Raw genomic sequence first — 115,343 nt, forward strand, 5'->3', positions numbered from 1 at the left:
ATGTCTTCCTCTGCAAATCCCGCATTCTTCGCAGCACCACGGAGTATCTGTCTGTCGTTGATGTGGATAGTAAAATCTGTTATTCCCACCTCAGAGAATATTCTTGAGAGCATATCGGATGTGGCTGCCACAAGCTCTATCTCCGCAAGGTTTGTATTGTCACCAAGTATATCTATATCGCACTGGGTGAACATTCTGAATCGTCCCTTCTGTGGCTGATCCGCACGGAATACAGGTCCGATCTGGAGTGCCTTGAATGGGCTAGGAAGCTGCTCCTTGTTGTTCGCATAATATCTTGAGAGTGGAAGTGTAAGATCGTATCTGAGTCCGCTGTCTGCCAACTCTCCCTTACCTGCATCGATGGCTCTCGCAAGGTCTGCGCCTCTCTTCATCACCTTGAAGATAAGCTTCTCATTGTCACCGCCCTGCTTGCTTGTAAGATTCTCTATATGTTCCATAACAGGAGTCTCTATCTGTGTAAATCCAAATCTGGAATAACTTGTCTTGATCATTGAAAGCACATGCTCTCTAAGCCTCATATCAGCCGGAAGCTGATCACACATACCTTTTACCGGTGTCTTGATGAATTTTGCCATTTCTTATCCTCCTGATCTTATATCTTTATTAAATCCAACCTATTCTAGCATATACAACTATATTTTTCCACCCTTAAAAAGAACACCGGAACAAACTTATAGTTTGTTCCGGTGCTTTTCACATAATATATTGATATTTTTAATTGTCCTGTAATATCAGATTACTTGAGAAGATCATAGTTGAGCTTCTTGATAACAAGGAAGGCCTTGTTTCTGAGTTCCTCACCTGAGAATTCATCAAGCTGTACATTCATATCCCAGTTGTACTTCATGAGTGTATTCATAAGATCCTCAATGTAATCCTTTACATACTTGACGTTGCTCTCACTCTTATCCTTGAGCTGGACAACTATATTGTCTATAGCCTCGATGATTCCTGACTCCTGCTTCTCTAGTGCCTGTCCTGACTCATCGTTGAGCTCTATAACCTTACCTGTCTTGGTTATGATGACCTTCTTGTTAGGAGCTGCAGCAGCCTTGCTCTTCTTGTTGATCATATGGTTGATACACTTGATCAGACATGCTACAGAGTATGTCATCTCCTCGTTTGATGGCTTGTCTATTCCCTTGAGAGTGTGCTGATGGTACAGGTACTCTGACTTGCACAGCATCTCCTCAACAATAGCTACCTTACACAGTGATACCAGATCAGCCGGCATAGCCTGCTGCTTCTTACCGAAGAGACCACCGCCACCCTGCTCATTTTCCTCCTTATACTTCTCAGGAAGAGCTGTTCTGACATATGTATCATGCAGGTACTTCTTGGCTGTATTGATATCGTAGCTTGATGCAAGAACCATCTTCTTGGTACTGTTGAGTCCGTTAACGACCATATCCTCAGCAGCCATGAACAGAAGGATCTTCTGTCTATTGTCAAGCATTGAGTAAACCTCTTTGTTCTTGTTGTTCTTCTCAACAATTGACTTCTTTCTGACATCAAATACCTTTACCTTCTCCTTTACACTGAAGAATGCCTTCAGCATTGAAGGATTGGCGTTCAGGAAGTTGCAACACCATGTGAGCTCTATGTACTGATCCTCGATCTTGTTCGATACCTCATACAAGCTGTATCCCTCAAACAGTACATTGAGTGCCTTGGAGAGGATCTCCAGACTCTCATACTTCTCCTCATATGACTTCTGTGTTATATCAGAGTTAACATATGCCTTGATTCCACACTCTATGAAGAGCTTGTTGTACTCATATGCTCCCTCAGGAATGTTCTGACGTCCGCTGAGCTGTGCTCCTGAACCAAGTGTCTGAAGTACCTTCTTGACCTCCGGCTCATTCTCGATGGCCTGATATACCTTCTTGGTAAATGCGCAGGTCTCATTAAGCAGTGAATCTATCCTCTTGTTGTATACCTCCTGCTTGGAGATCTCTGAAGCCACCTTGCTGCTGAGGATCTTTGCTGCCTCTGTGCTTGTGACATTCTTGATGAGCTCCTTGAAGTTGGAGTATACTGACAGGTTATCTATAGGTATGTACTCTGCGTTCAGTCCGTAGAACTGGAATGCCTTCTCATACTGCTTGTTCGCAATGTAGATAGAGAAGAGATTGATAGATAACTGTATCTTGTAATCGTTAGGTGCATGTGCATCCTCGATGACGTAATCATAAAGTACCTCGAGGTTGTTGATATATGAATCAGATCCTATGTCTTTGGCTGAGATATCCATCTCCATAACCACATTGATCAAATCCAGGTATCCGAGCAGAGCCTTGTCAAAGTTCTTTGGTCTGTCATCATCCTCAAGTATCTGGTATGAAATGTTGATGAGAAGTGGAGCGATCTTATCCCCGATCAGTCTCATGCACTCTGGGATCTTCTCAAGCTGTAAGAGATACAGCAGCCATACACTGTAACGATAAACACCTGTAGCTGATACAGGCGCATCTATATCGGTAGGGTCAATATCACCATATACAAATCTGAATAAAGGCTCTATCCACTCTTCGATCGCATAGTGTCCGGTCGCCTTTATATTGAAGTCTACAAACTCTGCAAGCTCATACAGCTTTGTACACTGAGCACGAACCTCGTCATCCACTGTCATGGTCGACAGATCAAAATTAGAATCCTTCAGGCTGTCTATAACCAATGTATAGAATCCGTCCTCAACCTGATCATTCAGATAACGAATAAGTGTTCCTTTATTACTGGATGCCGCTATTGATAATGCGTTATCCCCTGCCTGTCCTATATTTGCTGGTAACATAATATGTCTACCTCCTTTTGTTTTCGTATGTCTGGCTTACGAATATTCTTGTATTATTCCCCTCAAATCACTACTCCAAATATAACATATTTGGTAAAATCATTCAACAAAGTTTTTGGTTATTACTGATAACTGTCATTGTGCATAATTACCCAAAAATTATAGCACTAAAAAAATCGCATTTTTTGTGCATTTTTACTGTTATGCCAGATAATGCCATTTTTCAGCATCAGTCGAGTCCTGCCATGTGAAGTATCGCCATGGCATTTGTCGTGGTACACCTGCCATCCTTCTTCTTATAGTCGAATTTCAACTGGTCTCCCTCGTAATATTCCTCGAAATGATAGTTCGCAGCAGGTGTTCCGTCCTCCGCCTTGAGATCACACAGCTCAAAATCGTGTGTCGATACCAGTGTCATTGAACCCGCTCCCGCAAGCTTTCTGATGACCTGTGTTGCTCCCACTATTCTGTCAGCAGAATTTGTTCCCTTGAATATCTCATCTATAAGACAGAGCATAGGTCTGTTCTCTTTTCTGTACTCAACCATCGTCTTTATCCTGAGTATCTCTGCATAGAACGTTGATATTCCATTGCTGACATCATCGGTCACCCTCATGGATGTGAATATCTTCATCCTGTCAGCCTCCATATAGCCCGCACACACTGGAGCGCCCGCATATGCAAGCACCAGATTTATACCCAGTGTTCTGAGGAAAGTCGTCTTTCCGGACATATTACTTCCGGTTATTATCGTGGCACCGCCCTTGAAGTCCGCATCATTTGCCACGACTGTATCAGGGCTTATCAGAGGATGTCTCATATCCCTGGCGGTGACATGCACTCTGGCATTTGCGCCGACCTGTGGATAGCTCACTTCCCTCGTTCTTGAAAGGACAGCAAATGACATGAGTTCCTCCATATCAGAGACAGCCTTTATCCAGCCCTCAACGCTCTGTCCATTCTTCTGTTTCCATTTGTCCATCATCCTGCCTATGTGGAAGTCCCACATTATAAGTCCACACAGTATCTGATGAACTATAGGATTGTATCTGATATTGAACGCCGCACTTATCGTCCTCAGTTTTCTTATAGCCGCCAGGGCACCAGAGTCATTTGACAGATGCGACTTGATATCATTTAAAAGTTCACTGTCGAAATTCTCCCTGGAGATCAGCTCGAACATTCTTATATAGTCCTCTATCACATAGCCAAATGAGATCATCGGCATGACAGCCTGACCCGCAACTCCGCCAAAAAGCCAGGAGAACAAAAGCACAACAAAGAATGAGACAAGCGTCCAGCCTATGTTTATCTCACCCATTATTCCAAGTATAAATGCCACCAGTGTTATCGCCGGCAGTAAAAATCTCAATATATTGAACACCGCAGGTATATGGTCATCGCCATTGCAGTATGCCACAAATTCATCCGCGGTATATTTCTTCTTTTTGCCCATTCCGGTCTTCACACCGAGGGTCTCAAAATCCATCGAGAACTCTCTCTTTGAAGTGAGCTCTTTTATCGCCTCCTGGCGCTTCTCTATGTCTGCTATATCGTACTTCGGATCGCGTATACTCTCGGCGAGAGCCCTTTTTCCCTCCTCGGTTCCCGCAACACAGATAAACTGATACAGAGAGCTCTGTCCAAGAAGGTCCATATCCCTTGCAACCAGATCGTCATCGCCGAGATACTGTGCACCGTTGTCCTCAAACTTCTTCCAGCCGTCGCCGAATCTCTCTATATACCTCCTGAGCACCTCCGACTTGGCTTTCTTATATTCCAGCTCCTCACTAAGCTTTCCGTGGATAAACACCATTGCGACAAATGCCACAGCGGCTATTATTCCCAGGATCAGCACTGTCACTCTGTTGTCATATATGCCTATTATCAGCCCTGCCAGAGCTGCAAGGAACATCACAAATCTAACCCCTGAATACGTTGCAGACTTCCCCTCAAGCGCCTTGATGTCCTTCTCCAAAATGTCCCTTTCGTCCTTGTATTCGTTCATGTTATCGTCCTTTCATAAAAAACAATATATTTACTTTTTGTCCGGCTTGTCCTTCTTCTTATATGACATCACACCATCCTCTGATACATCTATCATGTCCGGCTTGACAACGAGCACGATACCCATTACTCCAAATACCACACACAGCACGATGCATATTATTCCGATCACCTTATATGATGTAAATGCGAGCATTCCAACTCCCACTGCCAGTGTGAGTGCCGCACATAGGAAATAGTTTTTCTGAAGTGCCTTTATCGCCTGTTCTTCTTTGTTGTAATCCTGTCCACTATTATTCATGTTCCATTTTACCTCCACTTATCCATTCCATTATAGATGAATATATCATACACGGTATATCATTCGCAAATATTAATTCCTGTGAATCAATCCACCACACTTATTGCATTTGACACGAATACATATTAAAATAAATGGACAGGTTATATTCTATGGGAAGGAGATTTTTATCATGAACAAATTGGCAAAAATGGCGCTCACTCTTGCCGCTGCAGGAAGTGTCTGCTACTTATTCAAAGACAAGATCAAGACAACGAAAGCTTACCAGACAGTTGAGAACAATGATACTGTAAAGAAGGCAAAAGCCACAGCTACAGATACTTACCACAAAGTAAAGGACTCCGAGACAGTCAAAAAGATCAAGGACTCTGAAACATACCACAAGGTAAAGGACTCTGAGACAGTCCAGAAGGCAAAGGATACGATCAAGGATACCTACAATAAAGTAAAAGATTCCGAGACAGTCCAGAAAGCAAAGAATACAGTATCCGACACATATGACAAGCTCAAGGACAAGGTTAAGGAAAAAGCTGCTTCCACCGAAGATGGCGACCGTGAATATTTCACACTTCACGAAGACACCACCGGAGCAGAAGAAACCACATCCGAAGAAGCCGCAACCGAGGATGTTGTAACCCCGGAAGCCACAGCGGATATTCCGGATGAGACAACCGCAAAGGCCGTAACCGAGACCGTAGCTGAGGCTGAGGATGTTCTCGCCGAGGCAACTGGTGCCGTTGCAAATGCCGCTGCTGCTGAGACATCAGAGGTAATCGGCGATGAGTACATGGGACTTTCAGATGTATCTGAGGATCCATCAGTGCTCTCCGATCAGGACAAGCTTGACGTATAGTCTGCACAGTACAATAGGCAAAACAAAAACAGTATGTGCGATCCGTTTGATAACGAACCGCATATACTGTTTTATTTTTTCCCTGAATCTCTCAGATATGACAATGCTTCATCTATGGCAGCCTCCGTCTTGAAGTCCTGCTCATATGTCACGCCATCCACATCCACCATGAGTAGTTTGTATATCTTTTTGTCTGCCGGCCCTATATTCGCCGATGTTCTGAGCTTCTTGAACGTCTCTATGGTGCTGAGTTCCACCACATCCGTATGCCAGGTTCCGTGATATACCAGATATTTGTCTGTTATGGCTATACCATCCTGATCATAGTAGAGATTGTATCTTAGCTGTTCATCTATATCCCTGACAGTATTCCTGTCTGCCTTTCCGCCCGATACGACCTGCATTCCTGACACCTTCCATGGACAGCACACACTGTATATACATCTGACTATATTATATAACGCCCACAGAGCCGTCAGCACAAGAACCAGCAGCATCATATTATAATAGATCCTCGGAAAATCCACCTCACTTATTATGAGTGGATATACCTTGCTCTCAAGCTGCTGGGATGGTATCCCCATGTCCTGTGCAAGGCCATCAACTATCGATGTATACACATCATCCGCAGAGACTACTCTGCCTCTCAGCGTATAATTCAGCAGTACATCTTCGTTACTCCTGATGAGCAGGATGGCATATCTGCCATCCTGCTGACAGTAGTAGTACCTGCCCTGCCTCTCAGAATCCACATAATAATCGTATCCTATATAATCCGCCCGATCCACGGTTATCGTCACATCCCTGTCGTTCGGATTCGCCCTGGATTCCACATCAGCTATACTTCTGTATGTCCTGCTCCTTATCCTGTCCGGCAGACTGAAATGCCACGCCATGATGATCATGCATCCCACCATGATCAGTGATAGAATGATCCCGGGTATTCTGTTTTTTAGAATATAACTTTCAAACTTCCTGTTCTTCATAATATGTCTTTCCCGCGTACGGTCAGATTTTTAGAAATGGCTTCCGCCACCGCCATGACCACCGCCACCGCCTGATCCACCAGAACCTCCTGAGCTGCTCTGGATAGTCACGCTGGTTACTTCCTTACGTATAAATATATCTCTTCTGTCAAGCTCCTTGGCATTTCCATCGCTGTATGTAGAAGCTGTTGTGGTATCTTTTCCTGCTTTCTTCGACAGATTCACGATGCAGAATGCGATGGCTGCTACCAGAGATACAAGGAAGCATATAAATGGTGACAGGAACTTTAATCCTCCTGTGCTGCTCTTCATAGCCGTCTCTGTTCTTGACATCATTCTCTCAAATGCTCCAAGAGTATCCGATCTGAGTATCTTTCCACCGTATTCCGTTATGGATGTCGCCTTGGAATCACTTATTCTCTTCTTCGCCTTGCCGGCTGTGCACAGATAAACATATCCGTCGTTCTCCTGCCAGTTGGCAACTATAACTACGCTTGTGCTGGCATCCCTGCCGTCAAGATATGTTCCTGCAGGCCACTCTTCCCAGCCGAATCTGTAATAATCACAGATCTTCTCTGCTATATCCTTTGTGTTAGACTCTATGTCATATGAAACTGCATCGGCATCATATTCTGACAGATCTGTGTACTGATCCATGGTAACGACAACAAAGTCCATACCCACTTTATCTTCCAGTTCTGCTATCTCCCCGCGGAGAGTCTCCTCCTCCGAATCAGACAGCTTATCTGCATAGTCAAACACTCTCTCATTTGTCTTACATTCTGTATTATTTCTGGCGTCATGCTTGAGATTGGCATTTGATTTCACAAAGTATCCTATAAAGAACACTATTCCAAGTCCAAGTACCACGAGCATTGCCACGATAAATTTCTTTACTGCATTCATTTACAACACCCCCAATAACATAGACAAGCCATCAAGCAATACAAATGCTGCGCCAAACAAAAGTGCGGTAAGTCCAACTGCCTTACTCATGCTCTTCGGCTCTGTTCCAACACATTTTCCAGTCTGTCCGTTGACATAGAACTTATAGTTTTTGCCCTGGAAACGGTACTCATATACCCACACCGGCATGAGTCCGAACTTTGTTCCCGTGAGTCTGTTGTTGTTTCTGAATCTCTCATTTGTAAGTGATGAATATCCGGTTGTGGTGCTTCTCACCCAATCTCTGTTTGCATTCTCCGCCTTTGCCTGAGCCCTCGGCTCCACCTCATTCGGCGGCATATTGTAAGTCTCCGCATCGAATCCCGAGAGGTACTTGTTGTCATGCTGCATGAGCTCTTTGTAGTTGTACGGCTCCATGAGATCCATGATTCCATCCTCCATGGCTATGGATGCATCAACCGGTATGCCCTCATAATTCACATGCAGGCTTCTTCCGACATCAAAATATGAAGTCTCTGTATATCTCTTGTCTCCAGACGTCCATGATCTGACCTTTGTTCCTATGGCCTCATAAGCCACATCCGAATCATAATCGTACATCCAGAATGGGACATACACTCCCTTAAGCGCCTCAAGCGTCTTCTGTGAAAGGAATGTTCCCGGTATAAATAGCTTTTTACCAAATTCATTCCTCAGCTTCTCCTCAGCCTCATGCTTTGATATCTTAAAAGGAAGTATCACATCAGCCCCATACGGATAATTTACTTTGTCATCCCTGAGCAGATATGTTCCACATGAAGGGCATCTTCCCGCAGACTGATACTCCGTGTAAGGTATCTGTGAACCACAGTTTATACATATTACAGGCTCCTGTGATGGAACCAGTTCCTGACAGTCGCTTCCCCCGCAACTAAGGCAGACCATCTTTTTCTTCGCAGGGTCGTACACTACGTTACCCCCACAATTCACACAACGATATAGCAAGTTATCTTCCCCCTGTCCTTTTTTATCGTTTTCCTTCCAAACTTCCTACGCTGATTCTCAGCGTACCTGCGCTTATTATAGCATAGTAAATCTGTTTTTAGAACATCGAATTGGATGCCTTAAGGCGGCTTTATAACACATTTTAGATATCTTAAATGAAACAAAATATTTTTTGAACAAATGTGTAACACATCATGTTCATGCGAATATGTTAAACCATGAACAAAATAATGGAGGCTTACCATGAGTGATTTATCAGCAACACAGTGTGCCTGTGGCGGTTGTGGCTGTGGCGGCAGAAATGGACTTTCTTGCGGAGGTTCATGTGGATGCAACAGTTGCACTCTGATCATCATCCTTCTCCTCTGCTGCGGTGGCTGCGGCGGCGATGGTTTCGGTTTAAACAGCGGTTGTGGCAATGACAATAGCTGCATCTGGATCATCCTTCTCTTATTCTGCTGCGGTGGCTGTGGCAATAACAACGGATGTGGCTGCGGTGGCTGCGGCGGCAATGATTGCGGCTGCTGCTAACAGCGGATTCACCATTATCCATAAACGGGATATCGGGCAGAAAGGTTGTCCGGTATCCACAGAAAGTGGCCAGCAGAAGCAATTCTGCTGGTATTTTTTTTACTAAAAATCAATAGAATATAGTATAGCTGTCTTACCAAGTGATCACTGCATGAAACGGAGCTTCATATGTTTAATGGCAACTTCCATCATCCACTGGACAACTTAATAAAAGATGACCGCCTGTTCATGATGGAGGCCATTCTCCCATTTGTGGATGACCGTATGAAAGCTCCTCTGGCAATGTACATAAAGATCATGGAACTTCAGACCATATTGAATGCTCTGCGCGATACAAATTATGTAAACTCCTGTGGACTCCACAAAGATATAAACAATCAGGATGATATACTGTCATCCCTTGCCGGGTGTGGATTTCCCGATATCAGGAACCAGTTTGCCAGCATGAAAAAAGCCATGGATATGATGAAGACCATGGAAGCCATGAACACACAGCAATCCACGGATTCTCTGTACCGGCACTATCAAAGCAGAACTGCCTCTGAAACCGAGGGCGAAGAAAACTACGACAACACTGAATCCCAGTCATCCCAGGATATATACAGCTCCGTCAAAGACCTGTTTGAAAAATATGATATGGAGGGATATTAAACATGAATCTTCAAAATGACCCAAGACTAAAAAACATGCATCCGCTAAAAAGGGAAATTCTTCTCAGATTATCCAACTCCCAGTCCACCATGACTCCGGAGCAGATGCTCCCCCAGCTAATGGAGATCAACAAAGAACTGCAAAAAAGGGATCTCTCCTTCAGCAGATCCGAGTCCGAGATCGTTCTGGATGTTCTGAGCGAAGGCATGTCTCCACAGGAAAAACAAAAGATAAATATGATAAAGTCCATGCTGTAAAAAATGCATTTCACTGAATGTAACACAATTTCATTTTTGTAGCTATTAGCTATAGTTTCACATTTTTGTACCTGATAGTTTCTGGCTGACGATACCGTTATTGGCAGATACTATTTGCATAAAATGTAGCTGATAGATATTGTTTCAGCAAGATGGAGGTTATTGTGATAGATATCTTTGACTTGGGATTGCGGATAAGAAATGTGAGAAAGGCTCATAATCTTACTCAGGAACAGCTTGCCGAGAAAATAAAAGTGTCTCCTCATTATGTGTATGAGCTGGAACATGGATACAAAAGTATGAGTATATATACTCTTGCCAATATCGCAACTGTTCTTGATGCGCCACTGGATTTTCTGGTGTTCGGAAAGGAACCGGCCACCACCCCCGAGAACAAGGATTATATCACTCATGACGATCTTGACAGGCTGGTGGAATCGATACCGCTGTACAAACGTGACAGTGCATACAGCGCACTCAAGAATCTGCTGCCTTATCTGAAATAAATGATAATCCGATATATATTTAACATCAAGAAAGCCACATGGATTTTTCTCCATGTGGCTTTCTCATGTTTATAGTTTTTTATTTCATAACAATATTCACAATACGTCCAGGAACATAGATCTCCTTGATAACGTTACCTGTGAGCTTGTCGGCGATCACTTCCTTAGCCTTTGCGATAACCTCATCCTTTGGATCCTCCTTGCCGATCGCAAGTGTTGCCTTAGTCTTACCGTTGATCTGTACAGCGATCTCTACTGTTGACTCTACTGTCTTTGCCTCATCGAACTCTGGCCATGTCTGCTGATATACATATCCGCCATAGTTCTTTACTGACCACAGCTCCTCTGTGATATGAGGTGCAACAGGGTTTAACAGGATGAGCAGTGTCTTGAACTCATCTGCTGTAACGCTTCCCTTCTTGTAGAAGTCGTTGATAAGTGCCATCATGGCTGCGATAGCTGTGTTGTACTTCAGGTTCTCGAAGTCATTTGAAACCTTCTTGATAACCTGGTGCATCTTGGTCTCCATATCCTTGGAGTAGCCCTTCTCGTCTGTCACACTGTCCTGAAGCTTCCATACTCTGTCGAGGAATCTTCTACATCCCTTGACACCATCCTCTGACCATGAAGCTGCAAGGTCAAATGCTCCGATGAACATCTCGTAAGTACGAAGTGTATCTGCACCATATACATCTACGATGTCGTCAGGATTTACAACGTTGCCTCTTGACTTACTCATCTTCTCGCCGTTCTCACCGAGGATCATACCATGTGATGTTCTCTTCTGGTATGGCTCTGGTGTAGGAACTACGCCCTGATCGTACAGGAACTTGTGCCAGAATCTTGAATACAGAAGGTGGAGTGTTGTATGCTCCATTCCTCCGTTGTACCAGTCAACAGGAAGCCAGTACTTGAGTGCCTCCTTGCTTGCAAGAGCCTCTGTGTTGTGAGGATCTGTATATCTGAGGAAATACCATGATGATCCAGCCCACTGTGGCATAGTATCCGTCTCTCTCTTTGCAGGGCCGCCACAGCATGGACATGTGGTGTTTACCCAGTCTGTCATAGCTGCAAGTGGTGACTCACCATTGTCTGTCGGCATATAACTGTCAACCTCCGGAAGGAGAAGTGGAAGCTGGCTCTCGTCGATTGGAACATAACCACACTTATCGCAGTGAACGATAGGAATTGGCTCGCCCCAGTATCTCTGACGTGAGAATACCCAGTCACGGAGCTTGTAGTTGGTCTTTGCCTGACCGATACCCTTCTCCTCAAGGAACTTGATCATCTTCTCCTTTGCATCCTTTACCTCAAGGCCGTTGAGGAAATCTGAGTTGATGAGCACTCCTGTTGCCACGTCTGTAAATGCAGCCTCATTTATATCTACTTCCTCTCCATCCTTTGCAACAACCTGGATGAGTGGAAGTCCGAACTTCTTTGCAAATTCCCAGTCTCTGTCATCATGTGCAGGAACCGCCATGATAGCACCTGTTCCGTAGCTCATGAGTACATAGTCCGATACGTATATAGGGATCTCCTTGCCATTTACAGGGTTGATGGCTGTGAGTCCGTCTATGCATACACCAGTCTTATCCTTTGCAAGCTCTGAACGCTCAAAGTCGCTCTTCTTCGCTGCCTGCTCACGGTATGCCTCGATGTCTGACCAGTTGCCGATCTCGTCCTTGTACTTGTCAAGGATTGGATGCTCTGGTGAAACAACCATGTATGTTACTCCGAATAATGTATCGCATCTTGTTGTATATATGCGGAGCTTGTCCTCTTTGCCCTTTACTGAGAAATCTACCTCAGCTCCTGTTGAACGTCCGATCCAGTTCTTCTGTGAAACCTTTACACGCTCGATGTAATCCACGCCGTCAAGTCCTTCAATGAGCTTGTCTGCGTAATCTGTGATCTTGAGCATCCACTCAGACTTAACCTTGCGGACAACCTCGCTGCCACAACGCTCACATACGCCATTGACAACCTCCTCATTTGCAAGACCAACCTTACATGATGTACACCAGTTGATAGGCATCTCCTTCTTGTATGCGAGACCAGCCTTGAAGAGTTTGAGGAATATCCACTGTGTCCACTTGTAATATTCAGGATCAGTTGTGTTGATCTCTCTGTCCCAGTCGAATGAGTATCCAAGTGAGTGGAGCTGCTTTTTGAATCTTGCAACATTTGTCTTGGTTACTTCCTTTGGATGGATCTTGTTCTTGATCGCATAGTTCTCTGTAGGGAGACCAAATGCATCCCAGCCCATTGGATACAGAACGTTGTAGCCCTGCATTCTTCTCTTTCTTGCTACTATATCAAGCGCTGTGTATGGTCTTGGATGACCTACGTGAAGTCCCTGTCCTGATGGGTATGGGAATTCAACTAACGCATAATACTTTGGTTTTGAATAATCATCTGTAGCAGCAAATGCCTTGTTGTCATCCCAGACCTTCTGCCACTTTCCTTCAACGACTTTGTGGTTGTATGTCTCAGCCATTTTTGAAAATGCCTCCTTGAAATTTATCTTTTCAGGCTTTATAACGCTTTTTCGCCCGATTCCTCTCTAATCTTAACTATATTAGCATATATGCCGTGTTTTTCAAACTGTTTTTTGGTATAAGCAGCCCGGCTTATTCAAACACTTTCTTGATACTGTCATAATGAAGGAAGATTCCCTGCTCTGCATATTCCTTTATCTCATCCAGAGTTGCCAGCTTAAAACCATCAGTCTCCGCCTCCTGAGGCCTGATATCTATTTCCGAAAAATCTCCAGTAAACTTATAGACATCCACAAAGTAGTTGTCCTTCTCATCCGGGTTATCTCTCCTATATGTAAACTGCAAGCCTCCATCGAAATCACTTACGTCTATGCCTGTCTCCTCTATTACCTCTCGTCTGACAGCCTCTATGGATGACTCTCCTGCCTGCACTCCGCCGCCGGATACCTCCCACCAGCCTGCTGCCCACGCCTTTGTCATGACACGCTTGGTTATCAGATACTTTCCCTCTCTGTTCTGGAGCACACCGAGCACTGTGAGGTGATAATCCCCCGGTTTCATATTCCAGTCATTTCTCTTCATCGTGCGCCCTGTAGGCTGCTTGTTTACATCGTAAATATCCCAGTATTCCATCTCTGCTTGTCCTCTTTCTGATTTTTATATTTGTTCTGCCCAGTAACATAATAAATGCTATTTTAAGTTTCTTCAACAATCATTCGAATTTTATGCATAATTATTTATTGCAGTTTACTATAAAACTTAAGCTGTGGTACAATTCAAACTGTTATCAAGAGATTTGACCAGCGCAGGCTGAAGGAGGAAGCATGAACGCTTATGAGGTATTCGCCAGTGTCTATGATGAACTGATGGACAACATTCCATATGATGACTGGTGCACATATATAATAGAAGTTTTGAGAAAATACGGAGTGGACGAAGGGCTCATATGTGAGCTTGGATGTGGCACCGGAGAGATAACGGAAAGGCTGGCGGACGCAGGATATGACATGATCGGTATCGACAATTCATATGAGATGCTTGAGGTGGCAAATGAGAAAAAGCTGGATACAGGACATGAATCCATCTTATATCTCATGCAGGACATGAGTGAGTTTGAACTCTTCGGCACGGTGAATGCCATCGTGTGCGTGTGCGACAGCATCAACTATCTTACGGAGCTTGCCGACATAACCCACGTATTCAGGCTGGCAAATAACTATCTCGAATCAAAGGGCATATTTATCTGCGACTTCAAGACTCGCCACTATTTCAAGGATGTGGTTGCCGACAGCACCATAGCCGAGGACAGGGACGACGTGAGCTTTATCTGGGATAACTACTACGATACGGAAACCGATATAAATGAGCTGGCTCTCAGCCTGTTTCTCCCAGAATACCCAGAATCAGGCATTGAACCGGATGATGAGTGTCCTCTATACAGGAAGTATCAGGAATTCCATTATCAGCGAGGCCTGACCCTTGATGACATGAGGAAATGCGTTGCTGACTCAGGCATGGAGCTCGTCGCCATGTACGATGCATTTACATGGCAGCCAGCCACAGATTCCAGTGAAAGGGTATACGTGGTTGCAAGGGAGACACACCAGGATAACAAACACTATGAATAGGCTTGTCTTATCATCATTCATAATATAAAATGGTGAAGATTGTCCAATATATCATTATTATAATGCGATTATATATAGAGATAACCGGACAGATTTCAAAATGTAACAAAACTAATCAACATAGAATAGCGAGGTATACAACATGAGCGATCATATAATAAGAGGTATGGCAGCGAACAATCAGGTAAGATTCTTCGCCGGTACAACAAGAGATATCGTGGAAACCGCAAGGTCTATCCACAACACAAGTCCGGTGGCTACGGCAGCTCTGGGAAGACTTCTGACCGCAGGAGCACTTATGGGGGCACAGTGTAAGAATGAGTCAGATGTACTCACACTGCAGATCCAGTGCAACGGACCGATCGGAGGACTTACCGTAACTGCAGACGCACATTCAAGAGTCAAGGGATATGTCAACAATCCAAACGTTATCCTTCACGCAAATGACAAGGGTAAGCTGGATGTTGCCAAGGCACTTGATCTTGGTGTACTTTCAGTTATCAAGGATATCGGTCTCAAGGAGCCTTATGTCGGTCAGACACAGCTCGTGTCCGGTGAGATCGCCGAAGATCTTACTTATTACTTTGCGACATCTGAGCAGATCCCTACATCAGTTGCTCTCGGCGTCCTCATGGAAAAAGATAACACAGTAAAGCAGGCGGGCGGATTCATCATCCAGCTCATGCCATTTGCATCGGACGAACTCATAGACGTTCTTGAGAAGAGACTTAACGAGTTCTCTTCTATCACCAGTCTCCTCGATGCGGGCAAGACTCCTCTTGACATCATCAAGGATGTATTTGAAGGATATGACGTTGTAGTGACCGATGAGTTGCCTACCGAGTGGCACTGCAACTGTAGCAAGAAGAGATACTACAATGCGGTACTCAGCCTTGGCAAAAAAGAGATCGCAAGTCTTCTTGAAGAGGGTGAGCCTATAGAGGTCAACTGCCAGTTCTGCAACTCTCATTACAAGTTCTCACCTGACGAACTCAAAGAGATGCTGCTCAAAGCGGCTGCAAAATAATCATTTTTCCGCCATTTGCCCTCATTTTTACAACATTTTTGTACATTATAATTATTGCATTGGTTTTTTCACTATGCTAGAATGTTAACCGTTGTAAAGTAGACTAAATTTGAAAGAAAGAGTGAAAATTATGAAGATAACAAGAGATGATATCAGAAATGTGGCTATCATCGCCCACGTTGACCACGGTAAAACAACACTTGTAGACGAGCTCTTAAAGCAGAGCGGTGTGTTCCGTGACAATCAGGAGGTCGCTGAGCGTGTCATGGATTCCAACGATATCGAGCGTGAAAGAGGAATCACTATCCTCTCCAAGAATACTGCCGTAACATATGGAAGCACCAAGATCAACATCATTGATACTCCGGGTCATGCAGACTTCGGCGGTGAGGTTGAGCGAGTTCTTAAGATGGTAAACGGAGTAATCCTCGTTGTTGATGCATTTGAGGGTCCTATGCCACAGACCAAGTTCGTTCTGAAGAAGGCTCTTGAGCTTAATCTTGCAGTTATCGTATGTGTAAATAAATGTGATCGTCCTGAGGCACGTCCTGACGAGGTAGTTGACGAAGTTCTTGAGCTCCTCATCGAGCTCGATGCAAATGAGGATCAGCTTGACTGCCCATTTGTATTTGCTTCTGCCAAGTCCGGTTATGCAACACTTGACTCATCCGAGCCAGGCACAGACATGAAGCCTCTGTTCGACACTATAATTGATTACATTCCTGCTCCTACAGGCGATCCTGAGGCAGGTGTACAGATGCTTGTCAGCACAATCGACTACAACGAGTACGTTGGACGTATCGGTGTCGGCAAGGTCGACAATGGTGTCCTCAAGGTAAATGAGGATCTTGTCATAGTAAATGAGCATGACCCGGACAAGCTCGAGAGGGTTCGTATCGGAAAGCTTTTCGAGTATGAGGGTCTTAACAAGATAGAGGTTAAGGAAGCACAGATAGGTTCTATCGTTGCTGTTTCAGGCATCGCAGATGTACAGATAGGTGATACTCTCTGCTCCCCTGAGAATCCTGACCCAATTCCTTTCCAGAAGATTTCTGAGCCAACCATCGCCATGACATTCATGGTAAATGACTCTCCTCTCGCAGGCAAGGAAGGTAAGTTCGTAACATCAAGACATCTTCGTGAGAGACTTTTCAGAGAGCTGAACACAGATGTCAGCCTCCGAGTTGAGGAGACTGACACAACTGAGGCTTTCAAGGTTTCAGGCCGTGGTGAGCTTCACCTGTCAGTCCTCATCGAGAACATGAGACGTGAAGGTTATGAATTTGCAGTAAGTAAGGCTGAGGTTATCTACAAGGAAGATGAGCTCGGACATAAGCTTGAGCCATTTGAGATCGCTTATATAGATGTTCCTGACGAATTTGCAGGTACTATCATCAACATGCTGAACCAGAGAAAGGGTGAGCTTCAGGGAATGGCTCCTACAGGAAATGGAACCACAAGACTTGAGTTCTCTGTTCCATCCCGTGGACTTATCGGATTCCGTGGTGACTTCATGACAGCTACCAAGGGTACAGGTATCATCAACACAACATTTGACGAGTATCTTCCATACAAGGGTGACATGAGCTACCGTTCAAAGGGATCACTCATCGCATTCGAGTCAGGTACTTCGATCACATATGGTCTTTTCAACGCACAGGAGCGTGGAACACTGTTCATCGGACCTGGTGAGCAGGTTTACGCCGGTATGGTTGTAGGTGAGAATCCTCGTGCTGAAGACATGGAGGTCAATGTCTGCAAGAAGAAGCAGCTTACCAACACACGTTCTTCAGGATCAGATGATGCTCTCAAGCTTTCACCTCCAAAGGTGATGAGTCTTGAGCAGGCTCTTGACTTCATCGACACTGATGAGCTTCTGGAGATCACACCAAAGTCATTCAGAATCCGTAAGAAGATTCTTGACCATACTCTTCGTTACAGAGCCAACAGGAAATAAGGACGGACGAAAAGTCCTTTGAGATAGTGAAGCCCGTACACTGTAAGGATGTGGATCCATCACGGGATATACAACAAAAGCAGAGACAGTTCACACATTCTTTGTGTTTTGTGTGAGTTGTCTCTGCTTTTTTTGTGCGTAAAACTGTATCTTTTTTGCTTATTTTCCTCTGAATGATTCAACTTTTCTGTTTTTTGTATCTTTCTGGCTTTTTCTTTATGTTTGCGATAATTTTGTGACCTTTTACCTCCTTGTCACGGCGTCTATTGGTCTTAGTTTTGAGGCCCATCTTGCTGGGAAATAGCCTGCTGCCACTCCGAGGATCACGGAGCCGATGACTCCGGCCAGTGCAAGCCACCATGGGATCATGGCTATCTGGGTTTCTTTTGCAAGGTTGAACATGGAGACGGCGGCTTTATTCACCACTATTCTCACTCCGTAGGAGGATAATACTCCGAGGACGCCTCCGACAAGTCCTATCACTGCGGCCTCCATGAGGAACAGAAGTCTGAGCTCGTCTATGTCGCAGCCGAGGACCTTCAATATACCGATCTCGTTTACCCGGTCGAATACAGAGGTCGTCATGGTGTTGCTTATTCCTATGACAGCCACAATAAGTGCTATCATTCCGATTCCGCTGAGAAGAAGCTGTATCATCTTGAGGTACTTCTGTATCGTGTCCAGATATTCCTTGGAATTCTCTGTCTGATACCCCATGTCCTGAAGCTTTTTTACCATCGCATCGACGTTATTTATATCATCTACGATCACCACCGCTGATGTGTAGACAAATTCACGGTAGCTGTTACCATTGCCATCCACCGGCTGACCGTAAAGCTTGCCATCGGCGCTGACCTTTCTGAGCAGGCTTTTCAGTGAATCCATATCACAGTATATCGTCTGAGACTTCTCGCTGTAGCTGTCAGAGATGTCCAGCGATTCGTCAGACTCTTCATCCTGAACTGCACTGTCATAAGAAGTGTCAGCAGAAGCATTGTCAGAGCTGTTATCCGTATCTCCATCAGATAAAACCCCGGCGAGTTTCAGTTTGAATATCCTGTCACTTTCACCGCTCCATCCGACGGTCGTGTCAAATCTCTTTCCGACAAGGGATGCAATACTCTTCTTCTCTCTCTTCTCGTAACTGTCAAATGTCTTTTGATTGAAGAACATTTTGCCCACACTGCCGCCCGAGATCAGTTCAGATGTCCCATGTGAAGAATTGCTGTTTTCCCCATAGGCCAGACTCCAGCCATCAAGCTCATTTCCCGGCACACCCACAAGATTGCCAAAGTATTCATACTCCCCATACTTCATACTCACAGGCACCTCATACAGAGGATAACAACCATCCACATTTGCAAGATCTGTCAATGTAGATATCGTTCTGTCCGTTATCATTCGATCCTTATGCTTACTTCCGGTCTCACTGTATATCGTTATCTGGTTGACACTTCCACTTGCAACCGCAGAATCTATCATCTCGTTCTTGACTCCGATTCCCACAGCCAGAAGTGCTACAACCGATATAACACCTATCATCACGCCGAGAACGGTGAGAAATGTTCTGATCTTTCTTCTCTTCATATTCATAAGACACAAATGCCATATCCACCCCATACAATCTATCTCCTTATAAACTCTCTCCCCGTGACCGGAATCTAAAATTCATCAAGAATCTCCTTTTTTCTCCTGTGCTTTCTTATCGCACATATACAGAACAGAGCTATCACTATAACCACAGCAATTACACCATATAACACCTTTTTATCACTGCTTTTTGTGCTGTCCTTTATCTTCTCTACATTGTCATACACCGGAGATTCCACAGTCGCCTTGAAATTCCCCTCAATCGTCGTCTCATTCCCCTCTTTGTCCTCATATGTAACTATCACCTTTGACATATCACCGCTCGCAGCAGTCGTCGCCACGGCATTCGTGAGGATATCTATGCTTCCGCTCTTTCCAGACTCTATATTGCCTATATACGTCTCAATCTCCTCCATACTTCCCAACAAGCAATTTTCAACCGACGCACCGCAGGACGGGAGGGCGAAAATACGGAAAAGGGTACTCTTTTCCTATGCTTGCTAAGAAAGTTTTTTCCTCACTTATCACTACAACGGAACTCCCAGTATGCCAAAAAGCGCAAAAGAAAAACGCCGCAATTCTGCGGCGCTTCATTCACTTTATGCAGACAAAAACGAGGGAACTTTATTCCCCCGTCCTGTCATTGTTGGCTTCCTCTATGCCTTTTGCAGTAGCAGACATGATTTTTAAGTCTGTTTCGCTCATTGTGTCAAGCATGGTATCGAGCTGACGGCGGCGTGTGGACTTCTCTTGTTCCCGTTCCGGGAAAAAGAACTGGTCTACTGATACGTCAAGCAGGGTTACAAGCTCATATAAAATCTGTAAACTTGGGTGCTGCCCGCTGTTTTCAATGGACGCGATATACCGGGGCGCAATATTCAGTGTGTCGGCTAACTGATTGCGTGATATTCCCTTTGCTTTTCTTGCTGCTTTAATGGCTTGCCCGAAAGCCTTAAAATCATACTTCACTTTATCCTGCTTCATATTTTTCACCCTATTACATTTTACTGTTCCTCTTTTCTTTGAGATATGATTACACATATCATAGTATTGATGGTAATAGAGCATAAAACATGCAGAGTAAGGTTGCTACAACTCATATTGCCATATATAATATCTAATGACATCGAAAATTAAAGAAATTGATTAGAAATAGATTTTTGTTTGATAATCTTAAATCAGATATTCACAATGGAGGCATATTTATGGCGCAGAGTATTTTAATTGTAGACGATGAAAAAGAAATTGTATCAATGCTGTATTGCTATTTCAGCAAACTTGGATATACGGTATATACTGCAACAGCAGGAAATGCTGCATTAAAAGAAGTAGAAAAAAAACCTGACATTATTTTGTTAGACGTTAATATGCCAGATATTGATGGATTTACTGTTTGTGAAAGAATACGGGATTATGTTTCATGCCCTATAATTTTTTTAACAGCACGCATTGAAGATAGTGATAAAATAAAAGGATTTTCTATTGGCGCAGACGACTATGTAATAAAACCATTTTCTGTTGATGAATTAGAAGCTCGCATTGCAGCACATCTTCGCAGAGAAAAAAGACACAATACATCTTCAAAGGTGCAATTTGATGAAGATATGGTTATAGATTATTCCTCACGTATTGTGTTTTATCATAATAAGGATATGGCTTTTACCAAAAAGGAATTTGATATAATATCTTTCCTTTCACAAAACAAAGGAATTGTTTTTGACCGGGAAACTATTTATGAAAAAGTTTGGGGATTAGACGGCATTGGTGATAATACAGTTGTTACAGAACATATCAGACGTATTAGGGCAAAATTTTTATCTTTAGGCGATAGACCTTACATTGAAACTGTTTGGGGGTGCGGATATAAATGGAAAAATTAAAGAGAAGCAGATGGTTCAATCGGTTAAATAGCATGAGTATTAGGATGTCCTTTGTTCTTTATGCTTTGTTTTCATTGTTGATTGGAATAATTATTTGTATACTTTTAATTTCAATGGTTGACAAATACAGAATAAATTTGAACTATAAGTATGAAAATATGTCAACAAGGTATGATATACCGGAAAATGGTTCATTTACCGCCGCTTATAGTAATGACCAAACAAAATACACAATATTTGATACGAAAGGAAACGAGATATGCAAGTTCAATGTTGATTATCAAAAAGAACGCCCAGTACACGAATATGTCTATCCGAACCATGTTTCATATATCGAAGTTTCACCTAATTTTACAAACCGGGATAGGCTTATTGACAGTGTTTTAGGTTCATTAAATGTTGCAATTATTCCTATCGTATTATCTATTAATATGATATGTTGTGTAACATTTTTTTATAAAAAAAAAATATCGAAACCTATTAAGCTATTAACTAATGCGTATCATAAAATTGAAGCAAATGACTTAGATTTTACGTTATCATATCCATTAAATGATGAAATGGGAAAACTCTGTCATGCCTTTGAAAAAATGAAAGACTGTTTGGCGAAAAATAATGAAACTATGTTTCGACAATTTGCTGAACAGCGCCGTCTAAACGCTGCTTTTTCACATGACTTACGCACTCCTTTGACTTTACTAAAGGGTCATGCTACTATGCTGCTTTCCTTTATTCCCAAAGGCTTAGTATCACAAGAAGAAATATTAGATGAAATATCAGTAATGTCAAAAAATGTTTCACGTCTTGAAAAATATGTAAATGCTATGACGAACTTATATAGGTTAGAGGATATTGATATTCCACGGCAACAGATTACATTTCATGCACTTATTGATAATTTTAATAACACAGCAGAAGCACTTTGTTATGACAAACATTTTTCAATTACTACAAGCGGTGATAATATAACCTTGTTTATCAATTTAAATACAGTCATGCAGATTTATGAAAATTTACTCTCTAATAGTATTAGATACGCAAAAAGTGATATTGCTATTAGCGCAGTAATAGAGAATAATAATTTAGTTATATCTGTTTCAGATGATGGTTGCGGGTTTAAAAATATTGATATTGAAAAAGCGACATTACCATTTTATAAATCATCGAAAGATATATCTACTGAACATTTGGGATTAGGGCTGAATATTAGTAAGATTTTAAGTGAAAGACATGGCGGAAATATCCAAATTGCTAATAATGAAGCAGGGGGAGCATGTGTTACAGTAAAAATAAATTGCAATGAAAGTTGATTGAAAATAGACATTTTATTGCTATTATAAATTTAAAAGAAAGGAGATAAGGACAAATGAAAAAAATAATATGTATGTTTCTAAACTTATCGTTATTGGTGTGTATTGTTGGGTGCAGTCAAGCAAAGGACAGTGATAACCATGTAGTACAAGATTATTCCGAAGAATATGAGGTTTCTCCTTATGGAAGTGAAGAAGCACTTGACACTTTGGGTGATTTGAAGATTTCAATGAGTACAGAAAAGGATTTAGATTTGAAGCACCTTTCATTTCTAATAGAAAATACTTCTGATAAAGAATACCGATATTCACCAAATTATTTTGAAATAGAAGCTGAACAATCCGGCACTTGGTATCAACTTAAACAGCTTGATGCCCCCTCAAAGAGCAATGAAAAGGATTGTTTTATTAAGCCTAACGAACGATTAACATTAGAAATTGATGTTAAAAGTTTTTATGGAGAATTGCCTGCTGGACACTATCGTTTGATTAAACAATTTGCGTTCTTTGAAAGTGAAAGAGATTGGGATTACGATACATATAATTTATCTTGCGAATTTACGATAAGGTAAAAATTCTCTACTTCATAAGCATGAAATAAAAAAACGCTTATGAAGTAGAAAGTTCGACTCAGAACTTTTGAAAAGATAGCCAAAAATTACTTTGTGATTTCAGAATAAACATCATGGACTTTTCACACATGTTTTCTTTTTTCTACATCCCTTCGTTTATGATAACACTCTTTATACCTGAGACACTGTTAAGTGCGTTCAGTATACCCGTTACCGCCATGTTGCTATTTTCTTCTGATACACCGCCAAGGTCAAGGTATATCATTATCTGGTCTTCACCCTTATATATATCAATATACCCCATATAGTTTTCTTCATCACCATTTTGTGAAGAATAATCCGCCATCACCTGCTGGATCTCATCTACCTTCTCATCTGTGACACCGCCATCAATATGCACACTATACAAAAAGCTCTCTCCGTCAAATCCTGCAACATGTGCCTCGTAGTTCAGGTCAAGCTGATCTATCCCAAATATACTGTCAAAGTCGAATTCTCCGTCTTCTCCAAATCCATATTCTCCACAATTTTCTGCCATAGCATCATCCATATTATCTGTCATTTCACTATTCCCCTCTATCTCATTCTCTTTCTCTGCAACCTCCGTCTCATCCTGTTCTTCCGCTGCAGCATCCTCAGGACTTCTCTCAAACCTCGCATATCCGCTGTCATATTTCAGATAAATGACATTCTTCTCAGTTGTGCTGATATATATGTCCTGTCCAGCTTCAAGATCCACGCCTGCTGCCGCAAAATTCTCTGCAGGATAGTCTTTGCTGTCGACCTTTTTTATCGTTCCCGCGATCTCGTATCCTTCCGGCAATTTCTCATCTCTTCCGGTTGCATTGTAATAATAGATATACCCATCATACATAACCTGTGGCTGCTCTATCATTCCGCTTTCCACACCGGTCGAGGTCTCCACGCCATTTGTTCCTGAAACATTTCCCTCAGAACTACCGCAGGCAGTACATGCCATAATCGAAAGCGCCGCAGCACATATAAATATTTCTTTTCGTATCCCCATACAATTTTCCCCTTTTTAATACTTATTTATGGATGTTATTGTAAACCAGCTAACTGTATGTCCATATTAACATGGCTTTCCCAGCTCTGCAACATACATATTATTAAAGTTGTCACCATATGCTCACTTCCGTCCATCCATATCCTCATCCCGGACATATCTCGCATTGAACTCCATATTGATCTCACGGAGCTCCTTCTTCCCATCAATATAATCCTGGTACATCTCTGTGATACCGCACATGCATCCATCGCAGTAAGCATCTATATTTCCCAGAGAATCGGCAACTATCTGCTCTCGTTCTTCCCTAGTTGTGTCCTTTATAAGAAAACCTGCCATCGTCAAAAGCCTCCTCTTACAATTCTCATAAAAACAATTAAAACCGTTTTTATACACAAGTACATGTCAAAAAAACAGGCACTTGTAGTTCTTGATACATAAGATATGAAACATATCCATATCTCGAACTACAAGTGCCGTCCGGCCTTTTTACTGTCTGACCTTAATGTGAACCTCACGGAGCTGCTGCTCTGTAACCTCTCCAGGTGCTCCACACATAAGATCCTGTGCATTTCCATTCATTGGGAATGGGATGATCTCTCTGATATTATCCTCGTTTCTGAGAAGCATGATCATTCTGTCCACACCAGGAGCCATACCTGCATGAGGTGGTGCTCCGAACTGGAATGCATTGTAGAGTGCTCCGAACTTCTCCTTCAGATCATCCTCTGTGTATCCTGCGATCTCAAATGCCTTAACCATGATCTTCATGTCGTGGTTTCTTACGGCACCTGATGAAAGCTCGATACCGTTGCAGACGATATCGTACTGGTAAGCCAGGATATCAAGTGGATCCTTCTCATTTAACGCCTCAAGTCCGCCCTGTGGCATTGAGAACGGATTGTGAGTGAAGATGATCTTCTTGCTCTCCTTGTCGTACTCGTACATTGGGAAGTCATTTATATAGCAGAAACGGAATGCGTTCTTCTCGTTGAGATCAAGTCTGTTACCAAGCTCAACTCTGATCTGTCCTGCAAATGACGCTGCAAGCTCCTCCACGTCTGCGATGAAGAAAATAGTATCTCCAGGCTGAAGGCCTGCAAGCTCTGCGATCTCACCCTTCATATCATCAGGAATGAACTTGTCGATAGGTCCCTTGTATGACATATCCTCAAGTATCTCCAGATATCCAAGGCCGCCCATGCCGATGCTCTGTGCAAACTTGAGCATCTTCTCATGCTGTCCCTTTGAAAGCTTCTTGTGTACATTGATGGCACGTACCGTCTTGCCGTGGAATGGCTTGAATGTACATCTCTGGAAGAAATCTGTAAGATCTATTATTCTAAGTGGGTTTCTGAGGTCAGGCTTATCCGTACCGAACTCAAGCATAGCCTGCTTGTAGCTGATGATCGGATATGGAGCCTGTGTAACAACTGCGCCCTCAGGTGCAAACTTCTCAAATGTTGCTGAGAGGACTTCCTCTCCAACCTTGAATACATCCTCCTGTGTTGCAAAGCTCATCTCAAAGTCAAGCTGGTAGAACTCACCAGGTGAACGATCTGCTCTCGCATCCTCATCTCTGAAACAAGGAGCAATCTGGAAGTACTTGTCAAATCCTGATACCATGAGGAGCTGCTTGTACTGCTGTGGTGCCTGTGGAAGTGCATAGAACTTGCCCTTGAACTTTCTTGATGGCACGATGTAATCTCTTGCACCCTCAGGTGATGATGCGCAGAGGATAGGTGTCTGGATCTCAAGGAATCCCATCTCAGTCATCTTCTGACGAAGGTAGCTGATGACCTGGCTTCTGAAAATCATGTTGTCCTTAACCTTCTTGTTTCTGAGGTCAAGATATCTGTACTTGAGTCTCACATCCTCACGTGTCTCCTTGGATGTCTGGATCTCAAATGGAATCTGCTTATATACCTTGCCAAGTATCTCTACAGTCTTTGCCTCAAGCTCAATAGTACCTGTAGGGATCTTAGGATTGTATGTCTCCTCATCTCTGTGCTCAACGATACCCTCGATTGATACACAATCCTCCTTTGTTATTCCGTCAAGCAGTGATGTGTCTCTCATTACTACCTGGAGCACGCCATACATATCACGAAGATCGATAAATGATACTCCACCGTGGTCACGGATATTCTCTACCCATCCGGCAACCTTAAGTGTCTTTCCCACATCGCCCTCAGTGATCTCGTTCATTGTTCTGTTACGATAAATATTCTCGATTGTCATCTGTTCTCTCCTTTTCTTTACTATTTGCCTGTGGCTTTATGTCCACTTTGGCTTTTTCAGGATTACGCACTGGCTGTTATTTCTCTTGCAAATAGAAAAAGCTTATGTTCATCCTGAATCAGATGCACATATACATATGCAAATATTCAGGACGAACATAAGCTCTCTCAAACTACCTGTCGGTTACTTGTCTGCTTTAATGTCCGCGGTACCACCTGATTTACCGTTACACGATCTTCGTATATTCAAAGCATCGCGTCCCAGTCCCTCTCAGTCACCTTGCTCATGACCTCTCTGCGTATCGTGCAGCTACGGCTCCCCTACTCGACATAAAACACGTATCCCGCTATGGGCTATATCTTTCAGCTTGCGGCTGGTAAAGTGTTATTCACATATATTCACTCCGCCGGACTCCCACCACCACCGGCTCTCTGTGGGCGATAATCTATGCTACTTCTCTTCGTCATTGCCTTATATATGGCGTCAGCACATATCTGACGCCACATTATTATATTCTAGTGATTCAAGTTCTGTCAACTATATTTATGTATATTTCCACCATCATCCCACAATCTCTGCACCAAACGGCATGAGCGACAGTTTGGCGATCTTAAAGAACTGAAGCCCAAATGGAATTCCGACTATCGTTATGCAAAGCAGCAGCCCCAGGCAGGCATTCTCTACCGCCATAGGTATTCCGCAGCAGAGCAGCCATATGATATTCGCGATCAGCGAGCCAGCCCCGCCTCCATACACTATCTCTTTTCCAAATGGAAAGAATGCAAGTCCTGCAAACTTAAAGCACTGCATCCCAATCGGAATCCCTATTATCGTTATACAGCACAGCACCCCGCTTGCCACCCACGAAAGTCCGCTCAATATTCCGCCACATAAAAACCATATACAATTTCCAAGACATCCCATGATATCATCTCCTAATCATCAAAACACAACTAACATATAGTAATCCAAGCATACACTCATACAATACACCCCATCATACTAAATTCATTTCATCTGCACAGTGCAGCCAGCATCCTGACTGCCGCCTCATACTCACCATTATCTCTAGTCTTCCGGATCTTCTTAAGAGCCCTCTCAGCTCCCTCCACATCACAAAACAGCCTCGACCAGTAAGCCCACAGCTCCTTCATCTTGAACATCGTGTTGCCCCTGCCCACATCCGACTCACAGTAATTCCTGTAAAGTTCATCGTGAAATATGAAGAATCTGTTCCAGTCATATGTACTGTCGCCACACTCTTCTTTTATCCGCTCCGCCAGACAAGGATCAGCTATTATCCCCCTGCCTATCATAACCTTACTTATATCAGGAAAATCACCCGTGAACCTGTCATAATCCGCCACACTGTTTATATCTCCGTTGTAGCACACTGTGTCTGGTCTTCCATATGAAGCCACACCTTCGGCAAACACTTCCATGTTTGGCGTATTCTTGTAGAAATCCGTCTGTATTCTCGGATGTATGATCAGCTCACTTATCGGATACTTCTTATATATTTCTATGATATCCTCAAACTCCACAGAACTGTCTCTTCCTATTCTGGTCTTTATAGACACATCCATCACGTCGGCGGCAAATACTTCATATAAGAAGTTGTCAAGCCTCTCCGTATCGTATATCAAACCCGAGCCTTTATACTTCGTGACAACAGTTTTTGACGGACAGCCGAGATTGATATTCACCTCGTTATATCCAAGCTCCTTCAGGAACTTTGCGGCCTTCACAAATCCCTCGCCGCTGTTGGTCAGAAGCTGCGGCACCACATTTATCCCCTGATTGTTTTCCGGCAGCACATCCCTTAGTTCCCTGTTTCTGAGAGGACGTCCTTTCGCCGGGGCAATGAACGGCATAAAGTATTTGTCAACGCCGCCGAAATATTTGTGATGTGCATTTCTGTATATGTATCCTGTTATCCCCTCCATCGGGGCAAGATATATCAAATCATCCCTGTTGTTCATCCATCATTCTCCCATTAAATCCGTAAACCCGGTATAAATATCCTGCAATGACATTCCTTATGACAAAAATATAGAGGCCTTCATCACTCACATGACAAATGCCTCTACATTATAAACTATATTGTTCTATTTGAACAGATTTGTAACAAACTGTACAAAGTCAATTCCAAATGACTGGAGAAGCAGCAATGCAAGCAGTATTGGTGCCACAAACTTTACCATGACAATATAGAGCTTCTTTCTTCCAAACTTCTCGCCATTTCTTGTAACCTCGTCTATAACCGTCTTAGGCTTCACTACCCAGCCGATAAGTATACATGACAGGATAGCCACAAGCGGCATGAAGATGTTGTTACTCAGGTAATCCATCACATCGAGGATCTGGGCTGTAGCTCCATTTGGAAGCTTGAGCTCAAAGTACCATATGTTGTAACCGAAACATACGACCAACATTCCGACAACCGCATATACAGTTGTTATGACCGCACTCTTCTTTCTCGTGAGATGGAACTTATCCATAAGTCCTGACACTATCGCTTCCATGACCGATACTGAGGATGTAATCGCCGCAAATGTAACCATGATGAAGAACAGGGCTCCGATGACTGTTCCGACCTTACCCATGGCATTGAATACCTTTGGCAGAGATATGAACATAAGTCCAGGGCCCGCTGACATGCCTTCCGTTCCAGAGAACACATACACCGCAGGGACTATCATCAGACCAGCAAGGAAAGCCACTGCCGTGTCAAATATCTCTATCTGATTGATCGACTTCATAAGGTTAACATCCTTCTTAACATATGAGCCATACGCAACCATGATACCCATAGCGACACTTATCGAGAAGAAGAGCTGTCCCATGGCATCCATTACAACCATGAATATATCCCTGAATGTCATTCCCTTAAAATCAGGAATCAAATATACCTTCAGTCCATCAATTCCTGTTCTGATCGTACCATCATCACCGGTATGCTTGATCGTCAGCGAATAGATTGAAATTCCAATTATAAGAATTACCAATATCGGCATGAGCACCTTGCTAAACTTCTCTATTCCCTTTTCAACACCACAGAATACGACAACGCCTGTGGCCGTAAGGAATATAAGTGCAAATACTATAGGCGCAGTCTGGGCTGTTATAAAACCGGTGAAATAACCGTCACCAGTGGCAGCCTCTGTCTGACCTGTAAAATATGCTGTCATATACTTCAGGACCCATCCTCCGATAGTACAGTAATATGGAAGGATTATGACCGGTACGATCCATGCCAGACCGCCAAGCCATTTCCACTTCTTATGTATAAGACCATAAGCGGTGAGCGGTCCCTGCCGAGTCTTTCTTCCTATTGCAATATCTGTTGTGAGCAGTGTGAATCCAAATGTAAGTGCAAGTATTATATACACAAGTATAAACACGCCTCCGTTGTCCTTTGCCGCAAGATATGGAAACCTCCATATATTTCCAAGTCCTACCGCACTTCCCGCTGCTGCCATAACAAAGCCCAGCGTCCCCGTAAAATTACTTCTTTCCTTCTTATTCATAATCGCCCTTTCTGTTTTTGCTTTTATTTTTTGCTATCCAGTCCCCTGTCTGGACATTTACTTTTCCTTTTTGCCTTCAGCTTTGCCGATGCCGCAAAGTATGCGCGACATCTCGCAGGATAATTTCGGAATGCGCCATATATATTGTATAAATAAAATCCATACGTCAGGAATTTACCGGCAGGTCCTATCTTGTCCTTCAAGGTCTTCGGGTATCTCTTTCCGCCAACCTCGGGATGATTGCCGTCATTTATATAATTTATCAGATCATCCTCCGAATGTATATAATCCGGAAGATATGTACCTGCAAGTCCGACACAGTTCTCCTTATGGGCATCGCTTCCACCAAAAACAGGTATATCATAGTATGACGCAAGCCTTCTGGCCATCTTATTCCTCTTGGCTGATTCACAGCAATTATATCCCTCTATGAAGTCAAAATGCTGTGCATATAGTCTGTGCTCTATCACGCCAAGCCTTCTCGTGCTGCCAAAGCTCATGAACTTCTCGCCAAATGGATGAGCTGGGCCAAGTATACCGCCGCACTCGTGCACAAGCCATATCACCCTGATAAGCGCCATGCCCCTATGTTCAAACAGGTCGTACACCTCCTCAGGTGTATCTGATGGCAATACGATGAGGAAATGTCCATAGTCAAACGTATCATACTCGATACCTCTGAGCACAGAGAAATCCTTCACCTTATCTTTCTGCCTTAAGTACGCTTTGTATCCGGAATATGAATCATGGTCTGTGACCAGCATTCCGTGAAAACCACGCTGCTTTAACAGATCAATATAATCAAGAATCTTTACTTTGGCATCGGGTGATCCCTCAGCCGTATGACAATGCATGTCAAATCTTACTCTGTTCATGTGACCATCTCCTCTGATTATCCATCATGACATACAATCTAATACTCTGCTCCGTTTCCAAGCCATGTTATCTGTGAAAATGGGAAATACACAAATTCTGCTTTGGCAAGTATTTTGTCACGCTTCACATAGGTATTCTCCCAAAGTCTGGCATCCGCTGAGTTTGGTCTGTTGTCTCCCAGCATAAAGTAACAGTCCTCAGGAACCTGATACGGCCCAAACGATCTTACGTCAGTCCTTGCCTCATCACTCAGATAATCCTCCTTGAGCGGAGTATCACTTCCATTTATATATACCTTACCATCTATGATCTCCACGGTCTCACCCGGCAGTCCTATGATTCTCTTGATATATACCTGGGACTCATCGTCCGGCCACTTGAATATGGCTATATCGCCACGCTCAGGATCAGAGAACTTATATGTAAGCCTGCTTCCTATTATATTGTCTCCAAGCTGTATTGTCTCAAGCATGGAACCAGTAGGTACATTACAGTTTAATATCACAAATCGTCCCAGCAGAAATGCCAGTACGGCGGCCACAACTACTATCACTATACAATCAATCACATCCTGCTTATAATCACGTTTTATATCTCTGCGCCTTATCCTCATCTGATGCCAGACGACACCGCCATGCTCAGATTCACTCACGCCCTCATCCACAAAACCAAATTGTTCGTAGAATGGGATCATGTTCTCTTTACATGTGAGGACGACTCCGTCGAGTTTACATTTGACCGTCTCCTGAAGAACCTCATGCATTATCTTCGCCGCATATCCATTGTGCTGATAGTCCGGCAGAGTTGACACGCCGAATATCATAAGCCAGCGACCCTTCTTGTCGTAGAAGTCCTCGCCCGTATACATGGCATCGCTCAAATCCTTCTCATTAGTAGTAATGCCATTTATACCTGCTATTATTCGTCCGTCCTTCTTGAGCACCCAGAAGGTTTCTCTGTGTGCCTTCAGTCTTCGCTCTATAGACTCCCGGCTTGCTGCCTCAGCCTCAGGAAATGTCTCCTGCTCAAGCATCACAAGCTGGTCAAGATCTTTTTTACCTGGATTGTTTACCTTCATAAATATCCAAACACCTCTTTTCTAAGACACCTATTCTCCATTATCTCACATAACAGAACGGTGTCAAGAAAAAAGGATGCATATCTGACAGATATGCATCCTCTTATCTGAAATCATCTATGCAAATTTCTATTACTCTACACTGTAGTTAGGAGCTTCCTTTGTGATATGGATATCATGTGGATGGCTCTCCTTGAGTGAAGCTGCTGAAATCTTGACGAACTCTGCCTTCTCATGAAGCTCTGCAATGTTCTTTGCTCCGCAGTAACCCATACCTGAACGAAGTCCACCGATGAGCTGGAATACTGTATCCTCAAGTGATCCCTTGTATGCCACACGGCCCTCAACGCCCTCTGGGACAAGCTTTCTTGCGTTCTCCTGGAAGTATCTGTCCTTAGAACCATTCTCCATGGCTGCTATAGATCCCATACCTCTGTATACCTTGTACTTACGTCCCTGATAAAGCTCGAAATCACCAGGAGCCTCATCTGTACCTGCGAACAGGCTTCCCATCATACATACGTTGGCACCTGCTGCCAGAGCCTTTGTGATATCTCCTGAATACTTGATACCGCCATCTGCGATAACAGGGATTCCGGCATTCATAGCTGCATCATATGCCTGCATGATAGCTGTGATCTGTGGTACACCGATACCTGCAACAACTCTTGTTGTACAGATAGAACCAGGTCCGATACCGATCTTGACTGCATCTACACCCATGTCGATCATAGCCTGTGCGCCTGATCTTGTTGCAACGTTACCGGCAATAACCTGAAGGTCAGGATACTTCTCCTTAACCATCTTGAAGGTTCTCAGAACATTGGCTGAATGTCCATGTGCTGTATCTATAACTATCGCATCAACCTTTGCTGATACGAGCTCTGCAACTCTGTCGAGGATGTTGGCTGTACATCCTACTGCTGCTGCACAGAGAAGTCTGCCCTGTGCGTCATGTGCTGAATATGGGTACTTGATCTGCTTCTCAATATCCTTGATCGTGATGAGTCCCTTCAGATGGAAATCGTCATCAACGATAGGAAGCTTCTCCTTACGAGCCTTTCCAAGGATCTCTCTAGCCTCGTCAAGTGTGATTCCCTCCTTTGCTGTAACAAGACCCTCAGATGTCATTGACTCCTTGATCTTCTTGGTGTAGTCCTTCTCAAACTTCAGGTCACGGTTGGTTATGATTCCAACAAGCTTGCCATCCTCTGTGATAGGTACACCTGAGATTCTGAACTTGCTCATAAGCTCGTCAGCATCTGCCAGTGTATGCTCTGGAGATAAGTAAAATGGATCTGATATTACACCGTTCTCTGAACGCTTTACCTTGTCAACTTCCTCTGCCTGCTTCTCTATGGACATGTTCTTGTGGATAACTCCGATACCACCCTGACGAGCCATGGCAATAGCCATTCTGTGCTCTGTAACTGTGTCCATACCGGCACTCATAAGAGGAATATTCAACTTAATCTTCTGTGTCAGCTTTGTTGTAAGGTCAACGTCATTTGGTAATACCTCAGAATAAGCAGGTACCAATAAAACGTCATCAAATGTAATTCCTTCGCCAATAATCTTACCCATTTTCTTCTCTCTCTTTCTGTAAAATATTTAATAAGAGCATTGTGCTCATTATGTACGTCAATTAGCCTTAATAGAGAAAACACATCACCCAACACTTATCGCGTTGGGTGATGTAACTTTTTAAACATGCTAACAAATTATATAGTTCTTGTCAAGGCAGTTCTTCCGTCTCCGTGGTCACATTTGTCTCTGTGTCCTCCGGATCTTCAGGATCTCCCTTATATACATAAGTGTCTTCCACTCCGAAATCTATACTGTCGTCTCCGACCTGCGCCACGGATATCTCCTTGCCCGCCTCAAACGAGTCCTCATATGGAAGAAACAGCGTATCTCTGTCTATATAGATAGTCTCCTTCAAAAAGGCATCATCTATCCACACAAATGTACATTCATTGAAGTTGCTTCCGTGGATATAATATCCATTCATAGGCTGTGGCTCCTCAGCACTCTCACCGTCCCCGGAACCATCATTTGCCGTGAAATCCGCTTCTTCATCAACCGGTGGCACATACACGCCCTTTTTGATCTCCGAGATCCTGATCTTGCTTATGCCGTATTTCATATTCGTCGGCTCATATGGCCATCCATCAGGATACATGTATCTCTGTCCATAAAGCATATCATACTCAATGTTCTCGAGATCATCATCATAGTTTGCATCGCCCGGCTTGTACTTTGACTGGAACTTCTGCACATAGCTCTTCTCAAATCCCAGCATATCAAACACCTTTGTGCTGAGCTGATATGCCTCTATATCCTCATCCTCAACCGGGAAGTTCTTCATATTGCTCCAGACAAAATACTCTGTCTGGTAAAGGTCTCCGTTGGTTATATCGTCCTCTGTGATCTCAAATCCAGGAAGATGGTCTCCATACATAACGAGAACGACCGGCTCATCGTACGCCTTAAGTCTGTCTATAAGCTTGCCAATGAAATCGTCCATCTCGTGGAGCTGGTTACAGTAATATGTCCACTGTGTATCAAGGCTCTCATCGCCTGTTCCGGCAACCTTTATAGGGTAACTGTAATTCTCCTCGTCAAGCTCTGATGGGTATCTTCCATGTCCCTGTACGCTGACGGTGAATATGAAATCCCGTCCAGTGGTGGAGTACAGAGTCTTCATGATCTCACCAGTAAGGACATTGTCCTTCTCCCAGTTCTTCTGAGTATGCTCCAGATTGTACATATACTCCATCGGGGTAAATGTATCAAATCCCATGTTTTTATACACCTTGTATCTGTCATAGAATGTACCATCGTGATTGTGCATGGCATGTGTTGAATAACCATCAAGCTTCAGCTGTGTCGCCATGCTCTCTATGGTCTGCTTGCCAAGTATGGTCTTATATGGATACTCACCTGCACCGAAATATGCCACGTTAAATCCCGTGAGCACCTCAAATTCCGAGTTGGCTGTACCTGCACCGATCGCCGGCATCGTCAGGAATCCTGATGTACATTCCTCCTTCAGCTTTGTGAAATTCGGAATAGGATTCTCATTGAACGTGAGGCATTTTACATATGACGGATCCATGAATGACTCAAGCTGTACAAATATAACGTTTGGCTTGTCCTTGCCAGGCTTTGAATCCGTTGTGCCAACACTGTCCAGATCATCCTTTATCTCAAGCATCTTATCCTCGCTGTAATCACTCGGCTGTCCTATACCTACATCGACCACACTGTTTGAGAAACAGTATACAAATCCATAATTGTTGTATGCCGTTGCAAGGTTTGCAAAATTATCTGATATAGTCTGTGCATTGAGCGCGATCTTGGTGAAGAGCATTACACAGAAGAATGTCGCAACTATAAACACAGTCGTTCTCGTTCTATATATATTGCCCGTAACCGTCGGCGATTTTATGAACAGAACTATGATGGCTGCCAGCGCAACGAACAGAAGCGCAGCTATGAGCACGATCTGCCATACATTAAAATATTTGTCTATGATAGTTATCGTATTCCTCGCCATAAGCATATCGATAGCTGAAAATGGCGTTATTCTGAATCCCAGAACTATGCAGTTCGTGATTCCAAGTATCAGCCATGCAAACGATATAACGCAGTATCCGAATATTCTCTTTCTCATGAGCAGCGAAAGTGTCAGCGTAAAGAAAATGATCGAACAGTTATACAGGAATATGAGCGGCTGACTCCACACATACGATATCGCCTTAAACAGCGAATGTCTTCCAAGAGCTTCCAGAACAACGTCCAGAACAATTGCAAGAACCAGACAGATAAAAACTGCTGAATGATGAAAATTCTTAAGTCTCTCTTTCATAATTTAATCATTACCTCGTAAAAATTATACTTTTTCTGATATTCAACGATTGTGATTGATTATATCACTACATGTCATTTATTCAATAGTAAAAATGTTTAAATTTTATTACCAATCGCTTCTGAGGGCAAAAAAAAATCAGGATTGAATCCTGAGTGTGAATTAATATAAAAGAGCGCGAGACGGGAATCGAACCCGCGACCCTCTCCTTGGCAAGGAGATGCTCCACCGCTGAGCCACTCGCGCTTATCTGCTGTGCTACCAACAACAATATGGATAATATCACACCGCCAGCAAACTGTCAACAACTTTTTTAAAATTTTAGCAACATGGAAATTATCCAGAGCGCGAGACGGGAATCGAACCCGCGACCCTCTCCTTGGCAAGGAGATGCTCCACCGCTGAGCCACTCGCGCTTATCTGTTGTGTTTTCAACAACAATATGGATAATACCACATCTTATTCGAATTGCCAACAATTTTTTGAAAATTTTTTACAATTTTTTATTCAAGACTTTATCCTATACCGGTTACTGAGTATCCACACCTCTCTACACAGCTCTTAAGCTCATCATCAGATACTTCTCTTCCGAGCTTAACGACAGCCTGCTTCTTCTTGAGGTCGACTTTTGCGTTCACCTGGCTCAGACTGTTCAGTGCATTCTGTACACGATCTGAACAGTTGCTGCAGTGCATTCCCTCTATGTAAATAGTCTTCACGGCGACAACATCCTTTATCTTGTCACCCTTGACCTTGACGGAACCACCGCCGCCACAGCAACCTCCTTCTCCTTTAAAGTGCTTTGCAGAACTGATAACTGCACCCACTACTATAAGCACCAGTATGCACACTACCAATATTGTTCCACCCATTGTAGATCATCTCCTTCGTTATTAACAACATGAGCCACAGCCACAAGGCTTTACATTGACACCTGTCACCATCTGATTCTCAATATATCCGCCAGCCATAAGTCCTGCACGGATTATCCTGTTCCACTCTTTGGCCGAAAGCTCAATGCTGGATGAATCATCAAGCTCAATGACACAGGCATCCTCTATACCACAGTTGGCACCACAGGCAACCTTATACATGTTTTTACGGTTGATGGCTCCTATATCCTCCAGTGTATTCACCATTCTGTACACTGTAGCCGAGCCTATACGACTGTCCTGCTTGACCGCCTTATAATAAATCTCCTTGCAGGAAGAACACTCTTCCCCGAGTATTATGTCAAGGAGTATCATTCTCTGTCTGGTTATCCTGCATCCCCTTTCCCTGAGTCTGCTGATAACGATCTCTTTCTGCATCTCTGTACGCTGGATACCTGTATCATCTATACTCTTCTTGTCCGTCTCTAATCTTTCGTTAGTCATCATACACGCCTCCTTCTGATTGTTGATAATATTATCATCAAGGTTAGTATGCCCTAACTCAAATTAGTTGTCAATAACATTTTTTCAATAAATCATGTTAATTTAATTTTATAAAGTACCATTATCTGTAAATATTATGGCCGCTTTGAACAGATCTCCGTCTATGCTTATAGTAAATCTGGCATTCATCAGAGTACACAGACTGTTCGCTATAGATAATCCCAGTCCGCTTCCCTCCGTATTTCTGGAGCTGTCTCCACGGACAAATCTCTCCATGAGCTCATCACTGGACACATTGAGCGGATCTCTGGATATATTCTTAAACTCCATCCTTACCTCGCCATCTCCGCGGATAACCGATGCGTAGATTCTCGTTCCCGGCATCGCATATTTGCTTATATTTGCAAGGAGATTGTCGAATACTCTCCACAGATGCTGTCCATCTGCCATAACCACCGCAGGTGTATCCGATCCCGTAAATACGACCTTAAGCCCTGCCTTGTTCAGTTTGTCTCCATACTCTCCTATTGCCTGTTCCAGAAGCATATTGGCATCTATCTCCGCCCAGTTTATCTGGATATTTCCCGTCGATGCTTTGGACGCCTCGACCAGATCCTCTATGAGTTTTTTCAGTCTCGCAGACTGTCTTGAGAGAACTTCTATATATTCCTGTCTTGTCTTCTCATCCATATCGTCCTTCTGCAGCAAATCAACATAGTTGATTATGGATGTAAGCGGGGTCTTTATATCGTGGGATACATTTGTTATGAGTTCTGTCTTCAAATGCTCGCTCTTCATTCTGGCCTCAACAGCCTTTGACATGCCGTCTCTTATCTGGTTGAGGTGTTCACCATGTGCGCGGAATACCCAGAACATTTTGCTTGTGTCCGCTTTCCTGTCCAGATTGCCCTCCGCCATCTCCTTTGCGCACTTGTATAACTCTTGTGTCTGTATGAGATATGCCACTATTCCGACTATGCACAGCCATTTTAAAATGATATAAATCACCACCCAAAGAAGGCCTCTCATGCTGCCTGCTGCCAGGATTGCCACAAAAATTATCTCTACTATAGTTATACCTATATAAGCCCATACGCCCTTCTGCGTCAGGGACATATGACTTTTCACATACCTGAAACAAGATTTCGTCTTTCCTGCTATCCACTTCAGTGCGCGGATTATCAGGCAGTCTGCCCAAAATGTTCCCGCCTTCACCTTCGCAACCATATTGTTAAAGAAAAACAACGCCACAGAATATAGACATGCCACCGGCACCAGAAACGCAATGTACTGTATATTTTCTGATACAAATGTGTAGTTCCTATACTGGTTCACACACATGGATGCAATACCGCTTTCAACGCAGATCCCTACTGCTGCTGCAACAGAGCATACTGCCATAGCCAGCACAAGCTCAGTCGGAGTCCTCTCAAATCTGCCGAGAGTTATCGTCTCCTTCCCTGTCTTTACGCCGGCGTTGACCATTGAAAATATTGACATGACGATGCACAGCAGCAACATGACTGCAAATCCTGCCAGTATCCCCTTGCTCTTCGTCCTCCATATTCCAATGTATTGAACCATTTCCGGATTTGACGCTTTGATGTTGTCTACAGCAGCCGCCACGTCCACATAGCACTTTCCCGTGATATTTATAAATGAATATGCATCATAGCTTAGCACAAGACAGTAGCCATTCCCAGATGAACTGCCAATCTCGTCTGTGTCGTCAAAATACAGTTTTTCAACTGAACTCGGGTAATAATCGCCATACATGATATCCTGTGTGGTGATAGACTTTCCATCCGCTGTCAATACAGAATCTGTATCATTCTCCACAGTATCATTTTCGTCATTTTCTTCATTATACGTGTATTCGTCATAATATGGATCGTTCTCCCCCAGCAGGGCATTGATATACTGCTCACCCTGTTCCATATCACCTAGATTGTTAAACACAATATATCTTTTAACAGGCACTTCTATCGTGCTGTCATAATCGTTCGTATATATATTGTCGTCCAGTCGGGCTTCGTCATTTATCAGCTTTATATTTCCGGTCGTTACTTTTATCTTTCCAGTATTTGCATTTGCATCATCACTGCAGGCTGCCGTCAGCATATAGCCGATATCGCCTCGTTCGCTCATATCCGCATACCGGTATGACGACTTGATCGCAGATGTTGTATCCGCGTTGGTCAATCTCCGGAAAACATCAGCCGCGGTTATAACCTTATCTCCGTTATGATCGGCGCTCACGAGCTGACTATATGTTGTAATGCTTTCCAGCTGCGACCTTGTATCCTGGATGTAAGCATTCACCTTTTCGGTAAGCGCATAATTTGTGTCCTCCACATAATCATTTACAAGCCTCTCATACGGCGTCGCGCCCTGATCATCATCACTGTACACTCCAAGGTAGCTTCCCTGCAGCACCAGACCGCCTGTATACAGCGTTCCATATGCCAGCACCGCCACAAGAATATATATTCCAAGTTTAAAGAACACATTTCCTCGTATCTTATAAATCGCCTTATCCACTATTGTACCTCCATTTTATAACCTCTTCCCCAGATAACCTTTATATATCTTGGGTCTGAAGGATTTATCTCTATCTTTTCTCTAAGATGTCTTATGTGTACTGCAACAGATCCTTCCGCTCCCATAGGATCCTCCTTCCACACTGCCCTGTATATTTCTTTTGTAGAAAATACCTTTCCCACATTCTGCATAAGAAGTTTTAGGATGTCATACTCCGTTGGGGTGAGGGGCATAACTTCTCCATCAAGTGTGACCTGTTTGGATTTGTCGTCAAGCTCTATTCCTCCGATAACCAGCTTATCTTTTGGTGTCTCTCCGCCTCCCAGCTGCATGTAACGCCTGAGCTGGGACTTTACCCTTGCCAGAAGTTCCACCGGATTGAATGGTTTTGTCACATAGTCATCTGCGCCGACCTCAAGTCCCAGCACCTTGTCGGTATCCTCACTCTTTGCCGTAAGCATGATAACCGGCACATTGCTGCTCTCTCTTATCTTTGCCATGGCTGTTATACCGTCCATCTGAGGCATCATGACGTCCATGAGTACAAGCTGTATGTCATTAGAATTTACCATATCAACTGCCTCCATACCATTGTAAGCTTTATACACCGAATACCCGGCTGTCTTAAGATATATCTCTATAGCTGATACTATATCTTTTTCATCGTCACATATTAATATATTGTACATTTTTCTTGTCCTCACCTTTTTCGTATTTATCCTTAGCTTACCACAATCACCTCCTGTTCTCAATTATCGCCATACTGCCATTAAGAAACAACCATTATAAAGTTTAAGATATCTTTAAGACTTGTCATTATTTGTGGTATACTTAGGAGGCGGTCTGTCATTGCAGATGTTATAACGCAAAATATATCACTATATAGAAACGGAGTTTTATTTATGACAAAAAAAGACGTACTTGAGATAAGACACCTGTTTGCTCCAAAGGAATGCTCCATAAGCAAGATCCGCGGATGCTACGTGGACGGAGACTGCAACAAGGTGGCGACCATCAACGAACAGTTTCTCACCATGCCGGAAGAAGAAACATACAAATATTTTGAAATACTGAAAAAGACTTTATCAGGAAGCATTGGCAAGAATCTTGTCACCATGCCATTTCCTACCTCCCAGGAGTTTGAAGGCGGCACACAGGAATTCCTGAATAAACTCAGAAAGAGCAAGCTTGAAAACGATGAGCTGATAAATGAGTTCTATGACAAGGTCATCGAGAACTACGATTACACTGGCAACTACCTCATACTGCTCATCCACGATACATATGATGTTCCGGGCAAGACAACCGACGGCATCATGATGGACGATGCATCAGACGAGGTGTATGACTATATCATGTGCTCCATTTGCCACGTCAACCTGTCCAAGGCGGGACTCAGCTACTTCGACGTTGAAAGCACATTCCACAACAGAGTCCGCGACTGGGTGGTCGACATGCCGGACATAGGCTTCCTGTTCCCGGCATTTATCGACAGGAGCACGGATATCCACAACGTTCTGTACTACACCAAAAAACCGGAGGAGCTTCACGACAGCTTCATAAGTAACATCCTTGGCACTTCTCTTCCTATAACTGCGGGAGAACAGAAGGATGTATTTCAGGAGATCGTGGCTGAGACTCTGGGAGATGACTGTAATTACGATATGGTAAGAACCATCCACGACAATCTGAACGAGATGATAGAGCAGAGAAAGGACAGTCCGGAACCGCTTACTCTCTCAAAAAACACTATAAAGAACCTGCTGACAGAGAGCGGAGTATCAGACGAGAAGATGGCAGATTTTGACGCCCACTACGAGAAGGTAACCGCTGCGGCAGCACCGCCTGAGCAGCCATCTGAGAACCCGGAGGATGAACCGGCCATAGTTGTACCGCGTGAGAAGTCAACTGTCATGTACGCGACAAATGTTGCAAACACAAAAACATTTGAGGTAAAGACTCCTGATGTGGTCATCAAGGTGAATCCTGAGAGAACTGATCTGGTAGAGACCATGGAGATCGACGGAAGGAAATGCATCGTCATCCAGATATCCGATCAGGTCGAGGTAAACGGAATACCTATCAACAACAAATAACAAAGGCACAAAAAAGGACCACCGGCAGCAACAAAACCGCCGGTGATCCTTTTTTCTATCTGCCCTACTGTTTGAGCATCTTCTTTTTCTTCAATATAATAGCGATAACTATGCTTATCACAAGTATGATACCGCACACTATCTCAAATCCATATGGTACATTCGCAAATGGCATCCACTTCGTGCCCACATTCATTCCATACACACCGGATATAACTGTAGGCACAGCCATGACGATGGTTATGGCCGCCAGAAACTTCATGGCGTTGTTCAGTCTGTTGTTGATGATGGTCGTCATGAGCTCTCTCGTACCACTTATGATATCCCTGTATATCTGTGTCATCTCGATAGCCTGCTTGTTCTCCACCAGAACATCGTCCAGCAGTTCCTTATCCTCCGGGTACTGCTTGATCCTGCCGTATCTTGTCAGCTTATCAAGAACTACTCCATTCGCTCTCAGTGATGTGGCGAAGTATACGAGGTTGGACTCCAGCTCGTGAAGATCTATGAGATCCGCATCCTCGGTCTCCTCCTGGATACGCTGCTCAATAAGGGTTCTTCTTCTGTCCATGACTCTCAGATAATACTGGTATGTGGTACAGTTCCTGTAGAGTATCTGGTACATGAACCTCATCCTCTTCTTGGTGCTGAACTCTCTCACCTTGCCCTCCATAAAGGCCTCAAGCACAGGAGTCTCCTCGGCGCATATGGTGATGATGCAGTCTGCAACCAGTATGATACCAAGAGGGATTGTTGTATATGCCTCTCGTTCATTTCTTATCTCTATAGAAGGAATATCCACGATTATCAATGTGTAGTTGTCCTCCACCTGAACACGTGAGCTCTCCTCGTCATCCAGTGCGGCTCTGACATCCGCCAGATCTATCTCAAACCTCTCGGCTATGCTCTTACTCTCATCTATTGTTGGCTTAGTCATGACTATCCAGGCACCAGGACCATATTCCTGTATTTCACTCAAAATTCTGTCATCCGTTCTGTACAGTGTGATCATTCCCTGCGCCTCCTGCCACATAGATTACAGCATGCCTCAAATGCACATTACCGCCTGATAATATTAACATAAAAAACACGGCCTTTCAACAAAGTTTTGTGTAAAGACCGTGTAATATCTATGTTAGTCAAGTGCCTTCCTGTGAGCTACAGTAACTGTCTCCTCATAGCAAGAGAATGCATCCTCAACCTTCTTCTGGTCAGGCTTCTTTGTGAACAGACTCACAATAGGAACGATGATAAGTCCTCCAACCATGGCAACCGCACCGCAGTTGATAGGTGACTGCATCATTGCAGGGAACTTAAACAATCCCCATGTATTGCTTATAAAGTTCAGCGTCATGATTCCTGTTCCCCATATAAAGCATGTCCAGCAAGCCGCAACTGTTGTCTTCTTCCAGTATAAGCCATATAAAAATGGAGCAAGGAACGCACCTGCTATAGCCCCCCATGAAACACCCATAAGCTGTGCTATGAACGTTATCCTGCTTGAGTACTGCACGATGGCTATGACAGCCGATACAGCAACAAACATAACGAGCATGAGCCTCATGACAAGTATCTGTTTCTTCTCATCCATCTTCGGTGCAATGACCGGCTTTATAAAGTCGATGGTGAGCGTTGAGCTGGATGTAAGGACCAGCGAAGAAAGTGTGGACATAGATGCTGAAAGCACCAGTATGACCACAAGTCCCATAAGGGCAGCTGGAAGCTTCTCAAGCAGATGTGGAATGATAGCATCAAATCCCTCTGTCGCAACATCTGTACCTGTGAGTCTTCCAAATCCGCCGAGGAAATAACATCCTCCGGCAACTATCGTAGCAAAAAGTGTCGACACAACTGTACCTGTCTTGATGGATCTCTCATCCTTGATGGCATAGAACTTCTGTACCATCTGTGGAAGTCCCCATGTTCCAAGGGATGTCAGCACGACAACACAGAACAGATTGAATACGTCAGGTCCCAGGAATGATGCAAATACACCCGGTGTATCTGACACTGCAGGATCATTTATCCTTGCCAGGCTGTCAAATGCTCCTGTGAGTCCGCCGTAGTTGTTGAGTACCGCATATATGACTGCCACGATTCCCACCAGCATGATGAGTCCCTGGATGAAATCGTTGATAGCAGTCGCCATGTATCCACCAACGATTACATATATACCTGTAAGGGCAGCCATGACGATTACGCATATCTTATAGTCAACATTGAACGCCATTCCGAACAGTCTTGAAAGTCCGTTGTACAGTGACGCTGTATATGGAATGAGGAAGATGAAGATGATGATCGACGAGAAAAGCTTCAATGACTTGCTGGAGTATCTCTTCTCGAAGAACTCCGGCATAGTTCTCGTGTCAAGCTCCTGTGTGAGCAGTCTTGTTCTTCTTCCGAGAACTACCCATGCCACCAGTGAGCCAAGCAGCGCATTTCCAATTCCTATCCATGTGGAAGCAATTCCGTACTTCCATCCAAACTGTCCGGCATATCCAATGAATATAACCGCTGAGAAGTAAGATGTTCCATAGGCAAATGCTGTGAGCCACGGGCCAACGCTTCTGCCCCCAAGAACAAATCCATTCACATCCTTTGTGTGTTTTCTCGAGTAAAATCCAACTCCAAGCATGATCGCAAAGAAAACAACAAGCATAATAACTTTGAGTACCATAGTATCCTCCCAATACATTTTTTATCCGCGGTTTGCTTTATCACGTCAAAGCGTGTCAACTTTAAAGTTTTGCGGTTTAAATTGCTATGTCTGATTATAAGTTATACCCATACCATAGTCAAGAAATATCCACAAAAAATACAGCGTGCGGCAATCGCTACACGCTGTATTTTTTATTGAGATCTAATCAAGTTCATCTAAATCATAAAAATCATCCATACTGTAATAATCCTTGTCATCGTGACTTGTTATACACACCAACTCTTCCGGTTCATAATCATCACATAAATGACTATACCCCATTCATTTGATATCTGCTACATATAATTCTTGTACATAATATAAGCAAAATATACCGCATACACAGCCAGCATCACTATTCCGCCCGGCCTGGTGAGCTTCTTCTTTCTGACGCTGCACACCCAGAGGAGAACAGCAGCCACTATTGCCATGATGCCATCCAACAGGAAGTTCTGCTCAAACTGCACTGGGGTTATGAGCATTGTAGTTCCGGCAACGAAAAGTATATTGAATATATTGCTTCCAACTATGTTGCCTATGGCAATATCTGTCTGCCCCTTTTTTGCCGCTGTGCATGATGTCACAAGCTCAGGAAGAGATGTGCCAAATGCCACTATTGTAAGACCTATGAGTCTCTCTGTCATTCCGAGCTTTCCAGCTATATATGATGCCGCATTTACAGTGAAATTGCTTCCGACCACGACCAGTGCTAATCCTATGATTATAAACAGTATAAGTCTCGGAGTCTTATCCTTCTCCGTGAGTTCTATAGAATCACTCTCGCTGTTGCCATTCTTCGCGCTGATGATCAGATATACCAAAAATCCAATAAACACTACATAGAATATCACACCCTCAAGTCTGCTGAGCACACCATCAAAATATCCCATGCAGAGTATCATGATCGATGCCACGATAACAAATGGTATATCTATCCTAAGTGTATTTTTCTTTATAGGAAGTGCTGCTATGAGTGCTGTCACTCCAAGGATGACAAGTATGTTAATAATGTTGCTTCCAAGCACATTTCCAACAGTGATCCCGGCTCCCGCAGGCGAAAGTGCCGCCTTTATGCTGACAGCTGCTTCTGGAGCACTAGTGCCCATGGCAACTATTGTTAATCCAACTACCATCTCTGGTATGTTGCATTTGACAGCTATTTTAGACGCACCATCTACAAATACATCCGCTCCCTTTATCATAAACACAAACCCAAGCACAAGAAGCAGTATCTGACCTAACATTTTTAATATCTCCATACATTCCCTCCATTGTATATATGCTACATTTTTACCTCAGCTATATAAGCAGCTTTTCTATCCCTATCATGTGGCATATGACGTATTACAGATCTCTTCTGACAATTATCATGCCCGCAACGCTGTCCAGCAATTCCTCAATTCCAAGGCCTTCCGCTTTGATATTGATATGACAGTACTTCTCATAAAGCTTTGTCCTCTCATTATACAAATCTTTCAGAGTCTGTCCATCCTTCAACACCACGCCTCTTCTCTTGATATTGCCAAGTCTGTTCGCTATCTCCTCATATGGAAGATTGATATATATAACTGTATCCTCCGCCATGTATTTCTCCATGGCCTCAGTACAGTACACAGCGCTTCCACCTGTGGCTATGACTGCATGTTGGTCTGTGATACCCTTGTTCACATCATTCTCTATCTTTAAAAACCCATCATCGCCATACTTTGCTATGATCTCCCTGAGCAGCATTCCCTGACTGTTCTGTATGAGAATATCTGCATCGATGAACTTATAACCGAGAACCTTTGCCAGAAGAACCCCTATAGTGCTCTTGCCCGCTCCCGGCATGCCTGTAAGTACTATGTTGTTCATTTCTCTTTTACCTCCGGTATAACTGATACTTCGTCCTTAAGCGTCTTGAGAACAAAGTGCGTTTCAGTTGCTGACACACCCTCATATCCCTTCACAAATCTATACACCTCGTCCAGACCTGCAGCGGAATCAGTCACTATCTTCAATATAAAGTCAAAATCTCCTGTCATATAGAAGCATGCGACTATGCTGTCATTTGTCTGTATAAGCTGTGCAAATTCATCATAATATTTCGGATGCTTCAGTCTCACTTCCATGATGGCTACCATCTCATTGCCCAGCTTTTTCTGGTCAACCTCAATGGTATATCCCTTTATTACCCCGCTGCTCTCCATCTTCCTTATTCTCTCTATCACGGCCGAGACAGAGAGATTGATCTCTTCACTGATGGCCGATGCTGTAAGTCTCGCATTGTCCTTCAGGCATCTCAGTATCTTGTAGTCAATGTTATCCATTAATTAAACCTCTGTATAATAAAATTAGATTACTCCCAAACATTTTAACACAAACACCCACAGAGTCAACGTCACTGACGATAATAATGTGGATAAAACGATAATATTCGATGACAGCACATAATCATTGTCCATATTCTTCGCCATGATGTATCCCGACACCGTAGCCGGTGCTCCAACCATTATCAGTATAGCAACAATCTCACTCGGCCCAAAACCCATACCAATGGCAACCGGAAGGAATATGACAGGAAGAATCACAAGCTTTATGACCGTTGCCACAAGTGACGGCTTGAGCCTGGTCAATGCCTGCTGTGAGTCAAATCCAGCACCTATGGCTATGAGCGCTATAGGAGTCGCCGTCTGTGCTATATAACTGATAGTTCTTGTCGGTATGGCTGGTATCGGTATGTCAAATACAGAGAACGGGACTCCAAGCAATATTCCTATGATGATCGGATTCTTCAATATATTGACGAACGCTTTCTTGATACCCGCTGTTCCCCTCTGTCTGTCGTTTCCGCCAAATGTCAGAGCTATTACAGATATAATATTGTACATCGGCACCGCTGACACTATCATGAGAGGCGCCATGCCCGAGTTGCCACAGATATTCTCCACAAATGCAACGCCGAGAACCGCAGCACTTCCTCTTGCTCCCCCCTGCACAAATGCACCGATCATGGTTCTGTCCTTACAGTATATCAGTGCAAACACCCATACCAGCCCAAACATTATGATCGTTCCAAAGAAGCAGAACAGAACAAACTTTACATTGAGGTCGTCCAATATGGAGGTCGTCGCAATATCCCTGAACAGCAGAACCGGAAGGGCTACCTTGAACACATATTTATTCGCCACGTTGGCGAACTCTTCTGTTATAATATGTATCTTCATCAGAAACCATCCCAGAAGTATCACCAGAAATATCGGTATCGTTGCATTTATGCTGAATATAAAATTATCCATTACTACACATCCTCACAATTTTCAATTTTTTTCAAAATACCTATTGACTTTCGCTCCTATAATGCATATAATGCAAAAGTCGGTTTGATGAATAGGCGATAACGTCTGATTCAATATAACACATCAGCAACTGATTTTCAAAAAAAAATTAAAAAAGTTGTTGACAAACATTACCGACTTGTGTATAATAGGTTTTGCGTTGGTCGCAAAGGACTAACGGGGTGTGGCTCAGCTTGGCTAGAGCGCTTGATTTGGGATCAAGAGGTCGCAGGTTCGAATCCTGTCACCCCGACTTATAATCCAAAACACTGTTAAGCATTATGCGGGTGTAGTTCAATGGTAGAACACTAGCCTTCCAAGCTAGATACGTGGGTTCGATTCCCATCACCCGCTCTTTATTTTCGCTAACATATACATATAGCGGGAATTGGTACGTGTCCGTAGCTCAGCTGGATAGAGCAACGGCCTTCTAAGCCGTGGGTCGGGGGTTCGAATCCCTTCGGGCACATTTTTGTATCTTAGCTACTACTACTGTTAGCAGGCTAAGATATATTTTTATAAAATAGCAATTATTTTATAAGCCTATGGTGGGTATGGCGCAGTTGGCTAGCGCGCCAGATTGTGGCTCTGGAGGCCGAGGGTTCGAGTCCCTCTATCCACCCTTTTTCTTTATCGCACATATTAGCGATGCTATTGGGTTATCGCCAAGCGGTAAGGCACAGGACTTTGACTCCTGCATTCGCTGGTTCGAATCCAGCTAGCCCAGTTATTAAAGTCCAGACTTATGGGCCATTAGCTCAGGCGGTAGAGCACTTGACTTTTAATCAAGTTGTCCGGGGTTCGAGTCCCCGATGGCTCACTATTTCCCTTCTGATATGAGGGGCTATTTTTATTTTATGAAGAATTAAGCGGATATGGCGGAACTGGCAGACGCGCTAGACTTAGGATCTAGTCCTTCGGGGTGCAGGTTCGATTCCTGTTATCCGCATTTTTTATACCTTTTATCATGACGTTTCGTCCTATCTTCCATTTTTTTAGTAGATGACAAAAAAATACGCTCTATCCTCAATGGATAGAGCGTATCTTTATACTACCATATTCTTCTATATAATACAGTACGAATTACTCAGCGTCTGCCGCCTCGGCTGCTTCTGCTGCTGGCTCTGCCTCATCTGTATCTTCCTCATCATCGAAGAAGTCATCGTCGAAATCATCGTCGAAGTCATCATCAAAATCATCAAGGAAGTCTGGTGTAAGATATGAATATACTGCATATGCAATACCTGCAATAGCAGCAACGGCACCAATGATAACCAAGATCACAAATAATGTGCTCTTTGCCTTCTCTTCTGTTGCATCGCCTTTAACTAAGATTACGTCACTACTCTTCATCGTTACATTCCACCCTTTCTTAACCCTGTAACGGGTTTCATTATATTATATTGATTTGAGAGAAGAAACATACAGTTATTATCTCCCAACACATACCAAAATTATAGCATACGGTTTTGATTATTTCTATATGTATTTTATAAATAAATCTAACATGCGGTTTAATTGACTACTCGCATTTTTTGAGCTTTGCAAACGAAGCAAACATCTTCCTGACACCGCATCTGTCGAAATTCACTGTAACCTCGTAATCCTTATCGCCCTTCTCCAAAGCCTCCACAGTACCCGGACCAAACTTAATATGTCTGACTCTGTCTCCAACAGCATAATCCGGCTTGCCAACACTGTTTACCACAAAGGCTTTGCCGAACGAAGGCTGGGAAGACGGCTGCCCGTATGACTGCTGTTTTGCATAGCTGCTGTATGGATTCTTCTGTCCATAGCTTCTGCCTGAGGCTGCTCCAGCGGTTCTTCCACCGCCATAGCCGGCATATGTATCACCATATGAACTTCCATACGCATTTCTGCGTCCTTCACCTCTGTTATATCTGTCGACAGACTCCGACTCTCTTCGCTTTGCCATATTCTTCATATCAGCTTCATGCTCAAACAGCATAGGCGGGATCTCTCTTATGAATCTGGACACATCGCTGTACACCCTGTTACCATGCATCATTCGTTCCTTCGCCGCACTCAGGTACAGCTTTTTCATGGCTCTGGTTATACCCACATAACACAGACGTCTCTCCTCCTCAAGAGCATCGGGATCATCTGAGTTGAGTGCCATTCCACTAGGAAATACTCTGTCCTCCATTCCGCATATAAATACGTATGGGAACTCCAGACCCTTGGCACTGTGGAGAGTCATCAGCTTGACCTGATTGTCATCCTCCGACATGGCATCGAGGTCAGACACAAGCGCTATCTCCTCCAGAAACTCGCTGAGCCCTGCCTCCTCATTATCCTCTGTGAATTCCACCACCTTGTTGCGGAGTTCATCGATATTCTCAAGTCTAGTCATGGCCTCCTCTGTGTGCTCTGCTATGAGCTCTGACTCATAACCCGTATCCTCAAGGATCCTGTCGTACACCGAGTCAAGGCTCTCACCATCCGCCAGCATATCCCTGAATGATGTGATAAGCTCCGCAAACTGCCTGATCTTGGCCGAGGTCTTGGCAGCCATTCCCGGTATCTCGTCAGCTCTCGCCGCAGCATCCATCATCGACAATCCATACGCATCCGCAAATGACTCAACCTTGCTGAGACTCGCCTCGCCTATACCTCTCTTCGGAACATTTACCACTCTCCTGAAGTACAGGTTGTCAGTGGAATTGTTGATGACCTTGAGATATGCCAGAACATCCTTGATCTCCTTTCGGGCATAGAAGTTTGTGCCGCCATATACTCTGTATGGTATGTTCGCATACACCATCTTCTCTCCTAGCACACGGGACTGTGCATTCGTCCTGTAGAGGATAGCTATATCCCTGTAGTCCACTCCCTGTCTGACAAGAGTCTTGATACGGCTCGCCACCATATCTCCCTCTGCATATTCCGAATCGCACTGCTCAAACGAGATCTTCTCACCGGCATCCTTATCCGTCCACAGAGCCTTATCCTTACGGCCTGCATTGTGCTGTATGACTGCATTCGCTGCGGCAAGTATATTGCCACAGGATCTATAGTTCTGTTCCAGCTTGATAACCTTCGCATCCTCATATTCCTTCTCAAAGTTCAGAATATTGGTTATATTCGCTCCTCTGAACTTGTATATGGACTGATCATCGTCTCCCACCACACACAGGTTCCTGTATTTTCTCGCAAGCATCTTGACCAGCAGAAACTGTATGTGATTAGTATCCTGATACTCGTCAACCATGATATATCTGAATCTATTCTGATATGTATCAAGGACATCAGGATTGTGCTCGAACAGCTCCACCGTCTTGTAAATAAGATCGTCAAAGTCCATCGCATTGTTCTTCTTAAGACGACTCTGATACTCAGTGTACACCTCTGCAGCCTTTGTTCCTGCATAGTCTGCAGCATTCTTTTTTGCGAATTCATCAGGTGACAGATACTTCTCCTTGGCCTTGGATATCTCCGCCATGAACATCTTCTCGGGATATCTCTTCGGGTCTATCTGAAAATCCTTGAGTATACTCTTCACCGTACTCTTCTGGTCATCCGAATCATATATATCAAAGTTCTTGCCATAGCCGATCTTATCAGCATATCTTCTGAGTATCCTCACACACAGCGAATGAAATGTGCTGACCCATACCCTGTCAGCTCCGTCCCCAACTATCAGATCAACTCTCTCCCGCATCTCACGGGCCGCCTTGTTGGTGAATGTGATCGCCAGTATGTTCAGAGGATTAACTCCTTCGTGCTCCATGAGATAGGCTACCCTGTGTGTGATAACCCTGGTCTTTCCGCTTCCTGCTCCCGCAAGTATGAGCAGTGGCCCATCCACATGCTCACAGGCCTGTTCCTGCATATCGTTAAGTCCTGCCATAATTCCTCCTGTATCCTGTGACGTAAAAAACGCCGTTATATATACCAAACATATGTTTTATTCCATCTGCCTAGTATATCATAACAGCGTTTATTTGAAAATATCATTATTCAATTATAATGTATTTGTCTTTAGATCAGCTTCGTTCCACAGTTGCCACAGAACTTCGCACCGTTAGTTGGCTGTCCACAGTTAGGACAGAACTTTGGAGCTGTTCCGGTTCCTGCTGCCTGTGTTGCTGCATTGTTCATCTGGTTCATAGCTCCGGCCATCTGACCTGCCATAGCCATTCCCATCTGCATTCCTACCATGGCATTTGCCATATCCGTTGCATTGCTTCCGGCTGTTCCTGTACGGCCACCCCTTGCCATGGAATCAACCATATTCACCTGCTGGAATCTGTTCATATCCCCTATCATAGAATACTCAGCAGCCTGATCAGCACGCTTCTGTATATTCTCAGGATATGTAAACTCGCTTATTCTGAAATCAGTTATCGTAAGTCCGATTCCCAAGAGTTCCATGTCCAGATCTTCCTTGATACCCTTAGCTATATCAACGGAATTGGCCATAAGATTGAATACGTCTCCGCCAACCTTTGTGATCCACTTCATCAGCAGTCCGTCCAGGATACCCCTTATCCTATCTCTTATGTCATCGACTGTGAACTGCTGCTTTATACCTGCAACCTTCTCTATTAGAACATTATAATCGTCTATCTTGAATGAGAATTTACCATTTGATCTCACAGGAAGTCCACCCGGAAGTCCCGGTGCCTGAAGTCTGATCGGTGAACTGGTTCCCCAGTTACATGTAAACTCTTTTGTATTCACAAACAGAACCTCTGCGCGAAGTCCTGAATTGAATCCGAACTTAAATCCCTTCAACGTTGAAAGGAATGGTATGATCTGTGAATCAATAGTGTAGTTTCCAGACTCGGTAAATATACCTTCAACCGCTCCGTTATAAAGGAATATAGCATCCTGTCCCGGTTTGATTATAAGCTTTGAATCCTTCTTGATCTCTCTATTTGTCCACTTCCAGAAGATGACGTCATCTCTGTACTCTTCCCATTCTACAACATTAGCAAACTGATTTGAAAATAAACCCATGTAGTGCACTCCTCTCTGTTCTGCAATATGTTTGGAATATTATAATCCCATCTTTGCCTTAAGTGCTGCAAGCTCATCCTGAACGTCTGCATTTGGAGCTGCATCATACTTGCTTGCAAGATCATCTATTGAATCTGCGCTTGATGAATTGAGCTCGCTCATTGCATTTGCCTTGTCAAGCATAGCGTCTGCCTTTGCTTCCATTCTTGAAAATGCATCAAGTGAAGCTGATGAATCGCCGATACCGCTCATCATCTTGTTCATACGCTCCTGAGTCTTAGCAACCTGAACCTTTGCCTTGATAGTCTCTTTTCTTGCATTGAGATCGCTGACATCCTTTGTGAGCTTGTCATGCATCTGTCTCATCTTGGCTGCGTTAGCTGCTGCTGCATCATATGCCTGCTGAAGAGCTACCTGCTTCTGCGTGAGCTGGTTCTTCTTCTCGAGGAACTTCATTGCATCGCCCTCGTTACCTGCTACAAGTGCCTTCTCTGCATATGTCTGCATCTTTGCGATCTCTGCGTCACACTCATCAAGCTGTCTCTTGCATCTCTGCTCCTCTGCCATAACAGTTGCAGTCTCTGACTTAACCTTTCTGAGATCCTCCTGAAGGTCTCTGAGGTACTGATCTATCATCTTCTCAGGATCCTCTGCCTTGTCAAGAAGTGCATTGATGTTTGATGACATAATGTCCTTAAATCTCTTTAAAATTCCCATAACTTTTTACCTCCGCGTTTTAGGTTGATTTATTTGTATATAATATTAAATGTTGCCTCCTGTCGACGACACCACCATTATATGATCTCCCATGCTCCGGCGCAATGCCATGCATGCTGTGTTGCTGCATCATATAATGTGCTATTCGACACGTTACCCCCTGTAAAGTATCAGCCGCCAACTTATCAGGCTTTAATATTCAAAACTAGCGCGTCCCCTGCATGTTGCACGAAACTTTTATACGACTCCGTCATCCACGTCATCATAGGCATCGGATATACGTCCGCCTATTCTGAAATCAGGTCTGCCGTTCTTGTCTGAGTCGCTTCCCTTGGCACTCGCATCCGTTATCGACTCCTCAAGTCTCACCGGTGTTCTGTCTCCAAAGCGTCTCATCTTATCGTCATGATCACTGTCTTTTATGACATGTATCGAAGAATCCGCATCGTCAGTCTCCCTCTGGACACTCTTGACCGGTTCCCTGGATGCCTTCACTCGGATCGGTTCAGGCTCCTTCTTATCTTCAAAATCGAACTCCCACTGAACCATCTCCGGCTCACCGTTCTTATCCTTGTGCTCCTCATCCTTGGCTTTGTTCTTCTCATAATACAGCTCATTCGCCAGAAGCTGGCTGATCTCCAGTATATCGGCATAGCGCTCCTGCTTCTTCATATCCATGAGACCTTCCATGAGCTCCTTCTTGTTGTTCTCAATGATCTCAGATTTCTTTCTCAGAGAATCAAGGACTCTGTCGCTCTCCATGCTTATCATATTATATGCCTGGTTCACGGTCTCGTTGATCTCCATCAGCATCTCATTTGTATAAATGATAGATGCCGCATATATCTCGTTGGCCGTTCTGAGCGCCTGCCTGTCCTGCTTGCCAAGGCTCTTGACATTGCGGTCCACAAAGAGCGGGCTTGGCTTTGTAAGCCTGATCCTGGATGCGGTCTCCTCGGCCTCTGCGATGATCTCATCGGCCTCCTGCTCTGCCTCCTTGATGATCTTGCTTCTCTTGTCTGTGATCTCATGATATGCCTTGAGTTCCAGATCTATAGTAGTCTTGAGCTCCTCAACGATCTCAAGAACCTCTTCCTTGTTGACCAGTACCTTACCTGCTGCAAATGGAACGTTCTGTCCATCTCCAACTATATCCTGTATTCTATCTAAAAGCTGTTTAGCTTTTCCGTTCTCCATAATAGTGCCTCCATCGCAACTTTTCTATCTCATAAGTATACGCTAGTTTATTTTAGCATCTTTCATATGGCATTTCAACGTTAATCTATCGCCGGTTTCACATCATCTCTCGGAAGCCCAAGGAAATCCTGTATAAGATGTCTTGTAAAAAGCCGTCCTTCCTCGCTCTCAAATATACGCTCAGGATGCCACTGGAAGGCAAGTATGCTCATCGTCGGTGATACAAATGCCTCGACAGATTCATTCTCCTCATCGACCACTATCGGATAGAACATCGTCGACAGATTTTCCAGATAGACACAGTCGCTGTGGAAGTTGTTTACCTTGATATATCTGTCCGTCTTGACTATCCTTGCCATGTGGTCTGTGCCTCTGGGTCTTGGCACCTTAAAGCGCGCGGAATAACTTATCTTACCGCCAAACAGCGCATTTATGTGCTGCATTCCCCTGCACACGCCTATCACTGGGATCTCATTCTGGACGCAGTACATTATGAGCTGCTCCTCTAGCGCATCACGGTGCGGCTGCAGCTCTGCATTGTGCGGCTCCACATAATGTCTCGGATGGAGCGTTCCGCCCCCTGTCACTATCAGGAGATCAAACTGTTCATCCACTATCTCATCAAAGTTTTTTGTAAAGTTGGATACCGGTCTGAGTCTTATTCCAAGGCTCTCATAGAACTCCACATAAGCAGCCTCGAGAACGTCCGTATATTTTCCATACATATTGTGTCCTTCCCGCTGTGTTATAAGTGCATGTAACATAAAACCTATACCCCCTTTGTTATCTTACCGTGTGCACAGTCGAGCGTCACCGTCTGCTGTTTTTCCACGAAACTGTATATGCAGTCTCCGCAGCCTATTGCCGCCGGGATGTTGAACTCCGCACACCTTATCGCCATGTGGGATGCAACTCCGCCGTATTTCGTTATAAATCCTTTTATCCCCTTTGCAAATATCCAGTCGTATCCCGGATCCGCCTTCGGGAGAACTACTATCTTATCCTGAACGTCAGCCACATCCTCGTGATCCTCATTCTCATAATTTTCAAGCAGGAGAATGTCACCCGTGACGCATTCAGATGTTATGAAGTTAGGTCTGGCCTCCCATATTTCTATGCATTTTAACTGCAACGGATCATATATGACATCCGGCAGTATAAGCATGGACGCCCTCTGGAATTTCTTTTTGTTCTGATCTATGATCTTTCTCCATATATCGCCTGTGAATTCCGCAGGTCTGTTCACCATAAGCTGAATATCCGGCACCTCAAGATATGCCATGTCTTCCTTGCTTATGCCAAGTTTATCGCCTATATCTATAAGTATGTCTATGGCAAGGCTTAATGTCTTGGTGAACTCGAACTTGAAGAATTCCCTCTCCTCCATGGAATCCTTGAGGAAATCCAGAAATTCCCTGAGGTCCACATAAAAGCCTATATCCTCAAGTGCCTCCATGAGCTTAACCGAATCCAGAGGATTATGCTTAAGCTCCTCTATGGTCTGCCTCTGCTTTCTCGCAGCAGCGCTTCCCTTGGACAGGTCGAACTCGCGCTGGGCGTATGTCTCGCAGGTTATGTCGTATGTGCCTGAACGCAGATGTCCATATTTTTCATCAAATGTAACTCTTGTTATCCTGCCGTCCACCAGATCCTGAAAGTCAGAATCGTACTCCGACGCAACAGTATATATCGACATCATAAAATCGTCTATCTCTTTGTCCGTAAAATATCCTCTGTACACAAGGGATCTGCTAATCGCCTTCGATATGAATGCCAGTCTCGCCTGTCGCGCAAATTTCGGGGTTCCGTAATGCTTTATGCTCTCTATGAGCTGTACAAAATACTGTATCAGCGTTACCACATCATTGTGCGCCATAAGCCAGTTGCTTCTCGTATTCTCACGGTGGACACGAAGGCCGTTAAGAGCCCTGAGATCCTTCATCCTGTTTCTATTGAAATTGCATATCGCATTGTTTGTCAGATTGAACAGCGAATCCGAGAGGTCCGCAATCTCCTCCCTGGTGAACCCGGCTTCCGTCAGTGTCCCCAGCTTATCCTCCGTCGAGAAGTCATATTCGGAAAATGCTATCTCAAATTCTATCTTGTCATGGGCGGTCGGATCATCTATAAGCTTCTTATCGTAATACTTCAGAAGCTTCGCCTCCAGCCTGTCATCCAGTTCATCCGGCATCAGCCCCAGGAACGACTTCTTAAGAGATATGTACGGCTTGTTGCCAAGCTTATACATGAGGTCTCCATCCACCTCTCTGTAACCAATGTAGCTGAGTCCCTGATTCCATGCCGCAGACGTGATGATCTCCCTGTACAGGGAATAGTCAAGCGGATGGGGATTTTCACCTATGATCTCCGCAGGATTCCAGAATGCCATATCCGACAATATGGTGTTCCTGTCCCCAACCAGGCTGCTGATCTCCCTGTATGTATCCTCAGCCTCCAAAACAGTCCTGAACACCTCTTCGTCATCGACATCGGAGTGAACACCATTGATGCTGGCTGCAAGAGGTCTCATCTGAAATATCGTGACTGTATTGTCCTCATCTATTGCGAACTCCACATCCAGTGGATATTCAGGGTGCATCTCCTCCAGCTCACGCATGGATCTGATGAGCGCAGCCCAGTTCGCCGGCAGCTCATCACAGTCCACATTCCTGATTATGTATACCGTCTTTCCTCCCCTTCCGCTTGTAACCGCGTCTGTGGATGAATCATCGTAGGTTATCGTATAATATGGCCTGTCCTTCTTGATCTCCCTTGAAAATATAACGCCGCTGTAGCTGATATTCGTGATCTGTCTCTGTATGAGAACCTGTTCGCCGGACACATCGTCCAGATCACATTTATATGAATCCAGCACTTCCCTGACTGCCCTTACTACCGCCTCTCCGTCTGAAGGGTCCACTCCCAGAATACTCTCATAGTGACCGGCATTCGAAGTGTTGAGTCCGTCTTCATTTGAGGACGAGCTTCTGACCACGATATACCCTCCGGCAAATTCTTCTGCTATCTCCGCCGCAAGTCCATACGGATCGGCATCAAGCTCAGCTCCGGTTACTATCTTCAGCTTTTCCACTCTCGAATACTTCAATTTTCCATACAGGCTCTTAAGAACATCAGCCTTTGAAGAAATCCTGTCTGTCATGTTGCCTCCTTATTAAAAAAAGCTGCACTTAGTGTATACTAAAGTGCAGCTTACATCAATTTCTTTTTATATGTAATTGTACCGTTCTGTGATCTACTTCACTGTGAGAAGGTCGTCCACTGACTTTCTAGGTGGCATCTCCGGTGCAAATGCAGGATAACCCATAGCCACAACTGCGGCAACGGTCTGTCCATCAGGGATACCAACTATCTCTCCTACCTTTGCATCGTCAAATATTCCGAGTATGACTGTTCCAACGCCCTTATCATGAGCGGCAAGACAGAATGTCTGGGTTGCTATACCGGCATCGAACATCTCCCACTCGCTGCCCTTGCTTGTGCTGAACTCTCCTGACTTCTCATAGCCACATATTCCGTCCTTCTTGGTGACTATCATGAGCTGCTTCGCTCTGCTGACTGTCTTCTGGTTGAGAGGGAAATTCATAACGCCCTCTGCAGCTATCTTAGCGATGATCTCCGGATCCTCCACAAGTGTATATCTGATAACCTGTGTATTCTTCCATGATGGCGCATATGACGCCAGCTCAACAATCTCTCTGACTGTGTCAACACTCACCATCTCATCTGTAAACTTTCTCACACTTCTTCTGGTCTTGATACATTCTACTGCGTTCATACAATGTCCTCCTGGTGTAAAATCTTATAATAATCCCTGGATATATAATATCCCGCTCGTGAACTTGTCACCGACGTTATTCACGTAATTCCTGTATTCCTTATAGTCTATATAATACTTCTTTCCCCATGAAGATACAACAAGATATTCTCTTCCTTTTATGGTGCACACTCCTGTAACAGTCACATAATGTGAGTGGACATTCTCCCTGATGGAGCTCTTCAGCTCACCGTCCTTGTCCACATAAAGGCTGATACCCTTCTTGCCAAATGGATTGTATCTGTTAGGTCCTATGGCCAGTATGACCGGCTTATTCTTTCTTATGAGATGTCTTATATCTCTCAGCATCGATTCATCGGACTGCATCATCTTCCACTTTGCCTTGAGCCCTATGTCGTTCAGCATGAAATATCTGTTCATCGTATGCTTGAGTGTTATTCCCAGCATACCCTTGTGCATGAGAAGTATCACGTAGTGCACATAGAAAAATCTCACATACTCAAGATAGTCATGCTTGTTGTATAAGCCTTTTGGCTTGTTGATCTTTCGGATGGCATCGGTCATCATATTCGGATTCTGCTCAGCAAGATACATCGTGAGGTCTGCCATGGCTATAACACCACATCCGACCTTCTGCATCTTCTTTGACTTTGACCAGTTCTGATTGCCACCGTAGCTCACCAGATTCAGATTCTTTATCTTCACATAATCTCTATTAGTTAAATATACATCTTCCATTGTTAGTCCTTTCCAGCGCTGTGTGCGCCATATGCCTGAAGTCATATATTAGTCTGCTCGTCTTTGCTATAGATTATATCATGAATCGCAATCCACATCAAGCATTCTTAACTGTGTTAAGTAGTTTTAAAAACTACATTCGTTGTTTTTTGATTATTTTCACTTTACTTTTTGTCGGTGATTTGTTATAAGATTATATGAGTTGGATAAGTGATCGCGGCTGCATTTTTGCAGGTGAGGAAAGTCCGGGCTTCACAGGGCAGGATGCCGGATAACGTCCGGTGGAGGCGACTCCCAGGCCAGTGCAACAGAAATATACCGCCATATTCGTATGGTAAGGGTGGAAAGGCGAGGTAAGAGCTCACCGCTGCCATGGTAACATGACAGGCTCTGTAAACCCCATCCGAAGCAAGACCAAATATAGCTTCTGCAAAGGAGCTTGTGGAATGATACAGTTGCCCGCTGCATTCCAGGTAGGTTGCTTGAGTTTTATGGTAACATAAATCCTAGATAGATGATCACTCTCGACATAACCCGGCTTACAGTCCAACTCATTCCCTTTCATAGTATTTTTCTTATATTTTGAACAAAAAATACGGCACGGAGACATTTGTTTTGCCTCTGTGCCGTATTTTTGTATTGTTGGTTATTCTTTATCCTTGTGTAAACCTTCATCATATCCTGAAGCATCCGCCACCTATAAATTCTCTGAGTATGGAATTTGCTGGTATGTATTCTGTGTCTATGTCGTGGAACATATCTATCAGACGCAGAAGTCTCGCCGCATCCTGGTAATGCTCTGAAGTCTCATCTACCCCGAGCAGCAATGGTCTCGCCTCACGCCGTATGGCGGTATATTCGTACAACAGTCCCGAGTTAAACATCTCATCAGCCTCGCTCTCATATGGGAAGATATATTTCTCCTCTCCCCTTCTGACTGAGCTCCACATGGAAAGTGTCTTCTCCACATCGTTCCCTCTGGTCCTGCTGTCTCTGACTATTCTCCTGAGCAGTCTGCTGTCTATGGTTGAAACCTTTGCCGGCTCGCCGTCCTCACCTTCAACGTACAACTGATTAAGGGGACTTATGTATATCTTGTACTTGTCTTCATCCGCCAGTCCGTATGTCATCTTCGGGTTAAGCGAATGGATTCCTTCCATGATGATAACATCATTTTCACCTATTTTGAGAAGGTCCCCATGATATTCCCTCACTCCGGTCTTGAAGTTGAAAACCGGAAGCTCTATCTCTTCACCGTCCAACAGCCTTGTCATATCCCTATTAAGTGTTTCAAGATCCATGGCCTCCAGGCACTCGAAATCATAGTTGCCATTCTCATCCTTCGGATTGTCTTCACGGTTCACAAAATAGTTATCCGCAGCTATCGCATGTGGTCTGAGTCCCATGGCACGAAGCTGGATACTGAGTCTGTGGGAAAGTGTTGTCTTGCCCGCCGAGCTCGGCCCGGATATCAGTATTATCCTACGCTTCTGTTCGGAAACTTTTCTGGCTATCTCATACATGCAGTTACTCTGCATAGCCTCGCATACCAGTATGAGCTCCAGTCCCTTTCCTGAATCGATCATCTCGTTCAGCCTGTCGATCGAATCGATACCGACTTTCCTCGCCCACTCCTTTGCAGTTGTCTTTAATGATGTTATACTTCTCTGCTCATCACCCATATAAATATCTACTCCATATCCGATATAAGTCTCAATGCCTCTTCCATGCATTCCTTTTCATGTGTGAGCTCACCGGCACGCCGTCTGGCATTGACCGTATCCGCCTTCTTCAGTCCATCAAGGACTTTTCCGGTCGAATCAAGCTTATCCCTCAGATACTCTCCGAGGATCTTGTCATGATTATGTATGAGGTAATATCCGTATTTATAATATACTTCATCCATGGCTGACTTATTACCAAAATCCTGTGCTGTCACATCCACGTTCAGTACAACGTAGTATTTGCCAGCATCTATCAGCATTTTTTCCTCTGTGATCTTCCAGCCATTCTCTGCGATGTACCTTCTCAAATGCTCTGTCTCCGACTGGGGCTGCAGCACGAGCTGACCGGCTGACTGTACCACATCCATGCCGGCTTCAAGTATATCCGTTATGAGGATTCCTCCCATGCCGGCTATTATGATGGAATCCACCTCACCCGGAGATATGGTTGCAAGTCCGTTTCCGAGTCTCAGATCAATACGGTCTGTCATATTCCATCTGGCTATATTATCCCTGGCTATAGCACACGGACCGGTTCTAACATCTGATGCTATGACCCGGTCCGATATGCCATTTGCCACAAGGTATATGGACACAAATGCATGGTCGCATCCAATATCACACACTCTGCCGCCGGGCTTTACCATGTCGGCAACAGTCTTCATACGAAGTGACAATTCTATATCTTTCATAATTATTATCCTCGCACCATCCATGCCAGATCGCGCGGTCCTCTCTGCTAGTTATACAGGAAATCCTTGAGCTTTCTGCTTCTGTTAGGATGTCTCAGCTTTCTGAGCGCCTTTGCCTCGATCTGTCTGATACGCTCTCTTGTGACATTGAACTCCTTGCCGACTTCCTCAAGGGTTCTTGGTCTTCCGTCATCCCATCCAAATCTGAGCTTTATAACTCTCTGCTCTCTCTCTGTAAGTGTGCTGACTACCTCGTCGAGCTGCTCGTGCAGCAGTGTCTGGTTTGTCGCCTCAACAGGTGTAGGGATACTCTCATCCTGTATGAAATCTCCAAGATGGCTGTCCTCCTCCTCACCGATAGGAGTCTCCAGTGATACAGGCTCCTGTGCGATCTTCATGATCTCCTGAACTCTCTCCTTTGGAAGTCCCATAACCTCTCCGACTTCCTCTGGAAGCGGCTCTCTGCCGAGCTTCTGAAGCAGATCTCTGCTCACTCTGGTAACCTTGTTGATGGTCTCAACCATATGAACCGGGATTCTTATGGTTCTCGCCTGATCTGCGATGGCCCTTGTGATGGCCTGTCTGATCCACCATGTCGCATATGTTGAGAACTTGTAACCCTTTCTGTAATCAAACTTCTCCACGGCCTTGAGCAGACCGAGGTTACCCTCCTGTATTAGATCGAGGAATAACATTCCACGTCCAACATATCTCTTGGCTATACTTACAACAAGTCTGAGGTTGGACTCAGCAAGCTTCTTCTTTGCCATCTCATCGCCTGCCTCCATTCTCTTGGCAAGCTCTATCTCCTCCTCCGCGCTGAGCAGAGGCACCTTTCCTATATCCTTCAGGTACATCTTGACAGGATCCTGTGTTGTGCTTGATATATCACCTGTATCTGTGAAATCTATCTTCTCAACATCCTCGCCCTCAGCGATCACGTCCTCGTCAAGTGTTGGCTCCTCCTCATCGTCATCTGTTATCTGAAGTATGTCCACACCGTTCTTTTCAAGGAAATTGAAGATCTTCTGCATGGTATCCAGATCAAGGGCAACCTCCTTGAGATCGTTAAAATGCTTGATGAGCTCTGTGTCCTCTATAACGTTCTTCTTGCTGTGAGCTATGTCAAGCAATTCCTGAAGCTTTGTGTTGAACTTTGCGTTGATCGCATCGTCCTCACTCACCTTGATCATATACTTGTCTTCATTTGAATTGATCGCATCCATTGTACTCATATCTTTCCTCCACATAATGTATTGTTTATTTCTTATAAAATAACTTTAAACTTTTCTATCTTTTTCCTGTCCTTGATGAGCTGCTGAACCTTCATCATGTCATTCTCGCTCTCAAGCTGCTTTTTTATGCTGGCAAGCTTTATCTTTTTCACGACCTCGGTTATGGCATTGCCAATCTCCTCCTCGGTCATGTCTATCGCCAGATCTGTCTGGAGCATGCCTGCCACCAGTCTCTGTTCCTCCACATCCTGGAATGTGTTCACAACCACAGCGGGCTCAACCTTGTGCTTCTCCCTGTACTGTGAGTACAGCTTGTCCGCTACGGTCCGGTATATTCCCGGCTCAAAGTCCGCCTCACTCACCACGCCGTCAAGTCTGGCAAACAGCTCCGGCCGGTTCACAAGCCATGTGAGCAGCAGCTTGGCGGTCTTATTATCCTTTGTCTCAGGTCTTCCCGGAGCTCCCGCGCTCTGGTCTCCCGGGAACTCTTCATAGCCCTGCTGTTCCTGGAGTCTGCGGGTCTCCCGCTCCACTATCTCCGGCTTTGCCGTGCCCGCAACACCGTAGGCATGTACCTTCGCGGCAAGGGCATCCTTGTCGATCACATATTTCCTCGCTATGGCATCGACATAATTATTTCTCTCCAGGTCGTCCTCAATATATGCCAGTTCCCTCGCTATCTGGTTCTGGAACTTGGTCAGCTCACCCGGATCGCTCTGGTCATATTCCTCAGAATATATCCTTGCAAGGAACATCATTCCGCTCTCAGCTTTCTTTATCCTCTCCTCAAATGCCTCGCTTCCAAGGTTCTGTATGAACTCATCGGGATCCTTGTACGGTCTCATATTGATGACCCTTGCGCCGACTCCGACCTCCCGGAGAATTGCTATGACCTTCTTCGTCGCCTCCACGCCTGCGCCGTCACTGTCGTACGCCAGATAAACCTCATCGGCATATCTCTTTATTATCCCAGCATGTCCAAATGTAAATGCCGTTCCAAGGGATGCCACGGCATTGTCAAATCCTGCCTGATGCATGGAGATGACATCCATATATCCCTCACAGCATATAAATCCTTTTCTCCTGCTCCGCCTTGCTATGTTCATGGCAAACAGCGTATGGCTCTTGTCGAACACCGCAGTATCACTGGTATTTATATATTTCGGTTTTCCATCGCCCATGACTCGTCCGCCAAATGCGATGACCTTGCCGTTTATATCCAGTATCGGGATCATGGCTCTGTTCCAGAACTTGTCCACACCACCTTCCTTCTCGCTGATCTCAACAAGTCCCGAGCCCTTCATCTGATCATCTGTATATCCCTTGCTCTTCAGATACCTGTACAGATCATCCCTGTATATATCTGAATATCCAAGCGCAAATTTATTTATCGTCTCATCAGAGAGACCTCTTGTCTCGTGAAAATACTCATAAGCCTTCTCACCATGCTGGCTGTGCTTCAATATATAATGAAAATATGCAGCCGCAGTCTTGTTCATCTCCCTGAGCGTTATCTTATACTGCTCCCTCGACCTCTCCTGGGCGTTCATGGACTTCTCAGGGAGCTGTACTCCAGCCCTCTCCGCAAGTCTCTCCACAGCCTCCGGGAAATTGAGGTTCTCATATTCCATGACAAATGTAAACACGTTGCCACCGACTCCGCAACCGAAGCAGTGATACATCTGTTTTTCCCTGTTGACCTTAAATGACGGAGTCTTCTCATGGTGGAACGGACAGCATGCCTCGTAATTCGCGCCCTTCTTCTTAAGGCTTGCGTAGCTTCCGATAACATCCACTATATCATTTCTTGACAAGACTTCATTTATCACGTCATCCGAATAATACAATTCGATTCCTCCTGTTTGTCAGGTATGCTCAGACCTTCCAGGACTTCGGTATATATATACTCTTAAATGTCTCTATCGCATAATTGTCTGTCATACCAGCTATGTAGTCGCACACGACTGTCTTGGGATCCTCTCCCATATATATCATCTCAACACATTCATTTGTCAGCCTGCTGGCGTCCTCAATGAAGTATTCATACAATATCCTCAGCATCTTGTCGGCCTTGAGCTCCTCGCTCTTGGCTATCGGGTTAGTGTAGAGATATCTGAACATGTATGTTCTCAGCTTCCCCAGAGCATCCCCGATCTCCGCCGACATACCGACATAATCCTTGTCCTGACTCGTATTTATCACATCATGTATGAGACAGTTCAGTCTGGTGCGGGTATTCTTCCCGAGAATGTCGGTGATATTGGTCGGAAGATCCTCCTCCTTCAATATGTTACCCCTTATCGCATCATCTATATCATGATTGACGTACGCTATCTTGTCCGCCAGTCTCACACACTGTCCCTCCAGCGTATGCGGAGTGCATGATGTCTTATGGTTTAGCATTCCGTCCCGGACCTCCCAGGTTAGATTAAGTCCCTCACCACGGTTCTCAAGACGTTCCACAACCCTTACGCTCTGAACATTGTGGCTGAAATTATTGCCCGCGCAGGCCGCAAGTGTCCGCTCACCGACATGTCCAAATGGCGTATGTCCCAGGTCATGTCCCAGCGCTATCGCCTCCGTCAGATCCTCGTTAAGCCTGAGTGATCTGGCTATCGTCCTTGCTATCTGCGACACCTCCAGAGTATGGGTCAGTCTGGTCCTGTAGTGATCATCACCCGGCGACAGAAATACCTGAGTCTTATGCTTAAGTCTCCTGAACGCCTTGCAGTGGAGTATCCTGTCCCTGTCTCTCTGGTAGACCGTTCTGAGGTCGCACTGCTCCTCCGGTCTGTCACGTCCTGTGGACTGATCACTGAACGCCGCATATCTGCTGAGCACTTCGTGCTCCCTTTTTTCCTGCTGTTCCCGTATCGTCATAGAATCTCTCCTATCACATGATCAATATTTCTTACCACACATTTTTATTATTCTCCGTTTTTTCTCAAAATCCTTTTTTATTTTTCAAATTTTCTGAGGAAAGAATGACATGATAGTAAGTATAGTGATATACTTATCTAAGATTTTTGAGGTGAATGACATGTTTGATTTTGAAGAAGAACTTAAGAAGCTCCCCCATGTCCCAGGAGTATATCTCATGCACGATTCGGGGGATCATATTATATATGTAGGAAAAGCCATAGATCTGTACAACAGAGTACATCAGTATTTCCAGACCGGCTACAAGAAATCCCCGAAGATTCAGAAGATGGTATCCCATATTGCATGGTTTGAATATATTGTCTGCGGTTCAGAGATCGAGGCTCTCGTTCTAGAGTGCAACCTTATAAAGGAGCACAGACCGCATTACAACACCATGCTCACGGATGACAAGGGTTATCCCTATATCCGCATTACTGTGGAGGAGGATTACCCGCGCATACTGTACAGCCATCAGATGAAACGGGATCACTCCAAATATTTCGGCCCATACACCAATTCCAAAGCGGTGAAGGATATCATAGAGCTGCTGAAAAAGCTGTATCACATCAGGAGCTGCAACAAGGTTCTGCCAAGGGATATGGGCCTTGAAAGGCCCTGCCTGTATCACCAGATAAAGCAGTGCATGGCGCCCTGTCAGGGATATATCTCCAAGGAGGATTACAACAAAAATGTCCAGGATGCCATAAGCTTTCTGAACGGCAACCACGGTCATGTGATCAGGGATCTCGAAAAGCAGATGAAGGAGCTGGCCGAGGATATGGAATTTGAACAGGCCGCCGAGATCAGGGATCTGATAAAGAGCATCCATCACATTGAGTCCACCCAGAGAGTCGGTGACACAAGCGCAGACGACAGGGATGTGATCGCCATGGCCACCGATCTTGGAAATGAGTGTGTCATATCCATATTCTTCATAAGATCCGGCAAGATGATCGGCAGGGAACACTACCACATGAGCGGCGTAAATGCTGAGGCTTACAGCACGATCATGGAGTCTTTTCTCAAGCAATACTACGCTTCCACTCCATATCTGCCAAAGGAGATCATTATCGAGCAGCAGATTGAGGACTACAAGGTCATCGAGGAATATCTGAGCGCCCGCCGGGGAAGTCAGGTACACATCATTGTTCCCCAGAAGGGAGACAAGCAGAAGCTTCTCAAGCTGGCAAAGGACAATGCTTTTCTGGTCATGAACCAGGATGCCGACAAGCTCAAGCGTGAAAAGGAGCGCACTGAGGGTGCGGCAAATGAGCTGGCACAGCTTATCGGAGTTTCATCCGCAAGACGCCTTGAAGCATTTGATATATCGCATATAAACGGCTATCACTCCGTGGCATCCATGGTGGTATTTGAAAACGGACGCGCCAAGAAGAATGACTACAGAAAGTTCAAGCTCAGGACCATAGACGGGCCGGATGACTACGCAAGCATGAGGGAGGTACTCACAAGAAGGTTCACAGACGAGCGGTTTAATATCTACCCTGATGTACTCATGATGGATGGCGGCCGGGGTCAGGTCAACATAGCTCTGGAGGTTCTTGACGAGCTTGGTCTCAACATCCCGGTATGCGGAATGGTAAAGGATGACCACCACAGAACCAGAGGACTCTATTACAACAACAAGGAGATAGATTTCCCTGCAAATACACAGGCCTTCAACATGATAACAAGACTTCAGGATGAGGCCCACAGATTTGCAATCGAGTACCACAGAAGTCTCAGAAGCAAATCCCAGATCCACTCAGTTCTGGACGATATTGAGGGCATCGGTCCGGCAAGGAGAAAGGCTCTTCTGGCATACTTCAAGGACATAGACAAGATCCGTGCCGCCAGCATTGCTGATCTCGAGATCCCGCAGGGAATGAACAAGACTGCAGCCACTGCGGTATATAATTTTTTCCACAACGATAAACAGAAGTAACGAGGATTTTATGATGGAATACAACTTTTTTGCACTTATATCACGAATGAAATATATTGACAGATGGGCACTCATGAGGAACAACCGCGAGGAGAATCTGTGTGAGCACTGCCTGGAGGTGAGCATGATAGCCCACGCACTGGCAACCATCGGCAATGTACGCTACGGCAAGACTCTGAACGCCGAGAGAGCTGCACTCATAGGTCTCTATCACGATGCATCGGAGATCATCACCGGTGACATGCCGACCCCGGTGAAATACTACAACGATGATATCAAGACAGCCTTCAAGGATGTGGAAGATATCGCATGCCACACACTTCTTGACAAGTTGCCGGGCGATCTCAGACCAGCCTATGAACCGATATTTTTTAAGGATGCCGACGACGAGAACGATGTATATCTCTGGAAGCTCGTCAAGGCGGCTGACAAGCTGTCCGCCCTGATCAAATGCATGGAGGAGACAGGATCGGGAAATACCGAGTTCTCCAGTGCCATGGGTACGATCATGAATTCCGTGTCACAGATGGCTGAGACTTATCCTGAGGTAAACGACTTCGTGTGCGAGTTTTTACCGGCATACGGCAAGACCCTGGACGATCTTCAGCAGATATAATCTAAAGCAGATATAGAAAAAAGAGAAGCCGGAGCTTTTTGCCAGCCCCGGCTTCTCTTTTTTTGATCTTATTATTGTTTTAATTTTATTCCTGTTCAACATTTTGTTCAGCATTTTCAACTCTGTTGAATATCTCCATGAACTCCTGGCCTGTTATCGACTCCTTCTCTATCAGATACTGTGCGATGGCATCCAACGCATTCATGTGCTCTGAGAGAAGCTTCTTGGCCTCATCATATGCCTTCTTGAGCTGATTCCTAATCTCCTCATCGACCTTTGCAGCAGTCTTGTCTGAACACTGGAGCACTGCATTTCTGTCGAGATATTTTCCCTGAACAGTCTCAAGCTGCATGAGTCCGAACTTGTCTGACATTCCATACATGGTTATCATCGCTCTCACTGTCTTGGTCGCCTGCTCTATATCATTTGCCGCGCCGGTGGTCACTGACTCGAATTTCAATTCCTCTGCAGCTCTTCCGCCGAGGGTCGTCACAATGTTCGCCTCAAGCTCAGCCTTGGTCTCCATATACTTCTCTTCCTCAGGCACCTGCCATACATATCCCAGAGAACCCATCGTTCTAGGAACTATTGTAATTCTCTGAACAGGCTCAGTGTGCTTCTGGAGAGCAACCAGAAGAGCATGTCCAACTTCATGATATGCAACGACCTTCTTCTCCTGGTCGCCTAGCAGCTTGCCCTTCTTCTCTTTTCCTGCAAATACAAGCTCCACCGCACCAATCAGATCAGCCTGTGAAACCATGCTCCTTCCGGATCTGACCGCAGTGAGCGCCGCCTCGTTTATTATATTGGCGAGATCTGCTCCAACCGCACCTGCTGTGGCAAGCGCAAGCTCACGGAGATCCACAGTCTCATCCATCTTGACATTTCTGGAGTGTACCTTCAGCGTGTCTATTCTACCCTGAAGATCCGGCTTCTCAACTATTACTCTTCTGTCAAATCTTCCCGGTCTCAGGAGTGCCTTGTCAAGTGTCTCCGGCCTGTTGGTCGCAGCCAGTATCACTATTCCCTTGGATGTGTCAAATCCATCCATCTCGGCAAGAAGCTGGTTCAGTGTCTGTTCTCTCTCCGAATCACCGCCCCTCACGCTGTCTCTGCTCTGGCCTATGGCATCTATCTCGTCTATGAATATTATACAAGGAGCCATCTCAGATGCCTGTTTGAACAGGTCTCTGACTCTCGATGCTCCGACTCCCACGTACATCTCCACGAAGCTTGATCCCGACATGGAGAAAAATGGCACGTTTGCCTCTCCGGCAACAGCCTTTGCCAGAAGTGTCTTTCCGGTTCCCGGAGGGCCGACCAGCAGTGCTCCCTTTGGAAGCTTTGCACCTATAGCCATATACTTCTTAGGGTTGTGAAGGAAGTCGACCATCTCAGTCAGGGATTCCTTTGCCTCATCCTCTCCTGCAACATCTGCAAATGTGACTCCGGTCTTCTTCTCCATATATACCTTGGCGTTTGATTTGCCAAAGCCCATCATTCCGCTCCGCCTTGTCACTAACGAGAGGAACAGATAGAATGCAGCTATCATGACTACATATGAGAGTATCGTTCCGACCATGGCTGAACCGCTCTCGTCTTTGCCCTTGTATGTTGTGGCATACTTCTCATGGGCTGTCTTAAGTCTGTCTGCCAGCTTATCGTCGCTTATCCTCACTGTCACATAGGTGTTCTTATCCAGAGTGCCGTCAGACTCCTTTGAGGTAAATCTGATCTTTTTGGCATATATCTCCGCATTGTCCACCTCTCCCGAATCCAGCATCTCCACAAATCCGCTGTACGGGATCTCTTTTTTCGTTCCATTTGTGATCTTGTCATATGCTCTCCAGCACAGCAGTGTCAATATCACCGAGATGACAAGCAGAACCATGACATTCCTGTTTTTGCCTTTGTTGCCATTATTCTTGTTGTCGTCATTCTTGTCGTTTTGTTCTTTGTTGTAATCGTTATTCAACACGTTTCTCCTTTTACTCTGATATGGATATCCCATTTATCCATCTATGACTTTACCGCCTAACAAATTATAAGTCAAGTAAACTGTTTGTATGAAATTGTCTTTATTGACATTACGGGGGCTCCGGGGGTACACTTTTTTACAAATTGACAAATATATTCTATATGGGAGGGCTGCAATGCCGGGATACATAATACACCTGTGCGAGGGCAGATACATCGCAGATAAACTTCATATTTCAAAGGAATCCCAGCCGGAGCTGCTGAATGATTTCCTGCTGGGCTGCGTTCTTCCAGATGCGGTTATGGACAAAGCCCTGACACATTTCAGGCCGGAATGGCAGAACGATCTCATAACAAAATATCCGGACATCGATCACATATTGTCAGAATATCCAGTGGAAGCTATGACACCTGCCGACCTTGGCATACTTGCCCATCTCATGATGGACGCCGCCTATGTGGAGGAATTCTGGCCGCAATATTTTCAGTTTGAGGCAGGCGATAACACTCCCACCTGTGTGACACGCGACATAGACCATGTCCGAATGCACGAGCTCAGCATGCAGCCGGAGGGAAGGTGTATCCCATTCCGGGATTTCTTCTCAGAACAGTTTTTCTACGGTGATTACAATGTGACAAATCCATTGTTTATCAGGGATTTCTCACCGATCATACCGAAGGTTTCAACGGTATTCCCTTTGTCCCACAAAAGCTCCGTAACTTCCCCGCCATCCTTGAACACCGGAAAATTCAGACCAATCCGCTTTAGCGGATATTCAGACTCGTCATTCCTGTAAATTTCAATTTCCTTAATCAAGGCTGTGACCACATTTCTCTTTTCTTCGTCATTTATTATATTATAAACGCAGTCGAAATTCACCATGATTTTGTAAATATTCTCAAGAGTAATTGCCTGCTGCTTAATTGCATCTCGCCGAAGTCTGGCATCTTCGATTTTTTCCTCCAGCTCAACAATGACATCATATAGGGAATCTAACCGCAAGGTCATATCATGGAGCTTTCGTTCCCGGTATTTTGCATCAGCAGGGAGACTGTCAATTTCCCGTTCCAATCTTGTCTTATTCAGATCAACTTCCTTCAGCTTTGCCTGATAGCCCTCCAGTTCTTTATCCACTGCTTTCGTGTCAATCTGAACGCCAATCCGTTTTTTAATGGCTTGGGCATATTCCTCATTTCTTACGATCTCACGAATTGCCTCAATGACCATCGGTTCAATATCGGTCTTTTTCAGCATTGCCTTATATTCACAATGCTTACCCCGGACCATCCTATTCCGACTACATACATAATAGTAAATTTCTTTGTAAGTGCCATCTTTATTTGTCCATGCGTGTTTATTCGTATACATGGGACTTCCACAAACCGGGCATTTCAGCAGACCGGATAACAAATGAACTCGATCCCGCCCAATTTTTGACGGTTGCTTTACTCCGGTTCTAAGGCGCTTGGCATGAGCCTTTTCCCATACCTCCTCACTAACGATTCCTTTATGCTGTCCCTCTGTCAGAATGTAATCGTCATTTCTTTTCATCTGGTAATCGTTTTTTGTGCCTTTGACTTTTTCCTTCGTTCTCCGTCCATAGGCAATTTTACCGCAATAAACCGGGTTATCCAATATCAGTTTAATAAAATGTCCTGTCCAATCCTCTAATGTGCCATTCTGCCTCGGAATTTTCCGTATACCTTGTAAGTTCAACTGATTCGCAATACCACCCAAACCGATTTCCGATGAAGTATATAATTCAAAAATCTTCCGTATTGCCACAGCCTCTGTTTCTTCAATCATCAGCTTGTTATCTTCCAGTGTATATCCGTATGGAGCAAAGCCACCATTCCATCCACCTTGCCGTGCCTTTTCGCGCCGCCCGTTCATCGTCTGCTCGATAATATTCTCACGCTCAATCTCAGCCACAGCAGATAGTACAGAAATCAAAAGTTTTCCGCTTGTCTGAGAGGAATCAATCCCTTCTTCTATGCAAATCAGATTTACACCATAAGATTGAACCAACTCCAAAGAGTTAAGTATATCCGCTGCATTACGGCCAAACCGTGACAGCTTATACACTAAAATATAGTCAATGTCCAAGCCATCCTCAATATCTCTGAGCATTTTTTGAAAGGCAGGCCGTCCCTCAATGGATTTACCGGATTTACCGGCATCTTCATAAGTATCAACAACGATCATTTCCTCACGATCCGCAAATCGTGTCAGCATATTTTTTTGACCTTCCAGGCTGTATCCGTCCACTTGCATCTCTGTGCTGACCCTCGGATACAAAACACAGCGTTTTCCATATCGGTTCATAATTCATACCTCCAAAATTTACTTTTGGAAAATATCCTATGTAAAGCTGCGATTCTCACGCAGCTCCGTCAACCTCGCCCAGCACTCTCATACCATATTTCTCGATGATATGTGCCAGCGAAGTGATAAACGCTTCAAATTTTTGTTCCGCCAGAAGTTCTTCTGACCGGATTTCATCTGAAGGAATCAATGCGCTTTTATTCTGGATATTCTCCATTCAGAATCACCTCCGCAATTCCTAACGAAATTATAACTCTACTTGCACAGCCTGAAAATGATACGGCCTTTCGGCACTTTTATGTAATCCCCAGACTGCACAAGAGCGTCTTGTTTATGTTTTCCATGTCATCCTTGTTTAGATGACCAATATAGTTTTTTAACCTCGACTTGTCGATTGTTCTGATCTGTTCCAGCATAACAACAGATGGTTTCACCAAACCGCATCTGTCATTTAAGTGGTAATGCGTGGGGAACTTTCTGCTTTTTTTGCTTACACTGGTGATTGCTGCAATAATAATCGTAGGACTGAAACAATTTCCCACATTGTTTTGAAGAATGAGTACAGGACGAGAGCCACTTTGTTCAGAGCCGATACCAGGGCTTAAATCAGCCGAATATATGTCGCCTCGATGGAATTTTTCAAACATCACTCTCGCCTCCTTAATATCTTAATACTTAAACAGCCGCACCAGTCTGAAAGAAATCTCCGGATAAAAACCTGGTGCGGCTACTGTTATTCTGTTCGGATTACTCGTCATATTTGCCACGCCCCCTGACGATGGGAACACAACAGGTCTCCGCTGGCGCAGCTGTCATAACTCCGCAGCATCGTTCGTATCGTGTGCCGCAGGGTTCCCCCCAAGTCTTTGGCGGGCCGTGAGGAAGTATCTTTAAGCCCCCATGCAGTCATCGCGCCGAATCTGCCACCATCCGTTTTGTGGAATCGTAGATCGCTCCAAAGCAGCTTTGTTCATCACCTCCCTGACTGCTCTATCTTCGCGGCGTTCCACACTCGCTCGTACACGGGTTATGTACCTGTTATGCTGTCTATGAAATTGTCAAAGTGCTGTTGAAGGGGGAAAACTTGTCCTTCTTATTAACTCTGACAAAAAGAGCAAAAAACGAGCGCACCAAACGAAATTTTATCAAAAATATTTTGCCAGCTGTTTCAGCCCTCGCCGAATGCTGTCACGGACACGGCTTGGGTCTACACCCTCTGCTGCGGCTATCTCTCCTACTCTCATGCCCAGATAATACCTGGCATAGATCCGCTTGGCTTGTTTCTCCGGCAGAGCCATTACTGCGGCATAGAGTTTCTCCCGCAGCTGCTTTTCCTCCAGGAGCATTTCCGGCGTCTGGGGCTTCATCAGGATCGCATTTTCAATGCCATTGTCGCAGTCCAGAGAGTAATGCGCCTTATAACGATACATCCTTCGGTCATAGGCAGCTTCTGCACGCTCAGAGTCTCTGATCGTCTCCAGCACATCTTCGGTTACTTCTACAAAGTGATCTGTTTTATAAACATCGGGATACAGATCCCGGAGATTGACTTTCTTCATTATGTACCTCCATTTCGGTTCACGGGTCCAGTTACGAGTGAGCCGAAATGGGGCGGAGAACGGCACCGGCATAATTCGGGGCAATTCCACAAAAAACAACAAGCAAAAACGCCAGTCTCCCAAAGTGGGAAACTGGCGTCACACTGATTCCATGTTCTATGATTACCGATTAACCAGCAGGATAATGCCGGTGGAGGAGCGTAAGGGGATGAGGTGTGAGCAAGGCTTTTTTTGATGAACTACATATTGCTACTCTCATGGCGGCTCCCTCCGTGGGCCGCCGATCCTGCGCCGGGAAAAGAAAAGCGGCGGCCTTGATTGTTCAAAGCCGCCGCTGGTCGTATGGGCGTGTCAAAAGGGCTGCTGTACGACGGCTTTTTTTCTTGGTCGTCGCCCGGCAGTTGATTATGTTGATTACATAGAGAGAAAGATAGCTATTCCACAAAAAACAGAATCCGCCGAATCAGTTCCGGGATATTAACCGGGGCCGTGATATAGTCGCTGACACCCTCGTGCCGGTATTGATATTCCGTGGCAAGGTCAGTGCTTGCCGTAAGAATAAAGAATGGTAGCAACTTAATGGGCGGGTTATTTACCTTAAATTTTTCAGATATACGTCGTATGTCATGAAAAAGCTCAAGGGCTGTACCGTCCGGCAGCGAGAGATCACACAGTATCAGTTCTATTTCTTTATCTTCAAGTAGCCTGTGCTTTGCTTCACGCAGGGAATTTACCAGTATAAGATTAAATCCCTTTTGCAGCATAGCCGCCCGCAGAACTTCCGCTTTGCTATTATCCGTATGGAGATATAACAGCTTATGAAAGGTTGGTGGTTGTTCTTCTGATAGCTCCTTGTAGGCATATTCCACCAGCTTATCTTTCAATAATGCAGATTTAATTTTATCCATACAGATTGTGACACCATGCTGGAGTGCTTCCTGCTCATAGTCGTCTTTTTCATAACAAGACGCAATGATAAAAGGAGTATCTTTGTTACAGGTACGTACTTCAGCTAGTAGTTCCAGACCAGAACCGTCCGGCAAGCAGAGGTCTGAACAGATCAGCAGCGGAGCTTCTTGCTTTATCATTTCCCGTGCTTCAGCCAGAGTAGCCGCAGTTTCTACCGCATAGCCCCGCCGCTGTAAATATTTTTTCAATCCCCATATAAAAGTTATATCATTGTCAACCAAAAGTATCTTTCGCATCTGTTTTCACTTTCTTGTATTCTGTTAGTCACGCATTCTTTCGACTAACGATTGTTTATGAATATAGCGATTTACAAATACAGTAATTGCAATTTGTCCGATGACTACTGCAACTATCAAAACAAGCGTTTGGGTAATCGGATATTCGTATTGACTAATCGTTAGAATTTGGGTGTTTATAATAATGCGTACCAATAAATACCCCAGCCCATTTCCGATGGTTAGTGACAGTGCTAATGTTCCAAAAGTAAAGAACAGTCCTTCCCGATGTATCATTTGACGTAGTTGCTTATCAGACAAACCGATTGCTTGCAAAATTCCCAATTCCTTTTTGCGAACTAAAATACTCGTAATCATTGTATTGATAAGGCTGATGTAACCAATGATTCCAATGACTATCAGTAATCCGTAAATTGTGTATTGTATCGTGCGGATTAGCTGCTTTGCGATTCCAAGTTCTTCGTCATAGGATTTGAACATGAACCTCGTATTTTCCTGTTGCAGTGTATCAATTTGTGCCTTTACACTTTCAAATTTTTCTGGCTGAACAGTAATGTAAATGGCACTCGCAGGATTTGTCTCCGTAATTAGTTGCTGTAAAACCTCATCGGCAATCAAAAAGGTATCATCACTGCTGTTGGTACTTGCCATGAGAGTACCCGTAAAAGGAATTTTCTTGTTTCCATCATAAAGTGTAAGCTGTATTGTATCTCCAATTTCAAAACCATATTGCTCAAACAAATTGTCCCATGTAAAAATAATGCCGTTAGAATGAACCAATTCATCATAATCCAAGGTTCCTCTTTTTAGCGATTTATTTAGGGATAACAGATCGTTTTCGCTGATTCCTCCAACCTCAGTTCGCTGTGTTTCCAATACCACATTTTCAGCTTCTGCCAGAACCGTGTGCTTTTCATCAATGCTTTCAACACCATCTAAAGACATGATTTGCGTTTTCAGATCATCGTTCAAGGGATTTTGAAGCTGAATTATATTTAGATTATTCTCCGGGTACTCTCGATCGTCCTCAGCATAATTAAGGCTAATTTCAAAATCGCCTTTTGGCATCAGCATTCTTGCATAATTTTCCGCAGTTATATTGTTTGCAATATTGGCTACTACTAAAAACAAAATGCCGGAACAGCCCAGTGCAAGTATCGTGACCGCAGTTCTTCGCTTATTTCTTTGTAGATTTGCATAACTTAGCTTTGATACGGAAAGTGTTTTAAAGGATTTTTTCCTTTTTTGTTTTCCTGTCGGTTCTTGATACCGCATTGCTTCCACAGGAGAAATCCCTGACGCCATTTTTAACGGTTTTCGGATAGAAACCCCAACTGTAAGCAAAACAACCACGATAACACAAATAGCAGCCTGCCAGTGCCAGAATGTATCCCCAAAGGTAGAACCGGAAAGAATAACCATTCTGAACAAGAATACGGTTGCGAGGTATCCAAGTAAGATTCCACAGGGAATTCCGACGAAAGACTGTGCAAGGCTTTCTGTAAATAGCAAGCGGCGAATATGTTTTTTGGTAGCACCAAGAGCCTTTAGTTTCCCCATCTCTTGTATATTGGAAATGACAGAAACATAATAAATGCTGTAAATTACCATGCCACCAAGAAATACTACCAACAGTCCAAGCCCGATCATAACATTTCGTTCTTGTGTTCCGGGGTTGGTCATATATGTCAGGTATTGTTCATTAAAAGAAATGTCTGACTTGTTCAGTCCTACGTCCTCTGCAATCTCAGATATAATTGTCTCAATTTCATCTTTTGAATGTTTATTTTCGTTTACAATCCGTATATAAGCTGTATAAGTTCTATCCTCTGGGGCAATATGTTGTTCAACAAATTTTTCAGATACAAAAGCCCCATAGACAAGACGTGTTTCATTCACATTCAGCTTTGAAATGTCTGTCTGCTCTAAAATACCAGTAATTGTGAAGTCGTAGTTCTCCACTTTGCCTCCCTGAATGCGTAATGGAATCTGAAACTTCTGGCCGATTTCTGGTACAACGTCTAATCTTTCAAAGAGCGCAGGAGGCCCTGCAATTTCATCCGCTTCCACAGGCATCTTTCCATTGGCTAACTGAATTTGGTCAATAGAACCTTTTTTTGTGGAATCAAAATTAAGAACAGCATTTAATTTCGGCAGTTCTATGGACGCTACACTTTCCCTTGTAGAAAGCGATTCTACATCCGCGTGATTTTCAAGAATAAATACCTGATCTGCAGTACTGCCTTTGAAAACCGCATGATAATTTCGAGCACTTTCTTTTATCTCTAACTGCTGATGTCGAATAACCGTAAGTGCAGAGCTACCAATAGACATGAGCAGTGTTGTCATAAGAGCAATCGCAACTATGGTAAGAATGGATCTTCCTTTATTATATTTCAATCGGCTGATAGCCAAATGATAAATTGTTTTCATTGTTCCACCACCTTACCATCTGTAATTACCAGTTTTCGATTTCCCATTTGTGCAATATCTTCATTATGAGTAATTACAATGAGCGTCTGCTCATACTTCATAGCAGATGTTTTCAAAAGTGCCATTACTTCATCACTTGTCTTAGAATCAAGATTTCCAGTCGGCTCATCTGCCAATACAATGGCAGGCTTCGTCGCCAATGCTCTGGCAATCGCTACTCTCTGTTGCTGACCCCCAGACAATGTGTTAGGAAGATTATTCAGTTTCTCGCTCAATCCAAGTAATTCAATAATTTCTTTCAGATAAACCATATCCGGCTTTCTATCATCTAATCCGATAGGCAAAATAATGTTCTCCCAGACATTCAAAGAGGGAACAAGATTAAATGCCTGAAAAATGAAGCCGATTTTTCTCCTGCGAAATGCGGATAAATCTTCTTCATTCATATTGGTTATACACTCATTATCAATCCAGACTTCGCCAGAAGTGGGATAATCCAGTCCTCCGATTAGATGAAGCAACGTACTTTTTCCCGATCCAGACTTACCTACGATAGTTACAAAATCGCCTCTCTCAACACAAATAGAGGTATGGTCTACTGCGTTAATATGATTACCGCCTGCCTTATACGTTTTGGTCAGGTCTTTTGTTTCAAGAATAATATCCATCTTAATACTCCTTTGCCAATACGGGGTAACTTGTTCTGTTTAAGTGCATCATCAGCCAATGTTCTGCCTCATAGCTCTTTTTCAAGTATGCGTAACTCTCTAAAATCTGGTTGGCGATACTCTTTTCATCATATAAAAGGGCAGTGGTACGAGCGGAACTTCTCATTTTTATAAGTACAGCAGGATTTTTCAAAATTGAAATCAAGTTGTCCGCCCATTCAGTTATGGAATCTGACGACAATACACCATTTTCTCCATTAACAACAACATCTGATACTCCGGTTGCACGAATAGCAAAGACTGGTAGATACGCTGCCATTGCCTCTAAAAGCACAATTCCCTGTGTCTCAGATTTTGATGAAAACAGAAACAAATCACACGCCTGATGATATGCTGAAATTTTATGATTTGATACTTCTCCAATGAAAAATACATTTTCTTCAATTTTTAGAGTTTGAGACAGGGCTATTAAATTTTCTTTCTCTGGCCCATCTCCCAAAATAAGCACATTAAAAACATCTCCTAACTGCTTTTTCACAGCAGAAACACCTCGTAGTAGGAAAGAAAGATTTTTTTCTTTCGCTAATCTCGAAACCGTACAGAACAAATACTGTTTCTTCTGCAAATACTTTTTCCGGATGGCAGTTGCCTCGATATGATTTTCAAAGCAAGCCGGAGGCAGTCCCGTAGGTGCAATGCTGATCGGTGTATCTATGTGGAATGGTTTCAAATAATTTTGTATAGATTCTGTTGGTGCAAAAACCATATCACATTTTTCAAGGAAGCGATTCAAATAGCGTTGTATGACTTGCCGCTGTGCAAAATCAAGGATGGATTCCCCCAATAGATTTCCCTGATTTGCCTTATTTTGTAAATAACCAAAGGGCGTCAAATAATGCAGATATTGTTCATATCTTGTGTGGTATGTAAACACTACGGGGATATGAAATTCCTTTCCAATCCGTGTTGCCACATTTCCGATCATAACGGGATGATGAACATGAATCAAATCAATATCAAGTGTTGAAATAGCATTCTTCACATAGCCATAAATCAAATTGGGAATAGGAATCGCTCCGGCGATCTTGTGTTTCATTGTTGGAAAGCGAAACGTATATTCATCATCATCCACCGGAGATTTATAATCCGGGGCAAAGACGTATACCGAATGCCCTAAATCCCTCAGACTATCAGCAAGCCGCTCAATCGAAATTGGAACACCGCCAACAAATGGTTTGTAGTTATTTGTCATCATAGCAATCCGCATTTTCTCACCCCCTTGTGATTATTTTCAGTATAGGTTCTCCAATAATATAGCCAGCGCCCACGAATAGGGTATTCCAAAGTGTTACCCCCAAAAATGAAGCAATCGAGTATTTTATAAACTCCATTTTTAATACGCCTGCTGGTATAGAAATCAATGTTCTAACCATCGGAATTAGCTTACTGATGAAAATTCCATAAAAACCCTTGCGTCGGATTAAATCAAACGTGCGTTCAAACGCAGGTTTGTGTTTGGGAAACCTTTTTAAGTATATTTTGAGAAAAGCATTCCCACCGTACATTCCCAGAAAATACAATATCCAGCTCCCAACTTCTCCTGCTAAAACAGAAATAGCAATAGCTGCAAGGAGACTTATCCCCCCGTGTGCTGCATAGATTCCTGCAAGCGGCATAATAATCCCTGCTGGGAATCCGGGAAGATTCATATATTCCAGTAGTACAACAATGAAGATAGCCATTCCTCCATACAATTCAAAGTAATTATTTAGTGACGATATATCCATCTTTTCCTCCCGTACCTTAACTATGATTATTGTATCAAAGAAGTATTACGGGAACCTTACAGAATAGCTTACCGTTGAATAACAAAAGGCCGGAATTTCTCCGGCCTCTTATCAGTTCCTAAATTGTAGAATAAATGTACTTCCTTTTTCCGGAACAGATTCGACACGGATCAAACCTCCCTGTCGTTCTAAAATCATTCGTGTCAGATATAACCCAACACCGCTGCCTTCCGTTTGCTTTACATAAGAATGATTGGAACGATAGAACCGCTGAAAAATTTTATTGTATTCATTCTGTGGAATACCAATCCCTTCATCCTTAATTTTCACGAGTGTATAAAAGTGTTGTTTTTCAATAGAAATCGTGATGTGGCTATTTCGAGGACTATACTTTACCGCATTATCCAAAACATTTATGACTGCTTCGCTTGTCCAATGCTTGTCTAAATGTAATGTAATATTTTCTGTTTCCTGCACGGAAATTTCGATGCTTTTTCTCCTTGCTTTTTCGTATACACCATTTACAGCATCCACCAATAGATCACTTAACAAAATGGATTCCTTAGTCAAAGAAATCATGGCTGTTTCCAACCGTGAAATATTCATAAGGCTTGCAATTAACTGTTCCAGTTTTTCCAACTGCGTTTCACTTCGTTTTAGAAATTCGGTCTTTTCATCCGCATCAGAGGCATCCAAATACATATAGAAGCAGGTTTTCAATGCAGCCATTGGTGTTTTTAACTGGTGAGAAATATCAGTCACAAGTGCTTTTGTGCTTTCTTTTTCCTCAGTAATCCGGGTGTTTTTCGTTACAATCTGATGTCCGAGTTGCTTTAAGCGATCACCAATTTGATTGCTCATAAAGTGAATACGGCCTTTTACGATTCTCTCTGTTCCATAGGCAAAAGAAAAATCCTCTGACAAATATTGTTCCAATATCAGCAATATTTCTTTATTGCTACTACGGATAGTGCTGTAAAAATAGAGAAGTGCGGCCGCAAGAAGTAAAAATGTGGTAACCAGAAAAAATCCTGTCCAATTTCTCCATGCAATCATGTAAGCGGCATACAGCGTGTTGTCTGCCAATAAATGTTCTTCGTCATATCCGTATTGCTTCAAAATCTGTTCGCCTTTTTCCTGCAAAGAGTTTGTAGGCTGACGCAATCCCAGAATGAAATCCTGCTCTACATCAGGATAATTTTCAAGTACCGCGCCACATATTTGTTGTACGGTTACCAATTCCTGTCTACCTGCTTCTTGCAACATATCATGTTCAATTTTAGGTAACACAATAATTTCTGCTATAAATATGCTAATTATAATAAGCAATACAATTTTTAGTAGTGTGAAAGTCCTGTTATTTAATGTCATTGCCTTTCACACTCCATTTCCCAGACGTACCCCAAGCCCCGTACATTCTTGATGTAGACAGGATTAGATGGATCAGGCTCAATCTTTTCTCTAAGGCGACGAATATTAACAGCAACAGCATTTTCATCAACATAATCCGTATTGGAATCCCATAAACGTTCCAGAAGTTGTTTTCTTGAAAGAATATGGTGGGGATGCTCAATAAAAGCCATCAATAGTTTCCAGTCTGTCGGTGTAATTGAAATTGCATTATCACCTTTCACAACACGCTTTTCATCTATATAAAATGTCAATTTGCCTGTTTGCACAATATTAGAAACAGCCTTTTCTGTTCGTTTCAGCATGGCACTTATTTTTGAGACAAGAACAGACATACTAAACGGCTTTGTCACATAATCATCAGCTCCCATTTCGTATCCTGTTATCACATCGACTTCTGTATCAAGAGCCGTGAGAAACAAAAATAGCACATCACTTCGCTGTCGAATATTAGCACATAAATCTAATCCACTACCGTCTGGTAAGCCTATATCGCAAATCACAAGATCAATCGTATTATCTTGAAATAGTTTCAATCCTTCAGAAACGCAAGCCGCAGAAAAAACTGCATAACCCTCCTTCTTGAGTTTGAGGCTTATACCACGGTTAAGATTTTCTTCATCTTCAATTAACAGTATATTTTTCATATTTTACCCTTTCCTTGTTTTGTTCTCATATCTACTGGCTTTTCGGCGTCCTTGGGGAGCAGCCAGACACCGGCCATTTTTACAGCGCCGGGAATACGACCACCGGCGCAATAATAGTTTATCTGTCGGACAGAAACGCCCCATTTTTCGCTTGTTTCTTTTAGAGTCATATAATCCATCTCTGTACCTCCTGCAATCTATTCTATTATATTTCTATTGCTCGAAGAAAACAAGCCTATAACCATGCTGTTAGAATAAAAATCGGTATAATCGTACTGGCAGACCGGAATGATAAGGTTATTCCTCAAATCAAACCGGAACGATACAATATTATTGAGGTGAACGATAATGCCGATTGATGATTTGACCGCCTTGGGCGATGCGCTCCGAGCAGCACGAAAAGAAAAAAATCTGACGCAGGAACAGCTGGCAGATGAATCCCATGTTTCTACCAAACAGATTGCCGATATAGAGAAAGCCAGGAGAAATCCTTCCTATCTGATCTTGAAAGCATTGGCAAAGGTGGTTCATCTTTCACTAGACTCGCTTATGTACCCGGATCTCTCGCCGGACGAAGCAGGACAAAATGAGATGAAGCTACTTTACATGAACTGTCCGCCAGAGATGCGTGAAACATTGTTGCACCACACTCGTGGATTTGCAGAGGAACTAAAGGAACTCGCCAAGAAACTTGAAGCAAAGTAGGCCAGTGAGCGAAATTTGAAGGTTTCGTCACTGGCTTATTTTATTTCTGCGGGAAAGAGGCAAGCAATGCCTGTGTTAATACACACAGGCCCGCAGAGAAGAAAATCCCTCCGTGATTTTCCTCTCTGCTTGCTTGTTGAGGGCAGCGCCCCCAAGCCCCTTTGAACACAGAATTTCATTCTGTGGCTGCGCGTTCTGCGAACGCTTTTGACCAGGACCAGCTTACCGCTGGCCGTGGTCTTTTTCTTTTTCAACATCCTGTTCTACCTCCATTTTCAGGACCCGATCCACATTGGCCTTTGCCGTTAAAAGCTCTCGCATTTCTTCACGGGAACGCCGGTACTCGGCATAGGTCTTTTTCTTTTCTTCCAGCAATTTCGCATACTCTGTCTGCAACTCTTTGACCTTGGGCAGCTTCTTGACGCCCATCTCATCAAAGGCATTCTTAGCAGCCTGGTGGAGCAGAATTTCTTTCTCATGTTCTTCCCTGAATTTCTTAGAGTAACCCGCCTTGCGGTATGCCACATAGACCTCACGGGTCTTGGCATAATTTACGATGTGAGTACGCAGAACAGCGATCTCTGCCATGCGCTTTTCAGCCGCTTTGATCTGCGCCGAAAGCTCATTGTGATGTGCCGTGGCAGCCGCAGCCTTTTCTTCCAAAACCGCATACTCCAGCAGGTTGTGCTCTGACAGGTAATTCATGGTCTGCGCCATCTGCTTGAGGTTGAACACCTTAGCCCATCGAGCATAGCCAGCGCCTTTTCCAGCCTGCAATTTTGCCTGAATGTCCACCAGCAGATTGACCTTCGGCGGCTCTGCCTGTCTGACTGTTTTCTTTCGCGGGGTATGTGCTTTCTTCCCTAAGAGAACTGCCCGCAAATCTTCCAATCCATATCCTTCGCCCAGACTGTCCATGCGGGCGGCTTTCTCCCAACCAGAGAGCTTCAGTCGATACGATTTTCCGCGCTTTGAGACTTCACAACCATACTCTTGCAACAGTTTCAGCAGTTCTTCAAAGTCAGCAGGACTTTGTGATAATGCGTTGTCAATTGCCACACGAAGCAGCTCTCGGTGAGAGGGCTTTGCCTGATCTCCCAACCACTTGTTATAGCTTTTTCCGTGAAGTTTCGGATTCTCTACAATGGACAGTCCGTTTTCAATGCAGATGGTATCACTTAACCGGCGAACCGCCTTGGTGCTGCCCCAAAAGTTTCGGAATTTCCGGTCATATTCTAAGCTGACCGATGACCAGATAATGTGATTATGAATGTGCGACTTGTCTATGTGGGTGCAGACCACAAAGGCATGATTGCCCTTGGTAAACCGCTTGGCAAATTCTACACCCAGACGGTTGGCTTCTTCCGGCGTGATTTCACCGGGTTTGAATGACTGGCGCACATGGTAAGCGATCACATCGTCCGCCCCGCGCACCCGCCCGGTGGCGGCGATATACTGCCGCTTCGCCAGAAGGAACTCTGCATCCGCAGTCCGGCTGTCACACGCATAGCCGGTAATGAGCTTGCCGTTATCTGTTTTCTGTGGATTTGCTACATAGTCGATGATGTCACTGATTGCCCGACTTTCTGTGCGACCCTTGCCAACATGAAGCGGCATGATTCTTGTAGTTGCCATAATAGAAGGCCCTCCTCTCATAAATATTTTTTCGCTGAACTCTTTGCTTCTATCGTTGCAATAACTTTCTCCGCTGGGTATAATAAAAAAGAACATTCTACAACCTCAAAGGAGGGATTTTATGATAGAACAGCTCATTGCCGAAGCAACGGAATGTGATTTCAAAGTTGCTCTCGAAACAAAAAAGCCAAAAAGCTGGTTAAAAAGTGTCAGTGCCTTTTCCAATGGGATCGGCGGCACTCTGTTTTTCGGAGTCTCTGATGACCGGGAGCCTATCGGCTTGTCCGATGTTCAAAAGGATGCTGAAGCGATCAGCCGCTTAATCAAAGAACGTATCACACCATTACCGCAGTTTATCTTAAAGCCATTGCAGGAAGATGGTAAAAACCTGTTGGCTCTGGAGGTTTCTCCTGGCCGCAGCACCCCATACTATTACAAGGCAGACGGAGTAATGGAAGCATACATCCGTGTTGGAAATGAAAGCGTAATTGCACCGGATTACATTGTGAATGAACTGATCTTAAAGGGAACCAATCAATCCTTTGACACCTTAACAACAGAAGCTGTGAAAAAGGATTACAGCTTCACACTCCTGGAGGCAACCTATCTGGAACGAACCGGCCTCCGCTTCGAGCCATCCGATTATGTCTCATTCGGTTTGGCTGACAAAAATGGGTTCCTGACCAATGCCGGAAAGCTCATGACCGATCAGCACACAGTTTATAACTCCCGTATGTTCTGTACCCGGTGGAATGGCTTGGAAAAAGGCTCTATCTTTGATGATGCGCTGGACGATAAGGAATACGAGGGGAATTTGATTTATTTACTGAAAAGCGGCAGTGAATTTATTCGCAATAATTCCAAAGTCCGTTTTGTCAAAGAAGCTCAGTATCGGGTAGACAAGCCGGATTATGCTGAACGAGCTGTAACAGAGGCTCTTGTCAACGCTCTCATCCATCGTGATTATATTGTGCTTGGCAGCGAAGTCCACATTGATATGTTTGATGATCGGGTGGAAATCACATCTCCGGGCGGTATGTTTGGCGGCGGCTCAATTCAGGAATACGATATTTACAGTATTCGTTCGATGCGACGAAACCCTGTGATCGCTGACCTGTTCCACCGCATGAAGTACATGGAACGCCGTGGAAGTGGTCTGCGCAAAATCGTCAGTGAAACTGAAAAGCTGCCTGGATACACAGAGGCATATAAGCCCGAATTTTCCTCAACAGCGACAGATTTCAGAGTCATCTTGAAAAATGTAAACTACAACTTAGAGGATGACACCCACCAAGTTATCCACCAAGTTACCCACCAAGATATTGAACTATCAACGGTGTCCAAACAGATTTTGGCTTTTTGCACAACACCAAAATCCAAGAAAGAGCTTGCAGTATTTTGCGGCTTCAAAGATTTAAGAAACTTCACTTTGAAGCATATCAATCCGCTTTTAGAATCCGGGCAATTAGAAATGACGATTCCCGATAAACCTAAAAGTCGCAATCAAAAATATATTACAGTTCGTTCCGAATAAACAGAGAAGCAGGGCATTGGGTCTCATCTCCCATTGTCCTGCTTCTTTTTCATTCCAAATTATATTCACATCATTTACCCATACACCCAATCCTGTATCGCAAATTTCAAACTCTGCACCTTTCCCAGCAGCCAGATCGCAGCCAGCGGCAGCCCCATCGGGCTAATCAAAAATGCCATAACCAGCAAAATCACACCATTCTGCGGGGAATAGGTAATCAGCACAGCCACGCCAAGCAGAGCAATTACCGTGCTTAGTAGACCAAGCACCAAACCGGATATGTAGATCAGCCCCGTGCAGAGCCAGACAAAAAGCGTCAACACCAAAATGACCGGTGCAGTTACGATCATCAGCAGGCATTTCAAAATCTTCCTTTCTGTTCCTCCTTCCAACGCTCCAGATACTGTTTGCATAGGGCATCCGCTTCTCTCTCATCATCTTCCGTCACTTCCCGTTTTCCTTTGGTCAGTTCAATCTCCAGATAAGTCCGGTAATCATCGGCTAAGAGGTCGAGCAGTTCCTTGGGAGTATGGCACACCTCGCCAGAGCAATAGTGAAAATCTTGGTCAAATTCAACTCTTACACATCCGTGACGGCTGATATAAACTTCGATGGTCTCGTCTGCGGCCAGGTAGTCCGCAAAAATCTCCAACACTTTTTCAAAGGTCAGCATCTGTTTTCCACTCCTTTGCTACACTTCTTATTCTATTCATATTATCCGGTACGGACAGGCAAAAGACAAGGATACCAGCAAAAAGAAAAAGCGGAGGGAGGTGCGGCGAAGAAACGCCGTTCCTCCCTCCGCAAACGGAGTATCTATCCCTGTTATGAAAGTTTAGAAAGCTGGGTAAGAATTTCCCTCACACCTTCCCATAACTGTTCCTGCCGCTGGGATATATCCTCCAAGTCAGCATCATAAACCCGCCCCGTCTCATGCACTTTGCGGGTCAGCTGATTCAAGTTGTTGCTGCTTCGGCGCATTAGGGAGACCAGCTCTTTCAGCTCCGGCAGATCCAGTTTGACCACATACCCATCCAGTGCCATTTTTCGCAGATAAGCACTCAAATTTTCTGTCCCGTATTGCTGCATCTTTTGATGGATCAGCTCCAGTTCCTCTGCGGACACCCAAAACAAAACCGGAACATCCCGCTTACGCTTTGCCATGGTTATCGTTCTGGCTCCCGTTTCTTCGGGGCGGCAGGCTTATGGGCAGGCAGTTCCTGCTTGAGCTTATCCCGTACAGAGGGGCGGGACGGTTGTATCTTTTCTCCCTGAGTACGGCTGCGCTGCTGTTCTTCTCGCACCAGATCAATAAAGCCATCCAGCACAGCAGGGTGGCTGTTCAGGACATAACCACAACGGACGGTTTCGGGATTATCGTTGGGAATGGTCTTGGCCCATTCCTTATTGCGTCGGGAGTAACGCCCATCCCAGTCCTGAAGCTGGACGGTGTTGGCAAGGACCAGCGCCACACGCTCCATGCCATAGGTCTCGATCACACCCTTTGCCGCATCGTGACTGAGATACATTCCGTCGAAGTGTTCCCGCACCGCCGCTTCAATGGACTCCTTGCATTGGAGATTTGCATTGTTGGAAACCCGGTACTGCTCCAGTTCCCTATGTTCTCTCGCATAGGCGGCAGAGTGGGGATAGACCGGTGTTGTTCGCAGTTCCTCTTTAGCTCTGCACACATCGTCGGCACGGTTCTCAATACTGTCCCGGATCACATCCATATAGCCGGTCTCCAGCTTTTCAAAATAGCGGTACACATCTTCCAGCGGCGAAGGAGATTCCAAAAGCGCCTGTACCTGAGCGTTGGTCAGCTCCAGTTCCTCCATCGCCATCACGATGTCCTCACGGATGGTGTACTCATAAGTGTGGTGCAGGATTTCTTCCGGAGGCTGGCTTTTCAGCCAGTCCCTGTATTTGTCCTGCTCAGCGGCCATCTTTTCATAAAGAGCCGTATTCAAATCGTTAGTATTCATGTTATCGCACCTCCTCATGCTGTTTTGGTTTCTTGTCGGTACTGCGGGGCGGCACCGGGCGTTTCAGATGATCCAGCACCGAAGGCCGTGTGCTTTTGGCAACAACAGCCTCGGCGTGTGCCTGTCCCTTTCCGTCGATGTTGAGCAAAGTATCCAGCTCCACCAGACGGGCGTTTTTGCTTCTCAGTTCTTCTTCATAAAGGAATGGCTTTCCGACTTCCTCCTTTGCCGCAGCCTGCTGCTGATAGAGGTTATCCAGCTGGGCCTTTGCCGCCTCTAGACGCTGAGGCATCTGGGCGAGGGCATTGTCGATACGGGTAAGATTTCCGCGAGGGTCTGTACCAAGGGTTGCCCGGTGGGTCATCTGTCCTTTTAGCAGGAGCGTATATTCCTGTTTCCAAGCGGAAAATTCCACAGACATGGCATAGCCCCGGTAGCTGCCGATCTGCACCGGATCGGAGGTTTTGACCTCCTTGCAGGCATCCAAAAGGGCAGCACCGGCGTTCTCCTTATCGGTCAGCAGATCTCCACGAATCTCCATACCGGCAAAGCCGTCCTCCGGGTGCGGGTGAGCTGCCAAAACCTCCAGGTCAGATTCAAAGCCTTTGATAAAGCCCTTGTGCTTTTCAATCTCCTCCGGGAAATATTTGAGCAACTGATCCTCCAAGCGGTACTGCTTACTCTGGTGGTCGGCTTTCATCAGCTTCAGGCGGGATACCTCCACATCCAGATCCATACGCTCTTTGATACGGGGGTCTCCGGCGCACAGAGCCTTGATCTCGGCAAAGGAAAGCGCCGTTTCATCCACATCATCGCAGGAGCGCACCGGCGATTTAGAAGTCATGATCTGGCTGATGAATTTCTGCTTATTCTCCACGGTCTGCCAGAGGTATGCGTCGAAAGTTCCCTCGGTCACATAGCGATACACATGGACAAGGGGATTCTGGTTGCCCTGGCGCTCGATACGGCCCTTGCGCTGGGCAAGGTCTCCCGGTCTCCACGGACAGTCCAGGTCATGAAGTGCCACCAGACGGTCCTGCACATTGGTGCCTGCGCCCATCTTGGCGGTGCTGCCCATAAGCACACGCACCTGACCGGTACGGACTTTGGAGAACAGCTCCTTTTTCCGCACCTCGGTATTGGCCTCATGGATAAAAGCGATCTGGTCGGCAGGCATTCCCTGAGCAATGAGTTTCTGACGAATATCGTCATACACCGTAAAGGCCGGTTCCTGCTCCGGCAGAGGTACAGCGCCTTCCAGTGCGTGAAGCAGTGGATTATCCAGCGTTTTCGCCGCCTTGCTTGCAGGAGCTTTTGCCTGCGGGGTAGAAATATCACAGAACACCAGCTGGGTTAATTTATCAGCCTCGCCATCCCGCCAGATCTGCATGATGTTCTCTACGCATTGATTGACCTTTGTTCCGGGTTCGTCCGGCAGCATCTGGTTGACGATCCTCTGGTCCAGCCCCAGTTTACGGCCATCCGAGGTAATCTTGAGCATATTGTCCTGGGACGGGTCAACGGTTCCGCTGTGTACCAGCGATGCGCGCTCCGAAAGGGCCTTGACCATTTCCTGCTGATGTTCGGTAGGCTGCGCCACGATGTTGTGGTATTCCACTTCCGGGGTAGGCAGATTCAGCTGGTCGGCAGTCTTAATGTCAGCCACTTCTTTGAACAGGTTCATCAGCTCCGGCAGGTTAAAGAACTTGCTGAATCTCGTTCTTGCCCGGTAGCCGGTTCCCTCCGGTGCCAGCTCCAATGCTGTGACGGTCTCCCCAAATCGGGAAGCCCAGCAGTCGAAGTGGGTCATGTTCAGTTCTTGCAGGCGTTCATATTGAAGATAACGCTGCATGGTGTAAAGCTCGGTCATGGAGTTGCTGACCGGTGTGCCGGTGGCAAAGATCACGCCACGGTTTCCGGTGATCTCATCCATATAGCGGCACTTGGCAAACATATCGGAGGATTTCTGCGCATCCGATGTGGAAAGACCAGCCACATTCCGCATTTTTGTGTATAAAAACAGGTTCTTGTAGTTGTGGGCCTCGTCCACAAACAAACGGTCCACCCCCAGCTGCTCGAAGGTTACTACATCGTCTTTTCGCCCCTCGGCTTGCAGCTTTTCCAGTCTGGCTTCCAGAGACTTTCTGGTACGCTCCAGCTGCTTGACGGTAAAACGCTCGCCGCCGCTGGCCTGCACCTCTGCGATGCCCTCGGTGATCTCGTCGATCTGCTCATAGAGAAGCCGTTCCTGACGCTCCCGGCTGATGGGGATACGCTCAAACTGGCTGTGTCCCATGATGATGGCGTCGTAGTCACCGGTCGCAATACGGGCGCAGAACTTTTTGCGGTTATGGGTCTCAAAGTCCTTTTTGGTGGTGACTAAGATGTTGGCAGAAGGATAGAGGCGCAGAAACTCCGACGCCCACTGCTCGGTCAGGTGGTTGGGAACCACAAAGAGAGATTTCTGGCACAAGCCCAGGCGTTTGGCTTCCATCGCAGCAGCTACCATCTCAAAAGTTTTGCCTGCGCCTACTTCATGTGCCAACAGGGTATTTCCTCCATACAGCACATGGGCGATAGCGCTTTTCTGGTGTTCCCGCAGGGTAATGGCCGGGTTCATGCCGCCAAAAGTGATATGGCTGCCATCATACTCGCGGGGACGGGTAGAGTTCATTTCTTCGTTGTACTGGCGCACCAGAGTCTGGCGGCGCTCCGGATCTCTCCAGATCCAGTCCTTAAAGGCTTCCCGGATAGCCTGCTGTTTTTGTGCAGCCAGGGTGGTCTCCTTGGCGTTCAGCACGCGGCGCTCTTTTCCGTCTGCGTCCTCTATGGTGTCATAGATACGGACATCCCGCAGGTTCAGGCTGTCCTCCAAAATCTTGTAGGCATTGGCACGGCTGGTTCCATAGGTGGTGTAAGCTGCTACATCGTTGTAGGATACGGAAGATTTCCCCTTGATCTGCCATTCAGCAGTAAAGGAGGAATAGTTGACCTCGATACTGCGCTGGAGATAAAACGGGGTGTTGAAGGTCTCGTACATAAACTGCTGGATGTACTCTTTGTCGATCCAGGTAGCGCCCAGACGCACCTCGATCTCCGACGCATCCAGGTCTTTGGGCTGGGCGGCGGTAAGGGCTTCCACATTGACTGCATAAACCTGGTCCTGCTGTGCCGCCCGCTGCGCCTGGCGCAGTTTGCGGCGTACATTGCCGGAAAGGTATTCATCAGCAGTCACATAATGGGGCGATCCGTCCTGCTCCAACTTTCCCGGTACACGAAAGATCACGCCTTGCAGTTCTCCGGCCAGTTCTTCTTTGGTTTTTCCGGTAAGCTGGCTCATATAGCCCATATCCACGCAGGCTTTTTCCGAGATAGACACCGCCAGTGCTTCGCTTGCCGTATCCACCACAGCCACCGCCTGATGGGGCTTGATGGTCCGTTTGGTGAACATATCCGCCTTGCGTTCCAGCTTTCCGTCCTCGTCGATGACTTCCAGCGCACAGAGCAGGTAATAGGAAGAATCATCTGCATAAGCCAGCCGGTTTGCACGGTCGTTGATGAGACCGTATTTGGCAGAAAAGCTGTCATAGAGCCGGTTCAGTTCCGCCTGTTTTTGGGTAATGGTGCTGTCTGGAACCGCTGCATCCATCTGAAGGTCGATCAGTTCCTGCACACAATCACGCAGTCCCACAAGACCTTTCACGCGGGCTTCGGCGGTGGCGTTGAGGTCAGGGCGCACCATGCGGCTGTTTTCCCGGTAGTACACCTGTCCGTCTACAATGGCATAGGAATAGTTCTTCACATTTGGGTCAGCAGGAATGGAGGTGTCAATGGTTTCGCCCTCGCCCAGCTCCGGCAGTTCTGCCTCCTGATAAGTGCCATGAATGTACTTCACAGCATCATGCAGCTGATCGGAAAGCTCCAGTCCCTCGATAGGGTTCACGGTGTAATCCATACCATGAGCGGTGCTTACCGGCTCCTGTCTGCCCAGCACCATTTCTGGGTGGTCGATAAAATACCGGTTGATGGCAAACCCATCCTCCGTTTGTCCGATCTGGGTCCATTCCGGCACGATGTCCAGCGGGCGGTCCCGCTTTTGGAGGAAGATGATGTCCGATACCACCTCGGCACCGGCATTCTTTTTGAACGCGTCATTCGGCAGACGGATCGCTCCCAGCAGCTCAGCACGCTGGGCAAGATAGCGGCGCACGGTGGAATCCTTGGCGTCCATAGTATAGCGGGAGGTTACAAAAGCTACCACTCCGCCGGGACGCACCTGGTCCAGTGCTTTGGCGAAAAAGTAGTTGTGAATACTGAAATTCAGCTTGTTGTAGGCTTTGTCATTGACCTGATACTGACCGAAAGGTACATTGCCGATGGCAAGGTCAAAGAAATCCCGCCTGTCGGTGGTCTCAAAGCCGCCTACTGTGATGTCCGCCTTGGGATAGAGCTGCTTTGCGATGCGCCCGGAAACCGGGTCCAGCTCCACGCCGTACAGACGGCTGTTTCTCATTTCCTCCGGCAGCATACCGAAGAAATTGCCCACACCCATAGATGGCTCCAAAATATTTCCGGTCTCAAATCCCATACGGCCCACCGCTTCATAGATGGCCTGAATGACCGTAGGGCTGGTGTAATGGGCGTTGAGGGTGGAGCTTCTGGCGGCGACATATTCCTCCGGGGTCAGCAGCTCTTTCAGCTGGGCATACTCGGAAGCCCATGCCGGTTTCTCCGGGTCAAAGGCATCAGAAAGACCGCCCCAGCCCACATAGCGGGATAGGACTTCCTGCTGTTCCGGGCTTGCCTGCTGTCCGGCAGCTTCCAGCTCTTTCAGCAAACGAATGGCATTGATATTTGCCTGGAACTTGGCTTTCGGACCGCCTTCACCCAAATGCTCATCGGTAATGCGGAAGTTCTGTGCATTGCGGCGCAGGTTGTCCTTGTATTCCTCATAGGAGGCTTCCTCGGTAGCTTTGGCATTGGGGAAGGTCTGCCACTGGCCGTTGACCTGAATGGAAACCGGGTGTTCATCCAGCACTTCCTCAAAGGTTTTCTCCGGCTCTGTTACAGGGGCTGGCGGCTCCGGCTCCTCAATATGCAACCGTTCCACCACCACATCATAAGGTAGATTGTTCTTATCGCCCGGATAGACGGCCACAGTCTCGGAATGGAAGGTCGGGGATTCGACAGCCGGTTCGGGGCGTTCCTGTCCAAAGCCATCCAGCTGACGGGCATACATCCCGCGCAGCAAAGGCGCAACCTCATCCCAGCGAAAATACAGCACAGCCAGACGCTTTTCCTCTGCGTCCAGGACTTCCAGCTCCATGCCCTGTGCCGTGGTACGGTAATCGGCAGTATCGCCGGTCTCCAGATTCAGCGTCTCGATCTCACCAGAATAGGCTCTGCTCAGCCAATAAGCGATCTCGCTGTTGCTCCTGCCGGATTGCAGCAGCGTGGAAACCTGTTTTTTATCTGCTTCATCCATAAGTCCATGGGTCAATACATCCCGCAGGTCCTGATCTGCCTTGTCCGGGTCAATAGGAAGAAACTCGGTATAGTAAGCATTGCGGCGGTCTGCCCGAATCAGCTGCTCGAACTGTTCTTTGCGCTCTGCCCGGTAGATGGGATATACCATGCCGGTGGGCAGAAGCTGCACGGTGTCCTCCCGCAGCTCGGTGATCTGATAGGCGTCATTCTCGATATACACGGTATCGCCCACAGCATAGACCGGGGCGGCAGGGTCATAGGAAGTCCTTTGCGGAGTCGGGCGGCGAACTGCATCATATTCCTCATCGGAAATGGAAACCTCGGAAGTCTGTTCTGTCTCGGCAGCTGCGATCTGCTCGGCATCCGACATCACCTGTTGGATAAACGGGTCATTGTCCAGTTTTTCCGGGTCTGCCACCTGTCCGTTGACGATCCCTCTTTCCTCCAGGGCTTCCCGGATGGCGATAGGGTCGATATTGTCAAAACGATCCTGTTCTTCTTCGGTATAGAACCGGTCCTCCTGAATCAGCTGGGCAAGCCTGCGCTGTACCTTCGGCCAGGGCAGCTGTGTTTCCTCCGGGCTTCCGGCACGGACAACGAACGGGCTGTTGCTGCCACCGTATTCCTGAGCCAGCCATGCAGCGGTATCCTTCTCTCTTGCATGGTCTTTCATATAACGGACGACAGCGTGTTTACTCTCGATATTGCCGTTCCATGCACAAAGGGCAGTATCAATATCTTCCTGAGAAAGAGGGCGCAGAAGCTCATGGAGCTTTGGATAGGTTTCGTCGATCACTTCCCGGTGCAGGCGCTGGCGGAACTCCGGCACATCCGAATAAAGGCGGATCAGCTCCATATCCTTAGAGCCAAGAACCGCACGGCGCACAGCGGCATTGCCCTCGATGACAGCATTTTCACGGTCGGAATGACCGCAGGCATTTCGATATGCCACATCCTCAGATATGGCGGCAGTCACCACAGGCTTATACTGCTCAAACTGCTCCCGAAGGGTAGGCTTTGGCGTTTCTTCCTCTATCTCCGGCTGCTGGGCTTGAATGGCATCTTCTTCTGCCAGATCCTTTTCAGCCTGGATCTTGTCATACTGCGCTTGTTCCTGTTCGGTAAGATAGCGGCCTTTCTGGACAAGTGAGGTAATGCGCTTGGAAACCTTTTCCCAGTTCAAGTGAACATCCGGGCAGTCCTGCTTTTTATAGTGCAGTCCTTTCCCATCGTGATCTTCGCCGCTGTGTGTTGCGCCGGACAGGGCATGAGAGCGTCCGCCAATGCCATACTCGTCTTTAAGGAATCCCACTTTTTCCTTATCCGTATGGTTTTCCATGAAGAACGCATAGATACGGCCTTTTCCTCCGGCAAAACTGCTGCCGCCGGTCATGGCGGTGTCGATCTCATCCTCTGTAATGAAATGCTGGACGGTTGGCACTTGGGAAAGGTCCGAAGAAAAAGTCCTGCGGGGCAGGTCAAGGTCTTTCAGGTTCTCCCAGATTTCCCTTGGCCTATGGTAATGAAAGCGCAACAGGTCACGGTCCTGCTGATAGGCAGTCCAGAAGGCGGCGTATTCTTCCTTGAGTGTCTGGCGGAAAGCCGGGTCATTCAACTGCTCCGTCAGGCGGTGGGTCTCCTCCGGGAACCCATTGCCTTTGATCTCTGACAGGCAGGACAAATATCCGGCTTCTCTGGCGTCCTCACTGAGATCGTGATATAGGTTCCAGAACTTTGTGGCAAGGAGGGAGCGTTCATAGCCTGCCGCTTCTGCAAGTTCCACATTGGAGGCAAACTGGCCGCTCTCCAAAAGCTCCCCGATACGCTCTGCGGCGCTCTCCCAGGAAACAACCTGAGCAGACCTGTCATAACGGACAGACTTCCCGTGGGAAAGATGGATACCATCCTCAGCATACCATGCGCTCACACTACCAAGGCCGTTGCCGCCGTGGTACAGCGTTTTCAGTATCTCGGCAATCTCAGCGGTGGTTTTCTGCTTTTCAAAGGCTGCAACCACACACTCCCTCTGGCGGTCTGTATTGCCGCCCAAACGCAGCACATGGTCAATGTCGTTTTGGGTAAAAGAAAAAGCAGAGGATGTATGCGCTACATTCTCTGCTTCATCTATGGATTGGATCTGTTCCGCTTCGGAGAGGAACAGGTTTAGGGTCAGCTGTTGATAAGCTCCGCCATCAGGATTTCCTCTGCCTGGGCTTTGCAGGTGTTCATCAGCCCCACCCACTTCATGGGATCGCTGGCTTTCAGTTCCTCGGTGGCTCCTGCTTCCTTCGCCAGCTGGGGTATCATCTGCTCCAGTCTGTTCTGGGCGGTCTCGTCGATCTCCAGAAGGTGCGGGTACAGCTTCTCGCTCAGCAACATCTGGTTGTAGAGGATGGGATGGTGTTCCTTCAGGTAGGTTTTCCTCATCCTGCCGTACTTGCCCAGAGGTTTCTCCGGCTGCTGGCTCAGCTTCAGGTCGGGAATCAGATAGTCTCCGTTCTGGATATAGGTCATGGGATTGTTCATCTTGTTTGCTCCTTTCTTGGTTGGCTTCGCGCTCTGCATTTCGGACGGTGACGCCGATCTGCCGCAACACCTGCTGGTTGATCTGGCTGACCGCTGTTCCCAGCGCCCCGATGGTGGACGGGGTGTTGAAATCAAAGATTGCCATGAAATCTTCGTGGTCGAAGTAGCGTTCTGGCTCCAGTCCGCAGCGGGACATCAAAGCGTAAGTGATGCTGACGGTGGCTGCTGCCTTGAACTGTACTCCGATGTTAAACTCATCATATTCCTCCAAAAAGGAACCGTCAACGATATAGAAGAAGTCTTGCTGATGCTCCGTCCAGTATTCCTCAGCCAGTTTTCCGGCTACCTCCGTGAGCTGTCCGGCGAGGTCATCACCGGAAACATCATAGGTGCGCTCAAGCATGGCCTGCACCGAATCCAAATAGCGCTCCTCCAGCTGCCACAGCCAGGGAGTGCAGGAATGTTCACGGGTTCCGGTGTCGGAAATGTCAAAGACATAGCGCAGGCGGGGCCTGTCCCCGGAATCGTCCACCAGAGCAATCCCTTTGGAACCGCGCCTTACATACCGGCCCATCTTTTCATTCCACAAATCGTACTCTGCACAGGCGGTAGCGTCCGGTCGCTGGGCGTAGATCATCAGCTGCTCATGGAACGGGTACTTGTAAAGGCGAGAAGCAGTGGTGAGAAACTCTGCCCATTCCTGCCAGCTCCCCGTGAGCTGTGTTGCCACCTTGTCCGCCATCTGTGCATATAGTTCAGCTTTGGTTGGCATGGTATTCTGTCCTCCTTTCAGTTTTGGGGTAAAAGGTGGGGTGGCAAATTGCCACCCCATCCCTGCGGTTATGCTGTTTACTGGTCAAAATCCGGGTACAACTCCAGCTGGGCAAAGTCCTCATCGGTCATCGCACAGAGCTTCATAAGGGCGCTGTCGGTCAGCTCACTCAGTTCCGTTTCCTCCGGTGATAGCTCGCCGCGCATCTCACGCAGGCTGGCGATCAATCCGGTGCGGCTACCGGTATTGTAAATGCACATCAGGTTCATTTCCTCAAAAGTAAAGTTTCCCATATCAAATCTCCCTTTCCGCACTCTTTTTGGGCGCTGTCTTTTTGTGTTCTGCCTTGGGCTGGCTTTTCAGCTGCTCCATGACGGACTTTTTCTTTTCCCGTTCCTCCCGATGGGCAGCGGCAGCCAGATCCATGAGGGAAATGGACTGACCGCTGCGGGCCTGCTGTTCCAGCTCTGCCACCGTAGGCTCTTTTGCGCCATTGTTGATGATACCGTCGATCATGCCGTAATCATCCTCCACGGCCATCTCCGCATTTTTCAGCGGATTTTCTGGCAGGAATCCGGGGATCTGGGTAAAACCAACACTGTCACAGTAATGACAGGATACCTTACCATCCTGCTTGATCGCAACGATGTCACTGACACTCATAGAAGGACTGTGAAAATCCGCCGGTTTTTGCAGATTAAACTGCTCATATAGTTTTTCCAGCTGCTCCGGTACCGTGCCAGACTCCCTCAGCGGAGCAGTGTAAATGAGATCATAATTGCTGCGGTCTATGGAAATGTCATGGGACTTTAACCAATCCAGATTCATAAAGCGCACATTCTGCGGATCGTCACGGCTCACCTGATAGATGGCAAAGCAATCTCTGTTCTGGGATAGAAATGCCTGTTCGCGTTCCTGCTGATGTTCCTGACGCTCCATGACCTTTTCGTGGAACTGAGGGCTTTTCTCCCATTCCTCACGGTCCACGCCAAAAAGACCGCCATGATCCATGATTTCCTGCGGGTCAAACACCATGCTCTCCGTATTGTCCTCATGCAGCACATAGACGGTCAAACCGGCGGCATCCAGTTCCAGCGCCCGTTCTCTGGTAACAGGGAGCATCCCATCATAGGAGTAGCCGTATTCCTGCATATCTGGTGTGGAGACCTGCTCATCCGGCATGGGGTATTCATCCAGTGCCTGCTCCTGTGCTTCCGGCAGCTGGGAAGAAGCAGCCATCTGACTGGCCTCTGCCTGCATCTGCTGGTAGGCAGCTTCCTGCAAGGTCTCAATCATGGACAACGGTGCGTATTTTACCGAGTCTCTGCCCAAATCGTTGTCATCACAAATCTGGAGAACTGCCTTCATGCGGGAAATCTCCGGCATATCCAGCTGACCACCATCCAGCTCTTTCATGGACGCGGCATCGTAAAGGGTATAGTCCCAGCCGCTGTCACAGGACTGGATATGAAGATAGGTGGCATCGTCAATCAGAAACAAAGCCTCCTGCTGGTTGGCGTCCGCCCCCAGCACTTCCATTTCTGGCATTGCCGCAGCCAGTTCCTTTACCGCTTTTTGCACCAGAGGATTATCACGGTAATAGTCGATTGCCTGGATGGTGTCCAGGTCAATGGTCTGGCCGGTCAAAATCGGAAAAGGTCCTTCATAGTCGCTTCCGTCTTTCAGCTCAAAACCAATGCCCTTGATCCCGTTCATTCGTTCTGCCGGAATCTCCTGATAAATGCGGATTGCTTCCTCCAAAGACAGGTTATCGTGGTATTCTCCGAGGTTTGGAAATTCCATGCACTCTGCTACATAGTAGGTCAGATCGCCGGTCTGCTGTCTATCAGATACCTTAGCGGCATCTTCTGGCTGCTCTATCGGGGCGGGTTCCGGCTCTACCTTTGCATGAGGGTCGATTCCGCGCTCTTTGCAGATTTCCTTATAGTGGCGCTCAATGTCGGAGATCAAAGTGCCGGAGGTTTTGTTGATGGTCTCCAAACTGGCTCTCAGCTCTTTCAGCTCTTTGCCCTGGCTCCAGCTTGCAATATAGCCGAAGCTGTTTTCTCCGGTCTCGATGCCAAAATACTTGCAGACCGCATAGGAGATGCTTTCAGCCTCCACTTCCTCCGTGTGGCGGTTTTTGATTGCCCGTTTTTCTGCGGTTGGATCTTCCTCAACTGCAAGACGCCATTCAAACTGATTTTCGTCCACATAACGCCAATCCATATCAGAAGCAAACTGTTCGGCTTCTTTTTCTGTGGCAAAATCCAACTTGAAATCATGTTTGGTTCCACCTTCACTCTCCTGCACAACCTTCCATGACGGTAGCATTTCATATTTTTTAGGGTCATGGAGCTTGCTGTGGGCAATCTCGTGTACTGTGGCTGAAACCGTCTGAACCTCACTCATGCCCTGACGAATGGCAATTTTCTGATGATCAGCAGAAAAATAGCCGTCCGTATCGGCGGCCATTGCTTCAAAAGTGATCGGCACCGGCGCACTGCGGCGCAGAGCCTCCATGAATGCCTCATAATTTGGCACATTGCCGGAAAGGGAGGAAGCAAGCTCCGGCAAAGGTTTCCCGTCGGTCTGGCTCACATCAAAAACCTTGACCGGACGGAACATAGGGATCTCGATTTCTTTTTCCTCTGTGACGATCTTTCCGTCTTTATCCAGAATCGGAGCCTTGGTATCCGGGTCCAGCTTCTGCTCCTCGATTTTCTTCTTATACGGTGTGGGGGCGATGATGGTAATGCCATGCTCGCCCTTTTTCACATGACGCTCAAACTGGTCTTTCCACTTATTGTATCCGGCTACCAATGTAGCGTCCGGCTTCTGCATATAGATGAGCATGGTGTTGTTTACCGAATAGCGGTGGAAGCGGGACATGACGGACAGATAGCGCATATACTTTTCACTCTCAAACAGTTCCTTGATTCCCTGCTCGATGCCATCTGTGATTTCCCTTAGCCGCTCTCGGTTGGTGGGTTTGTTCTCAGCCATGATTTTCAATCTCCTTTCCAAGTGTGTGATTTCTGCTGTGTGTTCTGCAATCCATGCCTTTTGTTCTTCTTCACTTTCATAAAGAAAAAGGTCCAACAGGTACTCTACATAGGTTTTCTTCTGGATTGCTTCCACAAAACGGGGGTGCGGTTCTTCCTCCGGTGTCCGGGGAGAATTGTCGGCCTCCCATTTTTTCAGCAGATGGTAATAATCGGACAGTACGCGATAACACCGCTGCCGGTCCTCCCGAAATTTCTGTGCCTCGGTTTTCTGCCGGACATACCTCCTGCGGGGAGGGGCCTGACTGTCATAGATCAGGCCAAAGTCCTGTGCCAGTTTCTCCGCCGCTTCTTTTGAGGAGAGGTCAAAGAGCTTTGCGGTAAAGTCGATCACATCGCCAGTAGCTCCGCAGCCGAAACAGTAGAAATATTCCTCGTTCAGCTTCATGCTGGGGTTCTTATCATCGTGAAAGGGACAACAGGCCATGCCATTTCGTTTGACCTCGATCCCATAAAACGCTGCCGCATCTCTGGTGCTGACCGACTGCTTGACTGCTTCAAATACATTCTCTGCCATGTGCCTTTAACTGCTGGACTTTCTCACAGGGGGCTGGTATCCGGCAGCTTTCGCCCGTTCACTGGCAGCTTTGCGGCGTTCTGCGCTGTATGGCTCTCGGACTGATACACACCGCTTAGGAACGGTAAAGTTATGGGCGTCCTTTCGGGTGATCTGGTCGGGGTGCTTTTTTGCCAGCAGTTCCAGCTTCTCCATCAGACGGGGATCATGAGTATAGATCTCAGCCATTGGTTCTGCCTGGTTATAGAGGAGAATGGTTTCCCGTTCCACTAAAGAGAGATTCATCAGCTGCCTCCTTTCCGCTGGTCAAATTCCAGCTTGAAGTTGGCGTACTGTCCATCATCCTCCAAAACCACAGCGGCATCGTAGGTCTTTCCGGTTTTCTCCGAATATAGGCCCGTCACACGGACACGGCCATCGTTAAGCAGTGCAGACACCACAGCCTTGGTCGGCTGTTTTTTCTTGGCAGTCCACCATTTGTTATTTTTCCAGATTGCAAATTTGCAAGAATCATTCTGACAGAAGAAACCTTTTTGCAGTTCTGCAACTTCCCCGCCGCAGCGAGGGCATTTGCCCACCACCTCACGGGGCGGAGTGAACAGGTACTCAGTTCCCTTGATGACCTGATAAGTTCCCACCAGGTCTTTCAGCATGGTGCTGATCCCGTCCAAAAACTCCTCCGGGGCAAGCTGCCCGCGCTCGATCTCGCCCAGTCGGTACTCCCACTCGGCAGTCAGAAGCGGCGATTGCAGTTGTTCCGGCAGAACGGTGATCAGGGAAACTGCATCGTGGGAAGGGAGAAGCTGCACCGTTTTCCTGCTCTTTTTTCGTTCCAGAAAACCGGCAGATACCAGCTTTTCCAAAATACCGGCACGGGTTGCCGGTGTCCCCAGACCTTTTCGCTCGGCATCCTCCGGCATATCCTCTTTTCCGGCAGTCTCCATCGCGGACAATAGGGTGTCCTCCGTAAAGTGCTGGGGCGGACTGCTTTTGCCTTCTTTGACGATTGCAGCAGCAACCGAAAGGGTCTGTCCTTCGGTCAGCTCCGGCAGGGCTTTCTCTGCGCCATCTTTTTTCGGCTCTGCATCCTTCATTTTGGCACGGTAAGCGTCCTCCAGTGCTTTCCATCCGGGGTGCTTCACCGTTTTTCCTTTGGCGGTAAACTCCCCACCGGCACACGCTGCAATCACAACGGTTTCCGAATAGATATGGGGTTTGGCTACGGCGCACATCAGACGCAGGGCCACCAGCTCCAGCACTGCTTTTTCTCCCGCAGGAAGGGCAGAAAGGTCTGCATCCTTGAGATTTCTGGTAGGGATTACTGCGTGGTGGTCGGTTACTTTCTTATCGTTGATGACCGTCTGCGGATCACAGGTAATGGCGATCCCTTTGCGAAACGGCATAGCATTGGCAACCAGATTCACCAGCACTGGCAGGCTGTCTACCATATCGCCGGTCAGATAGCGGCTGTCAGTACGGGGATAGGTGCAAAGCTTCTTTTCATACAGGCTTTGCAGATAGTCCAGGGTCTGCTGGGCTGTAAATCCAAGCAGGCGGTTGGCATCTCTTTGCAGAGTAGTCAGGTCATAAAGGGCAGGCGGCTTTTCGGACTTTTCCTTGCACTCCACCTTTTTGATCGTGACAGCTGCACCCTGGCAGGCTTCTTTCAGCTGCTCGGCAGCGGTCTTATCCGCCATGCGCTCCCCGGATACAGTAAGACCGGGCAGCTCCAGCGCCACGGTATAAAAGGGAACCGGCTTAAAGGTGTCGATCTCAGCTTCTCGCTGGACAATGAGCGCCAGCGTTGGGGACATAACGCGCCCGATGTTGAGTGTGCGGTGGTACAGCACGGAAAAAAGCCTTGTGGCATTGATCCCCACCAGCCAGTCGGCCTTGGCACGGCAGAGGGCAGCATCACGAAGTCCGTCATAGTCCGCACCGGGGCGCAGGTTTGCAAAGCCCTCCCTTATGGCGGAGTCTTCCATCGAAGAAATCCAGAGGCGTTTCATGGGCTTTTGGCAGCCTGCCAGCTCATAGACGCTGCGGAAGATCAGCTCGCCCTCGCGTCCGGCATCGCAGGCATTTACTACCTCCGTCACATCCGGGGCGTTCATCAGCTTTTTGAGAATATCAAACTGCTTTTTCTTATCCTTTCCCACCACCATCTGCCAATGCTCCGGCAGAATAGGCAGGTCATCATATCGCCACTTTGCGTACTTGGGGTCATAGCTGTCTGCGTCCGCAAGACCGGCCAGATGGCCCACACACCAGCTGACACGCCAGCCGTTTCCCTCCAGATACCCGTCCTTACGGGCAGTTGCGCCGATCACCGTCGCCAGACTTTGTGCAACCGATGGTTTTTCAGCAATCACCAGCTTCATATTCTTCAACCTCCCATTCTTCCCGCACAGGCGTGTGCAGTTTTTTCTCTATGCTGTTTTCCTCATCCAGAAGCAGGTTATAGCCAAACCGGTAGTCATAGCGGTACAGTTTCCCCAGCAGGTCATTGATGATGATGCGGCAAGCCAAAATGACACGAGTTTTATCCACCTGCATCAGCTGGTAGCGTTGATAATTGCTGTAATATTCTTCATGGCGGTGGGTATTGCGGACAGCATCTTCAAGCAAACTTTCTACTGCATCCTGACAACCATCCTCTTTTTCACCCTCCATACAGTTCAGAAGTTCCATTACCATAGGAAAGCTCTGTTCATCCATAGGAGCTTCTGCTGCAAGAAAACCGATCAGGGCAGATAAGAGCAGACGGGCTGCTGCCTGTTCCTGGTCCGTCAAAACAGCCATCGTTTTCTCCGCATTTGGCAGAATCTTATCTTCCACAAAATCTGCCGCGTCGCCGGAATAAAGCTGACGGACAGAATCTATGGATAATGAAACCATCACGGCATCCTGAGAAAAGTCAAAGGAATCTTCCTGTTTTGCTTTTCTCCGAAGTTTGTTTAACATGGTAGAAAGAATGTCGCCGCCAAAATACACGGCGATCACCAGCAGGTCAAAAACAACAATCAGCTTGATAAATATAATCAGAACACTCATTTTTTTCGTTTCCTTTCTTTGAGCCATCGTTCCATTTCCCGGTGGCAGACGCCTACGCAGGGACTTCCATAATTCCCGCAGCCATAACAGGGGTGGCTTGGGGGTAAAGAAGGAGGACGGGAAGTTTTCTTCCCGCCCTCCGGCCTGCGTGTCATCATGCGTTCATAGGGACTGTCTGTGAAACGGGTCATTTCATGCTGTCCTCGTCATCATTTTCTGCGCTGCCCCCGTCAGCGTCAGGCTCGTCCGACTCCTCATCCTCGGTTTCCCATTCCTCGGAATCTTCCTCGCCATAATCATAATCGTCCAGACTGTCATTGCCCTTGGTCTTAGGCTTATTCTTAACAAGCTTCAAGTAGGCAAATACGCCACCGCCGCCCAGCAGAGCCAGCAGAAGGATCAGGGCAGCCGGGTTCAGTCCGGCAGGCTTCTCTTTTTCCGGCTCCGGTGTTTCTGCCGGAGGTTCCGCTTCTTTTCCCGTACATTTACTCTTATCCGTTACACAGACCGGACAGGCCGTATTGACTGCCCCTGCTTCACATTTCTTCGTGCAGCTGCACACAGCAGGCGGCTCCTCTTTGGCATTTCCATCTTCCATCAGCGCCATCAGGTCCGCTTCATCCACCTGGTTCAGAAAGTGAACAGCAGTCTTTTTATCCTCGTTGGCCCTGTCGATCAGGATATAAAAATAGTTGCCTGCCTTGGTGGTAACAGTAATGAGCTGTTTATTGCCCCCAAAATCATCCACCAGAGCGGCATTACCCTCCGGGGTCAGCGGAGGTGCTTTTTCCGTTTCTTCCACCACCACATTGCTATCATTGGTGGTATCCTCTGCCGGGGGCGGCGCTGCGCCCTGGGCAAAAGCGGGAATGGTAAAGCCCGATGCCAGAACCAGCGTCAGGCAAAGGGCGGAAAGTGTTCGGAGCAATCGTTTATTCCGCATAGCTGTTTTCCTCCTGTTCGTTGTTGTCATCCACCATACTGCCGGGAATTGTGCCGCCGGACAGCATGGCGCTCAGCTGAGCCGGGGTCATACGCAGGGCGCGCACCATCTGGACGATCTCCAGATTTTCTGCCTCGTTTTTCTGTGCTTCCAGCGCCTTGAGCTTTTCCTGATACTCTGCGATCTTCTCGCGGACCTTTGTAATCTCCTGGTCAATGCGTTCAATTTTGTTCTTTGCCATCGTCTATCACTCCTTCTAAAAAATTTCTGTTACCAGTTCATCAGGCCGTAGCCCTTAATGCTTTGATAATTCAGGTCATAACTCTTGATCTTGCAGGCATCGCCGGAATTTCCCTCCACGGTATAAACACGGCTGCCATCGGTGCCGACAACGATTCCCACATGGTCTGCGGAACCATCCAGATCCCAATCGAAGAAAATGGCATCGCCGGGAGCGATGTTTTCATATCCTCTTGCGCCCCACTGTCCATGGGACTGGAACCACGGAACGCCCTGCCACTCACAGCCTGCAAAGCGCGGTTCACTTTTTCCTGCCTGGTTATAGCACCAGGATACAAAGCAGGCGCACCATTCCACGCGGCTGTCAAAGCCATACCAGCTCCAGTAGGGATAACCGCCCACATTTCCCACCTGACTTTTCGCCAGTTCCACCAGCTGCGGATTGCCAGGGCGGGTGCCGTTAATGAACTGCACACCGGATAGATCTTCCGAGCCGCTGGTGTCAGGGGAACCGCCGCCAAACAACAGCGGCTTATTGCCCATGGTCTGTCGGTAGACCTGATACATTTCCATCTGCTCCGGGGTCAATAGCTCCGACGCCACAGCGGAAATGGGCTTGCTGGTGAGTTTCACATTCAGAATGTAATACTCATAGGGGACTTCTTCTGAGGTGGTCTCGCCGGTCTCCGGGTCGGTGGAGGTCTCCGTGCGGTAGCGAATCTCCACTTCCTCAGTAAGCGTCAGCTGATACTGTGCTGCAAACACACGCGCCAGCTCTGCCTGAGCGCTCTGCCGGGTGTAGCCTTGCAAAACGGCAGACAGAAATGCTGCCAGCTCATGAGGGTCATGACCGATCATACCAAGGTCATAGCGATACTCGTCATACCCTGGGTGGCTGCTTTCTATGTTGTCGATTTCCTCCTGCAACTGGGCTTCTCTGGCTGCATAATCTGCCTCCACCGCCAGCATTTCCGGGTCATCCGACGGATAGGTGGTGCCGGAGAGAACGGAACCGATGCTCTGCGCCATCATGGAGCAGGAGGACATGGTATTCATCAGCATACAGGTAATGAGGAACAAAACCCCTGCCATCAGGAAACCCTTCTTGTGGCGCATGACGAATGCCCCTGCCTGCTGTACCTTTTCTTTTACCGTCCTTGCGGCTTTTCCGGTTTTAGATGCAGCCTGGGCGGTATTTCCGGCAGTCTGACCGGCGTGTTTGGCGGCGGCATACTGCCTTTTGATGGCCTGCTTTTGCTGCCAGCGGGAAAGAGGGTTGCTGGCAAACTGGGGATTTTCCTGCAAAGATTTCTGGTACAGAACATTTACATTTGCCTTTTCCAGTTGACGCTCTGCCTGGGCTGCTTTGCGGTACGGCTTCAGCTTGTGGCTGCGATAGCCCTCCCGCACCAGACAAGCGCCGGTCTCCACCGCTTCCTCGGACTTGTGGGCGCTTTCCACGCCCACATTGTCCTGCTCTGTTTCCCGGATCTCTTTGTGGAGCTTGCCCGCAACCAGATGGACGGGAGCTTCCCTGACTCCTTGAGAAACTTTGGAAGGTGGCTTTTTCTTGTCCTCAAAGGTCAGCTTCGAGGTCTTTTTTCCGGTATCCGGGTCAATGACCGTCTGCCTGACCTTTTTCTTTGGGATATTGGCCTGCGCCTTATCTGCTCTGGCCGCAGCTTTCTCCGCTTTACGGATCGGCTTTTCCAGTGCAGGGTCAGACCGTTCCTCATCAGTAAAGCGCAGACGCGGTTCCTTATTCAAACCATTCTCCCAGCATGAGGGAGGACATCATGTAGTGCAGCTCTGCATAAATGGCCATTCCCACCGGATCGTTGAACATACAGCCGGACAGGTAGGCATAAAACTGTGCCACCACATCGGACAGGATCTTCGCTTCGGTTCCTTCCAGAACCAGACCACCCATACCTTCCTTGGCACGGATGGTGCTCCAGACCTCTGCCAAACGGAGCAGCCCCATCTGACCGGTCTCATTCAGTTCGGCTGCCTGGTCTGCCGCCGTGCGGCACTCACTTACCGCATCGGCCATGACCGTAAGCAGCTGGCTGCGCTGGGCATTTACCGCCCTGTCAAAAAACATCAGCGGGTTTTTATTCAAAATGTTGGGGTTCATAATCATTCATCCTCCTTTTTCAATTCTTGAGGTTTGGTGGTCATAATGCGGTAAAGTTCGGTGTTCTTCGGGAAGTGGTCTACAAACGGCAGGATCGTGGAGCCATAGAACAGCAGCCCCTCGCCCTCACCGGAGTGGGTCACATAGCTAAGCTGGTGCGTGGAAATCCCCAGTTGCTTCGCCAAAATCTGACGGTCTCCGCCTGCCTGGTTAAGCATATACACGAAGTCGGAATTTTCAAAGATATTTTCCACCTCGCGGCTGCTCAAAAGGTCTTTGACATTCTGGGTGATACCTGTCGGAATACCGCCCCATTTTCTGAATCGCTTCCAGATTTCCACCGTATAGGCGGCGGTCTGCTCCTCCTTCAAAAGCAGGTGCATCTCGTCGATGTAGTAGCGGGTAGACTTGTGAGCGGCACGGTTGATGGTGACACGGTTCCACACCTGATCCTGAACTACCAGCATTCCGATTTTTTTAAGCTGCTTGCCCAGTTCCTTGATGTCATAGCAGACAATCCGGTTATTGATGTCCACATTGCTCTGATGATTGAACACATTCAACGAACCCGTTACATAGATTTCCAATGCCGTTGCAATGTACTGAGCTTCTTTTTCTTCCTGCTCCCGCAGCAAGTTATAAAGGTCCTCCAAAATCGGCATATTCTCTGGTTTTGGGTCATTGAGATATTCGTTGTAAACCAGCCGTACACAACGGTCAATAATGGTTTTCTGCACCGGCTGCAAGCCCTCCTTACCGCCCACGATCAGCTCACACAAGCTGAGGATAAAGTCAGACTTGAGTGACAGCGGGCTTTCATCATCCGAATAGTCCAGATTCAGATCCATCGGATTGATATAGTTGGTTGAAGTAGGTGAGATCTTGATGACCTGCCCATGCAGACGCTCAACAAGAGGTGCGTACTCCGCTTCCGGGTCACAGATAATGACATCATCACTGGTAAGCAAAAAGCAGTTGGCAATTTCTCGTTTTGCGCTGAAGGACTTACCGGAACCCGGCGTACCCAGAATCAGGCCGTTGGGGTTTTTCAGCAGCTTTCTGTCCACCATGATGAGGTTGTTGGACAGAGCATTGATGCCGTAGTACAGAGCTTCTTTCCCGTTCTGGAACAGTTCCTGCGTAGTAAAGGGCACAAAGATAGCTGTGGAACTGGTGGTCAGTCCTCGCTGAATCTCAATCTGATTGAGACCCAGAGGCAGACAGCTCATCAGCCCTTCTTCCTGCTGGAAGTCCAGCCTGGTCAGCTGACAGTTATACTTCTGGGCAATAGAGCCTGCCTGAAAGATGTTGTTGCCAAGTTGACGGGGATTGTCCGCTGTGTTCAGCACCAGAAAGGTCAAAAGGAACATTCTCTCGTTGCGGCTCTGCAAATCCTGCAAGAGTTTTTTCGCTTCACTGCCGTAGGTAGCAAGGTCAGATGGAAATAGCGATAGGTAAGCCTTTGAAGTTATCTCCAGCTTTTCCCCCGCTTCACACCGGACATGCGACTTTCACCGCATCCGGCGTTCCATCAATCAAACAGATTTCTTAGTCTCCTTAGTCATACCATTATGAGAATTATTCGTAAGATTTGGCTTCTCCAAATCAATGGGTTTCCTTTTTGCCAATGTTCGCAGTTTGTTCAGCTTTGTGAGCTGTGAAGTATCCAATTTAAGAGCGGTGAGATAAGAACGAATAGTGTCCTCATCAATTGCGTGTATCAGTTCATGTACTGGTGCAAGCACCAATACCAGATTTTCATACTTATCTCTGCCTCCAATTCCTTTTGGCTTCTTGTGATGGCAGTGAATTTCTGATATACACTGAAATTTCTTTCCCGTTACCGCACATTTTCCCCATTGAGCGGAGAACAGTGAGATACGGTTATCCGCATACTCTGTACTGCGGCTGTATGTAGGCGCTCTCATTAGCTGTAGCAGTAAGAAAGTGTTTATCCGCAAATCGTCATGGATTTCACTTCTTCCTGCCGCTGTGTAAGCGCACACTTTTCGCCGCTGACTCATTGGATTTTTACATTGAACATAGCTTATTGGATAAATCGGTTCTTTGGATTGTGCTATATATCTTAGTTGCTCCGATTTCCCATATCTTTGGATTTCCATTTTTGTCAGGTCACGGCCTTCCTTTTTCAGCCGGTGTGTCTTTCCAGATTTCAGCCTGTTTTTGAGAACTGTATTAACAGTTCTGCCAATATCACCGCAGTCTATGCTGATGTCAGTGGCTAACTGGTAGTAATTCTGGATTCCCATAACCATGGAGTTGAACAGCCGTACTTCCCCGGCTTCTCCACGTCCTTTTCTGGGAAATTTGATATTTCCGACTTGTTTAGTCAGGCTGGCTTTAACCTTTTTGTATGCTTTATCGCACATGTGCGATTGAACGACGTACTTTTTCCCCTTTTTGCGTAGTCGGATTTTGAATCCGAGAAATTCAGAATAGCTCCGTCTGACGTCAACAACTCTCGTTTTCTCCGGTGAAACATCAAGGCGCAGGCGTTCTTTCAGCCATTGCGTTACCGCAATCAGCGTCCGGTCTGCCTGTTCTTTTGTCCTGCAAAGAATCCGAAAATCATCTGCATATCTGACGATATATATTTCTTTCAGCCGTGTATTCCGCATTGCCCGGTACGCATGGCTTTGTATCGGACAGCCCGCCGCATTTTCTCTGTAAGCGTAGTTTTCCGTTACCGGGTTGCACTGCCATTGGCTTTCTATCCAATGGTCAAGTTCATTCAGCACCACATTTGCCAATAATGGGGAAATAATTCCGCCTTGCGGCGTTCCCTTTGTTGGGTGTTCTGTATGACCGTTCGGCATGAGTATTGGCGCTTTGAGAATCCTGCGGATTACATAGAGCAGTTCTTTATCCCGAATATTCAGCGACCATAGCTGCTTTATCAGCTTTGAGTGGTCTACATTGTCAAAGAAACCTTTTATGTCAAACTCTACTACATAGTGAAGTCCTGACTTTTGCATAAGCCTGTAGATTGCCGCTATCGCATTTTCAACCGACCGATTTGGACGGAATCCATAGCTATTGTTGCTGAACCTGGCTTCGCAGATAGGTTCCATGACCTGCTTGATACATTGCTGTACCAATCTATCCCAGATACAAGGGATTCCCAGTGGCCTGGTATTCCCGTTTGGTTTTGGGATGTCTTTGCGTCTTACGCTTCTTGGGGTGTAGCCGTTTTTAGCTCCCTTGACGATTTTGCGTACCCTTGCTGTGACTTCATCAGCGGTAAGTTTACCAATATCAGAAATCTCCAGCTTGTCTGTTCCCGGCGTAATACTCCCGGTATTGGATTTGATGTTCCGATAGGCCAGCAGGATATTTTCTCTTGAAAGTATCACATCCATCAGGTTCTCGAAAATTTCTCCTGCCTGACTTCTGGCATACAGTTCATCAAAGGTACTTTGCATATCGTAGTATTCAGCATGGCGGAGATACTCCACGCATTTGGTTTTTGGTTTCTTCTCATTTGGCATCAGGCATCACTCTCCTTTACGGCGAGTGACTTCTTTTTGTCATACTCGCAATCCTAATTGCGACTAAGTGCTAAGTTGCCTGTTTGACTGACTTGAGGCCATTCTTCCGTTTTCCTCTTTTTCGCAGAAAACATCATCAGTTCGACCTCTGCTTTTCAGCAGTAGTACAGCAGCTTATATGATTCGTCTGCTTACTTCCTAATGGTAGAAGCCTACTGCCTTTCCTCGTTCCAACAATCCTATCTTTACATATACCTTTAGGTCTCCGCTTTAAGCCTGTCAGCTTGAACACGCCTGTAACGTGCTATGGTGTTTCATAACATCAATTTTTACTCCACCACACTGATTAGCGATGAACGCTACCAGCACATTTCTATGCCGTCATGGTATAGACCCTTACATTCGCGGTTTTCGTCAGTCATATTTCAAACATTCTGACCTTGGGTATTTTGTAGACCTCCGGCCTATAGGTAGCACCGTCCACCTCTGGACAGCTTTCGTGGGGCTGGTAATTATCCAGCAATCCATACGGCTACTCTCAGCCGACTTCACCGAGCTTCTGACAGGTCAGTTTTCACTTACACCCGCCAGTCGGAGTATTAAGGGGGCGTTTCAGGGCGTTACCCCATCATTCCACCTCTTGGATTGTTAGTTCTCCTAACATCTGAAATTTTCGTTCTTTTGTTAGTGCCTGATTTTGTCCTTCAACCACGAAGGCTTTGTTCAGGAACGAGTCGCACTGATGTCCATATCGTAGCCGGAGCGGACTGCCTTTTTCTGCTCTTCGATCTTCATCTTGTCGAGGTCGGTAATTTTCGATTTGATGCTCTTGATTGCCTTCGCCTGGTCAATCGTCCGGATATGAAAATTGACCGTAATGTTGCTGTCCATCTCAAGGAAGTCGGCAAGCATACGGTCATTGAGTTCCGGCGCGAGGATTTGCAGGAAGCTCACCGCGCCGATGGTTCTGCCCATCTTGAAGCACCTGCCTTCACGGAAGTCAAAGGAAGTGGGCGAGATGAAGTCCTTCGTGCTGAGTCCCGTCCGGGCAACCATGTCAAAGGAAAAGCGGAACGGCTCATTGGTGTCCATATTGAACACATCATGAAGCACTTTCAGCCGCTCGTAGCCGGACAGCGGCTCGGTTCTCACACCGAGGGTTTTGAAGTTGTTGAGAATATCGGTTTCAATGCGTTCGAGCTTCGGCTTTGCCGTGCGGAGGGAGTCCGCCTCAATGCCGAAGGTGATGTACTTCTTCTTGACCAGTCCGTTGTTGCCCTTGGTGAGCTGGCTTTGCAGCATACCGGAATACTCGGAGCGGATGTCGTTGAAGGCGTCCTCCTGTGCCGGAATGTTGATGCGCTTGCGGAACTCATTGAGGCTTGCCTTCTGATTGATGAAGGAGAGCTGGACGAAAATCGAGCTATCAAAGTAGTTCAGAAAGTCGCACCAGTTCTCAAAGATGGCAGTTTTGTCCTCGTTCTGCGCAAGCTGGTAGTTGATGTCCTCAAAGGCGATGGACTTCGTGTAGAGGCGGCTGTTCACCTTGCAGATACCGTCGCGGCACATCTCCACATAGGGAATGGTCTGCTGGGCGGACTTGCGGACTTTCTTTGCCTTCCTGTCCTTTTTCTTCTGCATGACGATCCGCTTCTTTTCCTGAGCGGAAAGGGCATCGCCGTAAACGACGCCGTTCTTGACCGTCATCTTAGGCTTTGCCTTTGCTGTGCTGTTGTTCAAGCTGCAATTCCTCCTGTTCTTTGATTTTCTGCTGAATTTCAGCGTAGAGATTGTTCGTGCGATAGGGACGCACCTTGTCCCGGATGAACATAGACTGTACGATGTGGTACAGATACTTCTCGGCGGGCTGACCGTCCTTTTCATAAAGGGCAAAGAAAATGAACGGGAGCATGATAACCACCATCAGCATTGCCGCCGTAGACAAGTCGAGATGTGCCTTCGCCAGAAAGAAGATCGGGACGCCGACTGCCGCAGCGAGGGAAAAACAAATGAGCTGCCGCTTGGTCAGGTTGAACATGACCTTCGTTTTGACGCGGTTAAGATCCTTCGGGACCGGAACAAATGCCATTGACTGTTTCCTCCTTTCTAAGCTGCTTTTCATAGCGCAGCTTCATTTGTGCGGGATATTGATCCTCCTTCGGTTGACGCTTGCCCGTCCAGCGAAGTCCACCCGCTTTGCCTTGACAGATCCAGCCGGAAGCCCGAAGGCTTGCACCGTTTTCACTTTCCAGCGTGTAGGTGATGATGCGCTTATAGCCCATAGCCGCAGCAGCTCTTGCCGCCGCGCCATAGAGAAAGCTGCAAGCGTTCTTTGCCCCGTTGGTGCATAGCCTTGTGACCTCCAATGTGAAGCCGTCATCCAGATACCGGCTGACGGGACGCCCGGCGATGATTACACCGACCAGCTCACCGTCTGCTTCACAGCCGATGGAAAACTTGTGACCGGCAACCGGCTTGTGATGCCGGTGATGCTGCCGGACATACTCGTTGGCGTCTCGAAGAGAGATAGGTCTTAGCCGCAGCATGGTGTTTCCTCCATTGGAAGATGTGCCGTGCATTCGACCTCGTTGCCCCAAACGTCCCAGCCTTCGGGGGACTGACGGGCAAATAGCTCTACGCGGGGAAGGTCTCCCATGAGCCGAACAATGCGCTCCCGCGCCTCATCCGGCTTTTTGGAATGCTCTTCGATGTGGCTGAGGATGACCTGACGCACACCGGCGTCAACTCGCTTCGGATGTCCCTTCGTGGCAAGGATGCAGATTTCCGCGTTTGCCCTTGTCCAATACCCCATGCCGGTGAAGAGGTCATCGTTCTTGCGGTTTTGCTTCACCCATACAAAAGCCACGGTCTTATAAGAAAATCCCCATGCCGTCAGCACTTCGAGTGCTTCACAGAGGCACGGGAACGTGATCCAGAGGAACAGAGCGCAGTCCTTGGCGGCAAGCTCACCGACCGGAAGTGCCTTGATGTCCTCAATGCACATTGTCGGGTAGTGGCTTTCCGCAGACCGTCCCTGTCCCTTCTTGGAGTAAGTCCGATACGCCCAAGGGGGATCGGCGTAGATGATGCTGTACTTCTTCATGCTGCCGACCTCCTTAGTGCGCATGGAAGATGGATTTTGCAAGGCTTCCGGTCTTGAACAGCGAGAAGCACAGAATAACCGTGTATGCTGCCACAGAGAACAGAGCCGAATGAATGTTGTCTGCGATAATCATGCCGTTGATCAGCACCGCATAGATGCCGACACAGACCATGATGAGAAAGCCCTGAAATGCCAGAGCGAACAAGCCTTTTAGATAGTTCGTGCCGATGCTGCCCCATTCGCGGTTGCTCATGGTTGCGATGGGAATAGGCGCAATGCTCACGGTGCAGTAAATCTCAATCATGCGCCCGTAGAGAATGACCGTAATGAGGATCGCCATGATTTTAAGGCACAGGCTGATCAGGAGCGTTTCTATCGACAGTCCGAGCAGTTCTCCGACGCCCATGTTCTCCATGCCGGTACGCATCTGCGCAATCGTCGCGTCAATGTCAATGCTCGTGTTGCCGTGGATTACTCCGGCTGCACCGGAAACCACGTTCTGCCCGATGTCGAATACTGCCATCACGATGTCAAACGTATGCGTCACGAGGTAGATCGCCACAGCCGCCTTGAAAAACCACTTGAAGAACATCCAAGTGTCCATGTCGTGAAGGTTGTTTTTCTCGGTGATCATGGAAATCAGCTCGTAGCACAAAACGAAGGTGATGATGATACCAGCGATGGGGACTATCACGTTTTCGGATAGTCCCCGGATCATCTGGTACACGCCGCCGTTCCAGCCGGACGGTGTTTGCCCAACTTCGGCGGCAATCGTTCCTACCTTCTCGTTGACATCGGTGAACATATTGGTCAGGTTGCTCTCGATCCATCCGATCAGCATATCCTTGAGAGCTTGTTCGATCTTTTCTAAAATGCTGCCCAATATTTCACCACCCTTCGGTTGAGCTGGGCTTGCCGTGGATTAGCCGAACAAACCGGAGAGCAGGGGGATGAGGGTCGTGCCGATCAGCACCACACCGCCGCCAGCCATGAGCTGCTTGATGCCCTGAGACTTGGCGCCGGGGTTGTCGTTGCCGTAGCCTTCCATGAGGTTGACAACACCCCACACTGCGAGACCGGCTCCGAGAGCGATAACGAGCGTCTGAAGAACCGTGACAGCCTGATTGATGAAAGCCATAGATTTTCCTCCTTGATTTGAAAAAGATTGGTTGTGTATTTTTGAAAATGGGCATAAAAAAAGAAGCCCCGTCGCTGTTCTGCTTTGGGAGCCATCAGGCTTTACCCACTGCGCAGTGCAGCGACGGGGCTTTAATCCGCTTCGACCTCGCCCATATCATAGAGGTCGAATGTGTCATCGGGCTTGACTACCAGCTTGTGCTGCCGGTATTTCTCGATGTCAAAGGCGTTCCGCTTGTCATAGTCGGAGAGCTGCCGGTACTTTGGATGCTTCGTAATATCGTATTTGTTACTGAGAAAAGGTCTCACGCCTCGAAGCTGTAAAATACACTTGGCTCCGTCCATGACGGCGATCTCATCCTGAGACATCAGTTCCTTGCCGGTTTTCTGATAATTCAAGCCGTAGGAGTTGTTGTTGGAACGGGTTTCTGAGGTGTTGTACAGGTCGATTGTCTCCTTGCCCAGCACCTCGCTGATTTCCTTGAGCGTGGATTTCTCCTTGCCGCCGAG

100 protein-coding genes, 9 tRNA genes, 1 other RNA gene and 2 pseudogenes (2 of these 112 only partly in view) are annotated in these 115,343 nt (G+C 46.1%); 25 read left to right on the forward strand and 87 right to left on the reverse strand.

Annotated features, from left to right (window positions below; all coding sequences use genetic code 11):
- The 4 genes from hisS to GT575_RS08870 form a co-directional block, all read right to left on the reverse strand.
- Positions 1–596, reverse strand: partial view of a histidine--tRNA ligase gene (gene hisS / locus GT575_RS08855; protein ID WP_161171888.1) — the start only. Its footprint begins 670 nt before the window's first position; only the first 596 of its 1,266 coding nucleotides appear in the window; its start codon is at positions 594–596; its stop codon lies beyond the left edge, outside the window.
- Positions 597–757: 161 nt separating this feature from the next.
- The gene (locus GT575_RS08860; RefSeq protein WP_022215908.1) at positions 758–2,815 is read right to left on the reverse strand and encodes a hypothetical protein; all 2,058 of its coding nucleotides are present in this window, start codon (positions 2,813–2,815) and stop codon (positions 758–760) included.
- Between the two features lie 229 nt (positions 2,816–3,044).
- Positions 3,045–4,823, reverse strand: coding sequence for a MutS-related protein (locus tag GT575_RS08865; RefSeq protein ID WP_055146945.1), 1,779 nt, complete (start codon positions 4,821–4,823; stop codon positions 3,045–3,047).
- Between the two features lie 30 nt (positions 4,824–4,853).
- Positions 4,854–5,123 (reverse strand): hypothetical protein, encoded by a 270-nt coding sequence (locus GT575_RS08870; protein WP_015533920.1) that lies wholly within the window; start codon positions 5,121–5,123, stop codon positions 4,854–4,856.
- 172 nt (positions 5,124–5,295) lie between these two features.
- Between GT575_RS08870 and GT575_RS08875 the strand changes: the two genes are divergently transcribed.
- Positions 5,296–5,976 (forward strand): YtxH domain-containing protein, encoded by a 681-nt coding sequence (locus GT575_RS08875; protein WP_022215906.1) that lies wholly within the window; start codon positions 5,296–5,298, stop codon positions 5,974–5,976.
- A 71-nt stretch (positions 5,977–6,047) separates the two neighbouring features.
- Here GT575_RS08875 and GT575_RS08880 read toward each other — a convergent pair whose 3' ends face one another.
- Genes GT575_RS08880 through GT575_RS08890 form a run of 3 tightly spaced genes read right to left on the reverse strand, consistent with a single transcriptional unit; the run spans position 6,048 to position 8,852 of the window.
- Complete coding sequence (locus tag GT575_RS08880; protein ID WP_022215905.1) at positions 6,048–6,962, reverse strand: hypothetical protein; 915 nt, start codon at positions 6,960–6,962, stop codon at positions 6,048–6,050.
- A gap of 30 nt (positions 6,963–6,992) precedes the next feature.
- Positions 6,993–7,868 (reverse strand): TPM domain-containing protein, encoded by an 876-nt coding sequence (locus tag GT575_RS08885; protein ID WP_161171889.1) that lies wholly within the window; start codon positions 7,866–7,868, stop codon positions 6,993–6,995.
- Complete coding sequence (locus GT575_RS08890; RefSeq protein ID WP_192935007.1) at positions 7,869–8,852, reverse strand: hypothetical protein; 984 nt, start codon at positions 8,850–8,852, stop codon at positions 7,869–7,871.
- Between the two features lie 243 nt (positions 8,853–9,095).
- Between GT575_RS08890 and GT575_RS08895 the strand changes: the two genes are divergently transcribed.
- The 4 genes from GT575_RS08895 to GT575_RS08910 all read left to right on the forward strand — a co-directional run bounded on the left by GT575_RS08895 (position 9,096) and on the right by GT575_RS08910 (position 10,797).
- On the forward strand, positions 9,096–9,383 hold the full coding sequence (locus tag GT575_RS08895; RefSeq protein ID WP_055273319.1) for a hypothetical protein: 288 nt from the start codon (positions 9,096–9,098) through the stop codon (positions 9,381–9,383).
- Positions 9,384–9,551: 168 nt separating this feature from the next.
- Positions 9,552–10,034 carry a hypothetical protein gene (locus GT575_RS08900; protein ID WP_055146954.1) on the forward strand — a complete coding sequence of 161 codons (483 nt, stop codon included), beginning with the start codon at positions 9,552–9,554 and terminating at the stop codon, positions 10,032–10,034.
- A gap of 2 nt (positions 10,035–10,036) precedes the next feature.
- A complete protein-coding gene (locus tag GT575_RS08905; RefSeq protein ID WP_015533925.1) occupies positions 10,037–10,291 on the forward strand; it encodes a hypothetical protein in 255 nt (84 codons plus the stop codon).
- Positions 10,292–10,455: 164 nt separating this feature from the next.
- Entirely contained in the window at positions 10,456–10,797 is a 342-nt protein-coding gene (locus GT575_RS08910; protein WP_055146956.1) for a helix-turn-helix domain-containing protein, read from the forward strand.
- Between the two features lie 79 nt (positions 10,798–10,876).
- Here the strand turns inward: GT575_RS08910 and leuS are convergent, their stop codons facing one another.
- On the reverse strand, positions 10,877–13,294 hold the full coding sequence (gene leuS / locus GT575_RS08915; protein WP_161171890.1) for a leucine--tRNA ligase: 2,418 nt from the start codon (positions 13,292–13,294) through the stop codon (positions 10,877–10,879).
- 133 nt (positions 13,295–13,427) lie between these two features.
- Complete coding sequence (locus GT575_RS08920; RefSeq protein ID WP_015533927.1) at positions 13,428–13,928, reverse strand: NUDIX hydrolase; 501 nt, start codon at positions 13,926–13,928, stop codon at positions 13,428–13,430.
- Positions 13,929–14,119: 191 nt separating this feature from the next.
- Here GT575_RS08920 and GT575_RS08925 point away from each other — a divergent pair, with 191 nt between their 5' ends.
- The 3 genes from GT575_RS08925 (at position 14,120) to typA (ending at position 17,907) form a co-directional block, all read left to right on the forward strand.
- Positions 14,120–14,923: a class I SAM-dependent DNA methyltransferase gene (locus GT575_RS08925; RefSeq protein ID WP_161171891.1), complete on the forward strand. Its 804-nt coding sequence runs from the start codon at positions 14,120–14,122 to the stop codon at positions 14,921–14,923.
- Positions 14,924–15,065: 142 nt separating this feature from the next.
- Complete coding sequence (gene hslO, locus GT575_RS08930; protein ID WP_161171892.1) at positions 15,066–15,950, forward strand: Hsp33 family molecular chaperone HslO; 885 nt, start codon at positions 15,066–15,068, stop codon at positions 15,948–15,950.
- 130 nt (positions 15,951–16,080) lie between these two features.
- Complete coding sequence (gene typA, locus GT575_RS08935; protein WP_022215896.1) at positions 16,081–17,907, forward strand: translational GTPase TypA; 1,827 nt, start codon at positions 16,081–16,083, stop codon at positions 17,905–17,907.
- A gap of 243 nt (positions 17,908–18,150) precedes the next feature.
- On the opposite strand, the gene GT575_RS08940 is transcribed toward typA, so the two are convergent.
- From GT575_RS08940 to GT575_RS08950, 3 genes are all read right to left on the reverse strand, one after another.
- Positions 18,151–19,527, reverse strand: coding sequence for an ABC transporter permease (locus tag GT575_RS08940; protein ID WP_161171893.1), 1,377 nt, complete (start codon positions 19,525–19,527; stop codon positions 18,151–18,153).
- A 41-nt stretch (positions 19,528–19,568) separates the two neighbouring features.
- Positions 19,569–19,913 (reverse strand): hypothetical protein, encoded by a 345-nt coding sequence (locus GT575_RS08945; RefSeq protein ID WP_156327911.1) that lies wholly within the window; start codon positions 19,911–19,913, stop codon positions 19,569–19,571.
- A gap of 208 nt (positions 19,914–20,121) precedes the next feature.
- The gene (locus GT575_RS08950; RefSeq protein ID WP_022215893.1) at positions 20,122–20,481 is read right to left on the reverse strand and encodes a helix-turn-helix transcriptional regulator; all 360 of its coding nucleotides are present in this window, start codon (positions 20,479–20,481) and stop codon (positions 20,122–20,124) included.
- 221 nt (positions 20,482–20,702) lie between these two features.
- On the opposite strand from GT575_RS08950, the gene GT575_RS08955 reads away from it, so the two are divergent.
- Genes GT575_RS08955 through GT575_RS08965 form a run of 3 tightly spaced genes read left to right on the forward strand, consistent with a single transcriptional unit; the run spans position 20,703 to position 23,259 of the window.
- Entirely contained in the window at positions 20,703–21,377 is a 675-nt protein-coding gene (locus tag GT575_RS08955; protein ID WP_022215892.1) for a response regulator transcription factor, read from the forward strand.
- Positions 21,365–22,687 (forward strand): HAMP domain-containing sensor histidine kinase, encoded by a 1,323-nt coding sequence (locus GT575_RS08960; protein ID WP_117875051.1) that lies wholly within the window; start codon positions 21,365–21,367, stop codon positions 22,685–22,687. The genes GT575_RS08955 and GT575_RS08960 overlap by 13 nt, the downstream gene beginning before the upstream one ends.
- A 56-nt stretch (positions 22,688–22,743) precedes the next feature.
- Positions 22,744–23,259, forward strand: coding sequence for an immunoglobulin-like domain-containing protein (locus GT575_RS08965; RefSeq protein WP_161171894.1), 516 nt, complete (start codon positions 22,744–22,746; stop codon positions 23,257–23,259).
- 142 nt (positions 23,260–23,401) lie between these two features.
- On the opposite strand, the gene GT575_RS08970 is transcribed toward GT575_RS08965, so the two are convergent.
- The 16 genes from GT575_RS08970 to GT575_RS09045 all read right to left on the reverse strand — a co-directional run bounded on the left by GT575_RS08970 (position 23,402) and on the right by GT575_RS09045 (position 40,488).
- A complete protein-coding gene (locus GT575_RS08970) occupies positions 23,402–24,286 on the reverse strand; it encodes a hypothetical protein (protein WP_161171895.1) in 885 nt (294 codons plus the stop codon).
- 123 nt (positions 24,287–24,409) lie between these two features.
- On the reverse strand, positions 24,410–24,625 hold the full coding sequence (locus tag GT575_RS08975) for a hypothetical protein (protein WP_015533935.1): 216 nt from the start codon (positions 24,623–24,625) through the stop codon (positions 24,410–24,412).
- A 150-nt stretch (positions 24,626–24,775) separates the two neighbouring features.
- On the reverse strand, positions 24,776–26,527 hold the full coding sequence (aspS, locus tag GT575_RS08980) for an aspartate--tRNA ligase (protein ID WP_161171896.1): 1,752 nt from the start codon (positions 26,525–26,527) through the stop codon (positions 24,776–24,778).
- A 561-nt stretch (positions 26,528–27,088) separates the two neighbouring features.
- Positions 27,089–27,451 carry a YccF domain-containing protein gene (locus GT575_RS08985; protein ID WP_015533938.1) on the reverse strand — a complete coding sequence of 121 codons (363 nt, stop codon included), beginning with the start codon at positions 27,449–27,451 and terminating at the stop codon, positions 27,089–27,091.
- Between the two features lie 89 nt (positions 27,452–27,540).
- Positions 27,541–28,509: a tRNA dihydrouridine synthase gene (locus GT575_RS08990; protein WP_161171897.1), complete on the reverse strand. Its 969-nt coding sequence runs from the start codon at positions 28,507–28,509 to the stop codon at positions 27,541–27,543.
- A 126-nt stretch (positions 28,510–28,635) separates the two neighbouring features.
- Positions 28,636–30,057: a sodium-dependent transporter gene (locus GT575_RS08995; protein WP_055280491.1), complete on the reverse strand. Its 1,422-nt coding sequence runs from the start codon at positions 30,055–30,057 to the stop codon at positions 28,636–28,638.
- Positions 30,058–30,080: 23 nt separating this feature from the next.
- Positions 30,081–30,932 carry a PHP-associated domain-containing protein gene (locus GT575_RS09000; protein WP_161171898.1) on the reverse strand — a complete coding sequence of 284 codons (852 nt, stop codon included), beginning with the start codon at positions 30,930–30,932 and terminating at the stop codon, positions 30,081–30,083.
- Positions 30,933–30,970: 38 nt separating this feature from the next.
- Positions 30,971–32,011: a signal peptidase I gene (gene lepB / locus GT575_RS09005; protein ID WP_015533941.1), complete on the reverse strand. Its 1,041-nt coding sequence runs from the start codon at positions 32,009–32,011 to the stop codon at positions 30,971–30,973.
- A 132-nt stretch (positions 32,012–32,143) separates the two neighbouring features.
- The gene (gene guaB, locus GT575_RS09010; RefSeq protein ID WP_015533942.1) at positions 32,144–33,595 is read right to left on the reverse strand and encodes an IMP dehydrogenase; all 1,452 of its coding nucleotides are present in this window, start codon (positions 33,593–33,595) and stop codon (positions 32,144–32,146) included.
- Between the two features lie 151 nt (positions 33,596–33,746).
- Positions 33,747–35,882 carry an LTA synthase family protein gene (locus GT575_RS09015; protein ID WP_161171899.1) on the reverse strand — a complete coding sequence of 712 codons (2,136 nt, stop codon included), beginning with the start codon at positions 35,880–35,882 and terminating at the stop codon, positions 33,747–33,749.
- Between the two features lie 174 nt (positions 35,883–36,056).
- A tRNA-Gly gene (locus GT575_RS09020) sits at positions 36,057–36,128 on the reverse strand.
- Positions 36,129–36,226: 98 nt separating this feature from the next.
- Positions 36,227–36,298 (reverse strand) — tRNA-Gly (locus tag GT575_RS09025).
- A 99-nt stretch (positions 36,299–36,397) separates the two neighbouring features.
- The gene (locus tag GT575_RS09030; RefSeq protein ID WP_015533943.1) at positions 36,398–36,754 is read right to left on the reverse strand and encodes a heavy-metal-associated domain-containing protein; all 357 of its coding nucleotides are present in this window, start codon (positions 36,752–36,754) and stop codon (positions 36,398–36,400) included.
- A gap of 21 nt (positions 36,755–36,775) precedes the next feature.
- Positions 36,776–37,258 (reverse strand): transcriptional repressor, encoded by a 483-nt coding sequence (locus GT575_RS09035; RefSeq protein WP_015533944.1) that lies wholly within the window; start codon positions 37,256–37,258, stop codon positions 36,776–36,778.
- Between the two features lie 108 nt (positions 37,259–37,366).
- A complete protein-coding gene (locus GT575_RS15430; RefSeq protein ID WP_161171900.1) occupies positions 37,367–39,799 on the reverse strand; it encodes a sensor histidine kinase in 2,433 nt (810 codons plus the stop codon).
- Entirely contained in the window at positions 39,799–40,488 is a 690-nt protein-coding gene (locus GT575_RS09045) for a response regulator transcription factor (protein ID WP_022215879.1), read from the reverse strand. Before GT575_RS09045 ends, GT575_RS15430 begins: the two co-directional genes overlap by 1 nt.
- Before the next feature lie 213 nt (positions 40,489–40,701).
- On the opposite strand from GT575_RS09045, the gene GT575_RS09050 reads away from it, so the two are divergent.
- Positions 40,702–41,895 (forward strand): DUF4317 domain-containing protein, encoded by a 1,194-nt coding sequence (locus GT575_RS09050; RefSeq protein ID WP_015533946.1) that lies wholly within the window; start codon positions 40,702–40,704, stop codon positions 41,893–41,895.
- A gap of 64 nt (positions 41,896–41,959) precedes the next feature.
- Here GT575_RS09050 and GT575_RS09055 read toward each other — a convergent pair whose 3' ends face one another.
- From GT575_RS09055 to GT575_RS09080, 6 genes are all read right to left on the reverse strand, one after another.
- The gene (locus GT575_RS09055; protein ID WP_015533947.1) at positions 41,960–42,907 is read right to left on the reverse strand and encodes a magnesium transporter CorA family protein; all 948 of its coding nucleotides are present in this window, start codon (positions 42,905–42,907) and stop codon (positions 41,960–41,962) included.
- 123 nt (positions 42,908–43,030) lie between these two features.
- The gene (locus tag GT575_RS09060) at positions 43,031–44,572 is read right to left on the reverse strand and encodes a sodium:solute symporter family protein (protein WP_161171901.1); all 1,542 of its coding nucleotides are present in this window, start codon (positions 44,570–44,572) and stop codon (positions 43,031–43,033) included.
- Positions 44,573–44,889: 317 nt separating this feature from the next.
- On the reverse strand, positions 44,890–45,852 hold the full coding sequence (locus GT575_RS09065) for a calcium/sodium antiporter (protein ID WP_015533950.1): 963 nt from the start codon (positions 45,850–45,852) through the stop codon (positions 44,890–44,892).
- A gap of 85 nt (positions 45,853–45,937) precedes the next feature.
- Entirely contained in the window at positions 45,938–46,447 is a 510-nt protein-coding gene (locus GT575_RS09070; RefSeq protein WP_161171902.1) for a shikimate kinase, read from the reverse strand.
- Positions 46,444–46,902 carry an Lrp/AsnC family transcriptional regulator gene (locus GT575_RS09075; protein WP_022215931.1) on the reverse strand — a complete coding sequence of 153 codons (459 nt, stop codon included), beginning with the start codon at positions 46,900–46,902 and terminating at the stop codon, positions 46,444–46,446. Before GT575_RS09075 ends, GT575_RS09070 begins: the two co-directional genes overlap by 4 nt.
- Positions 46,903–46,926: 24 nt before the next feature.
- On the reverse strand, positions 46,927–47,871 hold the full coding sequence (locus GT575_RS09080) for an AEC family transporter (protein WP_022215932.1): 945 nt from the start codon (positions 47,869–47,871) through the stop codon (positions 46,927–46,929).
- A gap of 217 nt (positions 47,872–48,088) precedes the next feature.
- Between GT575_RS09080 and GT575_RS09085 the strand changes: the two genes are divergently transcribed.
- The 7 genes from GT575_RS09085 (at position 48,089) to GT575_RS09115 (ending at position 48,859) form a co-directional block, all read left to right on the forward strand.
- Positions 48,089–48,163, forward strand: a tRNA-Pro gene (locus GT575_RS09085).
- 30 nt (positions 48,164–48,193) lie between these two features.
- Positions 48,194–48,264, forward strand: a tRNA-Gly gene (locus GT575_RS09090).
- A 41-nt stretch (positions 48,265–48,305) separates the two neighbouring features.
- Positions 48,306–48,379, forward strand: a tRNA-Arg gene (locus GT575_RS09095).
- A 79-nt stretch (positions 48,380–48,458) separates the two neighbouring features.
- Positions 48,459–48,532, forward strand: a tRNA-His gene (locus GT575_RS09100).
- A gap of 33 nt (positions 48,533–48,565) precedes the next feature.
- Positions 48,566–48,637: transfer RNA gene (locus GT575_RS09105), tRNA-Gln, on the forward strand.
- Positions 48,638–48,657: 20 nt separating this feature from the next.
- Positions 48,658–48,730: transfer RNA gene (locus GT575_RS09110), tRNA-Lys, on the forward strand.
- 49 nt (positions 48,731–48,779) lie between these two features.
- Positions 48,780–48,859 (forward strand) — tRNA-Leu (locus GT575_RS09115).
- A 134-nt stretch (positions 48,860–48,993) separates the two neighbouring features.
- On the opposite strand, the gene GT575_RS09120 is transcribed toward GT575_RS09115, so the two are convergent.
- The 9 genes from GT575_RS09120 to GT575_RS09160 form a co-directional block, all read right to left on the reverse strand.
- Complete coding sequence (locus GT575_RS09120; RefSeq protein WP_015533951.1) at positions 48,994–49,263, reverse strand: hypothetical protein; 270 nt, start codon at positions 49,261–49,263, stop codon at positions 48,994–48,996.
- 169 nt (positions 49,264–49,432) lie between these two features.
- Positions 49,433–51,781 (reverse strand): DNA helicase PcrA, encoded by a 2,349-nt coding sequence (pcrA, locus tag GT575_RS09125; RefSeq protein ID WP_161171903.1) that lies wholly within the window; start codon positions 51,779–51,781, stop codon positions 49,433–49,435.
- A 131-nt stretch (positions 51,782–51,912) separates the two neighbouring features.
- Positions 51,913–52,893 carry an SPFH domain-containing protein gene (locus GT575_RS09130; protein WP_015533953.1) on the reverse strand — a complete coding sequence of 327 codons (981 nt, stop codon included), beginning with the start codon at positions 52,891–52,893 and terminating at the stop codon, positions 51,913–51,915.
- Between the two features lie 39 nt (positions 52,894–52,932).
- Positions 52,933–53,610: a PspA/IM30 family protein gene (locus GT575_RS09135; RefSeq protein ID WP_015533954.1), complete on the reverse strand. Its 678-nt coding sequence runs from the start codon at positions 53,608–53,610 to the stop codon at positions 52,933–52,935.
- A gap of 237 nt (positions 53,611–53,847) precedes the next feature.
- Positions 53,848–54,807, reverse strand: coding sequence for a hypothetical protein (locus tag GT575_RS09140; RefSeq protein ID WP_015533955.1), 960 nt, complete (start codon positions 54,805–54,807; stop codon positions 53,848–53,850).
- A gap of 80 nt (positions 54,808–54,887) precedes the next feature.
- The gene (locus tag GT575_RS09145) at positions 54,888–55,571 is read right to left on the reverse strand and encodes a gamma-glutamyl-gamma-aminobutyrate hydrolase family protein (protein ID WP_015533956.1); all 684 of its coding nucleotides are present in this window, start codon (positions 55,569–55,571) and stop codon (positions 54,888–54,890) included.
- A 5-nt stretch (positions 55,572–55,576) separates the two neighbouring features.
- Positions 55,577–57,967 (reverse strand): PEP-utilizing enzyme, encoded by a 2,391-nt coding sequence (locus tag GT575_RS09150; protein WP_055223262.1) that lies wholly within the window; start codon positions 57,965–57,967, stop codon positions 55,577–55,579.
- A gap of 93 nt (positions 57,968–58,060) precedes the next feature.
- On the reverse strand, positions 58,061–58,603 hold the full coding sequence (locus GT575_RS09155; protein ID WP_055223260.1) for a nitroreductase family protein: 543 nt from the start codon (positions 58,601–58,603) through the stop codon (positions 58,061–58,063).
- Positions 58,604–58,627: 24 nt separating this feature from the next.
- Complete coding sequence (locus GT575_RS09160; RefSeq protein WP_055147001.1) at positions 58,628–59,341, reverse strand: hypothetical protein; 714 nt, start codon at positions 59,339–59,341, stop codon at positions 58,628–58,630.
- 198 nt (positions 59,342–59,539) lie between these two features.
- Here GT575_RS09160 and rnpB point away from each other — a divergent pair.
- An RNA gene (gene rnpB / locus GT575_RS09165) (RNase P RNA component class A) lies at positions 59,540–59,899 on the forward strand.
- 116 nt (positions 59,900–60,015) lie between these two features.
- Here rnpB and GT575_RS09170 read toward each other — a convergent pair.
- From GT575_RS09170 to GT575_RS09190, 5 genes are read right to left on the reverse strand one after another with little or no spacing between them, the layout of a single operon-like run.
- The gene (locus tag GT575_RS09170) at positions 60,016–61,023 is read right to left on the reverse strand and encodes a uridine kinase family protein (protein WP_015533961.1); all 1,008 of its coding nucleotides are present in this window, start codon (positions 61,021–61,023) and stop codon (positions 60,016–60,018) included.
- A gap of 8 nt (positions 61,024–61,031) precedes the next feature.
- Complete coding sequence (locus GT575_RS09175; protein WP_015533962.1) at positions 61,032–61,757, reverse strand: tRNA (adenine(22)-N(1))-methyltransferase; 726 nt, start codon at positions 61,755–61,757, stop codon at positions 61,032–61,034.
- Positions 61,758–61,804: 47 nt separating this feature from the next.
- On the reverse strand, positions 61,805–62,992 hold the full coding sequence (gene rpoD, locus GT575_RS09180) for an RNA polymerase sigma factor RpoD (RefSeq protein ID WP_022216124.1): 1,188 nt from the start codon (positions 62,990–62,992) through the stop codon (positions 61,805–61,807).
- Between the two features lie 32 nt (positions 62,993–63,024).
- Positions 63,025–64,839, reverse strand: a complete 1,815-nt coding sequence (gene dnaG, locus GT575_RS09185; protein ID WP_161171904.1) for a DNA primase — start codon at positions 64,837–64,839, stop codon at positions 63,025–63,027.
- A gap of 28 nt (positions 64,840–64,867) precedes the next feature.
- Entirely contained in the window at positions 64,868–65,872 is a 1,005-nt protein-coding gene (locus GT575_RS09190; protein WP_022216126.1) for a deoxyguanosinetriphosphate triphosphohydrolase, read from the reverse strand.
- Positions 65,873–66,032: 160 nt separating this feature from the next.
- Here GT575_RS09190 and uvrC point away from each other — a divergent pair, with 160 nt between their 5' ends.
- Together uvrC and yfbR are read left to right on the forward strand one after the other, a co-directional pair.
- On the forward strand, positions 66,033–67,856 hold the full coding sequence (gene uvrC / locus GT575_RS09195) for an excinuclease ABC subunit UvrC (RefSeq protein ID WP_161171917.1): 1,824 nt from the start codon (positions 66,033–66,035) through the stop codon (positions 67,854–67,856).
- 13 nt (positions 67,857–67,869) lie between these two features.
- Entirely contained in the window at positions 67,870–68,472 is a 603-nt protein-coding gene (yfbR, locus tag GT575_RS09200; RefSeq protein WP_055147010.1) for a 5'-deoxynucleotidase, read from the forward strand.
- An 85-nt stretch (positions 68,473–68,557) separates the two neighbouring features.
- On the opposite strand, the gene ftsH is transcribed toward yfbR, so the two are convergent.
- From ftsH to GT575_RS09265, 13 genes are all read right to left on the reverse strand, one after another.
- Positions 68,558–70,363, reverse strand: a complete 1,806-nt coding sequence (gene ftsH / locus GT575_RS09205) for an ATP-dependent zinc metalloprotease FtsH (RefSeq protein ID WP_055147076.1) — start codon at positions 70,361–70,363, stop codon at positions 68,558–68,560.
- Between the two features lie 711 nt (positions 70,364–71,074).
- Entirely contained in the window at positions 71,075–72,775 is a 1,701-nt protein-coding gene (locus tag GT575_RS09210) for a recombinase family protein (protein ID WP_161171905.1), read from the reverse strand.
- 55 nt (positions 72,776–72,830) lie between these two features.
- On the reverse strand, positions 72,831–72,992 hold the full coding sequence (locus GT575_RS14930; protein WP_004797315.1) for a hypothetical protein: 162 nt from the start codon (positions 72,990–72,992) through the stop codon (positions 72,831–72,833).
- Positions 72,993–73,071: 79 nt separating this feature from the next.
- Positions 73,072–73,422 (reverse strand): type II toxin-antitoxin system PemK/MazF family toxin, encoded by a 351-nt coding sequence (locus GT575_RS09215; RefSeq protein ID WP_002576184.1) that lies wholly within the window; start codon positions 73,420–73,422, stop codon positions 73,072–73,074.
- Between the two features lie 498 nt (positions 73,423–73,920).
- Complete coding sequence (locus GT575_RS09225; RefSeq protein ID WP_154314560.1) at positions 73,921–74,334, reverse strand: RNA polymerase sigma factor; 414 nt, start codon at positions 74,332–74,334, stop codon at positions 73,921–73,923.
- 434 nt (positions 74,335–74,768) lie between these two features.
- The gene (locus GT575_RS09230; protein ID WP_129899196.1) at positions 74,769–75,539 is read right to left on the reverse strand and encodes a response regulator; all 771 of its coding nucleotides are present in this window, start codon (positions 75,537–75,539) and stop codon (positions 74,769–74,771) included.
- Positions 75,540–75,563: 24 nt separating this feature from the next.
- Positions 75,564–77,972 carry an ABC transporter permease gene (locus GT575_RS09235; RefSeq protein ID WP_155203975.1) on the reverse strand — a complete coding sequence of 803 codons (2,409 nt, stop codon included), beginning with the start codon at positions 77,970–77,972 and terminating at the stop codon, positions 75,564–75,566.
- The gene (locus tag GT575_RS09240) at positions 77,969–78,640 is read right to left on the reverse strand and encodes an ABC transporter ATP-binding protein (RefSeq protein ID WP_154314558.1); all 672 of its coding nucleotides are present in this window, start codon (positions 78,638–78,640) and stop codon (positions 77,969–77,971) included. Before GT575_RS09240 ends, GT575_RS09235 begins: the two co-directional genes overlap by 4 nt.
- A gap of 1 nt (position 78,641) precedes the next feature.
- Positions 78,642–79,907, reverse strand: a complete 1,266-nt coding sequence (locus GT575_RS09245; RefSeq protein ID WP_155203977.1) for a glycosyltransferase — start codon at positions 79,905–79,907, stop codon at positions 78,642–78,644.
- A 4-nt stretch (positions 79,908–79,911) separates the two neighbouring features.
- Entirely contained in the window at positions 79,912–80,427 is a 516-nt protein-coding gene (locus GT575_RS09250; protein ID WP_129899198.1) for a DedA family protein, read from the reverse strand.
- Positions 80,428–80,538: 111 nt separating this feature from the next.
- Positions 80,539–81,798, reverse strand: a complete 1,260-nt coding sequence (locus GT575_RS09255; RefSeq protein WP_154314556.1) for a sensor histidine kinase — start codon at positions 81,796–81,798, stop codon at positions 80,539–80,541.
- Positions 81,795–82,484, reverse strand: coding sequence for a response regulator transcription factor (locus tag GT575_RS09260; RefSeq protein WP_155203980.1), 690 nt, complete (start codon positions 82,482–82,484; stop codon positions 81,795–81,797). The genes GT575_RS09255 and GT575_RS09260 overlap by 4 nt, the downstream gene beginning before the upstream one ends.
- Positions 82,481–82,663, reverse strand: coding sequence for a DNA-binding protein (locus GT575_RS09265; protein ID WP_154314554.1), 183 nt, complete (start codon positions 82,661–82,663; stop codon positions 82,481–82,483). The genes GT575_RS09260 and GT575_RS09265 overlap by 4 nt, the downstream gene beginning before the upstream one ends.
- Positions 82,664–82,832: 169 nt before the next feature.
- On the opposite strand from GT575_RS09265, the gene GT575_RS09270 reads away from it, so the two are divergent.
- Complete coding sequence (locus GT575_RS09270) at positions 82,833–83,189, forward strand: helix-turn-helix transcriptional regulator (protein WP_154314553.1); 357 nt, start codon at positions 82,833–82,835, stop codon at positions 83,187–83,189.
- A gap of 222 nt (positions 83,190–83,411) precedes the next feature.
- Here GT575_RS09270 and GT575_RS09280 read toward each other — a convergent pair whose 3' ends face one another.
- The gene (locus GT575_RS09280; RefSeq protein ID WP_155203984.1) at positions 83,412–84,824 is read right to left on the reverse strand and encodes a relaxase/mobilization nuclease domain-containing protein; all 1,413 of its coding nucleotides are present in this window, start codon (positions 84,822–84,824) and stop codon (positions 83,412–83,414) included.
- Between the two features lie 121 nt (positions 84,825–84,945).
- On the opposite strand from GT575_RS09280, the gene GT575_RS09285 reads away from it, so the two are divergent.
- The gene (locus tag GT575_RS09285; RefSeq protein ID WP_155203986.1) at positions 84,946–86,358 is read left to right on the forward strand and encodes an ATP-binding protein; all 1,413 of its coding nucleotides are present in this window, start codon (positions 84,946–84,948) and stop codon (positions 86,356–86,358) included.
- 74 nt (positions 86,359–86,432) lie between these two features.
- On the opposite strand, the gene GT575_RS09290 is transcribed toward GT575_RS09285, so the two are convergent.
- From GT575_RS09290 to GT575_RS15130, 6 genes are all read right to left on the reverse strand, one after another.
- Positions 86,433–86,771, reverse strand: coding sequence for a CD1845 family protein (locus GT575_RS09290; RefSeq protein WP_155203988.1), 339 nt, complete (start codon positions 86,769–86,771; stop codon positions 86,433–86,435).
- A complete protein-coding gene (locus GT575_RS09295; protein WP_155203990.1) occupies positions 86,720–87,031 on the reverse strand; it encodes a hypothetical protein in 312 nt (103 codons plus the stop codon). The genes GT575_RS09290 and GT575_RS09295 overlap by 52 nt, the downstream gene beginning before the upstream one ends.
- Before the next feature lie 152 nt (positions 87,032–87,183).
- Positions 87,184–87,522: a plasmid mobilization protein gene (locus GT575_RS09300; protein ID WP_155203993.1), complete on the reverse strand. Its 339-nt coding sequence runs from the start codon at positions 87,520–87,522 to the stop codon at positions 87,184–87,186.
- A 2-nt stretch (positions 87,523–87,524) separates the two neighbouring features.
- Complete coding sequence (locus GT575_RS09305) at positions 87,525–88,343, reverse strand: DUF3849 domain-containing protein (RefSeq protein WP_155203995.1); 819 nt, start codon at positions 88,341–88,343, stop codon at positions 87,525–87,527.
- Position 88,344: 1 nt separating this feature from the next.
- A complete protein-coding gene (locus tag GT575_RS09310; RefSeq protein ID WP_442872224.1) occupies positions 88,345–94,503 on the reverse strand; it encodes an SNF2-related protein in 6,159 nt (2,052 codons plus the stop codon).
- 1,496 nt (positions 94,504–95,999) lie between these two features.
- On the reverse strand, positions 96,000–96,344 hold the full coding sequence (locus GT575_RS15130; protein WP_430537804.1) for a TnpV protein: 345 nt from the start codon (positions 96,342–96,344) through the stop codon (positions 96,000–96,002).
- Here GT575_RS15130 and GT575_RS15135 point away from each other — a divergent pair.
- Entirely contained in the window at positions 96,343–97,110 is a 768-nt protein-coding gene (locus tag GT575_RS15135) for a hypothetical protein (RefSeq protein WP_233447143.1), read from the forward strand. The genes GT575_RS15130 and GT575_RS15135 overlap by 2 nt on opposite strands.
- Positions 97,111–97,205: 95 nt before the next feature.
- Here GT575_RS15135 and GT575_RS09315 read toward each other — a convergent pair whose 3' ends face one another.
- The 19 genes and pseudogenes from GT575_RS09315 to GT575_RS09405 form a co-directional block, all read right to left on the reverse strand.
- Positions 97,206–97,421 carry a transposon-transfer assisting family protein gene (locus GT575_RS09315; RefSeq protein ID WP_155203999.1) on the reverse strand — a complete coding sequence of 72 codons (216 nt, stop codon included), beginning with the start codon at positions 97,419–97,421 and terminating at the stop codon, positions 97,206–97,208.
- A 1-nt stretch (position 97,422) separates the two neighbouring features.
- A complete protein-coding gene (locus GT575_RS09320) occupies positions 97,423–100,710 on the reverse strand; it encodes a YodL domain-containing protein (protein ID WP_141267526.1) in 3,288 nt (1,095 codons plus the stop codon).
- A gap of 6 nt (positions 100,711–100,716) precedes the next feature.
- Complete coding sequence (locus GT575_RS09325; RefSeq protein WP_117718797.1) at positions 100,717–100,995, reverse strand: immunoglobulin; 279 nt, start codon at positions 100,993–100,995, stop codon at positions 100,717–100,719.
- Positions 100,995–103,091, reverse strand: a complete 2,097-nt coding sequence (locus tag GT575_RS09330; RefSeq protein WP_173021108.1) for a type IA DNA topoisomerase — start codon at positions 103,089–103,091, stop codon at positions 100,995–100,997. The genes GT575_RS09325 and GT575_RS09330 overlap by 1 nt, the downstream gene beginning before the upstream one ends.
- Complete coding sequence (locus tag GT575_RS09335; protein WP_062807352.1) at positions 103,072–103,764, reverse strand: hypothetical protein; 693 nt, start codon at positions 103,762–103,764, stop codon at positions 103,072–103,074. The genes GT575_RS09330 and GT575_RS09335 overlap by 20 nt, the downstream gene beginning before the upstream one ends.
- Positions 103,761–103,955: a hypothetical protein gene (locus tag GT575_RS09340; protein WP_062807353.1), complete on the reverse strand. Its 195-nt coding sequence runs from the start codon at positions 103,953–103,955 to the stop codon at positions 103,761–103,763. The genes GT575_RS09335 and GT575_RS09340 overlap by 4 nt, the downstream gene beginning before the upstream one ends.
- On the reverse strand, positions 103,952–104,707 hold the full coding sequence (locus GT575_RS09345) for a DUF4366 domain-containing protein (protein WP_155204005.1): 756 nt from the start codon (positions 104,705–104,707) through the stop codon (positions 103,952–103,954). The genes GT575_RS09340 and GT575_RS09345 overlap by 4 nt, the downstream gene beginning before the upstream one ends.
- On the reverse strand, positions 104,697–104,948 hold the full coding sequence (locus GT575_RS09350; RefSeq protein ID WP_155204006.1) for a DUF4315 family protein: 252 nt from the start codon (positions 104,946–104,948) through the stop codon (positions 104,697–104,699). The genes GT575_RS09345 and GT575_RS09350 overlap by 11 nt, the downstream gene beginning before the upstream one ends.
- Positions 104,949–104,977: 29 nt before the next feature.
- A complete protein-coding gene (locus GT575_RS09355; RefSeq protein ID WP_155204008.1) occupies positions 104,978–106,714 on the reverse strand; it encodes a C40 family peptidase in 1,737 nt (578 codons plus the stop codon).
- The gene (locus GT575_RS09360; RefSeq protein ID WP_055195363.1) at positions 106,707–107,090 is read right to left on the reverse strand and encodes a DUF3851 domain-containing protein; all 384 of its coding nucleotides are present in this window, start codon (positions 107,088–107,090) and stop codon (positions 106,707–106,709) included. Before GT575_RS09360 ends, GT575_RS09355 begins: the two co-directional genes overlap by 8 nt.
- Positions 107,087–108,538 (reverse strand): annotated as a pseudogene (locus GT575_RS09365) (VirB4-like conjugal transfer ATPase, CD1110 family); the annotation flags it as partial. The pseudogene GT575_RS09365 and the gene GT575_RS09360, both read right to left, overlap by 4 nt.
- Positions 108,539–108,619: 81 nt before the next feature.
- A complete protein-coding gene (gene ltrA / locus GT575_RS09370; protein ID WP_155205146.1) occupies positions 108,620–110,593 on the reverse strand; it encodes a group II intron reverse transcriptase/maturase in 1,974 nt (657 codons plus the stop codon).
- 741 nt (positions 110,594–111,334) lie between these two features.
- A pseudogene (locus GT575_RS09375) lies at positions 111,335–112,300 on the reverse strand (VirB4-like conjugal transfer ATPase, CD1110 family); the annotation flags it as partial.
- A gap of 1 nt (position 112,301) precedes the next feature.
- Positions 112,302–112,682, reverse strand: coding sequence for a PrgI family protein (locus GT575_RS09380; protein WP_161171906.1), 381 nt, complete (start codon positions 112,680–112,682; stop codon positions 112,302–112,304).
- Positions 112,651–113,139 carry an XF1762 family protein gene (locus GT575_RS09385; RefSeq protein ID WP_006573555.1) on the reverse strand — a complete coding sequence of 163 codons (489 nt, stop codon included), beginning with the start codon at positions 113,137–113,139 and terminating at the stop codon, positions 112,651–112,653. The genes GT575_RS09380 and GT575_RS09385 overlap by 32 nt, the downstream gene beginning before the upstream one ends.
- Positions 113,127–113,696: an MT-A70 family methyltransferase gene (locus tag GT575_RS09390; protein ID WP_050618447.1), complete on the reverse strand. Its 570-nt coding sequence runs from the start codon at positions 113,694–113,696 to the stop codon at positions 113,127–113,129. Before GT575_RS09390 ends, GT575_RS09385 begins: the two co-directional genes overlap by 13 nt.
- Positions 113,697–113,709: 13 nt before the next feature.
- Positions 113,710–114,579 (reverse strand): VirB6/TrbL-like conjugal transfer protein, CD1112 family, encoded by an 870-nt coding sequence (locus GT575_RS09395; RefSeq protein WP_005934793.1) that lies wholly within the window; start codon positions 114,577–114,579, stop codon positions 113,710–113,712.
- Positions 114,580–114,618: 39 nt separating this feature from the next.
- The gene (locus GT575_RS09400) at positions 114,619–114,834 is read right to left on the reverse strand and encodes a Maff2 family mobile element protein (protein WP_005934794.1); all 216 of its coding nucleotides are present in this window, start codon (positions 114,832–114,834) and stop codon (positions 114,619–114,621) included.
- Positions 114,835–114,965: 131 nt separating this feature from the next.
- On the reverse strand, positions 114,966–115,343 hold the 3' portion of the coding sequence (locus GT575_RS09405) for a VirD4-like conjugal transfer protein, CD1115 family (RefSeq protein WP_161171907.1). The gene runs 1,455 nt beyond the window's last position; 378 of the gene's 1,833 nt are visible here — the last part of the coding sequence; the start codon falls outside the window, past its right edge; its stop codon occupies positions 114,966–114,968.

The sequence above is a fragment of the Coprococcus sp. BIOML-A2 genome (assembly GCF_009875795.1).
Taxonomy (GTDB): Bacteria; Bacillota; Clostridia; order Lachnospirales; family Lachnospiraceae; genus Coprococcus; species Coprococcus aceti.

Excerpts from the sequence above, each read along its gene's own strand:
- GT575_RS09400 (WP_005934794.1), bottom strand. The coding sequence starts at position 114,834 with ATGGCTTTCATCAATCAGGCTGTCACGGTTCTTCAGACGCTCGTTATC.
- GT575_RS09385 (WP_006573555.1), bottom strand. The coding sequence starts at position 113,139 with ATGCTGCGGCTAAGACCTATCTCTCTTCGAGACGCCAACGAGTATGTC.
- GT575_RS08990 (WP_161171897.1), bottom strand. The coding sequence starts at position 28,509 with ATGAACAACAGGGATGATTTGATATATCTTGCCCCGATGGAGGGGATA.
- GT575_RS08875 (WP_022215906.1), top strand. The coding sequence starts at position 5,296 with ATGAACAAATTGGCAAAAATGGCGCTCACTCTTGCCGCTGCAGGAAGT.
- GT575_RS09030 (WP_015533943.1), bottom strand. The coding sequence starts at position 36,754 with ATGGGTGGAACAATATTGGTAGTGTGCATACTGGTGCTTATAGTAGTG.
- GT575_RS09335 (WP_062807352.1), bottom strand. The coding sequence starts at position 103,764 with ATGAGTGTTCTGATTATATTTATCAAGCTGATTGTTGTTTTTGACCTG.
- GT575_RS09305 (WP_155203995.1), bottom strand. The coding sequence starts at position 88,343 with ATGAATACTAACGATTTGAATACGGCTCTTTATGAAAAGATGGCCGCT.
- GT575_RS08925 (WP_161171891.1), top strand. The coding sequence starts at position 14,120 with ATGAACGCTTATGAGGTATTCGCCAGTGTCTATGATGAACTGATGGAC.
- GT575_RS08975 (WP_015533935.1), bottom strand. The coding sequence starts at position 24,625 with ATGGCAGGTTTTCTTATAAAGGACACAACTAGGGAAGAACGAGAGCAG.
- GT575_RS09135 (WP_015533954.1), bottom strand. The coding sequence starts at position 53,610 with ATGGGAATTTTAAAGAGATTTAAGGACATTATGTCATCAAACATCAAT.
- GT575_RS09285 (WP_155203986.1), top strand. The coding sequence starts at position 84,946 with ATGATAGAACAGCTCATTGCCGAAGCAACGGAATGTGATTTCAAAGTT.
- GT575_RS09310 (WP_442872224.1), bottom strand. The coding sequence starts at position 94,503 with ATGAAAGACCATGCAAGAGAGAAGGATACCGCTGCATGGCTGGCTCAG.
- GT575_RS09145 (WP_015533956.1), bottom strand. The coding sequence starts at position 55,571 with ATGTTACATGCACTTATAACACAGCGGGAAGGACACAATATGTATGGA.
- GT575_RS09215 (WP_002576184.1), bottom strand. The coding sequence starts at position 73,422 with ATGTTTGAAAAATTCCATCGAGGCGACATATATTCGGCTGATTTAAGC.
- GT575_RS09265 (WP_154314554.1), bottom strand. The coding sequence starts at position 82,663 with ATGGATTATATGACTCTAAAAGAAACAAGCGAAAAATGGGGCGTTTCT.
- GT575_RS09290 (WP_155203988.1), bottom strand. The coding sequence starts at position 86,771 with ATGCAAACAGTATCTGGAGCGTTGGAAGGAGGAACAGAAAGGAAGATT.
- GT575_RS09075 (WP_022215931.1), bottom strand. The coding sequence starts at position 46,902 with ATGGATAACATTGACTACAAGATACTGAGATGCCTGAAGGACAATGCG.
- yfbR (WP_055147010.1), top strand. The coding sequence starts at position 67,870 with ATGGAATACAACTTTTTTGCACTTATATCACGAATGAAATATATTGAC.
- GT575_RS08985 (WP_015533938.1), bottom strand. The coding sequence starts at position 27,451 with ATGGGATGTCTTGGAAATTGTATATGGTTTTTATGTGGCGGAATATTG.
- GT575_RS14930 (WP_004797315.1), bottom strand. The coding sequence starts at position 72,992 with ATGGAGAATATCCAGAATAAAAGCGCATTGATTCCTTCAGATGAAATC.
- GT575_RS08955 (WP_022215892.1), top strand. The coding sequence starts at position 20,703 with ATGGCGCAGAGTATTTTAATTGTAGACGATGAAAAAGAAATTGTATCA.
- GT575_RS09270 (WP_154314553.1), top strand. The coding sequence starts at position 82,833 with ATGCCGATTGATGATTTGACCGCCTTGGGCGATGCGCTCCGAGCAGCA.
- GT575_RS09015 (WP_161171899.1), bottom strand. The coding sequence starts at position 35,882 with ATGAAAGAGAGACTTAAGAATTTTCATCATTCAGCAGTTTTTATCTGT.
- GT575_RS08965 (WP_161171894.1), top strand. The coding sequence starts at position 22,744 with ATGAAAAAAATAATATGTATGTTTCTAAACTTATCGTTATTGGTGTGT.
- GT575_RS09050 (WP_015533946.1), top strand. The coding sequence starts at position 40,702 with ATGACAAAAAAAGACGTACTTGAGATAAGACACCTGTTTGCTCCAAAG.
- hslO (WP_161171892.1), top strand. The coding sequence starts at position 15,066 with ATGAGCGATCATATAATAAGAGGTATGGCAGCGAACAATCAGGTAAGA.
- pcrA (WP_161171903.1), bottom strand. The coding sequence starts at position 51,781 with ATGGCAGGACTTAACGATATGCAGGAACAGGCCTGTGAGCATGTGGAT.
- GT575_RS08885 (WP_161171889.1), bottom strand. The coding sequence starts at position 7,868 with ATGAATGCAGTAAAGAAATTTATCGTGGCAATGCTCGTGGTACTTGGA.
- GT575_RS09330 (WP_173021108.1), bottom strand. The coding sequence starts at position 103,091 with ATGAAGCTGGTGATTGCTGAAAAACCATCGGTTGCACAAAGTCTGGCG.
- GT575_RS09325 (WP_117718797.1), bottom strand. The coding sequence starts at position 100,995 with ATGAATCTCTCTTTAGTGGAACGGGAAACCATTCTCCTCTATAACCAG.
- GT575_RS08905 (WP_015533925.1), top strand. The coding sequence starts at position 10,037 with ATGAATCTTCAAAATGACCCAAGACTAAAAAACATGCATCCGCTAAAA.
- GT575_RS09225 (WP_154314560.1), bottom strand. The coding sequence starts at position 74,334 with ATGAAGAAAGTCAATCTCCGGGATCTGTATCCCGATGTTTATAAAACA.
- ftsH (WP_055147076.1), bottom strand. The coding sequence starts at position 70,363 with ATGGTTCTGCTTGTCATCTCGGTGATATTGACACTGCTGTGCTGGAGA.
- GT575_RS09055 (WP_015533947.1), bottom strand. The coding sequence starts at position 42,907 with ATGATCACACTGTACAGAACGGATGACAGAATTTTGAGTGAAATACAG.
- GT575_RS09155 (WP_055223260.1), bottom strand. The coding sequence starts at position 58,603 with ATGAACGCAGTAGAATGTATCAAGACCAGAAGAAGTGTGAGAAAGTTT.
- GT575_RS09320 (WP_141267526.1), bottom strand. The coding sequence starts at position 100,710 with ATGGCAGAGAATGTATTTGAAGCAGTCAAGCAGTCGGTCAGCACCAGA.
- GT575_RS08865 (WP_055146945.1), bottom strand. The coding sequence starts at position 4,823 with ATGAACGAATACAAGGACGAAAGGGACATTTTGGAGAAGGACATCAAG.
- GT575_RS09065 (WP_015533950.1), bottom strand. The coding sequence starts at position 45,852 with ATGGAGATATTAAAAATGTTAGGTCAGATACTGCTTCTTGTGCTTGGG.
- aspS (WP_161171896.1), bottom strand. The coding sequence starts at position 26,527 with ATGACAATCGAGAATATTTATCGTAACAGAACAATGAACGAGATCACT.
- GT575_RS09060 (WP_161171901.1), bottom strand. The coding sequence starts at position 44,572 with ATGGTACTCAAAGTTATTATGCTTGTTGTTTTCTTTGCGATCATGCTT.
- GT575_RS09340 (WP_062807353.1), bottom strand. The coding sequence starts at position 103,955 with ATGACCCGTTTCACAGACAGTCCCTATGAACGCATGATGACACGCAGG.
- GT575_RS09240 (WP_154314558.1), bottom strand. The coding sequence starts at position 78,640 with ATGGATATTATTCTTGAAACAAAAGACCTGACCAAAACGTATAAGGCA.
- GT575_RS09190 (WP_022216126.1), bottom strand. The coding sequence starts at position 65,872 with ATGACGATACGGGAACAGCAGGAAAAAAGGGAGCACGAAGTGCTCAGC.
- GT575_RS08920 (WP_015533927.1), bottom strand. The coding sequence starts at position 13,928 with ATGGAATACTGGGATATTTACGATGTAAACAAGCAGCCTACAGGGCGC.
- GT575_RS09255 (WP_154314556.1), bottom strand. The coding sequence starts at position 81,798 with ATGACATTAAATAACAGGACTTTCACACTACTAAAAATTGTATTGCTT.
- GT575_RS09000 (WP_161171898.1), bottom strand. The coding sequence starts at position 30,932 with ATGAACAGAGTAAGATTTGACATGCATTGTCATACGGCTGAGGGATCA.
- GT575_RS09300 (WP_155203993.1), bottom strand. The coding sequence starts at position 87,522 with ATGGCAAAGCGTAAGCGGGATGTTCCGGTTTTGTTTTGGGTGTCCGCA.
- GT575_RS09245 (WP_155203977.1), bottom strand. The coding sequence starts at position 79,907 with ATGCGGATTGCTATGATGACAAATAACTACAAACCATTTGTTGGCGGT.
- GT575_RS09170 (WP_015533961.1), bottom strand. The coding sequence starts at position 61,023 with ATGGGTGATGAGCAGAGAAGTATAACATCATTAAAGACAACTGCAAAG.
- GT575_RS09315 (WP_155203999.1), bottom strand. The coding sequence starts at position 97,421 with ATGGGAAACTTTACTTTTGAGGAAATGAACCTGATGTGCATTTACAAT.
- GT575_RS09235 (WP_155203975.1), bottom strand. The coding sequence starts at position 77,972 with ATGAAAACAATTTATCATTTGGCTATCAGCCGATTGAAATATAATAAA.
- GT575_RS08940 (WP_161171893.1), bottom strand. The coding sequence starts at position 19,527 with ATGGGGTGGATATGGCATTTGTGTCTTATGAATATGAAGAGAAGAAAG.
- GT575_RS15135 (WP_233447143.1), top strand. The coding sequence starts at position 96,343 with ATGGGATTGTTCATCTTGTTTGCTCCTTTCTTGGTTGGCTTCGCGCTC.
- leuS (WP_161171890.1), bottom strand. The coding sequence starts at position 13,294 with ATGGCTGAGACATACAACCACAAAGTCGTTGAAGGAAAGTGGCAGAAG.
- GT575_RS09150 (WP_055223262.1), bottom strand. The coding sequence starts at position 57,967 with ATGACAGACAGGATTTCTTCAAAGGCTGATGTTCTTAAGAGCCTGTAT.
- GT575_RS08860 (WP_022215908.1), bottom strand. The coding sequence starts at position 2,815 with ATGTTACCAGCAAATATAGGACAGGCAGGGGATAACGCATTATCAATA.
- GT575_RS08970 (WP_161171895.1), bottom strand. The coding sequence starts at position 24,286 with ATGGGGATACGAAAAGAAATATTTATATGTGCTGCGGCGCTTTCGATT.
- GT575_RS08870 (WP_015533920.1), bottom strand. The coding sequence starts at position 5,123 with ATGAATAATAGTGGACAGGATTACAACAAAGAAGAACAGGCGATAAAG.
- rpoD (WP_022216124.1), bottom strand. The coding sequence starts at position 62,992 with ATGAGTACAATGGATGCGATCAATTCAAATGAAGACAAGTATATGATC.
- GT575_RS09380 (WP_161171906.1), bottom strand. The coding sequence starts at position 112,682 with ATGGCATTTGTTCCGGTCCCGAAGGATCTTAACCGCGTCAAAACGAAG.
- GT575_RS08900 (WP_055146954.1), top strand. The coding sequence starts at position 9,552 with ATGTTTAATGGCAACTTCCATCATCCACTGGACAACTTAATAAAAGAT.
- GT575_RS09080 (WP_022215932.1), bottom strand. The coding sequence starts at position 47,871 with ATGGATAATTTTATATTCAGCATAAATGCAACGATACCGATATTTCTG.
- GT575_RS09390 (WP_050618447.1), bottom strand. The coding sequence starts at position 113,696 with ATGAAGAAGTACAGCATCATCTACGCCGATCCCCCTTGGGCGTATCGG.
- ltrA (WP_155205146.1), bottom strand. The coding sequence starts at position 110,593 with ATGCCAAATGAGAAGAAACCAAAAACCAAATGCGTGGAGTATCTCCGC.
- GT575_RS08950 (WP_022215893.1), bottom strand. The coding sequence starts at position 20,481 with ATGAAGCAGGATAAAGTGAAGTATGATTTTAAGGCTTTCGGGCAAGCC.
- GT575_RS09280 (WP_155203984.1), bottom strand. The coding sequence starts at position 84,824 with ATGGCAACTACAAGAATCATGCCGCTTCATGTTGGCAAGGGTCGCACA.
- GT575_RS09160 (WP_055147001.1), bottom strand. The coding sequence starts at position 59,341 with ATGGAAGATGTATATTTAACTAATAGAGATTATGTGAAGATAAAGAAT.
- guaB (WP_015533942.1), bottom strand. The coding sequence starts at position 33,595 with ATGGGTAAGATTATTGGCGAAGGAATTACATTTGATGACGTTTTATTG.
- GT575_RS09295 (WP_155203990.1), bottom strand. The coding sequence starts at position 87,031 with ATGCTGACCTTTGAAAAAGTGTTGGAGATTTTTGCGGACTACCTGGCC.
- GT575_RS09210 (WP_161171905.1), bottom strand. The coding sequence starts at position 72,775 with ATGAACCGATATGGAAAACGCTGTGTTTTGTATCCGAGGGTCAGCACA.
- GT575_RS09120 (WP_015533951.1), bottom strand. The coding sequence starts at position 49,263 with ATGAAGAGTAGTGACGTAATCTTAGTTAAAGGCGATGCAACAGAAGAG.
- GT575_RS15130 (WP_430537804.1), bottom strand. The coding sequence starts at position 96,344 with ATGACCTATATCCAGAACGGAGACTATCTGATTCCCGACCTGAAGCTG.
- GT575_RS09140 (WP_015533955.1), bottom strand. The coding sequence starts at position 54,807 with ATGGAGAACGGAAAAGCTAAACAGCTTTTAGATAGAATACAGGATATA.
- GT575_RS09035 (WP_015533944.1), bottom strand. The coding sequence starts at position 37,258 with ATGACTAACGAAAGATTAGAGACGGACAAGAAGAGTATAGATGATACA.
- GT575_RS08895 (WP_055273319.1), top strand. The coding sequence starts at position 9,096 with ATGAGTGATTTATCAGCAACACAGTGTGCCTGTGGCGGTTGTGGCTGT.
- GT575_RS09360 (WP_055195363.1), bottom strand. The coding sequence starts at position 107,090 with ATGATTATGAACCCCAACATTTTGAATAAAAACCCGCTGATGTTTTTT.
- GT575_RS09345 (WP_155204005.1), bottom strand. The coding sequence starts at position 104,707 with ATGCGGAATAAACGATTGCTCCGAACACTTTCCGCCCTTTGCCTGACG.
- GT575_RS09230 (WP_129899196.1), bottom strand. The coding sequence starts at position 75,539 with ATGCGAAAGATACTTTTGGTTGACAATGATATAACTTTTATATGGGGA.
- uvrC (WP_161171917.1), top strand. The coding sequence starts at position 66,033 with ATGTTTGATTTTGAAGAAGAACTTAAGAAGCTCCCCCATGTCCCAGGA.
- GT575_RS08880 (WP_022215905.1), bottom strand. The coding sequence starts at position 6,962 with ATGAAGAACAGGAAGTTTGAAAGTTATATTCTAAAAAACAGAATACCC.
- GT575_RS09260 (WP_155203980.1), bottom strand. The coding sequence starts at position 82,484 with ATGAAAAATATACTGTTAATTGAAGATGAAGAAAATCTTAACCGTGGT.
- typA (WP_022215896.1), top strand. The coding sequence starts at position 16,081 with ATGAAGATAACAAGAGATGATATCAGAAATGTGGCTATCATCGCCCAC.
- lepB (WP_015533941.1), bottom strand. The coding sequence starts at position 32,011 with ATGAAGGTAAACAATCCAGGTAAAAAAGATCTTGACCAGCTTGTGATG.
- GT575_RS08995 (WP_055280491.1), bottom strand. The coding sequence starts at position 30,057 with ATGAATAAGAAGGAAAGAAGTAATTTTACGGGGACGCTGGGCTTTGTT.
- GT575_RS09250 (WP_129899198.1), bottom strand. The coding sequence starts at position 80,427 with ATGGATATATCGTCACTAAATAATTACTTTGAATTGTATGGAGGAATG.
- GT575_RS09070 (WP_161171902.1), bottom strand. The coding sequence starts at position 46,447 with ATGAACAACATAGTACTTACAGGCATGCCGGGAGCGGGCAAGAGCACT.
- GT575_RS09175 (WP_015533962.1), bottom strand. The coding sequence starts at position 61,757 with ATGAAAGATATAGAATTGTCACTTCGTATGAAGACTGTTGCCGACATG.
- GT575_RS09350 (WP_155204006.1), bottom strand. The coding sequence starts at position 104,948 with ATGGCAAAGAACAAAATTGAACGCATTGACCAGGAGATTACAAAGGTC.
- GT575_RS08945 (WP_156327911.1), bottom strand. The coding sequence starts at position 19,913 with ATGGAGGAGATTGAGACGTATATAGGCAATATAGAGTCTGGAAAGAGC.
- GT575_RS08960 (WP_117875051.1), top strand. The coding sequence starts at position 21,365 with ATGGAAAAATTAAAGAGAAGCAGATGGTTCAATCGGTTAAATAGCATG.
- GT575_RS09130 (WP_015533953.1), bottom strand. The coding sequence starts at position 52,893 with ATGGGTTTATTTTCAAATCAGTTTGCTAATGTTGTAGAATGGGAAGAG.
- GT575_RS09045 (WP_022215879.1), bottom strand. The coding sequence starts at position 40,488 with ATGTACAATATATTAATATGTGACGATGAAAAAGATATAGTATCAGCT.